This is a genomic window from Arthrobacter sp. IK3 (assembly GCF_051337705.1).
GTDB classification, from domain to species: Bacteria; Actinomycetota; Actinomycetes; order Actinomycetales; family Micrococcaceae; genus Arthrobacter_B; species Arthrobacter_B koreensis.
Map to the genome: position 1 here is coordinate 111,955 of NZ_JBPPSW010000001.1, position 111,180 is coordinate 223,134.

Here is a 111,180-nt window from a genome sequence, read left to right on the forward strand (position 1 = left end):
AGCTGCGCAGCCACTCGGACCTGCTGGTGACGGCCACCGGCCACGCGCTCTCGCTGATCCCGGGCTCCCTGGTGGTGGAGGTGGACCGTTCCACGTCCACCCTGTACCTGCACTGCCTGGGTGTGGACACGCAGGAGGCAGCCGAAAAGGTCCGCAGCGACGTGCGGGCCACGGAATCCTGGCTGATCCGCGTGATGGGTACCAAGGAGGAGCTCGCGCTTGTCCGGGCGGAGCAGAAGGACCTCAGGGAACTGCGCGAAAGGGAGGTCAGCCGATGACTGTTGCCGTCATCATCGTGTCCATCATGCTGGCCGTTTCTGCCGCCGGTGCCATCTTCCGCATTGTCCGCGGACCATCCATCCTTGACCGCGTGCTTGCCGCAGACGTCCTCCTGGCGATTGTGGGCGGCGCCCTGGTGGTGGACATGGTAGTGCACCGGCATCTGGACTACATGGCCCTGCTGATCGCGATCTCGCTGATCGGCTTCATCGGCTCTGTGACGGTTGCCCGCTTCGTGACGGACCGGAGGTAGCCATGAACGAGACTGTGATTGACGTTATTGTGGCGGCCCTCCTGCTGGGCGGTGCCACCATGTCCCTCGCCGCGGCGATTGGCTTGACCCGCTTCCCTGACCTGATGAGCCGGATGCACGCCGCTTCCAAGCCGCAGGTGCTTGGCCTGCTGCTCTTCCTGCTGGCCATGGCCGTCGAGTTCCGCAGCTGGGTCCTGCTGCCGGTCCTGGCGCTGTGCTGGATCTTCATGCTGCTCACCGCGCCGGTGTCCGCCCACATGGTTGGCCGGGCCGGGTACCGCACCAAGCACCTGCGTCCCGAGCTGCTGACCATCGATGAACTGGACGACGTCGTTGAGCGTGCCCAGCAGCTGATGTTCGAGGCTTCCGAGGAACAGGCCGCCGGGAGCACGGACGCGGATCCGAAGGTGGATGACGATCCAGGCCAGGAACCGGACGGCAGCTACTACACCGGTGAACTCAGCGATGAGGAACTGGCCCGGACCCGTGCCGAAGCCGAAACCGGGAAGCTGCCGCCGGGGCGCAGCCGCGAAGGCTGACCCCCCCTCCATCGAGATGACAGAAACTGCCCGTATGAACGCTCATACGGGCAGTTTCTGTGATCTCGATGGAGGGGGAGGCTAAACGACCTCGGGAGTGCGGTTGTAACGGGCGATGGCGCGCTGCGTGCCGCGGTTGGTCAGCACCCGGATAGCCTGGCTTACCGCGCCGGAAACCAGCGCGAAGATGACGGCCGAGCGCAGGCTCGCTTCCAGTGCACCGTCCTTATCCTTGGGCGGCTCGTTGCCCGTGGCCTTGGTCCAGATGAAGTCCAGGATCTTTGCCGAGGCCAGTCCGGCGCCCACGCTGACACCGGTACCCAGCAGTTTCAGGATCAGGTTCATAAGTGCTCCTTGGTCTAGTGCGTTGGTGTTTCCCCCTACGCTACCTGCCGCGCCCGGATTACACGCGTCACTGCGTGTACAGTGGACCACGCATACACACGACAGGGGAGCGCCGCTTCCCGGCTCCGGAGCATTCCGGACGCCGGTTTTCGGGCGCTGAGAGTGCGGACCAAGCCGCAGACCCTCGAACCTGCTCCGGTTAGTACCGGCGAAGGGAGTCGAGATCTCAGGGGTGCACCGCCGCCGGCGGTTTTCCCTCCCCTCCTGATTCCAGGAGGAACATTCAATGCAGCAAACCCAAACAGTCCAGCCCGTACGCTCTTCGTGGCGGGTGGTGGACATCGTCGTAGCATCCGTACTGGGCGTGGCCATCGGGGTAGTTTTCTGGGCCTGGTCACTGGCCTACGGCGGAGTCGCCGCCGCGTTCGTGGCCTTCCCGCCGCTGGGCGGGCTCTACACCGGCGGCTGGCTGATCGCCGGTGTCCTGGGCGCCCTGATCATCCGCAAGCCCGGAGCCGCGCTGTACTGCGAAGTCCTCGCTGCCGCCGTCTCCGGCGTGCTGGGAACCCAGTTTGGCCTTTCCGTCCTGCTCTCCGGAGCCATCCAGGGCCTGGGCGCCGAACTTGTGTTCCTGCTCTTCCTGTACCGGAAATTCACCCTTCCCGTGGCGCTGCTCGCAGGCCTCGGTTCCGGCCTGTTCCTCGGAGTGAGCGAATCAATCCTGTACATGCCGGAATGGGCCTTCCAGTGGCAGGTGCTGTACACCGTCTTCGCGATGGTTTCCGGGCTGCTGCTGGCAGGGCTGCTGTCCTGGCTGGCGGTGCGGGCACTGGCGAAGACCGGGGTGCTCTCGGCCTTCGCGTCCGGACGCACGGCGGACGTGTAGGCGATGTCCGCAGCCAATCCCGTGGCAGTTGCTGCCCGGCACTGGGGATGGCGGCACGCCGGGCGCAAAGCCCAGGCGGTTGCCGGTGTTTCCTTTGACATTAGCCCGGGGGAGCGGGTGCTTCTCCTGGGGGCCTCCGGAGCAGGCAAGTCGACGCTGCTGCATGCCCTGGCCGGAGTCCTGGGGGAGGACACCGGCGGAACAGAAACAGGAACGCTGCGGCTGGACGGGGCGCACCCCCAGGCCGCCAGGGGGCGCGCGGGACTGCTGCTGCAGGATCCCGACTCGCAGATCGTGCTGTCCCGGGTGGGCGACGAGGTGGCTTTCGGTGCCGAGAATCTCGGCGTTCCCCGCGCCGAGATCTGGGAACGGGTGCACGCGGCGCTGGACGACGTCGGACTCCGGGTGCCGCTCGGACATCCAACTGCCGCCCTTTCCGGCGGCCAGAAGCAGCGCCTGGCACTGGCATCCATCCTTGCCATGGCCCCGGGACTGCTGCTGCTGGACGAGCCGACCGCCAACCTGGATCCGGACGGCGTGCTGGAAATCCGGGACTCGGTGGAACGCGTCCTGGACCGGACCGGTGCCACGCTGATTGTGGTGGAACACCGCGTAGCCGCGTGGGCGCAGCTGGTGGACCGGGTGATAGTGCTCGACGCCGGCGGGGGACTGCTGGCGGACGGCCCGCCCCAGGAGGTCCTCACCGCTGAGCGAACGCGTTCCCGGCTGGCGGAAGCCGGTGTCTGGCTGCCCGGCGCAGCGGTGGACGTGCCTCCGCCGCTGCCTGCCCTGCGGTCCGCCGAGGACCTGCTGACCGCCGACGGTCTCGAGGTTGCCCGAACGCCGCGCGGCCCAGCTGTGCTCACCGGCGTCGACCTAACCCTCAAGGCCGGGGACGCACTGGGAATCACCGGGCCCAACGGTGCCGGGAAGTCCACGCTGGCGCTGACACTGGGCGGACTGCTGCGTCCCCGCGGCGGACAGCTCAGTGCTTCACCGGCGCTGGCCAGGGAAGCGGGCAGTACCCCGTCCAAATGGAAGTCGGCCCAGCTGGTAACCCGGATAGGAACCGTGTTCCAGGAACCTGAGCACCAGTTCCTCACCGGCTCGGTCCGGGACGAGCTGGCTTTTGGGCCGCTCCGTGCCGGCCGCAGCGAATCCGAAGTCCGGGACACTGTGGAAGAACTGGCGCACCGGCTGAAGCTGTCCGGGCTGCTCCAGGCAAACCCGTTCACGCTCTCCGGCGGGGAAAAACGCAGGCTCTCCGTGGCCACCATGCTCGCCACCTCGCCGGACATCCTGCTCCTGGACGAGCCCACCTTCGGCCAGGACGCCAACACCTGGCGGGAGCTGGTCTCGCTGCTCGCGCGGCAGCGCCGGGACGCGGGCTGCGCCGTCGTCTCGGTGACGCACGACCGCGAGTTCACTGAGGCGCTGGGAGGGCGCATCCTCCAGGTGCAGGAGGGCTGTGCCCGCCTGCAGCCGGCCGGACCCGCAGCCGGAGCGGCAGCATGAGCGCCCAGGCCGTGCGGCCGGCCGCCGCAGGAACACTTCCCGGCACGCAGCGTTCCCGGATCAGCGCCGCGAATCCGCTCTCCACCCTCGGCGCCGCCGTCGCAGTCACTGTTGTCGTGCTGCTGACGGTGGACTGGGTCAGCGCCACCGTGGTGCTGGCAGGGGAGCTGGCACTGCTCCCGCTGCTCCGGATCAACCCGTGGACGCTGACAAAACGGATCTGGCCGCTGCTCATCGCCGCGGCCGTGGGTGCGTACGGGACAGCCCTGCTGGCGGAGAAAACCGGAGACGTGCTGCTGGATGCCGGGCCCCTGCTGTTCACCACGGACTCGGTGGGCGCCGGCATCGCCATTGGGCTGCGCGGCCTGGCAATAGCGCTGCCCGGCATTTTCCTCCTGGTCACCGTGGACGCGACGGACCTGGCAGACGCGCTGGCTCAGCGGCTCCGGTTGCCGTCCCGGTTTGTTCTCGGGGCGCTGGCCGCGATGCGGCTGGTGGGACTGCTCGTCGAGGAATGGCGCACGCTTGGGCTGGCGAGGCATGCGCGCGGGGCCGACGCCGCCGCGTCGCCGCTGGGACGGTTCCGCAATTTCCTGGGCCAGGGGCTTGCCCTGCTGATCCAGGCAATTCGGCGCGCCACGCGGCTGGCCGTTGCCATGGAGGCCCGCGGCTTCGGCAGCAGCGAACGGACGTGGGCGCGTTCGTCCACGTTCAGCCGGATTGACCTGTGGGTCCTTGCCTACGGCGTCGGGCTGGCGGCGGCAGCGGTGTGGGCCGCCGCGGCGGCCGGGACGTTCAACTTCATCCTGTCCTGAAACGCGGACGGGCGCAGCCGCCATGGCTGCGCCCGTGCGGATTCCGGCTGGTGGCCGGGGCTACAGGACGGTTTCCACCAGGGCTGCCAGCTCATCGGTGAGCTCACGGGAAACCGGTACCGGGCTGCCGTCGATCGACTTCACGGGTGCGAGCAGGCGGATGCTTGAAATCAGCCACACGCCGTCGGCCTGCATCAGGTGGGTGGGCTCCAGCGGACCGTAGCCGAGCTGCCAGCCTTCCTTCTCTGCCGCTGCGAACAGGGCGCTCTGCGTGGTACCGGGCAGGATTCCGCTTTCAAGCTCCGGGGTAAGCAGCGTCTTGACTCCGTCCTCCACCACGGCCAGCACCACGGTGGAAGTGGGGCCTTCCAGGACCTTTCCGTCGGATGACGTGAAGATGACGTCGTCGGCGCCGTGCTGTTTTGCGAACCTGAGCGCAGCCATGTTCACCGCGTAGGACAGCGTCTTGGAACCCAGCAGCAGCCACGGAGCGCGCTCTGCCAGGGAGGAGTCGTAGCCGCGGTCCAGCAGGAGCACGTCCAGGCCTTCCTCCCGCTGGCGGCCGGTGGATTCGGGCACGGGGGATGCCGCCACCCATGCTGTCGGTGAGCCGGCGCCCTCGGGTCCTCGGGTCAGCATCAGCTTCACGACGGCGGGCGCATTCCCGTGTACGCGGGCAAACTCGGCCAGCGCCGTCGCGATGGCCGGTTCCCAGACCTGCGGCGCGGGGAAGTCCAGCTGCAGCGCAGCCGCGGAGGAGGCCATCCGCTCCAGGTGCATGCCCACCTTCCGGGCATGCCCGTCCACGGCCAGCATCGACTCGAAGACTCCATCACCGCGGGTGGCCCCGAGGTCCGTTGCCATCAGCTGCGGCTTGGACGCATCCGCGATGCGGCCGGCGGGATATGCGGGGTCCAGGAAAACCAAAACAGTCATGCAGCAAGCCTAGTGGCCGCGGAGCCCCATTCCGGGCGCTAGGCTGAAGGGAAGGTTGGGTGGTCGGAGGGAAAAGCGCACGTGTGGTGGACGGTTACTGCTCCAAATTGGCTGGCGACGAGCCTGACAATCCTGGACTTCGCAATCCGGATCATTGCCCTGGGCATTGTGCCCGGAAACCGGCGCCCCACCACGGCCATGGCCTGGCTGCTGGCGATCTTCTTCCTTCCGGTGCCCGGAATTATCCTGTTCGCCCTCTTTGGCAACCACCGCCTCTCCGAGCAGCGGGTTGAGCGCCAGACACAGATCAACAAAAGGGTCCGTGAGAACACACGCGAGCTGGAAGCCGAGTCTTCCTCCTACTCCGGACCGGAGTGGGTGCTCTCAGCCGTGGAACTCAACCGGCGGCTGGGCTCACTGCCCAGCCTTGACGGCAACAAGGTGGAGCTCCAGCGCGACTACGAGGAATCCATCCGGCAGATGACCGACGCCGTCCGCGGTGCCACCAAGTACGTGCACGTCGAGTTCTACATCATGAGCTACGACGCCGTCACCCGGGAATTCTTCACCGCGCTGCGCGATGCCGCCGAACGCGGCGTAACCGTGCGCCTGCTGTTCGACCACATTGGCACGCTGCGCGTGAAGGGCTACCGGCAGCTGCTCAGGGAACTCAAGAGCAGCCGGATCCAGTGGCATCCCATGCTGCCCATCCAGCCGCTCCGGGGCCACTGGCGGCGCCCGGACCTGCGCAACCACCGCAAGATCCTCGTTGTGGACGGCGTACTGGGTTTCACCGGTTCGCAGAACCTGGTGGAGCCCGGCTACCGCAAACCCGGCAACCACAAGATGGGCCGCAAGTGGGTGGAGCTCATGAGCCGGCTCGAGGGCCCCGTGGTGGATGAAATCAACGTGGTGTTCGCCACCGACTGGAACATGGAGACGGACGAGAACCTCGAACAGGAACTGAGCCTCTACGAGTGGACCTCCAAGCCGGGTGAAGTCACCTGCCAGGTGGTCCCCTCCGGCCCCGGTTTCACGACCGAGAACAACCTGCGCCTGTTTACCTCGCTGCTGTACTCCGCCTCCGAACGCATCTCGATCACCAGCCCCTACTTCGTCCCCGATGATTCACTGCTCTACGCCATTACGACGGCGGCACAGCGCGGAGTGCAGGTAGAGCTTTTCGTCTCCGAACGCGGTGACCAGTTCCTGGTGGACCATGCCCAGCGTTCGTACTACGAGGCGCTGATGGAAGCCGGAATCCGGATCTGGCAGTACCCGGCCCCGCTGGTGCTGCACGCCAAGCACTTCACCGTGGACAACGACGTCGCTGTCCTGGGTTCCTCCAACATGGACATGCGCTCTTTCTCCCTGAACCTGGAGGTTTCCATGATGATGTTCGGCGGGGACATCGTGGAAAAGATGCGCCAGATCGAGGACACGTACCGGAGCCTGTCGAAGGAGCTCATCCTCGACGAGTGGCGCAACCGCCCCGTGTGGCAGCGCTACGTGGACAACGTGGCACGCCTGACCGCCACGCTGCAGTAGGTCCGCTTACCCGGGCGGAACCACTGAGCCCAGCGCACTGAGCACGCCCCTGGACTTGGTCCGGACTTCCTCCCATTCAGCTTCCGGGTCGGACCCGGACGTTACAGCCCCGCCCACGCCTAGGCGCAGCGAGGTACCCCCTGCACCGTCCGGATGCAGCTCGAGTGTGCGGATCACCACCGAGAGGTCCGCGGCGCCGGTCAGCGAGAAATAGCCAAGCACCCCGGAATAGAACCCCCGGGGAGCGGCCTCCAGGCGGTCCAGGATCTCCATGGTGCTGACCTTGGGTGCGCCCGTCATTGAACCGGCGGGAAACGCGGCGGCCACGGCTTCTGCCCGGCTGGCTCCGGGGGCGAGCTGTGCGTCGATAGTGCTGACCAGCTGGTGGACCGTGGCGTAGCTTTCCACCACGCACAGCCTGGGAACCGCAACGGTGCCCGGGATGGCCAGCCGGGAAAGGTCATTGCGCATCAGGTCGACGATCATGATGTTCTCCGCGCGGTCCTTGACGCTTTCCAGGAGGTCCCGGCGGAGTGCGGCGTCCTCGGCCTCGGTGGCACCGCGCGGCCGGGTGCCTTTGATGGGCTCGGCTCGCAGGTTCCCGCCGGCGCTGATCCGCAGGAAACGTTCCGGGGAGGTGCCCAGCAGGGCGGTGCCGTTGACGTGCAGCAGCGAGGCGAAGGGTGCCGGGCTCCGGCGCCGCATCAGGCCATAGAGTTCCCTCATGTGCCGGGGCGGTACGGGAGCCGGCAGGGTAGCCTCCAGTGCCGTGGTCAGGCAGATCTCGTAGCTGTTGCCTTCCCGGATTTCGTCCTGGGCCCGGCGGACCTTGGCCAGGTAGCCTGCGCGGCTGTCGCGGAAGGTGAAGGCCGGACCTCCGGGTTGGGTGTCCGGCAGGGTGTCGGCGGGTGTGCCGGTACCCTTTCCTGCACTGTTCCGTGCGCGGCCCACGGCGTCCAGGGCCTCCTCGAACCAGCGTGCAGCCGGATCCCGTGCAGCGGAGGCCTCCTGGCCGGACGCCGCCCCGGGCTCTTCCAGGTCGGGATCGTGCAGCCACAGCATATGGACCTGGGACAGTGCATGGTCCAGCACTACGGCGCGGGCCGCGAAGATGAGTGCGGCATCCGCTTCGGGACCCGGCTGGCGGCCTGGTGTAGCACCTGTTTCCCGTTTCAGCCCATAGCCCAGCGCGCCCACCCAGCCAAGGGCAAACGGACAGGGATACGACGCCGGGACCTCCACCGGTGGCCTGCCCCACTCATGATCAAGCCAGCGGAAGAACGGGCCGGGGATGTTCACGGTCACCGGGCCCCAGGCCACCCGGGTGTTCCCGGACGCATGGACGGCATGGCGGCCCAGCGCCCCGCCGTCGTCCGCCATGATGCTGAACCGGCTGCGCTCCGGCGGGCTGCCGCCCGCACCGGCCGAACCGGCGTCGGAACTGTCCAGCCACACAGCGTTGGAGCTGTTGCCGAACAGTGCACCGAAAAGCGCCTGCGGATCCGGTGCACCCGCTAACGTGCGGATGGAGACTGCCGGTCCCGGCTGGGGAAGGCCAAGGCCGGGAGCGGGAAGCGGCAGGGAGTCCAGTGCGCGCAGGACATACCGGTGGAGGGGGAAGCCGGCGGCACCGCTGGCGAGTACAACGTCCGCGTCCTCAACAACCTGGTCGGCGGCAGCCCAGCGGGCTTCCTGCCGGGCCCAGCGGTCCCAGTGCGGCGCGTACGTTTCACCGTCGCGGGCCAGGGCGCGTTCCCTGCGGAGCTCCTCGGGCGCCTCTACCCACACCACGGCATCGAGCAGGGCTCGGGCGGCGCGGTGTCCGGCACCGACACCTTCGAAAATGACGATCTCCGCCGGTTCGGTCCGCCGCGGCTCGTCATAGTGCCCGGCTTCCCAGTCCCAGGCCTGCCAGCTTGCTTCCCGGCCCAGGGCAAGCGGGGCCAGCACTTCGCGCCGGTAGTACTCCATGCCGTCCTGCAGGCCGTCCCAGCCCGGATATACGTCTTCCAAATGGAACACGGCAACCGAACGGTGCGCCCGCAGTGCGGCAGCCAGCTCCAGCGCAAGGCTGGTCTTGCCGGCCCCGGAGAATCCGTCGACGCCGATCAGCAGCGGGCGCCCGGCGGCAGCAGTCATCTGCTGCCGTCCGCCAGCGCAGCGCGGACGTACTCCACCACGCCCGGCACCGCAGCCTCAATCAGGGCATACGAAGAATCGAAGTCGGACATGTCCCCGTACCAGGGGTCCGCTATGCCCTGTGCGCTCGCCGGCAGGTCCGCGGCAGCCGGATCAAAGCTGCGGAGCATGCGGATCTTGTTCTGGTCCTTGGCCGGAGCCTCGGCCCGCAGGTGGCTCAGGTGTCCGTGGTCCAGGGCGAGGATCAGATCCCGGGAACCGTACCAGTCCGCCTCGAAGGCGCGGGCCCGGAAACCGTCCAGGACGGACTCACTGTAACCGTGCTGACGCAGTTCGGCCGCAGTCCGCGGGTCCATAGGGCGTCCCGCCTCCCACCCCGTCACACCAGCGGAGTCGACTTCCGTCCGGGACCCAAGTCCGGCTTCGGCCAGGGCACGTTCAATGCTGAACTGGGCCATGGGCGAGCGGCAGATATTGCCGGTGCACACGGTGATGATTCGGTACATGCTTCCAGCCTACCCAGCACCGGATGCCGCGCTGCGTCAGTGCAGGTCCGTCATGCCCGGGCCAGCAGCTCCCCGTTCGGCATCAGGAACCAGCCGTCCGGCGAATCCGCCCAGCGCTTCCAGCCGGCGGCGATCCTGGCCAGGTCCTCCCCGGTGGCAAGGCCGCGTTCCAGGGCCTGTTCGGCGTAGGCGGAGTGGAGCACCCGGTCAGCCCATGCACCCGCGTGCCAGCGGCGGCGTTCTTCGGTTGCGTACAGCCAGTTCGACGACGACGGCTCAAGTTCGGTGAATCCCGCCTCGAGCGCCCAGGCCACGAGGCGGCGGCCGGCATCCGGCTCGGCGCGGTTGCCGCGGGCGATCTGCTGGTAGGTTTCCATCCACTCCTGCAGCTCGGGGACTTCCGGGTACCAGCTCATGGCCCGGTAGTCGGCGTCGCGCACTGCTACCAGGCCGCCGGGACGCGTGACGCGGCGCATCTCGTGCAGGGCCGCTACCGGGTCCGTGAGGTGCTGGAGAACCTGGTGGGCGTGGACCACATCGAACGTGTCATCCGGGAAATCGAGGTCGTAGACGTTTCCCGGCTGGAATTCAACGTTGTCCGCGCCCCGCTCGGTGGCCAGCGCGCGGGCCTGGACCAGCACGTCCTCCGAACGGTCCAGCCCGGTGACCAGCCCCGGTGCCGTCAGCGCTGCGAGGTCCACGGTGATGCTGCCGGGGCCGCAGCCTACGTCGAGGACCCGTAGGCCGGGCTGCAGGTGCGGGAGGAGGTAGGCAGCGGAATCGGCGGCGCTTCGGGTGGCGTGCGCGCTCACAACGCTGCGGTGGTGTCCATGCGAGTACGTGTCCTGGGCCATAGCAGGACGATACGCGGACCCGGCCCCGAAAACCCGCCGCAGCCGGGGAACAGGTCATGCTGTGTCATATCGTGCGGAGTTCCCCTGTCCGGTGCGCGGATAGCAGCTACCCCTTGTGCGCCCCGTGGACGCGGTGCCTTCATAGAACAGGGGGCCCGGAAAGGAACCCGGATGAAGGCCGTTGTGCTCTACGACTCTGCCTACGGAAATACCCGACGCATCGCCGAAGCGATCGCCGGTTCCCTCCGGGACGTAGACGCTGAAGCGATGCAGGTGCCGGGGTTCCGTCCGGAAACGCTTCAGGAGGGCGACCTGCTGGTGGTGGGCAGCCCGATCAACGGCTGGCGGCCCACGCCGATTGTCATGGCGGCCCTGGAGGCGCTGGGTCCGGACCAGCTCAACGGGGTGCGGGCGGCCGCCTTCGACACCCGGGTTCGGCTGTTCATCCACGGTGACGCCGCCGGGAAGCTTTCCGAGGAACTTCGCCGCCGCGGTGCGGAGATCGTTTCGGCGCCCCAGCCCTTTTACGTGAAGGGAACGGAAGGTCCGCTCCTCTCCGGAGAGGTTGAGAAGGCCCAGTTCTGGGGGCGTTCCCTGCTTCACGCGATCGGGGATTGACGGCGATGGATCCACGGCCGGAGGGTTGAGTGGATGTCGCTCAAGTTTGTTGACAAATGTACACCCCGGAGTAAAGTTGAGTGCAGAACGCTCAATATGCGCTACGGGTGGCGCACTGGACGCACCGGCTGGTTTGCCTGCCGGAGGCGCCCGGCAGCGGCCATCGATTTCCAAGGAAAGAGGAAGCAAATATGTCACGTGCAGTAGGTATCGACCTCGGAACCACCAACTCCGTTGTCTCCGTCCTGGAAGGCGGCGAGCCCACCGTTATCGCCAACGCTGAAGGCGGGCGGACCACCCCGTCGGTTGTTGCTTTCGCCAAGTCCGGTGAAGTCCTGGTCGGCGAGATCGCCAAGCGCCAGGCGGTCAACAACATCGACCGCACCATTTCCTCGGTCAAGCGCCACATGGGCACCGACTGGAGCGTGGACATTGACGGCAAGAAGTACACCGCCCAGGAAATCTCCGCCCGCATCCTGCAGAAGCTGAAGGCCGACGCCGAGGCGTACCTGGGCGAGAAGGTCACCGACGCCGTCGTGACCGTCCCCGCATACTTCAACGACGCCGAGCGCCAGGCCACGAAGGAAGCCGGCGAAATCGCCGGGCTGAACGTCCTGCGCATCGTCAACGAGCCCACCGCAGCAGCACTCGCCTACGGCCTGGACAAGGGCAAGGAAGACGAACTCATCCTGGTCTTCGACCTCGGCGGCGGTACCTTCGACGTCTCCCTGCTGGAAGTTGGCAAGGATGAAGATGACTTCTCCACCATCCAGGTGCGCGCCACCGCCGGTGACAACCGCCTCGGCGGCGACGACTGGGACCAGCGCATTGTTGATTACCTGCTGAGCCAGGCCAAGGCCAAGGGTGCAGACCTGTCCAAGGACAAGATCGCCCTCCAGCGCCTGAAGGAAGCAGCGGAGCAGGCCAAGAAGGAACTCTCCTCGGCGACCTCCACCAACATCTCCCTGCAGTACCTCTCGGTGACCCCCGAAGGTCCCGTCCACCTGGACGAGCACCTCTCCCGCGCCAAGTTCCAGGACCTGACCAAGGACCTGCTGGACCGCACCAAGAAGCCGTTCAACGACGTCATTGCCGAAGCCGGCATCAAGGTCTCGGACATCGACCACATCATCCTGGTCGGCGGCTCCACCCGTATGCCCGCCGTTTCCGAGCTGGTCAAGGAACTGGCCGGCGGCCAGGAGCCGAACAAGGGCGTGAACCCGGATGAGGTTGTGGCCGTTGGCGCAGCCCTGCAGGCCGGTGTCCTGAAGGGTGAGCGCAAGGACGTACTGCTGATCGACGTCACCCCGCTTTCCCTGGGTATTGAGACCAAGGGCGGCGTGATGACCAAGCTGATCGAGCGCAACACGGCCATCCCGACCAAGCGCAGCGAGACGTTCACCACGGCCGATGACAACCAGCCCTCGGTGGCCATCCAGGTCTTCCAGGGCGAGCGCGAGTTCACCCGGGACAACAAGCCGCTGGGCACCTTCGAGCTGACCGGCATCGCGCCGGCCCCGCGCGGCGTGCCGCAGGTCGAAGTCACCTTCGACATCGATGCCAACGGCATTGTCCACGTGTCCGCAAAGGACAAGGGCACGGGCGCTGAGCAGTCCATGACCATCACCGGCGGTTCCTCCCTTTCCAAGGAAGACATCGACCGCATGGTCCGCGAAGCCGAAGAGCACGCTGCCGAGGACAAGAAGCGCCGCGAGGCCGCAGACGTCCGCAACTCTGCCGAGCAGCTGGCCTACTCGGTGGACAAGCTCCTCACCGACAATGACGACAAGCTCCCCGAGGACGTCAAGTCCGAGGTCAAGGGTGATGTCGATGCGCTGAAGAAGGCACTGGAAGGCACGGACAACGACGACGAGGTGAAGACCGCGTTCGAGAAGCTCCAGGCCTCCCAGACCAAGCTCGGCGAGGCGATCTACTCGCAGGCCCAGGCAGCCGGCGAGCCGGGTGCAGGCGCCGGGGCTGAGGGTGGTTCCGCAGCGGGTGAAGGCGCAGGCGGTTCGGCTGCAGGCGATGAAGACATCGTGGATGCCGAAGTAGTCGACGACGAAGAAAAGAAGTAGCCATGGCTGCTGAGGACGCGAACGGAAACCAGACCCCGGGCAACGAACCCGAGGAAAACCTGGACCCCCAGTCACAGCAGGCAGGATCCGCGGGCGAGCAGCCCGCCGCGGAGGGCGGCGCCGAGGGCGATGCCCTGTCCCAGGCGGAGGAAATCCTGAACAGTGCCGGTGCCGAAGCGCCCGCAGCTGCCGGAACCCCGGAAGCCGCGGAACTGCGCAGTGACCTGCTGAGGCTGCAGGCCGAGTACGTGAACTACCGCCGCCGCGTGGAGCGGGACCGCGACGTCGCCCGGGAAATGGCAGTGGTGGGAATGCTCAATTCCCTGCTGCCGGTCCTGGACGACATCGAGGCTGCCCGCAAGCACGGCGACCTGGCGGAGGGGCCTTTCGCTTCGATCTCCGTGAAGCTGGAAAACACGCTCAAGGGCTACGGCCTGAGCCGAATCGATGAGACCGGAGTGGAGTTCGACCCGAACGTCCATGAAGCGCTGATCCAGCAGCAGAGCCCGGACGTCACCTTCGACACCGTTACGCAGATCCTGCGCACCGGCTATAAGGCGAACGAGCGGGTGCTGCGCGCGGCACAGGTGATTGTCTCCGTTCCGGAGCAGTAGCACTTTGCGCCAGGGGCCGCCGAAAGGCGGTCCCTGGCGGCTCCGTACCGGAGCAGGCCTAAGCGTTGTTTATGCAAGACACAGGAAGGGGACACCAATTGGCTAGCCAGGATTGGGTCGACAAGGATTTCTACAAGATTCTGGGTGTTCCCAAGGACGCTTCCGACGCCGACATCAAGAAGTCGTACCGGAAGCTCGCCCGCAAGTACCACCCGGACCAGAACCAGAATGATCCGTCCGCGGAGAAGATGTTCAAGGATGTTTCCGAGGCCTACTCGGTGCTTTCCGACGCCGAGGAACGCCAGCAGTATGACGCCATCCGGGCCATGGGCAGCGGTGCCCGGTTCTCCGCAGGCGGCGGAGGCGGACCCGCCGGCGGCGGCGCCGGATTCGAGGACATCTTCGGCGGACTGTTCAACCAGTCCTCCGGGCGCTCACGCCGCACCACGTACAGCACCGGCGGAAGCAACATCCCGCCGGAGTTCGCCGACTTGTTTGGAGGCGGCGGTTTCGGCGGCGGAGGCTTTGGATCAGCGCCGCCCCAGAAGGGTGCGGACCGCACGGCCAGCACCACCATCTCCTTCGCCGGCTCCATCAACGGAACCGTCATTGGACTGCGTGAACCCAGCGGCGAAGTGGTAGAAGTCCGTGTACCCGCCGGCGTCAAGGACGGCCAGCGCATCCGGGTCCGGGGCAAGGGGATGCCGGGAGCTGCCGGCAACGGGGACCTCATGGTCACCGTGCACGTCACCCCGCACGACTTCTTTGTCCGGGACGGGAACAACATCCGCATCCACGTCCCCATCACGTTCCCGGAAGCGGCCCTCGGCGCCACCATTGAGGTACCCACGCTGACCGCGGACAAGGTCAAGCTTAAGATTCCGGCCGGCACGCCCTCCGGACGCACGCTGCGGGTCAAAGGCCGCGGCGTCCACACATCCAAGGGCAACGGCGACCTGCTGGTGACGGTCGACGTCGCGGTTCCCTCGCACCTGAACAAGGATGCAAAGGCGGCCGTTGAAGCTTTCGCGGACGCGACCAAGGGCGAGGACCCGCGCGCGGGCCTCGCGGCCAAGGCACGCCTCTAGCGCGTCAGGCGTATACGCCGCGCGCGCAGCTAATATAACGGGAACACCAGGAGAACGGAGGAGAGGGCAGTGGGCATCGACGTCAATGCGCCGATCTTCGTGATCTCGGTCGCCGCAGAACTGGCGGACATGCATCCGCAGACGCTCCGCCAGTACGACCGGCTGGGCATCGTCAGCCCCAGCCGGGCGCCCGGCCGGTCCCGCCGGTACTCGCAGCGGGACATCGAGATGCTGCGGGAGGTCCAGCGCCTGTCCCAGGAAGGCGTCTCGCTTGAAGGCATCAAACGGATCATGCAGCTGCAGCAGCAGGTGAACGGACTCCGCCAGCGCGTGGACCAGCTCTCCGCCGAGCTGGACCAGGTGCAGCAGCGCAGCTCCGACATGGGCCGGGTCTTCGCTGCCGGCCTGGCCGGGGACGTCGTCACGCTGTCCCGCGGGCAGCGCCCGCCCGCCGCCAGGGCAGCCTCGCGCAGCGGACTGGCAGCACTGGTTGCCCGCAGCCGCCGGGTCATGGCGCTGCCGGCAGGCAAGGGGGCCGCCGTCGAAACCGAGCTGGGCTACACGGCCGACCGCGGGGATTTCTTCCGCTCCAGCTAGCTGCGCTCAGCGGAAGCGGCGGCCCTGGTCCCGCCGGTTGGCCCACACCGCCCCCGCGCACAGCAGGATGGTCCACGCCAGGAAACAAATGACCGACGACGGCGCCAGCTCGGTTCCGGAAAAGACAGACACGGAGATGTCCCGGGCAGCCCGCGATGGCAGGAAGAGCGAAAAGGTGTTCAGCCCCGGGGAGAAGATTGCCGGCGGCAGCATCATTCCACCCGCGAAGGCCAGCGGGAAGAACACCACCTGGGTGAGTGCGATCGCCACCTTTGACGTGCACAGGTAGCCGATCAGCAGCCCCAGGAACAGGAACGGCAGGCCGCAGAGCAGCCAGACCGCCACGGACGCCGGAATTCGCCACCAGGACAGGGTGCCGTCGGTGTACAGCTGCAGTCCGGCGGTGGTCGCGGCGCCAACCGCCAGGACCGGTATGAGGGCGAAGAAGGCGAACATCATGGCGGTTACTGCCCGGGCCACCGTGGCGGGGAAAGCTCCGGCAGGCAGGGTGCGCACGTAACTGCTCCAGGGATTGGCCCGCTCCTCGGCCACGCCGATTCCGTAGTTGAACAGGAATGCGCTCATCACGCCGAACACGGCCAGCTGCGCGACCGAGATCAGCGAGGCTTCCGGGTTGGACGTCACCGCCGTCTGCGGCAGCACAAAGAAGACCAGCGCCAGGGTGGGGAAAACTGTTGAGGACAGCACCGCCACCGGGATTCGCAGCTGTTCAAGCACCTGCGCCCGGGTGTGGATCCGGATCAGTGTGAAGAGCGGCTTATTGGCGGGGAGTTTCATGTTTCCGGGAATTGCTGGGGTGCTCATCCGGCTGCCTTCCTGTCCATGGTGCGGCCCTGCCCGGCTCCTGCGGGGGAGTGGGTGAGCGAAATGAATGCTTCCTCCAGGCTCGCGGCGTGGACCTCGAGTCCGCGGAAATCCACCTCGTCCCGGACCAGCGTCCGAACTGTTGCATCGGCGTCGTGCGTGAGGATGGTGGTGGCGCCGGACGGCGCCAGGCTGGCTGACACTGTGTCGGGCAGGGAGTCGAAGAACGACGGCGGCAGGGCAGTGTGGAAGGAAACGCGGCTGACGCTGACCCGGCTGCGGATCTCATCCACCTGGCCGTCCGCCACCACGGTTCCGCTGTTGATGACCACCACGCGGCTGGCCAGGTTCTGGATCTCGTCCAGGTAGTGGCTGGTGATCAGGAGTGTTCCGCCTGCTGCGCGGTAGTCGGCCAGCCGTTCCCAGAGGTTCTCCCGTGCTTCCACGTCCAGGCCGGTGGTGGGTTCATCAAGGATCACCAGCCGGGGCCGGCCCACCAGGGCCAGGGCTACCAGCAGGCGGCGCTGCTGACCGCCGGAGAGTCCGCCGCACTGCTTGCCTGCCGCCGGGCCCAGTCCGAATCCGTCCAGCAGTTCGGCTGTGGGTATGGGGTTGGCGTAGTGCGACCCGACGAAGTCCACCGTTTCCCGCACCCGCAGGGTAGCGGGCACCGAGGTGGCCTGCGGTGTGGTGCCCAGCTGCTGGCGCGCCTGCGGGTTCCGCGGATCCCGGCCGAAGAGCTCAACCCGGCCGGAGTCCGGCTGGCGGAGTCCGCTGAGCAGGTTCAGCAGTGTGGACTTGCCGGCGCCGTTGGGTCCCAGCAGGCCAACGGTCTCTCCGGCGGTGACGGTGAAATCAATACCGTCCAGGGCGGACACCGGGCCGTAGCTTTTGCGGACGCCGTAGGCGCCGGAGAGGACTTCGCCGCGAGGGGAAGGAATGGTCATGGTTCAAAGCTCCTGAGAGGGGCCGGCGCGGCGGTTAGGCCAGGCCTGAGAGCAGATCGTGGAGGTTCTTGCGGTAACGGGCGTAGGCGGCTTTTCCCTCGGGGGTGATGCCCACGTAGGTGGCGGGCGTACGTCCTTCGATGGTTTTGGTGACTTCCACGTAGCCGGCGGTTTCGAGCTTCCGCAGGTGGGTGGAGAGATTGCCGGCCGTCATGTCCAGCATCTTCTGCAGCTTGGTGAAGGCAATCTGGTTGTTTTCGCCCACTTCATTGAGCGTAGTGAGGGCACGCAGGCGGGATTCGGCGTGGATTACGGGATCGAGTTCGGGCATCGCTCAGCCGTTCCGCTGCCGGCGCGTGCGCAGGTATTCGACGGCGGATCCGGCCAGCAGGCCGGTCGCGCCCAGGAAGAGGAACACGGCCAGGAAGAAGTCCGGACCGGACACCAGTGCCGCAATGGTGACCAGCAGCAGCCAGATGCCCAGCAGTGACTGGGCCTTGTCATTGAAGATGATTCCGCCGGTGATGTAGAGCAGGCCTACGACCAGGACAGCAATGGAGTTGACCAGCAGGCCGCGCAGCCAGAATTCGTCCACCGCATCGCCGATCACGGCGCTCATGGCTGCCATGACGGTGAAGCCCAGTGCCCAGGCCAGGCCGTACATGCCGCCCTGGAAAGCGGACTGCCCGCGGACGCCGCGGCTGCTGCGGGCAAACAGGACGATGGTGGTCAGGGTTGCTGCCGCGAGGGCCACTCCCAGAACACCGAGGGCCGCCGGGGGGTCCAGTTCAAGGAGTCCCTGCTGCGTTCCCCAGAGCGACCCGTAGCCGATAATCCAGGTGGTGCCCCATAGAAGGTAGACCAGGGCGGTGTTGCCGCCGAGGTTTCGGCGGGCGGAACGCTCTGCCTCCTGCACGGTGCGAAGTGCTGAGTGCAGGTCAAGGGGCAGTTCTTCGGCCGAGGAGTCCGGGTGAGCGGTGGACTGTTTCGGTGCGGCCGGAAGGTGCGGTCCGGTTTCGTTTTTGCTCATGCAAAGTAGTTTGCACTACAAACCTCGCCAACACAAGGCGTTGAAGGTCTGTGGTTCCGTTAGCGGATTCGGCGGCCGGGGAAACGCCGGTCCGGGACGGCTAGGCCAGCCGCGAGCGGACGATGTCGCTGACGGCCTTGCCGTCGAACCGCCCGGCAACCTTCGCGGTAACCGGCTTCATGACCCGGCCCATCGAGCGCATGCCCAGCTCGGTGCCGCTGGCCTTGAGTTCCGCGATGACACTGTCCACGATCGCTGTGACGTCCTCCTCGCTGAGTGCCTCGGGCAGGTACGCCTCGATGACCGCGGCCTCGGCGATTTCAGCGTCAGCGCGGTCCTGCTGGCCGGCCTCCACGTAGATCCGGGCGGTGTCGCGACGCTTGGCAGCTTCCTTCTGCAGCAGCGAGATGACCTCCTGGTCCGTCAGGTCCACGGGGGTCTTGCCGGACTTCTCGCGGGTGCCGATTTCGCCAAGAACGTTGCGGACCGTGGTCAGCTCGAGCTTTCGGCCGGCCTTCATGTGCGCGGTTACGTCGGCCTGCAGCTGTTCTTTCAAGGTCATCGTCTGTTCCTTCGCGATAGTTCCCGGTCCGGAATGACACCGGCTGTCCGGGGATGATGGGGCGGTGCCGTGCGTCCAGATGCTGCCGTGCAGCTAGATGCGGCGGTAGGTCAGATCGAAAATAAGCCGGCCTGCCTGGTGAGCCTTGTTCTCGAAGCTGGTGAGGATCCGGCCCTCGAAACGCGGGGCCCACCCGCCCAGGGTATCGACGTCGTCGGACGCCTCCTTGCCTTCGAGTCCCTGTGCACGGACCTGGGTCAGCGGGCTCCCGGCGCCGGAACGCTCGCCCGGGTGCAGGCTTTCGAACTGCGCGGAGGCATCCAGAACCTCACGCATTTGGACGGCGTAGTCGGACCAGTCGGTGGCCAGCCGCCACAGGCCGCCGGGGGCCAGCGCCCGGGCCGCCAGTTCGGCGAAGCTGTCCTTGACCATGCGCCGCTTGTGGTGCCGGGTCTTGTGCCAGGGATCGGGGAAGAAGACCCACAGTTCGTCAATGGAACCGGCCGGAAGCATGGTGGTGAGGACTTCGGGTGCGTTGGCCTGCACAACGCGCACATTGGTCAGGTTCTTCTGCCCGATGCGCTGCAGCGTCTGGGCGAGACCGGGCAGGTATACCTCGACGGCCAGGAAGTTCTTGTCCGGATTCTGCTCCGCGGCATGGGTGATGGCTTCGCCGAGGCCGGAGCCGATTTCGACGACGAGGGGAGACCTGCGCCCAAAAGCCGCCTCGGCGTCGAACACGTACTCCGGGTCCACCGAAGTGTCCGAGTGCACGCGTGGAACGTCGATGACGAAGACATCCGAGAGTTCATCCCAGGCCTGCTGGCGCCGGCCCTGCAGGCGGGATCCCCTGCGGACGAAGGACACCGGGGCCCGGAAATGCACGAAATCGGGGTTTTCAGGCCCGTCGGCTGCGTCGGAAACGGGCAGGGCTGGGTCAGTAGTCATCGGTGTTAATGCTACCCGGGGGCAACCAGGGGCCGGGTCTGCATGTAAGCACCCCTAATTAGGTAACTGGAGGCGATCCGGTAAACTAGGGGAAGTTGTTGCGACTGCCGCGCCTAAAAGCCGCGTGTGTAAGCAGCGCAACCTGCGTCGATGAACGCTTTCTTTTGTCCCGCCCGTTCGGTACGTGCGGTGGACACTGTCTGACTTTTCTTCGGCGAACCCTCTGCGCCAGATGGCCTAGGGGGCCATTTACCGAAAGTTGCCTGTCTTTTTATGACTACTTTTGCTGCCCTTGGCGTACCCAAGGCGCTTGTTTCTGTTCTCTCTGCCCAAGGAATTGCCGAGCCGTTCCCCATCCAGGTGCAAACCCTGCCGGACACCCTCAAGGGCCGGGACGTCCTGGGACGCGGACGCACCGGTTCCGGCAAGACCCTTGCTTTCTCGCTTCCGCTCGTTGCCCGCCTGGCTGAGGGCGAGGCCGCCTACCGCCGCCGGCCGAACCGCCCGCTGGGCCTGGTGCTGGCACCGACCCGCGAACTCGCCACGCAGATCAACAACGTGATTGAGCCCCTGGCAGCCGAGCTCGGCCTCAATACCACCGTGATTTACGGCGGCGTTTCCCAGCAGCGCCAGGAAAAGGCACTGGCTGCCGGCGTAGACATTGTCATTGCCTGCCCGGGCCGCCTCGAGGACCTGATGAAGCAGAAGATCATCAGCCTTGAATCCGTTGAAATCACCATCCTGGACGAGGCAGACCACATGGCTGACCTCGGCTTCCTTCCGGTCGTCCAGCGCCTGCTGGACCGCACTCCGGAAAAGGGCCAGCGCCTGCTGTTCTCCGCCACCCTGGACAACGGCGTGGACAAGCTGGTGCGCCGCTACCTCTCCAACCCGCTGACCCACTCCGTCGACGAGCCGCAGGCCGCGGTCAGCACCATGGAACACCACGTGATGCTGGTCCAGGACCAGACGGCGAAGAAGCTGCTGGTCAAGGAACTGGCCTCCGGCCAGGGCCGCCGCATCATGTTCATGCGCACCAAGCACCACGCCCGCAAGATGGCCAAGTTCCTCACGGACAGCGGCATCCCCGCCGTGGACCTGCACGGCAACCTTTCGCAGAATGCCCGTGACCGGAACCTGGCCGAGTTCGCCTCCGGTGATGTCCGCGTCCTGGTCGCCACCGACGTCGCCGCCCGCGGCGTCCACGTGAACGACGTCGAGCTGGTTGTCCACATCGATCCCCCCACGGAGCACAAGGCGTACCTGCACCGTTCCGGCCGCACCGCGCGTGCCGGCTCGGACGGAACCGTGGTTACGGTGACCCTGCCCGAGCAGAAGGGCGAGGTGTCCAAGCTGATGAAGGCTGCCGGCGTCGACGTCTCGATGGAGAAGGTCTCCCACAACTCACCGTCCATTGCCAAGCTCGTGGGCGAACGTGCTGCCGTCGTGGAACCGCACGTCCGTGCAGCCCAGCTGGCGGCAAAGTCCCCGCAGCAGGGCGGCGGCCGGTCCACTGGGGCGAACGCCCAGCGCAAGCGCGCGGCCCGTTCAGGCTCCAGAACCCGAGCCGGTGGCCGCGGCGGTGCAGGTGGACGCGGACGCGTCTCCGCTGAGCGCACGGCTTCCTCCGATGCGCCCCGCGCCCAGCGCAGCCCAGAAGGACGCCGCGGCGCGGCCGCGGCAGCAACGTCGCAGGGCCGCAACCGCCGTCCCGCCACCGGGCAGCGCGCCGGTGACGTCGCCGCAACCGGCACCCACCGTTCGGGCACCCGCTCGGCTGCGCCGTCAGGCAGCGGCCGTCCCGCCCGCTCCGCCGGTCCCCGCCGGGCATCGGCGCCGGCGTCGAACGAACGCCGTGGACGCTAACAAGCACGCAAGGAAAGGCCCTGCATCCGTTTTTCGGTTGCAGGGCCTTTCCTGTTTAACGGGGCGGCTTCGGTCAGGGCCTGGGCCTACCCGAGTTCGAGGCTAGGCAGCCGGGGCTCCGCGGCCCAGACGTGCCGGCGTTACCCGCCCGGCGAACGGGCCTTCAGCCGAGGGGATAGAAACTGACGACGGCGGCAAAGCCGCGGCCAAACACCTTGGGCTGGTCTGCGCCGCCGGCGACTGTGTCCAGCAGCTCGAGGTCTTCGGGAGCATCTTCGCCGGGTAAAAAAGCCTTGGCGGAGCCCTGCAGCAGTACCAGGAACTGGTCCGCCCCCAGGGACGGAGAATTCTTCTTGGACAGTTCCACCACCATGACCGCAGCACCGAAGCTGTCCCGGTTAACGAGGGTGTTAAGCACGGTAACTTCGCCGGTAGGCAGGGACGCCTGAACCGGGACGTCGCCCGGGTAGCGCAGGGGCCGGAGACGTTCCATGGCGTGCTCGGTGCCCTCAACGTCCAGGACCAGCAGTTCGCCTTCCACCGGGACCGTGATCCGGTCGACGCCGGGGAACGTGGTGAACGGCCCGGACTTTTCTACGGTCGCAGCGGACAGGCGCCATCGGGGAGCGCCGGTTGAATCCTTCGGTCCGAATGCCAGGTCCTTGGCGCGGCCGGAATTCGACCCCCAGGAGCGGGAAGGAAGGGATGCGAACCGCACCAGGGAATTCGTCATGCCTACTCGATGAGAGCCTGGCGGCGGCGGGCTTCGAGGACGTGCCGCCGTGCCGCGTTGCTGATCAGGAACCGCCGGCCGGTGGTCTCGGCCGGGACAATCCGGATGAAGTTGTTCTTTTCCCCGGCCTGCCAGGGGAAAAGCTCAAGGTCGGCGGAATCCAGGACATCCTCGATGGACTCGAGCCGGGATGCCGTGCCCTTGGCAACGACGCTCCACGCGTAGCCCAGCCGGTCGTCGTAGCCGTCGACCTCGAAGGCAACGGCGGACCCGTTCAGTGCCGCGGCGAGCTTGGTGCCCTCAGCGGTACGGAAAACCAGGGTTCCGTGGTCCACGGCAAAGTTGATGGGGAAAATATCCGGGTGTCCTTCGACCACCACGGCCAGCCGCCCCACGGACGCCTGGCGGATGTAGTCCCAGCAATCGCTGGATCCGAGTTCGACGGGTACACCTGCATCTTTGGTTGGCGGCATGTCCCCAGTCTAGGCACAAGCACGGCGGAGCAGGTAAGCACCCCGCCCGTGACTCCGCAGGCCAAATGGAGAACAATGGATCCATGAAGGCAATCCTGAACGTTATCTGGCTCCTGTTCGGCGGCATCTGGCTGGCGCTGGGGTATGTCCTGGCCGGAATTCTCTGCTGCCTGCTCATCGTGACCATCCCGTTTGGCATAGCCTCATTCCGGATTGCGTCCTATGCCCTGTGGCCCTTCGGCCGTACGGTGGTGGACAGCGGCCGCGGAACGGGAGTGCTGGCCACCGTAGGAAATGTCATCTGGGTGGTTTTTGCCGGCATTTGGATTGCCATCGGCCATGTGCTGACCGCCATTCCCATGTTCGTCAGCATCATCGGCATTCCGCTGGGCATCGCGAACCTGAAGATGATCCCTGTTTCCCTCACGCCCCTGGGCAAGCGGATTGTGCCTACGTCCGGTTCCGGACTGGTGCCCTACAACCGCAACGCTCCCTACGGTACGTACCCGGGACCGTATTACCGCTAGCCCGCCAGGCCCTCCAGGAAAGCAGCCGCCAAAGCTGCCGAATCCGTGCTGCTGCCCTGGACGAACACGGCCAGTGCAACGTCTCCCTGGACCGCCGTCACCCAGCCAAAGCCGGCCTTCTCACCGTCCGTTTCGGCGGTGCCTGCTGCCGCCAGGACCGGCCCGCCGGAAACAGACTGCAGGGCTCCCACCGCGTCCCCGTCAACTGCATCGGCCACATTGGCGCGCAGCGCGCTGCGCAGTGATGTGGCTTCTTCTGCGCTGATGGCGGGCGCTGCGTCGGTGCCCGACGGCGGCGTTCCTGCCCCTTCGCCGCCGGGCTCCTCCGTGTTGAGGACCAGGACCGGTGAAACCAGTTCGCCACGGGCAACGGTTGCCGCGGCAACCGCTGCGGCAAGGGGAGAGGCCAGGACTTCGCCGCCCGCGAGGGCACCCGCCTGCTGTGCTCCGTCGGAGCCGTTCTGCACTGCCCCGTAGAAGGCCTGCGTTCCCAGGCCCGAGGTAATGCCCAGTCCCAGCGACTGGGCGGCAGCGCTGAGCGCAGCGGCGTCGGCCGCCCCGGATCCTCCCGAGCGCAGGCGGGCCAGGGCGTTTACGGGTTCGAACCCGGTCCCGAGGGAATACTCACCCAGCAGGGCGGGTTGGGTTCCGTCCGTCCCTGTTCCGCCGGCGACGGCCAGGACGTTGCCGGTGGACGGCTGGACTGCCACGAGCGATGCACCGGGGGAGTCAGCCAGGACGGCATCCGCACGGGACTGGATTCCCGGGTCAAGGGTGGTTTGAAGGGCTGTGCCGGGTTCTGAGGGGGCTTCGAAGAGCGGAGCCGAAGCGGAGTTGTCCGAGTCCAGGATGCGGACCGTGACGGCGTCCGAACCACGCAGCTGCGAGTCGTATTCACCCTGAAGGCCGGAAAGCCCGGCCAGATCCCCCTTGGCCAGCGGTCCGTCAGCCGCCATTTCCTCGGTTGCCGGTCCCACGCTTCCCAGCAGTGCGGCCGCAAAACCGGGGCTTGGGGCCAGCACCCGCCGTTCGGCAAGGGCGGCGGCGCCCGGAATGGTGGCGATGTCCGTTTCGAATGCCGGAGAAACCTTGTCCTGCCGCACTGTCACAACGTCAACGAACGCATCAGGTCCCGCCGCCTGGACCTTTGCGGCAAGCGCGTCCGCGTCCAGTCCCAGGTAGAGGGATAGATAGAAGACAGAGGAGGCGTACTCATGGGCGCCGAGTACCGATTTGTCCAGGCCCACACGCCACACCGGCCAGTGCCGCATCAGCACTGATCCGCCCGCTCCGAGAATATCCGCACGCGGCGGCGGGCTGGCCTTGCGGACCAGCCGCTGTCCGGGTAGGAGATCCGGGTGCACGGTGGTGGACCGGAAACGCGTCTGCCACCCGGTGTCAGGGCCGCGTTCTAGCGTCACCGTGGTTTCGTAGCTGAAGTCCTCCGGCGACGCGTTGACGTCCCACACATACTTCAGGGTGGCTACGGCCTCATTGGAGGAAACCTCGTCGATCTTGGCGACCGTTACGGAAGGGTTGATGTTCATGCCGGCGACTTCGTACTCGAGCATCCCGTTCACCGCCTCGACGGTGGACCCGGCGAACTCGTTTCCGGTGACGTCCAGGCGGGACAGTCCCTCGGCCAGCAAGGCGACGGACTGTTCCGGACCAGGGCGTTCTTCAGGAGAACATCCGGCCAGCGCGAGGCCGAGTACTGAGAAGGCTGCGGCGGCAGCAGCAAGGCGGTTCTTCCCCATGCCGGAAGGCTAGCCGTGCGCCTGCGGAAATGGCACTGGAAAGGCCGAAAACCGGGTGCCCGAAGAGCTATTGGACGCTTGCGGCCAGCCCGTCCAGGAACGCCTTCATCACCGGTCCGCCGGACGTGGAGCCCAGTTCGCCTTCTTCGATGAACAGCGCGACGGCGAGGTCCCCCTGCAGCGCCACCACCCACGCGTGCGTGCGCGGCGGAACGTCGCTGCCGAACTCGGCAGTACCGGTCTTGGCGAGTACCGGCTCTCCGGGCACGGAGCCCAGCAGCTGCACACCGCCGTCGGTCACCACGGCACGCATCATTTCGCGCAGCGTCGCGGCCTCCTCAGCCGTCAGCGGAGCTGCACCGGGCTGGGTTGCGGACGGTGAAGCGGAGGCCGACGGCGATGCAGTCTCCGGCGTCGGCGATTCCTGGACCAGCACCGGTGAGACCCTGCTGCCGTTGCCGATCGATGCGGCCGCTACGGCCAGCGCGAACGGGGAAACGAGCACCTGACCCTGCCCGATCATTGAGGCAGCGTGTGCCGTGCCCTCCGCACTGTCCGGGACAGAACCGAAGTAGGCACCCGTGCCGATCGGGGAATCGATTCCAATGCCCAGGCTCCCGGCGGCCTCCGCAAGGGAGGCCTGGGAAACATCGCCGCGCGCATTGATGAACGCGGTGTTGCAGGACTGGGCGAAGGCCTGGATCAGGGGGATTTCGCCCAGGAACTGCGCGGGATAGGTGCTGGCGTTATTGAACGTCCGTCCGTCCACGTTCAGCTCGGCCGGGCAGCCAACCGTGGCCTGGGGAGTGGATCCGGAGCGAAGCATTGCCAGGGTGGTGGCCAGTTTGAACGTGGATCCCGGGGCGTACTGTCCAAGCAGGGCGGTCTGCTGGCCCTGGCTGCCGGGTCCGTTGGCAACGGCAAGGACGTTGCCCGTAGAGGGCTGGATGGCAACCAGCGCGGAGGCGGAGGGTTCGTCTTCCAGTACCGTTTCCGCGAGTGTTTGAACCGCCGGGTCCAGCGTGGTGTGAAGCTCACCGCTCGAGCCGGCGTCCTGGAAGAGGGGAGCGGAGCGGACGTCGTCAGGGGTCGCGGTTGCGATGGTCACTGAATCCGTGCCGCGCAGCAGGTCGTCGTATTCGCGCTGGAGGCCTGAAAGGCCGGTGATGTCACCGGCGGAGAGCGCGCCGTCGGAATTCTCGATGAGCTCGGCGGTGGCTTCCCCGGCCGAACCGAGCAGGGCACGGGCGAAGGTGCGGGTGGGGGCGAGGGACAGGGTGGAGTTCAGGGCGGCGGCACCCGGGATTTCAGCGACGTCGGCCTGGAAAACAGGTGGGGGGCTGACGGAGTCCTGGCGGAGTGTAATGGCTTCCACGAAGGCTTCGGGTCCGGCTGCGAGGACCTGCTCCGTGAACGGTGCCGGGTCCAGTTCCAGGAACTCGGCCAGCGCTGCGGCGGAGGATTCGAGTTCCGCCTCCGTGATGCGGGTCTTGTCGATCCCCACCCGCCACACGGGACGTTCGGTGACCAGCACCTCGCCGTCAGCGCCGAGGATGCTCCCGCGCGGAGCCGGCGACACCTCGCGGACCAGGTGGTCTTCCGGCGCCAGGTCCGGGTGGACTGCGGTGGAAGTGAACCGGACCTCCCACTCGTCTTCGGTCCCGCGCTGTAGCGCGACGGTGGTGTCATAGCGGTAGTCATTGTCTGAGGCATTGACGTCCCAGACGTAGGACAGGGTGGCAACCGCCTCGCCGTCGCCGGTTTCCTCCACCGAGGCCACGCTGACTGACGGCTTCAGCGGGTCCATTCCCGAGGTCCAGTCCGCAAGCCGGGTATTGGCCTCCTCGGCCGTGGATTCAACAAAGACGCTGTCAGAGACGTCCAGTTCCGCCAGGCCTTCAGCGAGAGTGTTCGCTGCTTCCTCCGGGGACGGGGCCTCCTCCGAGCAGGCAGTAAGGGTCATCCCCAATACGGCGACGGACAGGACGGACGCAAGCCAGCGGTTTTTCCCCATCCGCATAGAGTACCGGCGGAGCCAAAAAAGCGGACACAGGCGCCGGGCGCCCGTGTCCGCTTCGCTGGCAGGACCGCTAGCGTGCGGCGGTACCGGCACCCGCGGCCGAAATAGATCCAGTGCGGGCTTCGCGGACCAGTTCGGCGCAGCGCTCGCCGATCATCATGGTGGTGATGTTCGGATTGACCGTGGTCAGCTCCGGCATGACCGAAGCGTCCGCTACGCGCAGTCCGGTAACGCCCTTGACCCGCAGCTGCGGATCCAGCGGCGACAACGCGTCGTCGGGTGCTCCCATCCGGACGGTGCCGGCCGGGTGGTAGACGGTGTTGTGGGTCTTCCGAATGTAGTCGGTGATTTCCTCGTCAGTCTGGACCTCGGGCCCGGGGTAGAGTTCCCGGCCGGCCCAGTCTGCCATGGCCGGCGAGGCCACAATCTCGCGGGCCTTCCTGATGCCGTAGACCATCACGCGCATGTCATGCGGGTCGGTGAAGTACCGCGGGTCCACCATGGGCTTGTCGCGGAAGTCCCGGCTGCGCAGCCGCACGGTGCCGCGGGAACGGGCGTGGGTCACGTTCGGAGTCAGGCAGAAGCCGTTCTCCGTGGTGGGGTAGCCCTGGCGCAGGGTGTGCATGTCGAAGGGGACGGAGCCATAGTGGAACATCAGGTCCGGGCGGTCCAGGCCGTCTTCGGTGGGCGTGAAGATGCCGATTTCCCACCACTGCGTGGAGGACTCGGGCATGGGCTGCTTCGCTTCCCACTGGATGACGCCCTCGGGGTGGTCCTGCAGGTTTTCTCCGACGCCGGGGGAGTCGACGCGCACGTCGATCCCATGTTCGGCCAGGTGCGCCGCGGGGCCGATGCCCGAAAGCATCAGCAGCTTGGGGGAATCGATGGCACCGGCGGAGAGGATCACTTCCGTCCGGGCCGTGAGTGTGTGGGTGCGGGCAAACTGCCCGTCCACCACGTCGACGCCGGTGCAGCGGTTGTCCTGGTCGAACTTCAGCTCACGGGCACGGAGGTCCGTCAGAAGGGTGAAGTTGGGCCGGTCCATGACCGGGTGGATGTAGGAGACCGACGACGACGAACGGGTTCCGTCCGCGCGGCGGTTGATCTGGAAGAAGTTCGCGCCGTTGATGACGGTTTCACCGGTGTTGAACTTCACGCGGGGAATGCCGGCCTGCTCGCAGGCATCCAGCAGGGCCACGCCGCAGGGGTCGCTCGGCGGAATGTTCATGAGGTGAACCGGGCCGCTGTCCCCGTGGTGCGGAGCGTCAGGACCGGCGTCCTCGTTCTTTTCCAGCTGCTTGAACAGGCGGAAGGCCATTTCCGAGTTCCAGCCCTCGGCGCCGAACCGTGATTCCCATTCATCAATGTCCTCGCGCGGGGCCCAGAAAGCGATGCAGGAGTTGTGGCTCGAGCAGCCGCCCATGACCTTGGCACGTGCGTGGCGCATGAACGAGTTGCCGTTTTCCTGGGGCTCGATCGGGTAGTCCCAGTCGTAGCCGGATTCGAGCAGCTCCATCCAGCGGTCCAGCTGGAGGATTTCATCCAACCCGCGGTCATCCGGCCCGGCCTCTATCAGGGCGACCTCGACGGACGTGTCCTCGCTGAGCCGGGAGGCGACCGCCGCCCCGGCGGAGCCCCCGCCGATGACGATGTAGTCGAATTCGGTCTTCTGCAGATCAGTCATGGAACTTAGTTGACCTTTCCGTGGTCGGTGAACCAGCCGGTCACCTGGGGATTGATGTTCTGGTAGATGTGCTTGGCTTCCTGGTACTCACCGAGGCCGGTGGGTCCGAGTTCCCGGCCGACCCCGGAGATGCCGAAGCCTCCCCATTCCGCCTGCGGCAGGTAGGGGTGGAAGTCGTTGATCCAGATGGTGCCGTGGCGCAGCCGGCGGGCGACGCGCTGGGTTTTTCCGGCGTCGGAGGACCAGACGGCGCCGGCCAGGCCGTAGGAAGTGTCATTCGCCAGGGCAACGGCTTCGTCTTCGCCGTTGAACGTTTCCACGGTGACTACCGGGCCGAAGGCTTCGTCCAGGAGGGCCGAGCTGCCGCGCTTCACGTTGTCCAGCACGGTGGGCGCGTAGTAGTAGCCCTTCTCGAGTTCGCCGGTGCCCCAGGTTCCGCCGCAGCGGAGCCGGGCGCCTTCTTCCTGTGCCTTCTTCACGTAGGCAGTGACCTTGTCCCGGTGCGCCTCGGAAATCAGCGGCCCGGTCTCGGCGGCTTCATCGAAGGGCCCGCCCATCCGGATCTGCTCTGCCCGGCGGACGAGTTCGGCGGTGAAGCGCTCGGCAATCGGCTCCTCGACGATCAGGCGGGCGCCGGCGGAGCAGACCTGTCCCGAGTGGACGAACGCAGCGTTCAGGGCATTGTCCAGGGCGGCGTCGAAATCCGCGTCGGCGAAGACTACGTTGGGGTTCTTGCCGCCGAGTTCGAGCGCGACCTTCTTGACCGTTCCCGCTGCGGCAGCGGCAATGGTCTTGCCGGTGGCGACGCCGCCGGTGAAGGAAACCAGGTCGACGTCGGGCGATTCCGCCAGCGGCGCTCCCGCCACGGCACCGGCGCCGAGCACCAGGTTGGCCGTGCCGCGGGGCAGGCCCAGGTCCTCAAGGACCTTCATCATCAGGATGGACGTGGACGGGGTTAGCTCCGAGGGCTTGAGCACGAAGGTGCAGCCGGCGGCCAGGGCCGGGGCGATCTTCCAGGCCGCCTGCAGCAGCGGATAGTTCCACGGCGCGATCAGCCCGCACACGCCCACCGGCTCGTACTCAATGCGGGAGACGACCTCGGGGTTCCCCGCGTCAACGATCCGGCCGGCGTTCTGGCCTGCGATCTTTCCGAAGTAGGTGAAGCACGCAGCGATGTCGTCCATGTCGATTTCGCTCTCGACCAGCCGCTTGCCGGTGTCCAGGGTCTCGGCGTGGGCGAAGTCGGCCTTGCGGGCCTTCAGCTCCGCGGCAACACGGAGCAGGAAATCGCCGCGCTCGGGGGCGGGAACCGCGGCCCATTCCCCTCGGTCGAATGCGGAGCGGGCGGCGGCAATGGCCTTGCCGGTGTCCTGCGCCGTGGCCTCGGAGACGACGGCAACCAGCTCGCCGTCGGCGGGGTTGCGGATTTCACGGGTGCCGCCGTCGGACGCGGGTACCCAGGCTCCGTCGATGAAAAGGGTTGCGGGCGTGGTCATCGTTTCTCCTCCCCGCCGACAAAGTCGGCGTCCCAGTTGTCTTTGACAACGGGGTCTTCGGTGATTGCGGTGTTTCCAGGCGCCTCACGGTTGAGGTGCAGGAATTCGAGGTGGCGTTCGTAGTGGTCAAGGACGTCGGTGATGAGCTGGTCCTTGGTGTAGCCCATGACGTCATAGCCATGGCTGCCCTCCAGCGAGAAGACCTCCATGCGGAAGTACTTCGTCTCAGCCGAGGCGCTGCGCAGGGCGTAGGAGGGGGTCTCATACTCCACGGGGTAGACCTGGTACTTGAAGGGGCGCTCGTCGCCCAGGCCCACGGTTAGGTCTGCGGTCAGGATGCCGTTCCCCGCCTCGGTCTGGCTGAGGGAAACTTCCGCACCCTTGGACTCGAGCTCGTCATGGACTTCGGCCAGAGCCGGGCAGGCCACGACCTCCACGAAGCGGGCTGCCTGCCGGCGTCCGGGATAGGACATGGCGCGGGTGAGCCGCTGGCGCCAGGTGCGGCCGCCGCGCGGATCCGGACTGCGGCCCGCGATCATGCTCGGCAGCGACGCACGGAAGCTTGCCGCCAGCGAGTGCTCAACCCTCAGTGCCTTGTACACCCCGAGCATGATGAACAGCAGCAGGATCGAAAGCGGCAGCCCCATGATGATGGTGGCGTTCTGCAGTGTGGTCACACCGCCCACCATCAGCATGGCGAGGGTCAGCAGGCCGGTGATGACGGCCCAGAAGACGCGCATCCACTTCGGGGCATCAGAGTCGGCGTCCTTCAGATGGGACGTGAAGTTGGCCATCACCAGAGCGCCGGAGTCCGCCGAGGTGACGTAGAACAGCAGCCCGGTGAAGGTTGCGATCGCTGCGGTGGCCGGCAGCCAGGGGAACTGCTCAAGCAGTCCGTAGAAGGCCCGTTCCGGCTGGTTCATGGCCACCTCGCCGAAGGCGGCGTTGCCGCCCATGACCAGGTCAAGGGCGCTGTTGCCGAAGATGGAGATCCACAGCAGGATGAAGGCGAACGGCACGATCATGACGCCGAGCACGAACTGGCGGATGGTGCGGCCGCGGGAGATGCGGGCCAGGAACAGGCCCACGAACGGTGCCCAGGCGATCCACCAGGCCCAGAAGAACAGAGTCCAGCCGGAGAGCCATTCATCCGGGCGGTCATAGGCCATGGTGTCCAGGGTCATCGCCGGGAAACGGCTCAGCACGTCGCCGATATTCTGCACGATCCCGTCGAGCAGGAAGCTGGTTTTGCCCGCGATGAGGATAAAGACCATCAGGCCCAGGGCCAGGATGACATTGAGCTCGGAGAGCCGCCGGATACCCTTCTCGACGCCGGACACCACGGAGACGGTTGCCATGAGCACGGACAGGGCAATCAGCGCTATCTGCACGGTGAGGTTCTCGGGCAGGCCGAACATGAAGCTCAGGCCGTAGTTGAGCTGGACGACGCCGATACCCAGCGAAGTGGCGATGCCGAAGATGGTGCCCAGCAGGGCAGCAATGTCCACGCCGTGTCCGAGCGGGCCGTCGATCTTCTTCCCGAAGATCGGATAGAGCGCTGAACGGATACTCAGCGGGAGGTTGTGGCGGTAAGCGAAGTAGCCGAGAGCCAGGCCCATGAGCGCGTAGAGCGCCCAGCCGGTGATGCCGTAGTGGAACAGTGTCCACACCAGCGCCTGGCGTGCGGCCTCTGCGGTGGAGCCGTCACCGGTGGGCGGGGCGAGGTACTGGGTCACCGGCTCCGAGACCGAGAAGAACATCAGGTCGATGCCGATTCCTGCGGCGAAGAGCATTGCACCCCAGGTGAAGATGCCGAATTGGGGCTTGGAGTGGTCTGGTCCGAGTTTGGTCCTGCCGATGTTGGAAAGGGCCAGGACCAGGACAAAAACCACGACCATGGTCACCACGAGGAAGTAGTACCAGCCCATGTTGGTGGAGACCCAGCCAACCATGGCTCCGATGACTTCCTCGGCGGACTCGGTGGAGATCATGGCCCAGAGGGCAATGGCCGTGATTCCCACTGCCGAGCCGGTGAAAACTACCTTGTTTGTGCGGGTTTTCTCCACGGCCGCGGGCGGCGCTTCGGATTCTGCAGTCTTGGTCATGACATCCTTCAAGGCTGTGTGAATAAAAAGTAAGGTCCCTTAGTCGTGGGCTTTAGCCTAGCAAGAGCCCATATGGCAGGCGGATTTCTGTGACCTGGGTCAACTGCGGGCACTGGGGCCGCCTGGGAGAAAGCTCATCGTCCCGTTGGGCCGGCTATCCCTCCGGCCCTGTCCGGGCCGCCGCTGTCCTGCTAACCTCCAAGAGAGTGCGGAACACGTGGCGCACCTCACATTGACCGGTTTCGGGGACGTCCGGCCGGACCGCTGGATCGATCCGGAAGCCTCCTTTGGGACCGTGCTGACGGCAAGCTGAAGGAGCGGGAATGTCCGAGTTGGACGTGTTGCTATCCGAAACCGAGCGGTCTTTTGGTCTCCGCCAGATCCAGGCCGGACACGCCCGGATGCTGGTCATCGGGCGGGATCTGCACCAACCCATCGGGGAGGTCTGGAGCGCCCTGTCTGATCCGGCCCGGATAGCGGCCTATTTTGCCCAGCCGAGCGGAGAACTGAGGCGCGGGGGCGATTATGAAATGGCGGGTTTCTCCACGGGGACCATTCTGCGGTGCGATCCGCCGCGCATGCTGACCGTGACGTGGATTCCGCCGCACGGCAATCCAGGGGAACTTGAGATCCATCTGGCGGATATTGACGGTTCAACCCGCCTGGAGCTGCTCTATGCTTCGGTTCGCAAAAAGTTCGCAGTCATCGACCCAGACGCAGGAGAATGGGCGGCCGGACCGGGATGGGAATTCTTTATAGACCGCCTGGAAGCGCACATCCAGGGCCGGGAGCTCTCATCAAACCTTGTGAGCTGGGCCCAGATGGAGGCGGAGGAGCGGGAGCTTTACCACGCGCGCAATGCCGAGTGGGAGCGCGTCCGGGAGGAGTTTGAGCGGCAGCATGCACCTCTGCCTGGACCTGAATAAACGCAGGTCAGGGCTCAGTCTAGCCTGTGGATAACTTTGCAGACTGGGGTTGAGTGAAGTACACTCAAGTTAGTTGAGTACGGTTGGATGAAGCGAGTGGGCCAGGCGTTCCATAAAGGAAACGGCACCTGGGCCGCGCAGCCCGTTCCAGCGGGATGGTGCTGAATCTGCCGGGAGCTTGAACGGTTTATCCGAGCCTGAGAAGGAGCCCGCCGTGGAAACCAAATTCACCACCAAGAGCCAGGAAGCGCTGCAGGCTGCAGCCATGAACGCCTCCACCGCCGGTAACCCCCAGATTGAGCCCGCGCACCTGCTGAAGGCTCTCATGGACCAGCGGCAGGGGGTGGCTGTTGCGCTTCTTAAGGCAGCAGGAGCCAATCCGGACGCGGTCAGCGTCGCCGCCAGCAGTGCCATCCACGACCTTCCCTCCAGCTCCGGCACGTCCGTGCAGCAGCCGCAGTTCTCGCGGCCGCTGCTGCAGGTAATCAACACCGCGCAGCAGGAGGCAGCCCAGCTTGGAGATGCCTACGTATCCACCGAGCACCTGCTGCTGGCGCTGTCGGTGGACAACAGTCCCGCCGGTAAGGCCCTGCGGGACAATAATGCCGGCCACGATGCCCTGGCCGGAGCCCTTCCCAGTGTGCGAGGAGACCGCAAAGTGACCAATGCAGATCCGGAGAATACCCTGCAGGCGCTGGAGAAGTTCAGCACCGACCTCACCGAAATGGCCCGGGCCGGAAAACTGGATCCCGTGATCGGGCGGGACTCGGAAATCCGCCGTGTCATCCAGGTGCTGAGCCGGCGTACCAAGAACAACCCCGTCCTCATCGGTGAGCCGGGCGTGGGTAAGACGGCCGTAGTGGAAGGACTCGCCCAGCGCATCGTGGCCGGGGACGTCCCGGAGAGCCTCAGCGGCAAGACGCTGCTCTCGCTCGACCTTGGGTCCATGGTTGCCGGCGCCAAGTACCGCGGCGAGTTCGAGGAACGCTTCAAGGCTGTCCTGGAGGAGATCTCCAACTCCGAGGGCCAGATAGTCACCTTCATTGATGAACTCCACACCGTCGTCGGTGCCGGTGCCGCAGAAGGATCCATGGATGCGGGCAACATGCTCAAGCCCATGCTGGCCCGCGGTGAACTGCGCCTGATCGGCGCCACCACCCTCAACGAGTACCGGGAGAATATCGAGAAGGATGCCGCCCTCGAGCGCCGCTTCCAGCAGGTGTTCGTCGGCGAACCCAGCGTGCCGGACACCATCGGTATTCTCCGCGGGCTCAAGGAGCGCTACGAGGCCCACCACAAGGTGGCCATTGCAGACTCCGCCCTCGTGGCCGCAGCCACCCTGTCCAACCGCTACATCACCGGCCGCCAGCTGCCGGACAAGGCCATCGACCTGGTGGACGAGGCAGCATCCCGGCTGCGGATGGAGATCGACTCCGCACCGGAGGAGATCGACGAACTGCGCCGCGCCGTCGACCGCCTGACCATGGAAGAGCTGGCCATCAGCGGTGAAACGGACGAGGCCTCGCTGGAACGCCTGGAAGTCCTGCGCGAAGACATGGCGAACAAGAAGGAGCAGCTGGCTGCCCTGAACGCCCGCTGGGAAGCTGAGAAAGCCGGACTGAACCGCGTGGGTGACATCAAGGCCCGGATCGACGAACTCCGGTCCCTGGCGGAAAAGGCACAGCGCGACGGCGACCTCACGGAAGCCTCCCGCATCCTGTACGGCGAGATCCCGGCGATGCAGAAGGAGCTCGACGCCGCGCAGGAAGCCGAGGAAGACAAGTTCGGGGACGGAGCCCGTGAGCTGATGGTCTCCGAGGAAGTCACCGCGGACGATATCGCCGAAGTGGTCTCGTCGTGGACGGGTATTCCGGCGGGACGGATGCTGCAGGGCGAATCGCAGAAACTGCTGGACATGGAGTCGGTCATCGGATCGCGGCTCATCGGCCAGACCAAAGCAGTTGCCGCCGTCTCGGACGCCGTACGGCGTTCCCGCGCCGGAGTTGCCGACCCGGACCGCCCCACCGGTTCCTTCCTCTTCCTGGGCCCCACCGGCGTCGGCAAGACCGAGCTTGCCAAGGCGCTCGCCGAGTTCATTTTCGACGACGAGCGTGCCATGGTCCGGCTGGATATGAGCGAGTACGCCGAGAAGCACACGGTTTCCCGCCTGGTCGGTGCCCCTCCCGGATACGTCGGCTACGAGGAAGGGGGGCAGCTCACGGAAGCGGTCCGTCGGCGCCCGTACTCGGTGATCCTGCTGGACGAGGTTGAAAAGGCGCACCCGGATGTCTTCGACATCCTGCTGCAGGTCCTCGACGACGGCAGGCTCACGGACGGCCAGGGACGCACCGTGGATTTCCGCAACGTGATCCTGATCCTCACCTCGAACCTGGGTTCACAGTTCCTGGTGGACCCCGGGCTGACGGAGGAACAGAAGCGCGAATCGGTCATGAACATGGTCAACGCCAACTTCAAGCCCGAATTCCTGAACCGCCTGGACGATGTAATTCTCTTCGATCCGCTGAACCTGGAGGAGCTGTCGGAGATCGTGGACCTGCAGGTCCAGGCACTGGCTACCCGGCTGCGGGATCGCCGCCTGACCCTGGAGGTCACGGATGCCGCCCGCGAATGGCTGGCACTGACCGGATACGACCCGGCCTACGGCGCCCGTCCGCTTCGCCGGCTGGTGCAGCGGGAGATTGGGGACAAGCTGGCCAAGGGCATCCTTGCCGGACGTATCTCAGACGGAGATACCGTGCTGGTGGACCGTCCCGAGGTCGCGGGAGACGAGCTGGCAGACCCGGGCCTGACCGTCGAAGCGGCGGCACCCGTCCGCTAATTCCGTTCCCCGCCTGACGAGGAGCAGTAAAAAGGGAGGCTCAGTGCGAGCCTCCCTTTTTACTGCTCTATTGCTTTTTACTGGGCGTTTCCCAGGTCATGGCTGAACAATGAGGGATTCGGTCAGCTCGTCACTTGGCGCCACAACAAAGCAGTCAACCCGCCGGTCACCGGTGTTCCATGAATTCTGTGTGGGAACCGCGCGGTTGAGTTCAAGATCGGTGTATTTCGACGCCGCATCCGTGTAGATGACGGACGAACACACCTCTTCTGCCTTCGCGGCCAGCGCATCGGTGCCGGGGAAGGTGTCGGAATCAGCGTAGGTGGAGGTGGCGACCAGCTGTGCATTGTGGGCGGTCTCGCAGGTCACAACGGTCACCTCGGCATTCACGCTCTGGAAGTCCTGCAGGCAGGCGCCTGCCTCCAGATCGACCGGAGATACCGAATCCTCCAGGACACCCTCACCCCGGTTGCTGTCCGCGATCACCGTGGCGAGCCAGATGCCCAGCAGCACCACAATGAGGATTGACCCCAGCAGCACCAGCGTGCGGGTGGTCTTGCCCGGGCCCTTGCCGCGGGCGGCTGCTTCCTCGGCCTCACGGGTCCGCCGCGCACGGCGAGAGTCCGCCGGGACGGCACTGGCACCGGAAGGGTTCACCGTGTGGACTACGCCCGTGTCGTCGGGATCCTTTTTGCTCAGCGTCAGTGACTCGAAGGAGTCAGTGACGGGAGCCGCGACGTCGGAGCTGCCGCCCTGGATAGTCGATGTATGGATCCGCGGACCGGCCGCCTTGGACGCAGCATCGTCTTCATCCTGGGGGCTGTCCTTGGCACTGCCGGCTTCCGTGGCATCCTCGTTCGAGCCGTTGTCCTCGGCAGGTGCCTCGGCAGGTTTCGGGGATGATTGAGGGCGAGGCTCCACGGGAGCGTCCGCGGCCTCGGCGTCATCATCGGCTGACTCGTCTGATGGCTTATCGCCGGATCCGTCCTTGGACTGGCCGGCGGCCGTGTCAGTGTTCGAATCGCCGTCTACGGCGGATTCGCTCGACGGTTCGCCCTGCGTGTCATCCGCTGCGGCGGGTTCCAGCTCCGTGAGCCCTGCCCCCGGCTCGACGGCGACTTCCGTGCCTTCGGGGGCGGGCTCGGAGATTCCTGCCTGCTTACCGGCTTCGGCAGCCTCCTCGGAGACTGCCCGCACCTCGGCGGCGGTTTCCGGCAGGGAAGCCGCCTCGGCGGCATCGGTGCTGATGGCCGGCGTCCCCAGCGACGGTTCGTCGAGGTGAACGTCATCAGCGGGAATGACTTTGGGCTCCGGCGGGGCCGCGTCCTGCGACTCGGCGTCGAAAGCGCCGTCCCACAGCTCGGCGTCGTGCCCGCCGTCGGTGGACAGCCAGGCCGGGGCGTCGGTGTGGGCGGACAGGTCGGGAACGGCAGCCGCGGTCGTTTCGGCGCCTGCACCTGTTTCCGGGGACTGGGCGGGTGCGGCGGCACTGGTCTGCGCAGTTCGGCCGTCGCCGGTTGCAGCAGCGGCGTTTTTGCCGGTTCCGGGGGCGGCGTTCGTCCCGGCAGCCTCGGGCCCGGTCGGAGTCGATGACGGTTCGTCCGCCGGACTCGAATTCTTCTTGGCTCCGGGGCCGGTGCGGACAGCGGGACGCTTGGCTCCGCCCTTTGAACCCAGCAGGCCCTTCTGGACGCCACCCTGGTTGGCGGCGGCCGGACGCCGTGCTCCGGAACCCTTGCCGCGTCCTGATTTTCCGGGCTTGGCAGGTTTGGCGGGCTTGGCTGAACCGGCGCCCCGCTCCGGGTCGGTGGGGCCGGAGCGCCCGTTGGAGGCGGACAGCTGGGGCTTAATAACTGGAATGCTCCTTGTAGCAGGGTTGTTCCGGACCGGGGGTGCAGTTCGCGGTGTGGGCGGCTTGGCACTGGATCCCTTGGGGCGCGCGGTACTTCCGTTCGGGGTGGAAGGGCGCGGGGACTTCCCCGGCTGGGCTGTTCCCTGCCGCGGTGTCCTCTTTTGATCGCTCATGGTGAACGCCGGTCCTCCCTGTCCATGGCCGCAAAAGTGTCCCGCGGCATCTGTTCCTCCCTGACTTTAGCGAATTTGCAGGTCGCGGCGCAGTACGCACCTGCGGGAGAGAAGGACTAAACTGGGAAGTTGAGTGCGCCTGCGGGTCCTGAGGGGCACAACCCAGCGGAAAACATGTAACCTGTAGTTACGACAAATTGACCAAATATTCCGGGGCCTCGCTCTCCTGCCCGAGCGACCACCTCCGGATCGACGCAAAAAGGGGGTCACGCCATGGGGCGCGGCCGTCAAAAGGCAAAAGCAACCAAGCAGGCACGCGAGATGAAGTACTTCACTCCTGCCACGGACTACTCAGCCCTGCAGCGTGAGCTGTCAGGACCCTCGAGCCGTCCGTCGAGTCGATATCCCGAGGAACCGGCCGAGCCGGACTACTCGGCGTACGAGGATAAGTACGCAGATCAATTTGGCGATGAAGACGATGATGATGAGGGTTCCCGCCGCATCGGATAGATGCCGGCAAACCCATTCTTCGGCAAACTGATTGCCCTCCTTCAGCGGATCACCAGCACGGTGGATCCGCTGAAGGGCGTTAAAGGCGGTAATTCCCCTTCGCCGTTCCCTCCATCGAGATGACAGAAACTGCCCGTATCAAGGCTGATACGGGCAGTTTCTGTCATCTCGATGAGGCGGGGGCAGAGCCTCCGGAATGGCTAGGCGTAACTGCCCACCAGGCGGACGGCACCGCCGTCGACGCCCTTGGCGCCCTGGACGTAGTTGGGATCGCCGGCCTCGGAATCCGAGACGGCTCCGACGGTACCCATGGTCCAGGCCGGAACACCGCGTTCGCCCAGGCGGGCCAGCGCAGCGTCCGCACCGGCGGCGTCGACAATCGCCACCATTCCGACGCCCAGGTTCAGGGTGCGCTCCAGGTCCGGCAGCGGTACATTGCCGAGCTCGCTGACGAGCTTGAAGACCGGCGGCAGTTCCCAGGTTGAACGGTCCACGGTGGCTTCCAGGCCCTTAGGCAGGACCCGGGCCAGGTTGGCGGCAAGCCCGCCGCCGGTCACATGGCTGAAACCGTGCACTCCAGCGGGCGCGTAGCGGGCCAGGTCCAAGCAGTCGGCAGCGTAGACGCGCGTAGGCTCCAGCAGCTCTTCGCCGAGGGTGCGCCCAAGCTCCGGGATCTGGCGTTCAAGCTGCCAGCCGGCGTGGTTGATGACGCGGCGCACCAGGGAGTAGCCGTTGGAATGGATGCCGGAGGACGCCATGCCAATAACGACGTCGCCCTCCCGCACGCGCTCCGGGCCCAGCAGGTCCGCAGCTTCCACGACGCCGGTGGCGGCACCGGCGACGTCGTACTCGTTCACGCCCAGCAGGCCGGGGTGTTCAGCGGTCTCGCCGCCCACCAGGGCGGTGCCGGCAACTTCGCAGGCAGCCGCGATGCCGCGGACAATGTCCGCGATACGCTCCGGCACTACCTTGCCGCAGGCGATGTAGTCGGTCATGAACAGCGGCTCCGCGCCGACGACGACGATGTCATCAACCACCATGCCCACCAAGTCGAACCCGATGGTGGAGTGGATATCCAGTGCCTGGGCAATGGCGACCTTGGTACCAACGCCGTCGGTGGAGCTTGCCAGCAGCGGCTTCTTGTAGGCCAGCAGCCGGGAAACGTCATAGAGCCCGGCGAATCCGCCCACCCCGCCAAGGACCGAGTCGTTGTGGGTTGCCTTGACCGCTGCCTTCATTAGTTCGACGGCCCGGTCACCGGCCTCGACGTCCACCCCTGCGGAGGCATAGGTGATGGCGTTTTCGCTCGCGCTCATACCGATTCTTTCTTGTCTGTTGGGGTCAGGAGGGTCTCGAACTCACTGTCCGGTCCCGGATCACAGCCGTTGGAGCCGTCCGCGTCGGACGGATTTTCCAGCAGGTTCTTGCCCAGCCGGTCTGCCGGGGGCAGCTCGATGGGGTACCGGCCGGTGAAGCAGGCTGTGCAGAGCTTTTCGCGCGGCTGCTGGGTGGCCCCAATCATGCCGTCTTCGGAAATGTAGGCGAGGGAATCAGCGCCGATAGACGTGCAGATTTCCTCCACCTTGGCGCCGTTGGCGATCAACTCGGCGCGGGAAGCGAAGTCGATTCCGTAGAAACAGGGCCACTGGACCGGCGGAGAGGAAATCTTGACGTGGACTTCCTTGGCGCCGACTTCCCGGAGCATGCGCACGATTGCACGCTGGGTGTTGCCGCGGACGATCGAGTCGTCCACCACCACCACGCGCCTGCCGCGGATGACGGACTCGAGGGCGTTGAGCTTGAGCTTGATTCCTAGCTGGCGAAGGGTCTGGCTCGGCTGGATGAAGGTACGCCCCACGTAGGAGTTCTTGACGAACCCGTGCGCGAAGGGGATGCCGGACTGCTCGGCGTAGCCCACGGCCGCGGGTGTGCCGGATTCGGGGACCGGAATGACAATGTCCGCTTCGACGCCGTTTTCGCGGGCCAGCTGGCGGCCCATCTCAACCCGGGATTCGTAGACCGAACGGCCGTTGATCGAAGCGTCCGGGCGCGCAAGGTAGACGTACTCGAAGACGCAGCCCGCCGGCGTCGGCTCCCCGAACATCTGGGAACGGATGCCGTTCTCGTCAATGGCGATGAACTCGCCGGGCTTGATCTCACGGATGAAGCTTGCGCCGACGGTGGCCAGGGCCGAACCTTCGGAGGCCACAACCCAGCCGCGGTTCAGCCGGCCGAGTACCAGCGGGCGCACGCCGTAGGTGTCGCGGGCCGCGTACAGGGTTCCTTCGTCCATGAAGACGAAGGAGAACGCGCCGCGCAGCTTGGGCAGCAGTTCAAGTGCGGTTTCTTCCAGGGAGCGGCCGTCAGTCCCGTTCAGCAGGGCGGTGACGAGGGCGGTGTCCGAGGTGTTGCCCTGGGCAATTTCGCCCGAGCGGGGGCGTCCCTGGCGGGCCAGGATCATTTCGTAGAGTTCGGCGGAGTTGGTCAGGTTGCCATTGTGGGCCAGCGCCACGGTGCCGGCGGCCGTCGCGCCGAGGGTGGGCTGGGCGTTCGCCCAGTGCGAGGCACCGGTGGTGGAGTACCGGCAGTGCCCAATCGCAATGTGGCCCAGAAGAGTGTTCAGGGTGGTTTCGTCGAAGACCTGGGACACCAGTCCCATGTCCTTGTAGACGCTGATCCGGCTGCCGTCGCTTGTAGCGATGCCCGCGGATTCCTGTCCGCGGTGCTGCAGCGCGTACAGACCGTAATAGGTAAGCTTCGCTACCTCTTCGCCGGGGGCCCAGACGCCGAAGACTCCGCAGGCATCCTGCGGTCCTTTTTCGCCGGGCATGAGATCGTGGGAAAGCATTCCGTCACCGCGTGCCATGGAAGACATTCTCTCACGCCCGCCGGGTACGAACGGCTCCGGGGCAGAGCGTTACGCGGTGGGGGAAGTGCCTGTGCTATCGGGCTCGTCGTCTGCCGCCTCAACCACTGCGTGCTCGGAGCGGCGGATGCTGATCCGGTCCAGGATCAATGCGGCGATGGAACCCAAAGCCACACCGGGGAGAGCGAACATCACGGTGAAGAATCCCAGGACGGCTTCCCGGGTGTACTGCGGGTTCTCGTCTCCGGTGTACGCCATGATCAGGGCGGTAATAAAGGCAGCGACCACGCCCAGCGCCATAAAAGGTACAAAGCGGGGAGCTCGGCGGATGGTGATCTCGCGGCGTTCAGGGCTGTGCTGCTCGGAAGTCATGCCCAAATTCTACCGGCAGTAGAGATTAGGCTGTCCCGCCCCCGGCAAGCCGCGGAAACAGTGGCAGGCATTCGGACAGGTCCGCACGCAGCCCGGAGGCGGAAACCTTTCCGGCAGCCACCGCGTCAGCCCATGCCAGGGCGCCTGTCACCAGCCCCAGCCAGGTGGCGGCGTCGGTCTCTACGACATTCGGGGGAGTACCCCGGGTGTGCCGGGGGCCGGGAATGCACTGGGTGACGCCGAAGGGGGGAACCCGCACCTCGACAGAGTTGCCGGGCACCCGTTCAGCGAGTTCCTCGAGGGCGTAGCGGACCGCCATCGCGGTGGTGTTCCGGTCTGACGGTCCGGCCGCTGCCGCGGCGAGGGCGGCCGTGCCGTCTGCCGAAGAAATCCTGCGCCGTGCCATGGCTAGTCCAGCAGCGCGGTGACCGGCGCGGCGAGCCGCAGGCTGCCGACGGGCTCGCCGCCGCCGAGTACCGGCGGAACGGTTTTGGCCAGGACCTTGAAGACGCCCTCCGGGTCAATGGCACCGCTGGCGGCGAGCAGCGTCAGGCCCACGAGGGTGGCGGCGCGGCCGTTGCCGTCGAGCATTTTCAGTGCCACGGAAACCCCGGTGTCCGTACCCAGTACCAGGACGCCTTCGGCGCCGCTCTTGGCGATGATGCCGAGGTCTTCCATGACCACGGAGTTCTCCTTGCCGGCGCCGTGAACGCCCCAGGGGTAGTCCAGCATTGCTGTTGCCACGGTGGCTGCGCGCGCATCGCCCAGCTTGTCTGACGGCGCCTTGGCCAGCTTGCCGATCCCGCGTGCCAGCCCGGTCAGGGATACCGCAGCCAGCGGAGCCCCGCAGCCGTCAATGGCCCAGTGCGCGGGCTTTTCCTCGCAGAAGTCCTCGAAGACCCGGGCGATTCCCTGCTGCAGCGGATGGGACGGATCAAGGTACGTCCGGGTGTCCCAGCCGTTCTCGGTGCAGGCCCACAGGAATGCCGCGTGCTTGCCGGAGCAGTTGAAGGCAATCCGCTGCTTGCCCTTGCCGGCACGGATCAGCTCGGTCCGTGCCTGTTCGTCCTGCGGCCAGTCCGCCGGGCACTGCAGGTCCTCTTCAGTGACGCCCGCAGCCTGGAGCATTCCGCGGACCACATCGGTGTGTTCCTTTGCGCCGATGTGGCTGGCAGCGGCCAGCGCTACCTGCGGACCCCGCAGCGGTACGCCGGCCTGCATCGTGGCAACGGCCTGGAACGGCTTGAGCGACGAACGCGGGAACACCGGGGTGGCGATGTCGCCCAGGGCTGTGACCACCGACCCGTCACCGGAAAGCACGACGGCGGAACCCACGTGGCGGGATTCAATGAAGCCGTTGCGCTCCAGGACAGCGAGTTCAACGGCATCAGAGGCAGCAAAGGTGGCAGACATACTGCCAGTGTACGGAAGTCCGGCACCCGTCCGGGACGCCGGAAAAGCCCGGCGGAAAGGCTCCGCCCCGGCAGCACGGGAGAGGGCGCGGGCAGCGAAGCAGGGGAGCGATGACCGCCCCAGCACCGCCATCGAGGCAGCCTCCCTCGCTGCCCGGCCCGGCGGGGCCAAAGCCCCGCCGTGATTCACTATCCGGCGGCAGGCGCCGCCGGGCAACGGGTCGGCGGGAAATCCACCCCTGCGCGGGCCGCGTCACGGAGCAGCGGCGGCTTTCGGGGCGTGCATCCCAGCCAGTAGTCTGAACTCTTGTGAAGGTTCTCGTTGTTGGCCCCGGCGGCCGCGAACATGCCATTGTCCGGGCCCTGCTGGCCGACCCCTACGTTTCGGAAGTCCACGCGGCTCCCGGCAACGCGGGCATCGCGCAGGTAGTGCCAGTCCATTCCATCAACGCCAGCGATCCGGAAGCCGTGACAGCCCTGGCCCGTGAGCTCGGTTCCGACCTCGTCGTCGTCGGCCCGGAAGCGCCGCTGGCAGCCGGTGTTGCAGACGCCCTCGCGGAGGCCGGCATTCCGGTTTTCGGTCCTTCCAGGGCAGCAGCCCAGCTGGAAGCCTCCAAGGCTTTCGCGAAGCAGGTCATGGCCGAGGCGAACGTGCCCACGGCAATGGCCCGGGTCGCTGCGACACCGGACGAAGCCGCCGACGCGCTGGACACCTTCGGTGCTCCCTACGTGGTCAAGGATGACGGGCTGGCCGCCGGCAAGGGCGTTGTGGTGACATCGGACCGGGACGAAGCGCTGGCCCACGCGCAGGCCTGTTTCGACGCCGGCGGAACGGTGGTCATCGAGGAGTTCCTGGACGGCCCCGAGGTCTCCCTGTTTGTCCTCTCCGACGGGCGGCACGTGGTGCCGCTGGCCCCGGCCCAGGACTTCAAGCGCATCTTCGACAACGACGAAGGCCCCAATACCGGCGGCATGGGCGCCTACTCCCCGCTGGAGTGGGCCCCGGCCAACCTGGTGGACGATGTCATTGCCCGGGTGGCGCAGCCCACCGTGGATGAGATGGCCTCCCGCGGCACACCGTTTGTCGGAGTGCTGTACTGCGGCCTGGCCCTGACCTCCCGCGGACTGCGGGTGATCGAGTTCAACGCGCGCTTTGGCGATCCGGAAACCCAGGCCGTGCTGGCCCGGCTGAAGACCCCGCTCGGCGGACTGCTGCTGGCTGCCGCCAAGGGTGAACTGGATGCCATGGAACAGTTGAAGTGGGATGCCCGCACGGCAGTCGCCGTCGTCGTCGCGTCCGAAAACTACCCTGACACTCCGCGCACCGGCGACCCGATCCTGGGACTCGTGGAAGCCGAGGCGATCGAGGGCGTTCACGTGCTGCATGCCGGCACCGCCATCGAAGCCAACGAGATCGTGAGCGCGGGCGGACGGGTCCTGGCCGTCGTCGCGCTGGGGGAGAACCTGGCGCAGGCCAGGGAACTCGCCTACCAGGGCGTGGACGCCATTGACCTTGAGGGTTCCCAGCACCGCGGTGACATCGCGCTGAAAGCCGAGCGCGGCGACATCGTGGTCCCTGCCGGCAGCGCAGGCGCTGACATCGAAGAGGACCTGGCATGAGCACCGCACCGCAGCTGGACGGCTGGAACCACATCTACTCCGGGAAGGTGCGGGACCTGTACGTGCCCGCCGGACCGGACGCCGCGCAGGACCGGGTGCTGGTTGTGGCCAGCGACCGGATCAGCGCCTACGACCACGTGCTCTCCAGCATCATCCCGGACAAGGGCCGCATCCTGACGCAGCTGAGCCTGTGGTGGTTCGAGCAGCTGGGCAGCGTTCCGAACCATGTTCTTTCCGCTGACGAGGGCGTGCCCGCCGAGGTGGCCGGCCGGGCCATGATCTGCAAGAAGCTTGAAATGTACCCCGTGGAAGCCATTGCCCGCGGCTACCTCACCGGCTCCGGACTGGCGGAGTACCGGCAGTCGCAGACCGTGTGCGACGTTCCGCTGCCCGCCGGGCTCGTTGACGGCTCGCGGATTGAGCCGGCTATTTTCACTCCCTCGGCCAAGGCCGAGGTGGGCGAACATGACGAGAACATCAACTACGACGCCGTCGTGGCCGCGGTGGGTGCCGAGACGGCCGCGCAGATCCGGGACCTGACCCTGGAGATCTACACCACGGCCGAGGCCATTGCGCGGGACCGCGGAATCATCCTGGCGGATACCAAGGTGGAGTTTGGCCTGGACCCGGCCACCGGCCTGGTAACCCTGGGCGACGAGGTACTCACCCCGGATTCCTCGCGCTTCTGGGACGCTTCGCTGTACGAACCGGGCAAGGCCCAGCCTTCCTTCGACAAGCAGTACGTCCGGGACTGGCTGACCTCGCCCGAGTCCGGCTGGGACAAGGCAGCGGACACCCCGCCGCCGCCCCTGCCCGAGGACGTTATCGACCGCACGCGTGCGAGGTACGTTGAGGCGTACGAGCGGCTGACCGGAAAGAGCTTCGTCTAGGATTTCCATGACCGCAGGCCCCGGGGTTTCCCGGGGCCTGCGGTGTTGTGTGGCGCCTGTCGCGCGGACTTAGCGGAAGAACGTCAGGTGGGTGACGCCATCGTCAGCCGCTTCCGAGCGGGCCTCATAACCGTTCTCCAGGCCGCGCAGGCCCTCCCACAGGTTGATGCCGCGGCCCAGCAGGATCGGTGTGATGCCCACGTGAATCCGGTCCACCAATCCCGCTTCAAGAAACGATTTTATGACCGTTGGCCCCCCGCCAATCCGAACGTCCTGGCCGGCCGCGGCGTCGAGGGCCCGGTCCAGGGCTTCCTGCGGCGAGGTGGCAAGGAACTCGAACCGGGTCCCGTCGGGCATGTCGATGGGTTCACGGGCGTCATGGGTGAGGATGAAGACCGGGTACTGGAACGGCGTCTCATCTCCCCACCAGCCCTTCCACTCGGGATCGTCCGGGAAATTGTGCAGGCCGAACATCCCGGCGCCCATGATTTCCGCCCCGATGCCCTCGAAGTAGGCGGCGGCGTATGTGTCATCCACCCCGGTGGTGCCCTTACCGGGCTGCTTCAGCACCCGCTCCTGGAAGGTACGCGTGGCGGTATATGGCCCAACCAGCCGTCCCCAGTCTTCCCCGAACGGCTTCTCCCGAGTCTGGTCCGTGGTGGTGGCGTACCCGTCAAGGGAGATGTTCAGGTCAACGCGGACAGCCATGGGAACTCCTGGTGTCTTGGTGAGGGATGTTCCAGAGCATACTCGCCGGCACAGCAAAAAGGACCCATCGAAAACGATGGGTCCTTTCCTGTTTTGGTCGGGGTGACAGGATTTGAACCTGCGACCTCGTCGTCCCGAACGACGCGCGCTACCAAGCTGCGCCACACCCCGTAACCACTGCTCATCCGGAGGTTTCCCTCCCGGCCAAGCAACTTTACAAGTGTACTCGACAACCTGCGGGAGCGCGAAATCAGCGCCCTGCGACAGGCAACAGCGTTACACGAGCGAGTCCTGCCAGGCGGCATTGAGTGCCGCGAAGCGTCCGGTTCCGCTGGTGAGCTCGGCAGGCGTGCCGTCTTCCACCACAGCGCCGGAATCCATGACCAGCACCCGGTCCGCGATTTCAACCGTTGAAAGCCGGTGGGCGATGATCAGCGCGGTCCGGTTGCCCAGCAGCGTCTTCAAGCCCTGCTGCACCAGCCGCTCGCTGGGCACGTCCAGGGAGGACGTCGCTTCGTCGAGAATCAGCACCGCCGGGTCGGCGAGGAAGGCGCGGGCAAAGCTGATCAGCTGGCGCTGCCCGGCCGAGACCCGGCCGCCGCGCTTGTTTACATCGGTCTCATAACCCTCGGGCAAAGACTCGATGAAATCGTGGGCGCCCACGGCACGGGCAGCGGCTTCGATTTCCTGCGGCGAGGCGCCCGGTTTGCCCAGGGCAATGTTCTCCGCCACCGAGCCGCTGAACAGGAACGCTTCCTGGGTAACCATGACGACGGCGCGGCGCAGGTCGCGCTGCGTGAGGTTCCGCAGGTCCACGCCGTCCAGCAGCACTGCACCGTCCGATGGGTCATAGAACCGGGCGATCAGTTTGGCGAGGGTGGATTTGCCGGCACCGGTCTGGCCCACCAGGGCCACGGTCTGCCCGGCGGGGATGTGCAGGTCCAGTCGGGGCAGGACCAGCGGGCCGTCCCCGTAACGGAATTCGACGCCGTCGAACCTTACGTCCCCCTTGGCGTCCCGAAGTTCCACCGGCTGGCGGGGCGGACGGACGGTGGGGACTTCTTCCAGCAGGCCGGACACCTTTTCGAGGGCCGCGGAGGCGGACTGGAACGAGTTGTAGAACATGGCCATCTGGTCCACCGGCTGGAAGAACCGCTTGGCGTAGAGCAGCAGGGCCAGCAGCGCGCCGACTTCCAGGCCGCCGTCGAGCACCCGGTAACCGCCCACCAGCAGCACCACGGCCACGGTCGCGTTGCCGATGAAGATCAGGCCGGGCTGGAACACACCGTTGAGGTTGATGGAGCGGAGGGTGGCCCGGCGGTAGTCCTCGGCCAGTTCGTCATTCTTCTCGGCGTTGACGGTCTCCCGGCGGAAGGCCTTCACGGCGCGGATGCCGGTCATCGTTTCGATGAAGTGGACGATCAGTTTTGCCGAGGTCACCCGGGAGGCCCGGTACGCGATCTGGGAGCGCTTCTGGTACCAGCGGGTCAGCAGGAACATCGGCACGAACGCCACGCAGAGCAGCACTCCGGTGCGCCAATCCAAGGCGAAGATGCTGACGGCCACGAAGACCATGTACATAGCACCCGAGGCCAGGGAACTGATGCCCGAATCCAGCAGTTCACGCAGCGCCTCGAGGTCCGAGGTCTGGCGCGAGATGATTCTGCCCGAGGTGTAGCGTTCATGGAACTCGAGGCTCAGCCGCTGGGTATGCCGGAACACCCGGAGCCGCAGGTCCAGCAGCATTGCCTGGCTGAGCTGCGCCGTGGAACGGACGTAACCTGCCGTCAGCCCGGCCGCCAGGACCGCCGCGAGCAGGTAGGTGCCGCCGGCCGCCAGCAGCGGAAGGGAACTGCCGTCCTGCAGGGCGGGCAGGGCGTGGTCGATGCCGAAGGCGATGATCGCGGGTCCGGCGACCCGGGCGGCCTGCGAGAACACCACCAGTGCGATGGTGAAGATGAACCGTCCGCGGTTGGGGCGGACCAGGGACGCCAGCAGGGATAGCGAACGACGCCGCACGGCCAGGTTCTGCTCCCGGTCCAGGTCCAGGTTGTCCTCGCCGGACGTGCCAACGGCGTTGTCTGCCCGTGCCGGGCCCGGCAGGGGCGCACCGGGACGGCGGATGCTGAACCGGCTCACCGGAGAACCCCTCTTTCGTCTTCGAGTCCACTGTCCAGGTCCTGCGGCGAGGCCGGGAGGCTGGCGATCACGTGGCGGTAGTGCTCATTCTGGGCCAGGAGCTCAGCGTGGGTGCCGACGGCGGCGATCCTGCCGTCCTGTATCAGGGCCACCCGGTCCGCCAGGGAGACTGTGGAGGGACGGTGGGCCACCACCAGCGTGGTGGTCTCCGCGAGGACCTCGCGGAGCCGGTGCTCCACCAGTTCCTCGGTGCGTACGTCCAGCGCGGAGAGCGGGTCATCCAGAACCAGGACCGTGGGCCGGGCAGCAATCGCACGTGCCAGGGCCACGCGCTGGCGCTGCCCGCCGGAAAGACTGAGTCCCTCTTCCCCGATCAGCGTGTCCACGCCGTCCGGAAGCGAATAGACAAACTGGGCCTGCGCCACGTCCAGGGCTTCACGCAGAAGGTCCTCGGCCTCGGAGCCGCTGGCGGCGTCAGCTCCGAGCAACACATTGTCCCGGACTGAGCTGGAGAACAGGGTGGTCTCCTCGAAGGCCACCGATACGATGCGGCGCAGTTCCGTCAGCGGGTAGTCCCGCACGTCGACGCCGTCGATCCGGATGCTGCCGGCGGTGACGTCGTATAGCCGGGGGACCAGCTGCAGCAGAGTGGACTTGCCGCTGCCGGTGATGCCGACCAGCGCCATGGTCTCACCGGCACGCAGGTCCAGGCTCACGCCGTCGAGCACGTCCGGGCGGTCCGGCGCGGCGTCCGGGTAGGCAAAGTGCACGTCCTCGAAGGAAAGCCGGCCGTGGACTTCCTTCGGCTGCACCGGGTGTTCCGGATCGGTGATGGTGCGCCTGGCATCCATGACCTCGAAGTGCCGGTCGATCGCGGTGGCGGCCGTCAGCGTCATGGACAGCAGCGGTCCCATGGACTCCACCGGTCCGGCAACCACCGCAGCGGTGGCAAAGAAAGCCACCAGCGCACCAATGCTCACCTGTCCGTCGTTGACCAGCAGGATGCCCAGGACCAGGGAGACAGCCAGTGCTGCCTCCGGAAGGAGAGTCACCACCAAGGAGAACTTGGCCAGTGAATTCGCCTTGTACACCTCGGTCTGGCGCAGGCCCTCGGCCTGCTCTTCGAACGCGTCCAGCGCCTCGGAACTGCGGCCGAAAGCCTTCAAAACGCGGATGCCGTGGACCGATTCTTCCACGGTGGTAGCCAGGTCTCCGGCCTGGTCCTGGCTTCGGCGAGATACCCGGCCGTAGAAGCGCCGGAACTTGAAGCCGTAAACGATGATCGGCACGGCGGCGAGCAGGAACACGATGGCCAGCTGCCAGGCAGTGAAGAACATGATGGTGACGCCAATGAGCACTGTCAGTGCCGTGACGATCAGCATCAGGGCGCCGAATGCCATCCAGCGGCGGATCAGGTTCAGGTCGCTCATGGCGCGGGAGAGCAGCTGCCCGGAGCCCCAGCGGTCATGGAACGCGACGGAAAGGTCCTGCAGGTGGCGGTAAAAGGAGGTCCGCAGGCTGGTTTCCACAAGAGTGGACGGCGCGACGGCGAACTGCCGCCGCAGTGCCATGAACACGGCCTCCAGCGTCCCCAGGGCCAGGACGATGCCGGTGGCCCACCACAGTGCGGTGACTGCACCGCCGGGGGCGAGGTAATTGTTCACCAGGACCCGGAGGACCTGCGGGATGGCCAGCGCGACGACGCTGGCGCCGACCGCGCAGAGGAAGCCAAGGAACAGCCGGGGGAGGATCGGTTTGATGTGCGGGTACAGGCGCCCCAGGGATTGCCACAATGATGTCTGCGGGGGCATGAATCCTCTTCGAGATCGAGAGGTCCGCGCCGAGGGGTGCGGGCCGGATACCGCTCAATCCTAGGCCACGCCGGGCATGGTTACGACGCCGCGTGCCGGTTTCGCCCCTTCCGCCGAGAGGCCACTTACGGCTCGTTTCGGCGCTCTAAGAAGCCGTAACTGGCCTCTCGGCGGGGGTGAGGGTGAGCAGCACGGCTTCCGGCCTGCAGGCGAACCGCACCGGGGCGAACCGGGAGGTGCCGATGCCGGCCGAGACGTTCAGCGGCACGGTGCGGCCGTTGTGTTCCCAGTCCGTCAGGCCCTTGGCCCGCCAGGTGGGAAGGTCGCAGTTGCTCACCAGAGCGCCGTAACCCGGAATGCAGACCTGCCCGCCGTGGGTGTGTCCGGCCAGGATCAGCTGGGCACCGCCGTCGGTGAAGTAATCCAGCACCCGCTGGTACGGGGCATGCGCGACGCCAATGCGCACGTGCCGTGCGGAGGACGACGTCGAGCTCCCGGCCGGGAAGCCAGCATACCGGTCGCGCTTCAGGTGCGGATCATCAACGCCGGAGAAGTCCAGGCGCAGACCGTTGAGGACCACGGACTGGTTCCGGTTGGTGAGGTCGATCCAGCCCGCGTTGCCGAAGGCCGTGAACATGTCTGCCCAGGGCAGTTTGGCCGGATTCTTCCGCAGCTTGGACGGCGAGGTGAAGTACGTGAACGGGTTCTTCAGGACGGGCGCGTAGTAGTCATTGGAGCCGGGAACGAACACGCCGGGGAACCGCATCAGCGGCTTCAGCGCTTCCAGCAGCGGAGGCACGGCCTGCTGATGGCTGAGATTGTCCCCGGTATTGACCACCAGATCGGGTTCCAGGTCCGCCAGGGAGTGCAGCCAGCGGGTCTTGCGGTCCTGGCCGGGAACGTAGTGGATGTCCGAGAGATGGAGGACCCGCATCGGCTTGCTGCCCGCAGGGAGCACCGCCACCGTCTCGGTGCGGATGCCGAAGAGGTTCCGCTCGATGAGGGAGCCGTAGGCGAGGGCCGCAGCGCCGGCAGCCGCGAAGCTGCCGGCGGTCCACGCGGCGGATCGAAGGACCGGGGCCACCGGATGTTCAGTTGCCAAGGTCAGTCGTCGTTGTTCCGGTTGTTGCCGTTGTTGCCGTTGTTGCCGTTGTTGCCGCTGTCCCGGTTGTTGTCCCGGTTCGGGGCAGGGGAGCTGGGGGCCGGTCGGGCCGGGGCAGGAGCCTGCCCCACGATGTTGGCCGGCGGGGCGGGGAACGGATCTGCCCGGTACTGGCCCGGGACGCGCTGGATGAAGTTCTTCCACGACGGGCCGGCAATCAGGGAGCCGTCGATCTCGGGGTAGTACCGGCCGCCGATCAGCTTCTCGGACATGGTGGTGTTGTTGGCTTTCCAGTTGCCAATCCAGGATGCCGTGGAGAGTCCGGTGCTGTAGCCCATGAACCAGGTCTGGGACCGGTAGTCATTGGTACCGGTCTTGCCGGCAGTGGGCACGCCCACCTGCAGGTTGATGCCGGAGCCGTTGGTCATCACGCGCTGGGTGGCCACGTTGACGCCCTGGGCCACTTCCTTGCGCATGACCTGCTCGCAGTCCTGTTCCGGAACCGGGTATTCAGTTCCGTCGCTGCTCTTTACCGACTCCAGTGCACGGGGTTCGCACATAAGGCCGTCAGCGGCGAAGGTCGCAAAGCCCGTTGCCATGGACAGCGGCGAGGCGTCGCCGCCGCCGCCGAAGGTCGACGGCGGGTTCACGGCCAGCATCTCGCGTTCACCGGAGGCGCTCTTGCCGTTGTGCACACCCGAGGCGAAGGCCATCTGCTGGAACTTGCACAGGTCCAGCTCATTGGCTTCAGCCAGCGTGATGGTGTTCAAGGACTGGGCCAGGCCATCCAGCACTGTCGTGTTGCGGTAGTTCGTGTCTCCGTAGTTAATCGGAGTCCACGGGTCAAGGATGGCGTACCGGCCGCCGGGCAGGCAGCTGGCGTTCCAGGTGTGTCCGGCAGGGTACGTCCGCTTTTGGCCGTTCAGCTGGGCGTTGAGCGTCTTGCCCGAATCGAGCCACGCAGCCACCGTGAACGGCTTGTACGTGGAACCGGGCTGGAACCCGCCCAAACCGTTGAGGATCTTGTTGGGATCGCCGTCCTGGTACGCGTCCACGTTGAAGTTCTGCACGGAGTTACCGGGTGCCAGTTCAGGGGTGTACCGGGTGTTCTGCGCCATCACCAGGATTTTGCCGGTGCCCGGCTCCACGCTGACCATTGAGTGGCCGATTTCCGCATCGGTGGTGTCCGGATTGGCGGTCTCGTTGATCGCTGCCTGGGCCGCGTTCTGCAGGGTGGGGTTGAGCGTGGTGGTGATGCTCAGTCCGCCGCGGTACAGCAGCTTATTGCGGTCCTCCGGGGTGGCTCCGTAGCGGTCATCGTTGAGCACCAGCTGCTTGACGTAGTCACAGAAGTAGGGCGCCTGCTCCGCGCCGACACAGCCGTTGAGGACCGGGGTGAGGTTCAGCTCGAGGCCGGTGGCAACCGCGGCGTCGTGCTCTTCCTGGGTGATGCGGCCCTTATCCAGCATCGCGTCCAGCACGAGGTTCCGCCGGGCAAGGGAACGCTCCGGGTTCAGTTCCGGGCTGTAGAAGGTGGGGCCGTTGACCACGCCGGCCAGCAGTGCGGCCTGCGCGATGCTCAGGTCCTTGGCATCGACGTTGAAGAAGTACTTGGAGGCTGCCTGCACGCCGAAGGTGGTTCCGCTGAACGGAACAATGTTGAAGTAGCCTTCCAGGATCTCGTCCTTGCTGAGCTCCTTCTCCACGGCAATGGCCAGCTTGATTTCGCGCAGCTTGTCACCGACGGTCTTCTGTCCGCTGAAGACCACCTCCCCGCCTTCCTGGAGGTTGGTATCGATGATCACGTTGTTCACGTACTGCTGCGTGATGGTGGAAGCGCCGCGCGTACGGTCCGAGGTGACGTTGGAGATGATGGCGCTGAAGATGCCCTGCAGGTCAACGCCGCCGTGTTCGTAGTAGCGGTCGTCCTCGATGGCCAGCATGGCGTCGATCATGTGGGGCGAGACCTCGTCCAGCGTGATCGGCTGCCGGTTCTCCTCATACAGGGTGGCGATCAGCGAGCCGTCGTTCGCGTAGATACGGGACGGCTCAGCCAGTGCCCCGCGCTTCAGTTCGGAAGGCAGCTGGTCGAAGAACTGGATGGATCCGGATGCCGCAGTACCCGCGGCAGCGGCGGCCGGTACCAGCAGCCCGGCGGCGAGGACGCCGCATAAAGTGCTCACCCCAAAGAAGGCCACAATCTTGCCCAGAGTGGTAGCCGTGTCAAAAAAAGGAGATTTGCGAGCTGCCATGCGGATCAGTCTACAAGCACGCGCTAGTCTTTGGATCATGAGCAAATGGGAATACTTCATTACACCGCTGCCTTTGCACACCCCCGGCGCCGTGCTGAACATGCACGGTGAAGAAGGATGGGAGCTGGTGCAGATCACCCCGGCCCCGAATGGCACCGGTTCAGTGGCCTACATGAAGCGGGAGAAGGCCTGATGAGCACTGCCCCGGAGGCGGTTTCCGCCGTCGAGCAGCGCCTGGCCGAACTTGGCCTGGAACTGCCCCCGGTCGCCGCGCCGGTGGCAGCCTACGTTCCTGCCGTAGTGAGCGGGAACCACGTGTACACCTCCGGCCAGCTGCCCTTCATCGACGGTGCGCTGCCGGCCGCCGGCAAGGTCGGCGCGGACGTGAGCGCCGAGGACGCAAAGACGTACGCCGCGCGCTGCGCAGTGAACGCACTGGCCGCCATCAAGGCGCAGATCGGTGACCTGGACCGGGTCACCCGGATTGTGAAGGTTGTGGGCTTCGTGGCCTCGGACCCGTCCTTCACCGGCCAGCCCGGCGTCATCAATGGAGCTTCGGAACTCCTGGGACAGGTATTCGGTGAGGCGGGCAGCCACGCCCGTTCCGCCGTCGGCGTGGCAGTGCTGCCGCTGAACGCGCCGGTGGAAGTGGAAGTGACCGCAGAGTTTGCCTAACGTCTCCACCCGGCATTTCCAGCTGCCGCCCTGGCAACAGGGTGCAGCGCAAAGCTGGTTCGAACGGGAGGAAGGCACCGCCCGCAAGCCAAGGGCTGCCTCCTCCGTCCTGCTGCTGCGTGACTCCCGCCAGGGAGCCGAAGTGTTCCTGCGCTACCGCCGGGGCGAATCCCCGCTGGGGAAGATCGCCTTTCCCGGCGGCAGCCTGGAAGAAGCCGACGGCGATCCCGTCGACTGGTACGGTCCAACACCCGCCGAATGGGCGCGGACCCTGGGGATGGACGATGCCCAGGAAGCCCGACGCCACGTCGTAGCCGCTGCCCGGGAGCTGTTTGAGGAGACCGGCGTGCTGCTGGCCGGCCCGGACGGGTCCACACTGCTGGAAAGCAACCGGGGCCCGGAATGGATGGCCGCGCGGGTCGGCATCGCCGCCGGCGACGAGTCCTTTCCTGAGCTGCTGGCCCGCCGTGGACTCGGCCTGCGCAGCGACCTGCTGCGGCCGCTCACCCACTGGCTGACTGCGGACTTTGCGCTGCGCCGCTTCGACACCCGTTATTTCGCAGCAGTCCAGCCCCTCGGGCAGGAAACCTCGCTCCTGGAGAGCAAGGGCATCTGGGGGCAATGGCGTGCGGCAGCAGTCGAAATGGAACGCGCAGCCACCACGGAACTTGGGGACGAAGTCGGTCAGCCGGACACCGTCGGACTGACGCTGGAACAGCTCACCGTGCCCGCCGTGGCGCTGATGATCGAAAAGCTGGCCAAGGCCAGGGGCTGCATTGCCTACCTTGCCCACCGGCGCGCGAACGAGGTCTTCCAGCCGGAGCTGGTGGAAGCTGACGGCGGGTACGCCCTGCGGGTGACCGCCGTCGACGCCGCGGAAGGTTCCGGGCACCGCGGCCGCTGAATCAGCACACAGAAAAGCGGCACCGCTTCCGGGAGGAAGGCGGTGCCGCTTTTCTGTTTGTCTGGAGAGACTCAGCGGGAGCGCTGGCGCAGGCGCTGGACGTCAAGGATGACGACGGCGCGTGCCTCCAGCCGCAGCCAGCCGCGCTGGACGAACTCGGCCAGTGCCTTGTTCACGGTTTCACGGGAAGCGCCAACCAGCTGGGCCAGCTCTTCCTGGGTCAGTTCGTGGGCCACCAGGATGCCGTCCGTCGCCGGCCGGCCAAACCGGTCCGCCAGGTCCAGCAGAGCCTTGGCAACGCGGCCGGGCACGTCGGAGAAGACGAGGTCTGCCAGGGACTCGTTGGTGCGGCGCAGGCGGCGGGCCAGGGCCTGCAGCAGCTGTACCGATACCTCGGGGCGCGTCTCGATCAGTGCGCGCAGGTTCTCGTGGCGCAGACCGGCCAGGCGCGTTTCGGACACGGCAGTAGCCGTGGCGGTGCGGGGGCTCGGGTCGAAAAGGGCCATCTCGCCGAACAGCTCGCCCGGGCCAAGGATGGCCAGCAGGTTCTCGCGGCCGTCAGGAGCCGAACGCCCCAGCTTGATCTTTCCGGACACGATGAAATAGAGCTGGTCGCCCTGGTCACCTTCGCGGAAGACAGATGCTCCGCGGGACAGATCGACCTCGGTGAGTTCGTCGGTCAAAGCGGCGAAGACGTCGTCTCCCAGTGAGGCGAACAAAGGCGCGCGGCGCAATACCTCGATATCCATGAAATCTCCTGTTAATAGTTGTCGCTTCTACTATCTTGCCGCACCGAACGGGCATGTGACAGCCGTAATAGCCTTGTTCGCCCTCGGATGATAAAACGCCTGCCTAATGTGCGCAGGATTACACGCCCGTGGAATCGTCACCAGCGGCCGCTAGACTCGGGAGGCAAAGGGGCTCTGACCGGCAGCCGCCACGCGTACGTACACCATATTGGAGCTCTTTGTGCTCGGATTCACCGTTCTGGACATCATTCTGGGCCTCTCCCTGCTTTTTTACCTGCTGGCAGGCCTGCGGAACGGCTTGGCGGTTACCCTCGGCGGAATCGTCGGGTTCGTGGCCGGTGCCACCGCGGCGTTCTTCGCCATCCCGCTGGTTTCGGGCTGGGTGCCGGATGAGACCTGGCGCCTGGTAGCGGTGATCGCCACCGCCGTCGTGCTGGTCCTGGTGGGCCACGCGGCCGGCGCAGCGCTCGGCGGTGCGGTGCGCCGGTGGTTCAACTTCGCGCCGCTGCGTGCACTGGACCGCATCCTCGGCGGTGCCCTGAACGTTGTGGTGGCCGCGGTGGTGATGTCCATGCTCGCGTTCAGCATCGGCACACTGGGCATGCCCTTCCTGTCACAGCAGATCGCCTCGTCGAAGGTCCTGATGACCATCGATTCGATCACTCCGAACGCGGTGAAGACGGTGGCTGCGCAGGTGCGCTCCTTCACCCTCGACGAAGGGCTGCCGCGGATTTTCGACGGCGCGGCTCCCGAAACGGTCGAGCTTCCTGCCGACGGCATCAGCTCGGAGGCCCTGACCGCTGCGTCGTCCTCGGTCCTGAAGATCACCGGCACCGCGTTCCAATGCGGCCAGAACCAGACCGGATCAGGGTTCGTCGTCGCGGAAGACCGGGTGATCACCAACGCGCACGTGGTTGCCGGAGTGAGCGAACCGGTGGTCCAGGTCCCCGGGGGCGGGGTGCTGCCCGGACGCGTGGTGCACTTCGACCCGGCCAGGGACCTCGCCGTCATCGCTGTGGACAACCTGCACGCGAAACCGCTGCCCCTGGGCGCCGAACTTCCCGCGGGAACAACCGCGGGGTTCGCGGGCTATCCGGCAGGCGGACCCTTCAGGCTCCAGCCCGCCGTCGTGCAGAACCTCGGCGACGTCTCCGTGCGCAGCATCTACGGAACCTCGCCGGAAGTCCTGGAGGTCTACACGCTGGCGGCGAACGTCCAGCAGGGCAACTCGGGCGGTCCGCTGCTGGATATCGACGGCCAGGTTGCCGGAGTGGTCTTCGCCAAGACCACCGGCGATCAGCCGATTGGGTACGCGCTGTCCCTTGCCGAACTTGGCCCGATCGCCGAGGCCGCCCCCGGGTACAGCAGTGCGGTGTCCCCGGGGGAGTGCATCAGCGAGTAGCGGACCCGGCTGCTGCGTCCAGTTTCGCGGCAATGTAGTCCACTGCCATGCGGTAGCCGGCGATTCCTGCACCGCAGATGACCACCTCCGCTACCGCGGAGACGAACGAGTGGTGCCGGAACTCCTCCCGCTTGTGGATGTTGCTCAGATGGACTTCCACCACGGGAAGGCCGACTCCGGAGAGGGCGTCGCGGATAGCCACCGAGGTGTGGCTGTAGGCGGCGGGGTTGATGATGATTGCGTCGGCCAGGCCCGGAGCCCCGTGAATGGCATCGATCAGGTCGCCTTCGTGGTTGGACTGGATGCAGTCCGCCGTCCAGCCATGGGATTCCGCGGCTCCAACTGCCGCGGCTTCCACATCATCCAGCGTGTCCGTCCCGTACACCGCGGGTTCGCGCGTCCCCAGCAGGTTGAGGTTGGGGCCGTTCAGGACCAGGAGGTTGCGGGTGCGTTCTGTAGTCATGGGTTCAACTATGCCGCAACCGTCTCTGCGTCCGCCGTCTGTGACTGCGCCCGAATCCGGCGGGCTGCCGCGAGGGAGCCGGCGATCGTGATCAGGGACATCAGGGCCAGTACCGCGCCGGGGTGCCACCAGGCGGCGCCGGTTGCTTCGGAGAAGAGCTGGGTGACGGCCGGTGTGAAGCCTGCGGCAATGCCGGCGAAGCTGTAGGCCAGGGACATGGCTGTGTACCCCGTCCGGGCCGGGAACAGGTCCGCCATCAGTCCGCCCAGCGCTGCCCAGGCAGCGGTCGGGGCGATGCCGCCGATCAGGATGGTCAGGACGTACAGCGGCTGGTCCGCAATGCTGATCAGGTAGTACAGCGGGAAGGAAATCAGCAATGTGGCTGCCGCGCCGCCGGCGACTACCTTTGCCGAACCAATCTTCGTGGCCAGCCAGCCGAAGGCCGGAATGGTGGCCAGCTGCAGGATCGAGCCCACCAGGGCGGCGTTGAGCACCGTGGATTCGGACAGTCCCAGGACACCCACGCCGTAGGCCTGGGTGTAGGTGGTCATCAGGAAGTAGGAGCCGATGCCCAGCAGGGCGGCGCCCATGGCAATAACGACGGCGGCGGGCTGGGACCGCAGCACCTCCAGGACCGGGACGCGGGCCACCTGGTTGTGCTCGGTGACGTCCTTGAAGACCGGGGTCTCATCGATGGCCAGGCGCAGGTAGAGCGCTACTGCCATGAAGGGGAACGCGAGAAGGAACGGAATGCGCCAGACGCCGGCTTCCATGGCCTCGGGGGAGACCTGGGTGAGGATCAGGAAGGTGGCGGTGACCATGATGGTGCCCACCGGGGAGCCGATCTGCGGGATGGCGGCGTAGAGGGCTCGCTTGCGCGGTTCGGCGTGCTCGCTGGCAATCAGGACGGCGCCGCCCCATTCTCCGCCAACGGCCAGGCCCTGCAGCAGCCGCAGGGCCACCAGCAGGATCGGAGCCCAGACACCGATGGTGGAGTAGTCCGGAAGCAGGCCAATGATGCCGGTGGCCAGGCCCATCAGGACGATGGTGTAGATGAGGGACTTCTTCCGGCCCACGCGGTCCCCAATGTGGCCGAACAGCACGGCGCCCAGCGGCCGGGCGACGAAGCCCATGCCCAGGGAAAGGAAGGCCAGGAGCGTTCCGGTCAGCGGATCGACGTCGGGGAAGAACACCCGGTTCAGGATCAGGGCGGCGGCAGTGCCGAAAACATAGAAGTCATAGGATTCCAGTGCTGTCCCGACGAAGGAGGCGCCGGCGACCCTGCGGGCCATCCGGGAACGCTGGGCGGGATTCACCGTGGTGGAGGAAGTAGACACAAGTGCTGATTGTGCTAGGTGCCGGCGGCTTTGGCCAGTTGCTGAGCCGAACGTCACGATTTGGGTCGCTGGGCGCGTCTTCCGCGCGCTGAGCGGTGGCCCCCGGCGTGCAGTGCGGCGGCTTAGTGCCGCGCCGAGGGGAGGTGCTGCTGCAGGACGGCGGCACCGGCCTGGAGCAGGGCGGCTCCTACCGCCCGGGGATCGGCAACGTAGCCGTGGACCATGGCGCCGTCGCGCAGCATGATCAACTGGTCCGCGGCGAGCTCGGGATCGGCGGCGCCGAGCCGGCCCGCGAGTCCGGCCACCAGTCCGCGGAACCAGTCCCGGTGGCGTGCGACGGCGGCCCGCACCGGGTGGTCGCTCGCCGGGTACTCGGCTGCCGCATTGATGAATGGGCAGCCGCGGAAACCGGGCCGGCAGGCTTCGGACCCCATGACCTGGGCCAGCGTCCGGAGTGCTTCACAGGGGTCCGCGGGCAGATTCCCTGCCGCCGTACGGATCAGCTCCGACTGCCGGTCGAGGTAGGCGGCCACCAGGTCATCCTTGGTAGGGAAATACCGGTAGAAGGTCACCTTGGTGGTGCCGGCGGAGGCAATGATCTTGTCCGCGCTGACGGCGCGGATCCCGTCGCGGTAAAAGGCATCCGTGGCGGCATCGAGGATGCGCTCCCGGACCGGCCTCGCACCGCCGTCGTTCTGGGCTGCCACTGGAACCTCCTTGGGGCCGGTCCGTCGGACTGGCGATTAGTAGACTTACTAGTTAGTCTACTAGCAGAACGGCGGAAAGCCCCGCTTTTCGACAGCCAAGTGTTCCAACCCGAAGGAGAACCCGATGAGCGCCCTTTACACAGCAGTTGCCACGGCCACCGGTGACGGCCGGAACGGAGAGGCCCGCACCAGCGACGGACTCCTCGAAGTCGACCTCGCCGTTCCCGCCGAAATGGGTGGCGCAGGCGGAGCGACCAACCCGGAACAGCTCTTCGCCGTCGGATACGCCGCATGCTTCCATTCCGCACTGAAGATGGTTGCCCGCCAGGCCAAGGCACAGATCAGTGACAGCGCAGTGACCTCAGAAGTCAGCATCCATCCCAAGGAAGAGGGCGGTTTCCAGCTCTCCGTCGCCCTGCACGTTGAAATGTCCGGTGTTGACCAGGCCATGGCAGACAAGCTGGTCCAGGAAGCACACCAGGTCTGCCCGTACTCCAACGCCACCCGCGGCAACATCGAGGTGGAAGTGGACGCCGTCGTCGGCTAATTCCTCCTCCGCCTTCCCCATCGAGATGACAGAAACTGCCCGTATCGAGCTCGATACGGGCAGTTTCTGTCATCTCGTTTGGGGACTACTTGCGCAGGGACTCCGCGATCTGGGACATCACGGTGTTATCCGCAAGGGTGCTCGAATCGCCCGGCTCGCGGCCCTCTGCCACGTCCTTGAGCAGGCGCCGCATGATCTTGCCGGACCGGGTCTTGGGCAGCTCCGGGACCACGAGGATGTGCTTGGGCTTGGCGATCGGGCCGATTTCCTTGCCCACGTGGTTGCGCAGCGTGGTGACGATGTCGTCGTCGTCCTTGGCGCTGCCGCGCAGGATCACGAACGCGACTACAGCTTCGCCGGTCGTGTCGTCGGTGGCACCGACCACCGCGGCCTCGGCCACCGAGGGATGGCTGACCAGCGCGGATTCGATCTCCGTGGTGGAGAGCCGGTGTCCGGATACGTTCATCACGTCATCCACGCGGCCCAGTAGCCAGATGTCCCCGTCCTCGTCCTTTTTGGCACCGTCTCCGGCAAAGTACATGTTGTCGAAACGGGACCAGTAGGTGTCCTTGAACCGCTGCGGATCTCCCCAGATGCCGCGCAGCATGGAGGGCCAGGGCTCCTTGACTACCAGGAAGCCGCCGGAACCGTTGGGCACGGGCTCGCCCATTTCGTCCACCACGTCCACGGAAATACCGGGCACCGGAACCTGGGCGGAACCGGGCTTGGTGGCGGTGACGCCGGGCATCGGCGCGATCATGTGGGCGCCGGTTTCCGTCTGCCACCAGGTGTCCACGATCGGGGCAGGGACTTCCTTCTTGCCGCCGTTGCCGCCGATCACCGTGCGGTACCACATCCAGGCTTCGGGGTTGATGGGTTCGCCCACCGTGCCCAGCACCCGGATGGAGTCCAGGTTGAACTTGCCGGGAATGTCCCGGCCCCACTTCATGCAGGTGCGGATGGCCGTCGGAGCGGTGTACAGGATTGAAACCTTGTACTTCTCCACCAGTTCCCACCAGCGTCCCTGGTGCGGGGTGTCCGGGGTTCCCTCGTACATCAGCTGCGTGGCGCCGTTGACCAGCGGTGCGTAGGTGACGTAGCTGTGGCCGGTAACCCAGCCGACGTCGGCGGTGCACCAGTACACGTCCGTCTCCGGCTTGAGGTCGAACGTTGCCCGGTGGGTGAACGCCGTCTGGGTCAGGTAGCCGCCGGTGGTGTGCAGGATGCCCTTGGGCTTGCCCGTGGTGCCGGACGTGTACAGGATGAACAGCGGGTGCTCGGAGTCGTGCGGTACGGCGGTGTGCTCGGCGCTCGCAGAACCAACGACGTCGTCCCACCAGACATCGCGGCCATCGGTCCACTCGACGGGCTCGCCGTTTCGCTTGACCACGACGACGTTTGAAACCGTGTGCCCCTCCTTCACCAGGGACTCATCGACTGCCGGCTTGAGCAGGCTGGGCTTTCCGCGGCGGTAGGAGCCGTCGGCGGTGACGACCAGCTTGGCCTCGGCGTCGTCAATCCGGCTGCGCAGGGCATCGGCGGAGAAACCTCCGAAGACCACCGAATGCACGGCACCGATGCGCGCGCAGGCAAGCATGGTGATCACGGCTTCCGGGATCATGGGCAGGTAGACGGCCACGCGGTCGCCCTTGGAGACTCCCAGCGACTCGAAGGCGTTGGCGGCCCTCTTCACCTCTTCGGTGAGTTGGGCATAGGTGTAGGTGCGGGTGTCCCCGGGTTCGCCCTCGAAATAGATGGCTACGCGGTCGCCGCGGCCCTCTTCCACATGCCGGTCGAGGGCGTTGTAGGAGGCATTGAGCTTGCCGCCGACGAACCACTTGGCAAAGGGCGCGTCAGTCCAGTCCAGGGTCTGGGTGAAATCCTCATCCCAGGTGAGCAGTTCCCGTGCTTGCTTTGCCCAGAACTCGGGGCCCGACGCCGCAGCCTCTTCGTAGACCCCGGGCTGTGCCACGGCTGCGGCCGCGAATTCCGCGCTCGGCGGAAAGCTGCGGCTCTCGTGGTAAAGGTTCTCCAGTGCGTCACCGTGCTGCTTGACCGGAGGCTGTTCAGTCATCTCGGACCCTTTCCATTGGCTGCACCCGGCGCCGGAGCCGGGCGTCTGCCCGGCCGGCGGGGCTGTTGATGGTCTTTGTCCTTACCCTAACGCGGACGCGGCAATGCTGTGGTGCCGGTCACAGCCACCTCCGTGAAACGGGGTAATTATGCGATAAACGGTTACCTCACTGCCCCCGGGCAGGCGCGAACCGGTAGTCTGACCTGCTGGCGTTGACTAGGCTGTCAGTGAAAGCAAACCGCTTGCGGCGCCGCTGCGGCGGAGCCAGAGCACGGTCGGCGCACCCGCCTTCCGGTTGGATGCTCTCGGAACGGAGACCAGAATGAACCAGCCCCACGTTGAACACGGGGAACACCCCGCTGCGGAAGCCGCCGGCACCCGCCCCGGCGCCGAACCGGCAACCGGCCTCCGTGCTGTAGCCGGGCCGTTCGGGCTGCGGGACATCGTGGTGGGATCCGCGGTGCTGGTGATGCTGGTAGGCAGCGTCCTGCCGTTCACCATCGGCAGCGGACGGAACCTGTGGACCGCCTTCAGCCTCTTCTACGTCGGAATCGGCATCATCATGCCGCTGGTGGTGGCAGGCCTTTTCACTGCCCGCCGACTGGCACCGTCCACCCGCCTGCGCGTGGGCTCCCTCTCGCTGGACCAGTTCGCTTCGGTGATCGCGGTACTGGCCGCCGTCTTCTTCTTCCTGCAGATCGTCTACGTTTTCAGCGTTGGCTCCCTGCTGGGGCTGCTGGGCGCCGCCGCGCTGCTCGCGGCCACCACGTTCGCTCCGTACATCCCGCCGTTCGCCGCTGAGTTCAGCGACCGTCCGGAGATTCCCGCGCACCCCGTTGCGCGGGATGCCAAGCCGCTGGTCCGGGTTCCCAAGCCGGTACCGGCGCCCGGGCCGGCAGGGGCTGAAGGTGACCGCCGGCCTGTTGGAGCGCCCAAGCCCGGGGAAAGCGCTCCCGGCGCACCCCGGACCGGGCAGGTCCACGCCCAGCAGGCCGGTACCGGGCGTCCGGAGACGGTGTCCGGTAACGCCGCCCCGTCCGACGGCGCGGCAGAAGCCCGTTCCGCCGGTGCTGGTGCCCGCAGCGAATCCGGCCAGGCCGGAGCCGGATCGGGCGCTGCGGCGGCCGGGGCCGGCAAGGGCCCTGCGGGTTCGGCCGGGGCTGCAGGGGCAGGTGCTGCGGCATCAGCCACCGGAACAGCCGGAACAGCCGCCGGCGGTAACAGCCCCGCTGGCCGCGAAGTCCCGGCAGGGGAAGATCCGCTGCCTGCCACCACAGTGAACCCTGCGGTCCAGGGCGGCGCTCCGGCGTCGAACACCGAGGCCCATGAATCAATCTCGGCGACCCGTGAAGAGAACGAGAACGTTGTGGAGGCCTTCTGGTTCGCCGTTGGCACGCCGCGCCAGATCGTTGACGAACGTACCGGCCTGCCGCTGTTCATGTTCTACCCGGGTGACTGGGAACTTGGCCTGGAAGACCGCGGCCACGAGTTCCTGGTACAGGACAAGCGCACCGGACGAATCGGCGTGCTGCGGGACCTCACCAACATCGAACGGGTCAGCGACGACAGTTCCGGCCACTAAGAGAACCACCACCGATGCCCCGGCGCCCCGGATACTTCCGGGAACGCCGGGGCATCGTTGACTGCGAAGGAAACCATCCAGATGCCCACCGGCAACGATGCCTCCCCGCTGGCGACCAAGCGCCGCGCCCGCAAGATCAACCGCCTGCTCGGCGAGCTCTACCCCTACGCGGTGGCCGAGCTGGATTTCACCAACGCGTTCGAGCTGCTGATTGCAACCGTGCTCTCCGCGCAGACCACTGATGTACGCGTTAACTCGGTCACCCCGGTCCTCTTCGCGCGTTACCCGGACGCCCGTGCGCTGGCGGAAGCGAACGAGGAAGAGCTGCAGGAACTGATCCGGCCCACGGGTTTCTTCCGGGCCAAGTCGGCCGCGATCAAGAAACTGGCAACCCAGATTGTTGACGACTATGACGGCGAAGTGCCGAACAAGCTGGAAGAACTGGTGAAACTGGCCGGGGTGGGCCGCAAGACCGCCAACGTGGTGCTGGGCAACGCCTTCGGAGTTCCGGGCATCACCGTTGACACGCACTTCCTGCGCCTGTCCCGGCGGTTCGGCTGGACGGACTCGAAGGACCCGGTGAAGGTTGAGCAGGACGTAGCGGAGCTCTTCGAACCCAAGGACTGGACGCCGCTGTCCAACCGGGTGGTCTTCCACGGCCGCCGGGTCTGCCATGCCAAGAAACCCGCGTGCGGTGCGTGCGCCGTGGCGCAGCTCTGCCCCTCCTACGGAGAAGGCGAAACGGATCCGGAGAAAGCCCGGAAACTGCTCAAATACGAGCTCGCTCCCGGACGCGAGGACCTGCTTGCCCGGATGATGGCTTCCGAAACCAGGGCCCAGCTGCGCGCCGCCGGCTACGGGCTTGAAGCATGAGCGCCCAGGCCCAGCTGGAAGCGTTCGGCAGCCTCGTCAGCAGCGGGGGCGGCAACTACGGGCGTGACCTGCGTTTCCTGACCCGCGCGGTGGATCCCGCCGTGGCGCGGGAAGCGGCCGTGCTGATCCTCTTCGGTGTCCTCGATGACCACCCGGCGCAGTTCCACTCCGATGCCGTTCCGGACGACCTCGATGTCCTTTTCGTGGAGCGTGCCTCCACCCTCAACGATCATCCGGGGCAGGTGGCCTTCCCGGGCGGCGGGGTGGATGCTTCCGACGCCGACGCGGTGGCTGCGGCACTGCGCGAGGCTAACGAGGAAACCGGACTGGACCCCAGCGGCGTGCGGATACTGGGCACGCTGCCGAAGGTCGGCCTGCCGGTGAGTAACTTCCTGGTGACGCCGGTCCTGGGTTGGTGGGCCAAACCCACTCCGGTGGATGTTGTGGATGAGGCCGAATCGGCGTCGGTGTTCCGTGTCCCGGTTGCAGACCTGCTGAACCCGGTCAACCGCCGCACCACCGTGCTGGGCCGCCCCGGGCAGGAGCACCGCGGCCCGGCATTCCTCGTGAACGGGGTGGTGGTGTGGGGATTCACGGCTCTGCTCCTGGACGAGGTGTTTGACCAGCTGGGCTGGACGCTGCCCTGGGACGAGGCACAGGAAATGGTTCCGCCGCTCTAGCTACGTGGCCTCGGCGCTCCGCAGCGCCTCAAGGACGGTGACGGCCAGCTGCACCCGGTTGGTCACGTCCAGCTTGGTGAAGGCGTTGGCGATGTGCGTCTTGACGGTGGCGACGCTGACGAACAGCTGGGAGCTGATCTCCGTGTTCGTCAGCCCGCGGGCCACCGCCTCCGCGACCTCCCGCTCGCGTTCGCTGAGGACTTCCAGCCGGGTGTCCGGTACCCGGGCCGACGGCGGCGGGACCGCCGCTGCCGCCGCCACGATGCGCTTCAGCACGGTGGGGGAGAACCTCTGTGAGTCCTGCGCCGCGTCCCGGACAGCGGACACCAGGACGTCCGGTGCCGTGTCCTTGAGCAGGAAGCCGCTGGCTCCCGCGCGCAGGGCGGACAGGATGAAGTCATCGGTATCGAACGAAGTCAGGACGATGATCCGCGGTGGTGCGGCCAGCGCAGTGATGCGTTCCGTGGCGCGGATGCCGCTGAGGACCGGCATTCGGATGTCCATGAGGACCACGTCCGGGCGAAGCTGCGCTGCGAGGCGCACGGCGGCTTCACCGTCCCCGGCCTCACCAACGATCTCGATGTCCGGCGCGCCGTCGAGGATGAGCCGCAGCCCCGCGCGGATGAGCGGCTCGTCGTCGGTCAGCAGGACACGCAGGGGTTTCACCAGGGCACCTTCACAGTCGTCGCGTAGACGTCCCCGCGGACGCCTGTTTCAAAGGATCCCCCGGCCAGCCGGGCACGTTCTGCCAGGCCGACCAGGCCCAGGCCTTCGGCGCCCGGAGACGCTGTGCCAGCGTGAAGGGGATTGCTGACGGCCACCGTGATGCCCTGCCCGGGTGCACCGGTGAGGGAGACCCGGATGGGCTGGCGTGGTGCATGCTTCTGCGCATTCGTGAGCCCCTCCTGCACAATCCGGTACAGGTGCCGGGAGGTTGCATCCGGGAGCGAGGCTGTTGCCTCCCCCTGGAGAGGCGGATCCATCTGCAGCGTAACGTTGCTGCCGGCTGCGCGGGCCGAAGCCACCAGCCCGGGAATCGAGTCCAGTGCCGGCTGCGGCGCGGTCTCAGCCGGATCCTCCCGCAGCACGGAGAGGACGGTACGCAGTTCGCCCGCTGCTGTCCGCGCGGTCTCGCGCAGTATGGCCGCAGTGGCCCGGATGGTGTCCCGGTCCAGGTCGGAGCGGTACTCAAGGGCGCCGGCATGCATTGAAATCAGGCTCAGCCGGTGGGAGAGAGTGTCATGCATTTCCCGGGCAATACGGGTGCGCTCAGCGAGCCGTGCCGCGGACGTGCGTGCCTCCTGCTCACGGTGCGCGCTCTGTGCCTCATGCTGCAGGGAGCGGATGAGCTGCCGCCGGGCGCCGCGGTTCAGGCCCACTAAAACCAGGACGGCGAGCAGCAGGCCTGCGGTCGTCGGCACCGCCCACCAGGGCAGGTCTCCGTCCGGATGCACGGCCAGGTCCACCGCGACAGCGGCAGCGTAGGCGGCCGCTGCAGCGACCAGGGCCCGGGGCCGGCGTAGGGCGGCAATCCCGATCAGTGCCATGCAGGCCGGGATGAAGGCCAGGGAAGAGAGCGAAGAGAGGGCGATGATCGGCAGCCCGGCGCCCAGCGGCGCCCGCCGGAGTGCCAGCGGGAGGAGCCCGACGGCGGCAAGCCCCAGCAGCAGGTCCAGCACCATCAGTGCCAGGAAAGAGGGCGGCGGGTCCGAACCATCGGCGGGGAACATGCTGCCCTGCGCCACCAGGAAGGTGGCGATCCCGGCGGCCGCCGCGCCGAGGGTCAGTCCCGTGGTCCGAAGGACGCTGGGGCGGTAAGGCATCGGCTGCATTCAACCGATCCTAGTGAGGGCCGCTTAGACCCGGCAATTGGCCAAAAGCATGAGCTTCGGGCGCCAGAGGGCGGAGCGGGAAAAGGCCCAGTGGCCGATGCGGGCAAGCACCGGCGGCAGGGAGGCTGGGGACCATGGTTTCCCCTTCCCCACTCCACGCCCAGTCCGCAGCAGCACCCCGCGGGACGGCCTTCCACCGCCTGGCCCGCGCAAGGCCGGACTACCGGTGGTGGCGTCCGGTGCTCACCCTGCTCTGCGCCGCCGGGATCTACGGTGTCTTGGTCCTGGCATCCGTCGTGTTCCTCTTCATCCTTGGGTTCTTCGTCCCCGCGGTGGCCGCCACCGTAGACAGTGCGGTTTCGGTGCACCCCGATCTCCGCGACCCCGGGCAGCTGGCGTTCCTGCTGGGCGCGGTGTGCCTGCTCTGGCCGGCGGCCGTGCTGGGCGTGCGCTGGGGCGGCCGGCGCTGCGGCGGGACGCTCTCCTCGGTTACCGGCAGGCTGCGCTGGCAGCTCTTTCCCCGGCTGCTGGCGGTGGCCGCCGGGCTGGTCCTGGCCGGCAGCGCGGTCACGCTGCTGCTGCCCGGAGAAGTCTCCGGCGAGTTCTCCGGAGCCGGCGCCGCCGGGGGAGGGCTGCTGATGCTCCTGGTCGCCGTGGCCGTGGTCCCGTTCCAGGCCGCCGCGGAGGAATATGCCTTCCGGGGGCTGCTCATGCAGGTGATTGGGTCCTGGCTCCGCCATCCGGCGTTCGCCATCCTTCTTCCGGTGCCGTTGTTCGTGCTGGGTCACGGCTACGGACTGGTGGGCCAGATCGACGTCGCCGTGTTCGCCGTGGCCGCAGGCTGGCTGACGTGGCGCACGGGCGGACTGGAAGCTGCCATTGCCCTGCACATGGTGAACAACCTGGTGGTGCTGGCCCTGGGGGCGGTGGGCCTGGCAGACCCGAACGCCGTCGATCTGCCGCTGGCCCAACTGCCGGTTTCCATCGCCGTCGTGCTGGCCTACACACTGCTGGTTCTCCGCTGGTTCCCGCCCGCCGGTTCCCATCCGAGTCCTGCGTTCTCCGGTACCGCTGCGGCAGGCTGAGCGCTACTTCGCCTCTGCGTAGGAGTCGACGGCGGCGCACACCACCGGGAACTCCAGCGGAATCTTTCCGAAGAGCAGCTCCGTGGCCTCGGCTGCGGCGTCCGTGACAATCGACTCGGCCTCCCGGACCCGCCCGGCAGGCACCTCCAGCATCACCTCGTCATGCAGGAAAAACACGAGCCGCCCCGCCGGTGAGGTGCCCGAGGCCGCCCGCAGCCGGCGTCGTATTCCCGCCAGCCAGCAGGTAGCCCACTCAGCTGCGGTGCCCTGCACTACGAAGTTTCGCGTGAAACGTCCCCGGGACCGGGCCAGGTTGTCCGCGCGGCGCTGTTCCTCCGCCGACGCTGTGCGCTGGGAGGCGAGCCACCGTTCGGAGGCGGGGGGCGTGCTGCGGCCCAGCCGGCTGGATACTGTTCCGCCGGCTTCACCGGTGCGCGCGGCACGTTCCACCACTGCGATTGCCCGGGGATAGTTCCTGGTCAGGACGGGCATCAGCCGGCCGGCTTCGCCGCTGGTTGCCCCGTACATGGCGCCGAGCATGGCAACTTTGGCCAGCGACCGGTCACCGTTGAAGCCCTGGTCTGCAATGCCCTGGTACAGGTCCTTGCCGCGGGCGGCTGCCGCGAGCGCAGAGTCCTGGCCCAGGGCGGCGAGGACCCGTGGTTCAAGCTGGGCGGCGTCGGCCACGAGGAGCTTGTGCCCGGAATCCGCCCGCACGGCGTCGCGGACGGACTTGGGGATCTGCAGGGCGCCTCCGCCGCGGGAGGACCAGCGGCCGGAAACCACGCCGCCCACCACGTACTCGGTGCGGAAGCGTCCATCCTGAACCCAGTCATCGAGCCAGCTCCAGCCGCTGGCTGAGAGGAGGCGTGCCAGTTTCTTGTAGCGCAGGAGCGGTTCGATGGCCGGGTGGTCATGCTGTTCCAGTTCCCAGGTGCGGGTGGTCCTGACTTCGATGCCCGCGCGGTGCAGGGCGCGGAGGAGTTCCTGCGGGGAGTCGGGGTTGAAGGACGGATTGTTCAGTTGTGCCCGCAGCTCAGCGACCGCGGCCTCAAGTTTGGCGGGGCGCCGGCCTTCCGGCGGACGCAGCCCAAGCTGTTCTTCGAGCATCGCCTCGTGCAGGTCCCGGCGCCAGGGCATCCCGGCATGCTCCATCTCCGCGGCGATCAGGCCTCCGGCGGATTCGGCCGCGAGCAGCAGCGTGAGGCGTCGCCGTTCGGTGCTTCCGGCGACGGCGGCCAGCTGGTCCTGGAGCTCTTCGGTGAGTTCCTCGACCGTGCGGGATGCCTGCCGGGCGCGGGGATCAAGGTTTTCGGCGCCGTCGAGCCCCTCGAACAGTGATCCCTGGTCCGGGGACGGTGCTGCCGGGAGCAGCTGGCGGGGTGCCAGGTCCGGCTCATCCTCGGGACGGTGGGCCCGCAGCTCCTGGATGTAGGGCGTTTCAGCGGCGAATTCGGAGTTGCGCAGGATCTCCCGGCACAGGGTGAGGTCGTGGCTGCGTTCAACGCTCATCCCGGCGGACAGGAGCCGGCCGTAGGTCTCCCGGCTCCGGTCCCAGACCCAGCGGACCGGCCGCTGCTCCGCCTGCGCCACGGCGCGCGGCAGCTCAGCTGCGGGCACGACGGCGGCCGGAGCGGTGGGCGTCCCGGCAGCGTCGGCCGGCTGCAGGACCCAGGCACCGGCGCTTGCGGGAGCCAGGACAAGGTGCATGCCTTCATTCTTCCCTGTCCCGGGGACATCCAAAGACGCGGACGGCGACGGTGCCTGCGGTCCTGTCCTCCACAGGGGGTGACCGCTGACCGAGGAGTGTCTTCTCTCCCCAGTTTGGCCTGCAGTCGAGCAGGACCGGGCACCGGCCGGAAGGCTGAAGCCATGACGGAAACTCTCTCCTGGACCCCACCTGCCAGGCGGGTCCAGCTGGAACGGGCGTCCTCGGGCCAAACCGGCGGAGTGGACGCCGTCCTGGTGAGTCCCAGAAACCAGGCGCTCCAGGACGAAGTCGCGCGCATCGCCGTCGCTGCCGGCATCGCCCTTGGCACGGCAGAAACCGTTGCCGGTGCGCTGGCGCTCTCTCCCGGAATCCTGTTGCTGGACACCCACGCCCTGGAACGCGGAGGACGTGCGCTGGGAGGTTGCGGGGGCACGGAAACCATCTGTGTTGGTTTTGACGCTGATGAGCCCTGGCAGCAGTCTGCCCGGCACGGGGTGGATGGAGTAGCGGTGCTGCCGCAGGCCGGCGGCTGGCTGGCAGAACACCTCGCCCGGCGCAACAGCCCCACCGGACGCATCCTTGGCGTTGCAGGGGCCTTTGGTGGGATCGGCGGTTCAACACTGGCGTGCCTGCTGGCCCGGGAGGCAGCTGAGTCCGGGCTGCAGGTACTGCTCGCCGAGACGGGGTCAAGCAGCGGAGGCATCGAATACCGTGTGGGTGCGGCGGAAGCGGGCGGACTGCGCTGGCAGGATCTTGCCGGCGTTGAGGGGACGGTCAACCCCGTCCAGCTGGCGGCTGCACTCCCGGAGACCGGGCACTTCGCAGTGCTTGGGAACGCCGCCGGTGACCCCATTCCGGAAGGGCTGGAACATGAGGTCCAGCCTGCAGTCCTGCATGCGGCCCGTGCAGCCTTTGAACTGACCATCCTGGACCTGGGGGCCTCTCCGCCGCGGCACTCAAGGGCGCTGGAGCAGTGTGACGCACTGTTGGCCGTCGTCGGCGGCGGAACAGCCCGGCTGCTCGCTGCCAAATCCTGGTGGAGCGGTATGGGCTCCGGGGCGCCGCCGGCCTTCGCCGTAGTTCGGGGACCGCTCCCGGAGGGTATGGATGAGGCCCGGACAGCTGCGCTGCTGGGGATGGACCTGGCCGGTTACCTGCCCTGGGTGCGGGGGCTCGCCTCGGCTTCCGACGGCGGGCGCCTGTTGGACGCCAGGCGAAAACGGCTCCGCCGCGCTGTCCGCGGAATCCTGGCCGCGGCTGGCCCTTCAGCGGGATGGATTCAACCATGAACGGCGCGGGGCGGCGGGCACTTCGTCCGGTCCAGCGGACCGCTGACCGGCAATCCTACGCCGGCCTGGTCAACCAGATCCGGGAGGACGTCCTGGCAGGCGACGTCCCGGTCACCGGTGCACGGCTGGCCGCCGCGGTGCATGCCAGCGGCCGCCTGCTGGGATCGGACGGAGGTCTGCGCGCCGTTGACCGGGTCCACGCGGAGCTGCAGGGACTCGGACCGCTGCAGGGGCTGCTTCAACTACCGGGGCTGACAGACATCCTGGTCAACGGGCCACAGGAGGTATGGATAGACACCGGGGCCGGTCTCTCCCGGACCGAAGTCACTTTCTCCTCCGAGGCTGACCTGCAGGGACTGGCCGTCCGGCTCATCGCCGCCGGTGGCCGGCGCCTGGATGACTCAGCTCCATGCGCCGATGTTCAGCTTCGGGGGTGCCGCGTCCATGCAGTCCTGCCGCCTGTCTCCACGGGTTCCACCCTGCTGTCGATCCGGGTTCGGGCTGCGGACAGCTTCAGCCTGGACGAGCTGCAGGACGCAGGCATGATGGATGCGCAGTGTGCAGGCATCTTGCGGACCGTCGTTGCTTCCAGGCTGAACTTCCTGATTAGCGGTGCCACCGGCACGGGGAAAACCACACTGCTCTCCAGCCTCCTGTCCCTTTGCCAGCCGAATGAACGCCTGGTGCTGATCGAGGACGCCGCTGAACTTGCGCCCCTGCATCCTCACGTCGTCGGGATGCAGGCGAGGCACACCAACATTGAAGGCGCTGGATCAGTGGATTTGGCCCACCTGCTTCGCCAGGCCATGCGCATGCGTCCTGACCGGCTGGTTGTGGGGGAGTGCCGCGGGGCGGAAGTACGGGAACTCCTCGCGGCAATGAATACCGGCCACGACGGCGCCGGCGGAACCATCCACGCCAGCGCAGCCACCACTGTCCCGGCCCGGCTTGCTGCCCTTGGCGCGCTCGCCGGACTCAATGCGCGGGCGCTGGCCCTGCAGGCTGCCGGGGCCTTGGATGCTGTGATCCATCTGGAACGGGACGCGGACGGTCGCCGGGTTGCTGAAATTGCCGTGCTTGACTCAGCAGGCGACGGCGCGCTCGTTGCCCTGACAGCCCTGGACTGCCGTCCCGACAGCCCGGAACCCGGACCGGGCTGGGACAAACTGCAGGCACGGCTGGCCGCGAAGACCGAATGGTGACGGTGTGTACCCGGGAGTTCGCAGGTACCCGGTGCCGGTTGCTTCACCGGCACCCTCGTCTCCGGGCACAGTCGTGACTGGCCTGTGGGTCGCCGGCCTGCTGGCGGCTGCCTGGCTGCTGGCGCTCAAGAACCAAAGGGCAGGCGAACCGCTGCAGCGGAACCCGCTCCCAACGGGCGCTCCCTCGGCTGTTCCGAAAACTCATCCTCCTGTGGCTCGGCGGACCAGACAGAACAAGGTCACCGAGGACGAACTGCACCGCTTGCCGCTGCTGGTCCACCAGCTGGCCGGTCTTCTCGAAGCGGGCCGGACACCTGTCCAGCTGTGGGCTGACGCCGCCCGCCTGCAGCGGGATGCGGAGGCCGCGCTCCCGGGAAACCTCCTGTCACCAACCCTGGACCGGGCCGCGCGGGCAGCCCTGCTGGGGATGAGCCCGGTGCCCGTGCTGCGCCGGGCCGCGCGGGAAACCTCCGGCCTGCATGCCATGCTGTGGAGCGATCTGGCAGCGTGTGTGCAGGCAGCAGAGCGCAGCGGAGCGCCGCTGGCAGGAATCCTGGCACGCTACGCGCAGGGCCTGGAGGCAATTCTGGATTCCCGCGCGGCGAGGGCCTCGGCGCTTTCGGGGCCGCGGGCCACCGTCCGGCTTCTGACCTGGCTGCCGCTGGCTGGGCTGGGGCTCGGATTCCTGCTGGGAACCAACCCTCTGGCCGTACTGGCCCAAAGCCCGCTGGGATGGGCCGCAGCCGGAGCCGGTACGGTGCTCGGTCTGGCTGCGCGGTTCTGGTCCAGACGGCTGATAGTGCGCGCGGTACCGCCTGGGGAGGGGACCGGGTGACGTTCCGGATCGGGATATGACCGGCCTGTTCGTGGGACTCCTGCTCTGCCTCGCCGCCGCAGTCCTGTGGCAGGGACCTGTCACGATCGTGGTGCCCACGCCATCCGGCGGCTCGTTGCCGGCCGCATCCGGGCCGGCCGCCGGCGAGGCCGGCGCATCTGGACACGCTGCAGCCTCAGGCGGCGGGATGTCCGCACAGGCCGTGCCTGCTGGAATCCGTGACCCGGCCCTCATGCTGGATCTTTCTGCGGCCATGTTTTCCGCGGGACGGCCGCTGAGCACCGTCTTGCTGGTGCTTGGCGAGACCTCCGATCCACCGCTTCGTGCCATCCTGCGCCGGGTAGTGACGGCACTGGAGTTGGGAGCCGGATGGGAGCAGGCCTGGGAACTGGGGGCTAGGACAGGAGGGGAAAAGACGAAGGAAGCAGGGTCATCGGCCACGGTTCTCAGGGATGCCCTCGCTTTTGCCGCGTCCAGCGGTGCTCCATCGGCCGCCGTGCTTCATGCCCAGGCATCACAGATTCGCCGCCGCCGGACCCGGGAGGCGGAACGGCGTGCGGCAGCACTGGGGATCCAGCTTGTCGTGCCGCTGGGCCTCTGCGCCTTACCTGCATTTCTGTGTTTCACAGTGGTTCCGCTTCTGCTGGCGCTGCTGCCGCAGTTCTAGGGTTTTTGCTCCACCCATTCCGTGGCGGAGATTGTGGAGGAGTGCCTGCAGCAGAGGCGGTGCTCCTCCACAGGGCCGTGTGCGGAAGCTGTTTTCCCTAGCTGCGGACCCCTCGGTCTCCAGAAGACCCCGCGAGGGCAAGACTCGGTTCATGCCAACGGCCGCCGGTCCGCGGCGTTACCCACACAATCGAGGAGTCAAAGAATGTCATCCATGCAGCTCGAACCGATCGCATCCCCCGAGTCCCGCCGTCTGGCTGCAACTACCGGTGCCGGCAACGCCGGCCGCTCTCCCGGCGCTGATGCTCCGGACGATGCTCAGCACATGCCTGCGGCCGGCACCGGGGCAACGGTATCCGGGTCCGCCGCGCTACCGGATACACCGAATCAATCCGTTCCCCTGGCCAAGGTCTACCCGTTCCCGGACAGAAGGGGACACGAAATGACGGCGCAGGATAAGGAGGCGGGAATGGCGACCGCAGAGTACGCCATCGCTACCCTTGCCGCCGTCGCGTTCGCCGCGCTGCTCGTGGCGGTGCTCAGCAGCGGCGATGTCCGGGAGCTGCTCATGTCCCTGATTCGTGCCGCGCTCAGTTTCGGGTGAGCCCCGCACTCCGCCGGGAAACCGACCATGGTGCCGTCACAGCTGAACTGGCAGTGGCTATGCCTGCCGCGGCAATCGTCCTGGCTGCACTGCTGACCGGAGCAGCGGCTGGCCTGACCCAGCTGCGGCTCGAAGAAGCTGCCGGTGCTGCGGCCAGGCTCGCCATGCGCGGAGACATCGATGAGGCTTCCGCGGCCGTCAACCGCCTGGCCGGTGACGGGGCGGCGATGGAGATATCCGAGAGCGGGGACTGGATTCAAGTCCGCGTTGAATCCCCGCTTCGGGCACCGTTACTGGACCTGTTGCCCATCACACTCACTGCAGAAGCCTCGGCCCCGCGGGAGGATAACGAATGAACCCTGTCCGCCATGCTGCCCCGGCGGATGCTGGGGCGGGAACGGTCCTGATGCTCGGTATCGTGCTGGCGGCGATCACACTGGCGGTGGCCGCGGTACTCCTGGCATCCGCAGTGGTATCCGGAGCCAGGGCGGGTGCTGCAGCGAACCTTGCCGCGCTCGCGGGGGCAGATGCCCTGAGGGGGCTTCGCGGCGCCGACCCGTGCACACTCGCCGCTGCGGTAGCGGAACGAAACGAGGCCCGGTTGGAGCAGTGCGTCCCGGATCCGCAGGAGGGAACGGTGACCATCAGCGTGAGTACTGCGGCCGGGCTGCTTCCCTGGCCCGCAACCGCCGCTGCGCGCGCGGGACCGCCGCCGGGAAACCCCGCGGGACCACCATAGGGCAACTCGGGAGCAGGGAACTCTTCGGGGTCCACGGGCAACGGGTTGAACCGCCGGGGAAGCGGGCACGGCCGGGGAACGGGGCTGAACGGCCGGGCCGGGCCAGACCAGGCGGGGCCAGGCCGGGCGGGGCCAGGCCGGGCGGGGCCAGGCCGGGCGGGGCCAGGCCGGGCCGAGCCAGACCAGGCGGGGCCAGGCCGGGCGGGGCCGGACTGGTGCCGGTCGGTCTACGAACGGGTCCCGACCCGGCCCGGAACACGGTCTTCCCCGGGCCGGTTGCCGGACGAGGCTCCGGACCGGTCCGGGGAAACGCCGCTCGCCGGAGCATTCGCCAGCAGCACTTCGATCAGCGTGACGGCCCCCTTTTTGTCCAGCGGGTTGTTCTTGTTCCCGCATTTGGGGGACTGAACACAGGAGGGGCAACCGCCGTCGCACTCGCAGGCACGGATCGCATCCCGCGTCGCGGTCAACCAGATCGCGGCGGCCTCGTAGGCGCGCTCCGCGAATCCGGCACCGCCGGGATGCCCGTCGTACACGAAAATGGTCGGCTTGCCGGTGTCAGCGTGCAGGGCGGTGGAAACCCCGCCGATGTCCCAGCGGTCTGAGGTCGCCACAAGCGGCAGCATCCCGATCGAGGCATGTTCCGCAGCGTGCAGCGAACCGGGGAAGTCAGCTGCGGCCAGGCCGGCGCCCAGCAGCAGCTTCTCGTCAACGATGAACCATACGGCCTTCGTAAAGAGTTCCTTGGCCTCGAGCTCCAGCGGCTCCTCGCCCAGGATCTCGTTGGAAACGAGGGCCTTGCGCTGGAAGGAAACCACCTGCGTAGTCACCTTCACCGTTCCGAAGCACATCTGGACGTCGCCCCACTGCTCGGAACGTTCGGTTTCCATGACCTCGATCTGGGTGACATCCCGGGCCTGCGTATAGAACTCAGGGTTGGCCCGGGTGACCACGGCGCAGTGGTCTGCTTCGTTTAATTCCTCCACCAGGAAGGTCTGCCCCTGATGCACGTACACCGCACCGGTATGGGCCTGGTACTGGCTCTGGGCTCCGTCCATGGTTCCCAGCAGCGTGCCGGTCTCGGCCTCCACGATGTTGATCGGCCCGCCGCCGGCGGCCCGCAGGTTCACCATCGAGGCGGCACTTTCGGCATGCGTCCAGAACCACCCGGCCGGACGGCGGCGCAGGTACCCCTGCACCACCAGCGAATCCAGCAGGCCGGAGGCCGTCGGACCGAACATGTCCCGCTCCTCCGGCTTCAGCGGCAGTTCAGCCGCCGCCGCACACAGGTGCGGACCCAGGACGTACGGGTTGGAAGGGTCGAAGACCGTCGCCTCCACGGAAATGTCAAAGATCGCTTCCGGGTGATGTACCAGGTAGGTGTCCAGCGGATCGTCGCTGGCCACAAAGGCGGCCAGGGCATCCTGCCCGGACCGGCCGGCCCGGCCGATCTGCTGGAACAGGGACGCGCGGGTCCCGGGCCAACCGGCCACCAGCACGGCGTCCAGCCCGGAAATGTCGATGCCCAGTTCCAGCGCCGACGTGCTGGCAATACCCAAAAGCTGCCCGCTGCGCAGCTGGTTCTCCAGCGCCCGCCGCTCCTCCGGCAGGTACCCGGAGCGGTACGCGGCCACCCGGTCAGGAAGGGAAGGATGCACCTCGTCGAGCAGCCGCCGTGTGATGGTGGCAATGGTCTCAGCTCCCCGGCGGGACTTGATGAACGCAATTGTCCGTACTTGCGCGGAGACCAGGTTGGCCAGCAGGTCCGAGGTTTCGGCGATCACCGTCCGGCGCTCGCGGGCACCGTTCTCACCCTTGCCGTCCGTGAGCTGCGGCTCCCACAGCGCAACCGTCGTGGCGCCGTGCGGCGAATAGTCACGGGTGAACGCCTGCACCGCACTGCCAATCAGGCGGCCGAAGGACTGGGCTGGATCAGCGGAGGTGGCGGAGGCACCAATGAACACCGGGTCGGCGCCGTAATAGGCACAGATCCGGCGCAGCCGGCGCATCAGGTTGGCAACGTTGGACCCGAAGACGCCGCGGTAGCTGTGCGCTTCGTCGATGATCACGTACTTCAGGCGGCGGAAGAACCGTGCCCACCAGGCATGGTTCGGAAGCACCCCGAAATGAAGCATGTCAGGGTTCGCCAGCACCATATTGGCGTGGTCCCGGATCCAGCGGCGGGCACCCGGGTCCGTATCGCCGTCGTACGTTTCGGCACGCAGCGTCGGCAGGTGCAGGGCATTGAGGGCGGCCAGCTGGTCAGCAGCCAGCGCCTTGGTGGGGGAGAGATACAAGGCCACGGACCCGGTGGGCTCCAGCGAAATCCGGTCATCGAGAGCGGTCCGGTGGATCTCATCCAGGACCGGCAGCTGGTAGGCCAGCGACTTGCCGGACGCGGTGCCGGTGGAAATGATGGTGTGCCGTCCGGAATGGGCGCAGTCTGCGACCTCGGCCTGGTGCTGCCAGGGCGAATGCACACCCAGCCTCGCGTAGGCCTCAACCAGGTCCGGGTGAACCCAGTCCGGCCAGGGGGAGGTCTTGGCCTCCCGCGCCGGAATCCGGTGGGTGTGGACCAGCTGCTCCGGGTCGGCTCCGCCGCCGAGCAGCGGGATCAGGGAATCGGAAATGGCCACGCCGCCATTGTCCCACCGGTACGTGCACGTTCGGCACACGGGCACCGCGGGGTCCGCGGCGGGCGAAATCTACAGCCGCGGCTCGAACATCATGACGCTGGCCAGGGACTCCCAGCCCAGGTACCGGTACAGCCCAAGGCCGGTTTCGGGAGAAATCAGCAGCCCCGTGTCTGCGTCGTGCTCCAGGGCGAGCGCCGTCAGTGCCCGCATCACGTAACTGCCCAGCCCCTGCCGGCGGAAATGCCGGTCCGTGTAGATCTGGTCATAAACCGCGAACCCGTCCACCACCGCCACATGCCCCCGCGCAGCCGGTGTCTCGCCGGAATCCACTTCCACCCGTCCGCCGGAGGAACCGCGGAGAGTCCTGACACTGAACCCGTCCGGAGGCAGCGGGTCTTCAACGTCCTGGCCCTCCATCGGCAGCATCATGAAGACCTCATCCGTGGACCGGACGGTCAGCCCGTAGACGTTGGCCGCACCGTAGAGTTCGGACACCCTCGACGTCACGATCGTGAACAGCCGCCCCGCACCCTGCCGCGCCGAATTCGCCAGGGCGGCGAACTCGTCATGAGAGGGCTCCAGCGCGAAGTACTCCCAGTCATTGGTCTTGTCATGCAGGAACGCGGCCGGGAAACGGCCCTCGTGGCGCGTCTGATACCCCCTGGCGCTGGCCCACCCGCTCACCCAGGTCTCAAGGAGTTCGTCGGTTAGTCCGTTCATGCGGAAACACTAGCCTGCTGCCCCTGCCCGCGGGAGGGCCGCTGCGCAAATCAGGATTTCGCCTCCCGGTCTACCCTTAATACGTGGCCATGAATCGAATTGCTCTCTACTACGCTTTCACCCCCCTCCCGGATCCCGAAGCGGTCCGGCTCTGGCAGCGCGCCCTGTGCGAAAAGCTCGGACTGCGCGGCCGCATCCTGATTTCCAAGGACGGCATCAACGGGACCGTCGGCGGTGAACTCGGCGCGGTCAAGGCCTACGTAAAGGCCACTCGCGAGTACCCCGCCTTTAAGAAGATGGACATCAAGTACTCCGAAGGCTCTGCCGAGGACTTCCCCCGGCTCAGCGTGAAGGTCCGCCCCGAAATCGTGAGTTTCGGTGCGCCCGGGGAGCTGAAGGTGGATGAGAACGGCGTGTTGGGCGGCGGCACCCATCTGCGGCCCGAGGAAGTGCATGAGCTGGTGGAAGCAAAGAAGGCGGCAGGGGAGGACGTGGTGTTCTTCGACGGACGCAACGCCTTCGAAGCCCAGATCGGCAAGTTCAAGGGCGCTGTGGTTCCGGACGTATCCACCACTCACGACTTCATCAAAGAACTTGAATCAGGCAAGTATGACGACCTGAAGGACAAGCCGGTGGTCACTTACTGCACCGGCGGTGTGCGCTGTGAAGTGCTGTCCGCACTGATGGTGAACCGCGGCTTCTCCGAGGTGTACCAGATGAAGGGCGGAATCGTCCGCTATGGCGAGACGTTCGGGGACAAGGGTCTCTGGGAAGGCTCGCTCTACGTCTTCGACAAGCGGATGCACATGGAATTCACTGACGACGCCGCCACCATCGGTGAGTGTGCCCGGTGCCATGCGCCCACCAGCAAGTTCGAGAACTGCTCCAACCCGTCCTGCCGGAAGCTGACGCTGTACTGTGCCGAATGCGCTGCGGATCCGGCGACGCTGCGCTGCCCGGACGGCTGCGAAGACTAGTACAGCCCCCGGGAAGCGGCATCCGCTTTCCAGCAGCACACGGGGCGCTGCCTCCCGGCGGGGCTACCGGCCGAATGCCTCCGGTGCGGTGATGACGGACAAGCCCTGTACCGCCTGCTCGAACAGGTTGGCCGGATTCGAGGTGCGGCCTGCGCTCTCCTCCCGCGCAAAGCACTGCCACGCCACCCGCCAGGTGCAGGCAATCAGCTCCGCTGCGAGCTGTGCCTGCATCCGGGTCAGCGCCGCGCGTTCCGTCAGTGCGCTGCTCACTGCGTCCACCAGATGCATCTCCTGGCGGGAGACGGCCTGGAGCAACCGGGGCTCACGCAGCAGGAGACGTGAGATCCGCTTGAACTGAACCTGTTCCACCTCGTAGGCGAACTGCTGCCGGCAGGCGTCGATCAGCTCGCACAGGATCTCCGCCGGGGACGCTCCCGGGACGAGCTCCCGGGAGAGCAGCGCGTCCAGGAGCTCGCCCTGACCCGGAACGGCGGCGGATTCCTTCGAGTCGTAGTAGCGGAAGAACGTCCGCTCCGAAACCCCGGCGCGCTCTGCGATGCTGGCTACCGTGGTGGACTCCACGCCCGCCGTTTCCAACAGGTCCAGCGTGGCCTGCTGGATCTGCCGCCTCGTTGCGGCCTTGTGGTCGTCTCGTTTTCCCACGTGTTCCAGCTTTCGTCGGAGGGCCGCCACTGAAATATCTTCTGTCACAGTATGCCAGTTTGTTTAGAATAATCTGTCAGTCTGTGACAGTATTTTCCGGTTCACGTCCCACAGAAACCGAGGAATCCTTGACTTCCGAAAGCCCTGCCGCCGAGCACAAAGCGGCACCCGCAGCACCTCCGCGTCCGGACCTGCCTACCCGTCAGCTGACCGGCATCATCGGCGCACTGGCCCTGGCCGCGTTCCTGATGATCCTGAATGAGACCGTCCTCTCGGTGGCCCTTCCCTCGATCATGGCGGACCTGGACGTCACGGCGTCCGCAGGCCAGTGGCTGACCACCGGCTTCCTGCTCACTGTTTCGGTAGTCATCCCCACCACGGGATTCCTGCTCCAGCGGTTCACCACCCGGAGCCTGTTCATCTTTGCGCTGGCCAGCTTCCTGACCGGAACCGCCCTGGCCGTCTTCGCCCCCACCTTCGCCGTGCTGCTCATCGCCCGGATCATCCAGGCCGTCGGCACCGCCATTGTGCTTCCGCTGCTGATGACTACCACGCTGACCCTGGTTCCGCTGCACAAGCGCGGCACCATCATGGGCCTGAATTCTATTGTCATCTCGGTAGGGCCGGCTGTCGGCCCCACTGTCTCCGGAGCAATCGTGAATGCACTGAGCTGGCACTGGATCTTCGTGCTGATGATTCCCCTTGCCGTGGCAATCCTGCTGCTGGGAATCATCTTCATTAAGCTGCCCTCCCAGACCCGCCGCCTGCCTGTCGACGTTCCCTCCGTCATTCTTTCCGCCCTGGCGTTCGGCTTCCTGGTTTATGCCATCTCAAGCCTTGAACATGCCTCCGACAACCTCCTCCTGGTCTCCGCCAGCGTCGTCGTCGGGGCCGGGGCCCTGGTGCTGTTCATCCGGCGCCAGGTCCGCCTGGCCCGGACCGGACGGGAACTGCTGAACCTGGCACCGTTCCGGAACCGGAACTTCCGCCTCAGCGTGGTCATGATCATGATCGCCATGGGCACGCTGCTGGGCACCGTCATGATTGTGCCGATCCTGCTCCAGACCGGCCGCGGCCTGGACACCCTGACCATTGGCATGATGCTCCTGCCCGGCGGCCTGGTGCAGGCCGCCGTCGGTCCCGTCTTTGGCCGGGTCTTCGACCGCTTTGGTCCGCGTCCCGTCCTCATCCCCGGTGCGGCCATGCTGGCGCTGGGACAGTGGCTGTACGTCAGCGTCACCCCGGAGTCCCCGCTCTGGATGTTCACCGTTTCCCATGTTGTATTCAGCATTGGGCTGGCGATGCTGATGACCGGGCTGCTGTCCTCGGCCCTGGCCACAGTGGAACCCCGGCTCTACGGCCACGGCTCGGCCATCTTCAACACCGGCCAGCAGCTGGGTGGTGCAATTGGCACCACCATCTTTGTGACCGTGCTGTCCATGCTCTCGGCAAGCCGACTCGAGGAGGGGACCGCGCTGGCGGATTCTCTGTTCGCCGGTGCGCACACAGCGTTCATCATCGGAGCGCTGCTGGCCACGGCCAGCCTCGTCCTGGCGCCCTTCATTCGCATCCCCCGCCGCGCCTAGACACACCTGCCCCACAAATCGAGATGGCAGAAACTGCCCGTATGAGCGCTCATACGGGCAGTTTCTGCCATCTCGATGGGGGAGAGGACGTGGTGAGGTGGCAGGAAGCCGGAACCTAGACTGGACTGGTGACGAATTTCTCCCGCGTTCCGGGCACACCCCAGAGTTCAAACCTCGCGCTGCTGGCCGACCTCGCCGCCGACCTCACGGACGCGGGCTACACGGTGGACGGTGTCGCAGCCTTCCTGGGGAAGGAAGCCAGTGCTGCGCTGTCCCGGGACCAGCTGGTTCCTGCCATGCTCGCCTGCCGGGCAGCGGCCGACGGCGGCACTCCGGAACCGGTGGCAGCTGCGGTAGCGCTGTGGCTGGTGGGCTCCTCCGTTCCGGCACAGCAGGTCCGGGACGCCTTCCCCCGGACCGGTGCCGAGGGACTGCTGGAGCTCGGGCTCGCCGAGAAGGACGCCCCGGACATGCTCCGCGCCAGGGTGGATCTGCGGCCCTACGAGTTCGACGCCGCGACCAGCGAAAGCGGCCCCGAAGACACCGGGGAAGCCCCGGAACAGGCCGGCGGCACCCACCTCTGGGTGGCCAGCGACCTCGGCGCCCATCAGCGCCCCGGCGTCCTGCCGCACGGCCACGTGCTGGGCATCGGGCAGGCCTCCCTGTCCCTGGCCCAGCTGAGCATCACTACTCCGGTGGACCGTGCGCTGGACCTGGGGACCGGCTGCGGAATCCAGGTTTTCCACCTGCTGGGCCACGCCCGGCACGTCACCGCCACGGACATTTCCGAGCGTGCCCTGGGCTTCACCCGGTTCAACCTCGTGCTGAACGCGCCCGCGCTTGGACTGGACCCGGAACACCCGGAGCAGCGCGTGGACCTGCGGCTCGGCAGCATGCTTGAACCGGTGGCAGGGGAGCGCTTCGACCAGGTGGTTTCAAATCCGCCGTTCGTGATCACCCCCCGCGTGTCCGGCGAGGACGAGGAGGGCCGCTTTACCTACCGGGACGGCGGACTTCCCGGAGACCAGATTGTTTCCGGGCTCTTCCGGAACCTCGAATCCGTGCTGGCTCCCGGCGGCATCGCACAGATGCTGGGGAATTGGGAGATCCAGGGCGACGCGGACGAGAAGGATGCCTGGAGCGAAAGGCTTCGCTCCTGGCTGCCGGAGGGGATGGACGCCTGGGTTATCCAGCGGGAAGTGCTCAGCCCGGCCGAGTACGCGGAAATGTGGCTCCGGGACGCGGCGGAGAACCGGGACCGGAACGAGTACGCGGCCTCCTATGCCGCGTACCTGGCCGATTTCGCCTCCCGCGGAACCACCGGAATCGGCTTCGGCTCGGTGTGGATGCGCCGGCGGAAAAATCCGCAGGCCGCGCCGCTGCGCCGGTTCGAGGAAATTACCCACCCGCTCGAGTCCCCGCTCGCCCCGCACCTGGCCGCCGCCGTCGGGCGTTTTGACTGGGTCCAGGCGCACCCGGACCTGGGCGCCGAACACCTGGTAGTGGCCGACGACGTCACCGAGGAGCGCCATGCGCGCCCCGGAGCCGAGCACCCCGGCGTGATCCTGCTGCGCCAGGGCGCCGGCCTGCGGAGGACCAACCTGATGAGCACCGAACTGACCGGCTTTGTGTCAGCGTGCGACGGCGATCTCCCCGCCGGGGCGATCATCGCGGCGCTGGGTTCGCTGCTGGGCCGGGATGATCCGGAGTTTGCCGCCGGGCTGGAAGATGAGGTCCGCAACCTGGTCCTGGACGGGTTCCTCCTTCCGGCTGAACCGTAACCGAGCGCACGGCTAAATTGGTCCGGGTCCGCCCGCAGGTGCAGTTATGGTTACCCTTGTGCTTGGGGTTTCCCCATACTGTCTAAGGATGAGCGGGCATGCGGTGCAGCACGCGCCCTCATCCGTATTGATCCACCCCCGTACGTAGGAGAACAGTGCCAGTTAAGGCAACGGACAAGTCGACCGGCAAGAAGAAGCTGGTAATTGTCGAGTCACCGGCCAAGGGCAAGACCATCGCCGGGTATCTTGGCGAGGGCTTCGAGGTCACGGCGTCGATGGGTCATATCCGTGACCTCCCGCAGCCCTCGGACCTTCCCGCCGAGCTCAAGAAGAGTTCGCTGGGGAAGTTCGCCGTTGACCTGGATAAGGACTTCGAGCCCTACTACGTGGTCTCCACGGACAAGAAAAAGAAGGTTGCGGAACTCAAGGCCGCCCTCAAGGACGCCGACGAACTCTACCTCGCAACTGACGGTGACCGCGAAGGCGAAGCCATCGCGTGGCACCTGCTCCAGGTGCTTAAGCCCAAGGTTCCCGTCCACCGCCTGACCTTCCCCGAAATCACCAAGGAAGCGATCCAGCGCGCGCTGCAGGAAATGCGCGACATCGACATCTCCATGGTTGATGCACAGGAAACCCGCCGCATCCTGGACCGCCTTTACGGCTACGAGATCTCCCCCGTGCTCTGGCGCAAGGTAGCCCGCGGACTCTCCGCCGGACGCGTCCAGTCCGTGGCAACCCGACTTGTCGTCGAGCGCGAACGCGAGCGCATGGCGTTCCGTTCCGCGTCCTACTGGGACCTGCTCGGCACGTTCTCCACCGCCTCCTCTGAGTCCTTCAAGGCCCGCCTGACCTCGGTCGACGGCGCCCGGATCGCTACCGGCAAGGACTTCACGGACCGCGGCGAACTCAAGTCCAAGAACGTCACGCACCTGGATGAAGCGGCAGCCCTGTCCCTCGCCGAAGGCCTGCAGTCGGCGTCGTTCACTGTCCGTTCCCTGGAAACCAAGCCGTACACCCGCCGCCCGGCAGCCCCGTTCACCACCTCCACGCTGCAGCAGGAAGCCAGCCGCAAGCTGCGCTTCTCTTCCCGCGTGACCATGCAGGTTGCACAGCGCCTGTATGAAAACGGCTACATCACCTATATGCGTACGGACTCCTCCGCGCTGTCGGACCAGGCCATCAACGCGGCCCGCCGCCAGGCCTCGGAACTGTACGGACCCGAGTACGTGCCCGAAGCGCGCCGCGTCTACAAGGGCAAGTCCAAGAACGCGCAGGAAGCCCACGAGGCAATCCGCCCCGCCGGCGACTCCTTCCGCACTCCGGCGCAGGTTGCCTCCTCGCTGCGCGGGGACGAGTTCAAGCTCTACGAACTGATCTGGAAGCGCACAGTCGCCTCGCAGATGGCGGACGCCAAGGGCTCGACGGCGTCAGTCAAGCTCGGTGCCGTGTCGGCAGACGGGCGCGACGCCGAATTCTCGGCTTCCGGCACCGTCATCACGTTCCGCGGCTTCATGGCCGCCTATGAAGAAGGCCACGACGCCACCCGCGACGAGGACGAGGGATCCGAAGGCGGACGCCTGCCCATCCTGAAGAAGGACGATCCACTCAGCGCAGCGGACCTGGCAGCCAGCGGCCACGAGACCTCCCCGCCGCCGCGCTTCACCGAAGCTTCGCTGGTGAAGACGCTCGAAGAGCTGGGAATTGGACGCCCGTCCACGTACGCCGCCACGATCTCCACGATCATGGACCGCGGCTACGTCACGCAGCGCGGCCAGGCCCTGGTGCCCAGCTGGATCGCGTTCTCCGTGGTCCGGCTGCTGGAGGAGCACTTCACCGACTACGTGGACTATGACTTCACCGCCGAGATGGAAGAGGACCTGGACCGCATTGCCCGCGGCGAAGCCGGCCGGGTGGAATGGCTGAACCAGTTCTATTACGGAGACCGGAAAGACACCGGCCTGCACACCATCGTCAACGACCTCGGTGAAATCGACGCACGCGCGGTGAACTCCATTGAAATCGCGGACGGAATCGTGCTGCGCGTGGGCAAGTTCGGCCCGTACCTGGAGCGCCCGCTGCCCGCGGACGCCCCGGAAGGCACCGAACCGGACCGCGCCAATGTACCCGAAGACCTTGCCCCGGATGAGCTGACCGCCGAGAAGGCAGTTGAGCTGATGAACAGCGCCGGCCCCGAGGAGCGGGTGCTGGGCGAGGATCCCGAGACCGGGCGCACCATCGTGGCGCGCAACGGACGCTACGGCCCGTACGTCATCGAAATCATCCCGGAGCCCACGGCAGAGGAACTGGCGAACCAGCCGGTGGAGTACTACAAGAACGGCAAGCCCAAGCCGCCGAAGAAGCCTGCCAAGATCAAGCCGCGCACGGGTTCGCTGTTCAAGTCCATGAGCGTTGACACCGTCACCCTGGAAGAGGCCCTGAAGCTGATGCGGCTGCCGCGCGTGCTGGGTACCGACGCCGAGGGGAACGAAATCACGGTACAAAACGGCCGGTTCGGCCCGTACCTGAAGAAGGGCACTGACTCCCGGTCGATCGGCTCCGAAGAGGAGATCTTCACGATCACCCTGGAGCAGGCACTGGAGATCTACTCCCAGCCCAAGCAGCGCGGCGGCCGGCAGGCTGCGGCTCCGCTGGCCGAGTTCGGTACCGATCCCGTCTCCGAGAAGCCGGTAGTGGTGAAGGACGGCCGGTTTGGTCCCTACATCACCGACGGCATTACGAACATCACCGTTCCGCGGTCCATGGCCATTGAGGAACTCACCCGGGAACGGGCGCTCGAACTGCTCGCCGAGAAGCGCGAAAAGGGCCCGGCCAAGAAGCCGGTCCGCAAGCGCGCCGCGGCCAAGAAGTAAGACGGTGCCGGCCGCCGCGCACATTCTTCGGACCCCTGCACGGGGGGCCGGAAAGGTGCGCGGCCGGTACAGCCGCATAATGGGATCATGCGACTAGGAGTCCTGGACGTCGGGTCCAACACGGTGCATCTGCTGCTGGTGGATGCACACCCGGGCGCGCGCCCGGTTCCGTTCGCATCCCATAAACGGCCCCTGCAGCTGGTAGCCCACCTGGATGCCGAAGGGGCAATTACGGCCGAGGGCCAGCGCCTCCTGGCAGATTTCGTGGCCGAGGCCCGCGACTTCGCCCTCCGCCACCACGCGCAGGACATGCTCGCCTTCACCACCTCCGCCATCCGCGAATCCGCAAACGGCCAGCATGTACTGGACTTCGTGGAACGTGAAACTGCCGTGGTGCTCAGGGAGCTCAGCGGCCGGCAGGAAGCTTCCATGACGTACCTCGCGGTCCGCCGCTGGTTCGGCTGGGGCGCCGGCACCCTGCTGGACCTGGACATCGGCGGCGGTTCCTTTGAAATGGCGCAGGGGCACGACGAACTGCCCGACGTCGCTGTCTCAGTGCCGCTTGGCGCCGGACGGCTCACCCGAGACTGGCTGCACGGCGACCCGCCCGGACCGGCCGCGGTGCAGGCCCTGCGCAGCTACATTCGGGACGTGGTGCAGGACGCCGCGGAGGAATTCAGGGAGTACGGCGCCCCGCACGTAGCTGCGGGTACCTCCAAGACGTTCCGGTCCCTGGCCCGCCTCACCGGTGCTGCGCCGTCGGCCGCAGGCCCGTACGTTCGGCGCAGGCTCCGCCGAGCGGACCTCACCGCCATGATCCCCCGGCTGGCCGGAATGACCGCCGCCCAGCGCGCGGAACTCGACGGCGTCTCCGCCCTGCGTGCGCCGCAGGTCCTCGCGGGCGCACTGGTAGCGGAAGCAGCGATGGAAGCCTTCAGCATCAAGTCCCTGCGGATCTGCCCCTGGGCGCTTCGCGAGGGACTCATCCTGCAGCGTTTCGACACGCTGCACTTCGAAACAGCGGGCCGGCTCCCGGCTGGCTCCCACATCCTCCCGCCGGAACCGGCCGGGGCCCTGGTCCTGGCTGCGGCCGGCGAACCGAACGGAAGTGCACCACTATGACTCTGACCTCCCCCCAGAACTTGCAGCCCGCGGCCAACCTGCCGCAGATTCCCGTGGCGCTGTCCAGTTCGTCCGTCTACCCGCTGTCTGTGCATGACACGTTCGCCGTGGCACATGACCTGGGTTACGACGGCGTGGAAGTGATGGTCACCGGCAGCCAGATCAGCCGCAACCCGGAGACCATCCGCAGCCTGATTGAGCGGTACCAGATGCCGGTGCTCGCCATCCACGCGCCAACCCTGCTGCTGACGCAGCAGGTCTGGGGAAAGGCCTGGACCAAGATCGAACTGTCCGCCGCTATGGCCGCCGAAGTCGGCGCCACCACCGTGGTGGCCCACCCGCCGTTCCGCTGGCAGTCCGGTTACGCGGAGAACTTCGCTGAAGGTGTCCGGCGCATCTCGGAGGAGTACGGCGTGACCATCGCCGTGGAGAACATGTATCCGTGGCGGGTCCGGGGCCGGGAAGCGAAGGCCTACCTTCCGCACTGGAACCCGCTGCCGGAGCCCTATGAGCACGTGACCTGGGACTTCTCCCACGCCGCCATCGCCGGCATGGACTCCTATGAGGAGATTCGCAAGCTCGGCACCCGGCTGAGCCACGTGCACCTTACCGACGGAACGCCCAACGGCAAGGACGAACACCTGCTGCCGGGGGAGGGCACCCAGCGCTGCGCCGAAACGCTGCAGTACCTCTCCGAAATCGGGTACACCGGCACCGTGGCGATTGAAGTCAGCACCCGCAAGGCCAAGGAAGCGGGGGAACGGGAAGAGATGCTCCGGCAGACCCTTGAGTTCGCCCGCGTGAACCTGAACCAGGTGCTGGACGAATAACCGCTTAAACGAGTGAGTGCCGGCGGTCAGACGCGGACGGTTGGGGGAAAACGTCCGCGGATCGCCGGCACCACCGGGCCGGGAAACCGGCCCTTCATCACTCGCACCTCCAAGAGGCACTTACTACGCTAGGCATCGAAGTTGTGCGCAGGCACAGAACAGCCTGAATTTATGCTTTAAATTCCCGTATTCGATGCCCTGCAGCGCGCCGTGACAGAATCAGGTGCATGCAGAATCTACCCCGACTTTCCTTCCTGGGCTGCGGCTCCATGAACGAGGCAATCCTCGGCGGCATCCTGGCCGGAGGCTTCCCGGCAGAACTCATTACCGCCACCGTTCGGCGGGCCGAACGCGCGGCTGAGCTGCGGGAACGCCACGGCATCACTGTGCTTGCCGAGTCCGAGGACACCGCCGCCAACCGCACCGCCGCCGAATCCGCGGACGTCCTCATTGTCGGGGTGAAGCCCGTTGGCGTTAGGGCCATGCTCGAGGGGATAGCCGCCGTGCTCCGTCCGGAAGCCGTCGTCGTCAGTGTTGCGGCGGCGGTCCCGCTGGAGCTGATGGAGGCTGCCCTGCCTGCCGGCGCCCAGGTGATCCGCACCATGCCCAACACCCCCGCGAAACTGGGCCGCGGGGTCACCGCCCTGGCGGCGGGTTCGGCTGCCACACCTGAATCCGTGGACCTGGTGACGAACCTGCTCTCAGGCACCGGGCGGATAGTGGAGGTCCGTGAGGACCAGATCAACGCGGTCGGTTCCGTCAGCGGTTCCGGCCCGGCGTACGCCTTTTACCTGGCCGAGGCAATGGCGAGGGCCGGCGCGGACCTGGGCCTGGACCCGGAACTGTCCGCCCTGCTGGCCGCCGAAACCATCGCCGGAGCAGGTGCCATGCTGGCCGAACCGGGAGCGGACGCCACAGCCCTGCGGAAGGCCGTCACCAGCCCCAACGGGACCACGCAGGCGGCGATCGGCGTCTTCGACGCCCAAGGACTGCCGGGGATTATTGCTGCCGGCATGCAGGCCGCGGCGGACCGCTCGGCAGAGATCACTGCCGAGCTCAGCGCCTCCCGGTAACCGGCACTAGGGCCTGGACGCGAAGCGTTCCAGCAGGTCTACGTGACCGGAGACGATCAGCACGTCCCGGCTGGAGACCTTGGTGTCAGCCTGCGCGTACGTGAAATCCTCGCCGGGGGACTTCACCCCCACCACGGTGACCCCGTACTTCGAGCGGACGTTGGATTCCCGCAGGGTGAAACCCTGGGTCTCCTTGGGCGGGTACATCTTCACAATCGCGAAGTCGTCGTCGAACTCGATGAAGTCCAGCATCCGCCCGCCCACCAGGTGGGCGGCGCGCTGCCCGGCGTCCGCTTCGGGGTAGATCACGTGGTTCGCGCCGATCCGGGTGAGGATCTTTCCATGCGCCGGAGTAATAGCCTTGACCCACAGGTGTTCAATGCCCAGGTCCACCAGGTTCACGGTGATGAGCACGCTGGACTCGATGGACGTGCCCACGCCCACGACGGCGGCAGAAAAGTCCTGCGCGCCAAGCTGCTTGAGGGCGTCGATGTTGGTGGCGTCCGCCTGCACCACGTGCGTGAGCTTGCCGGAGGCCTTCTGCACCAGGTCCGGGTCCCGTTCGATGGCCAGGACTTCGCGGCCCTGCTTCACCAGCTGTTCGGCGGTGGCGGAGCCAAAGCGGCCCAGCCCAATCACCAGGACGGGGGCGTTATGCGGGGGTCTCTCAGCCAATGATGGGCCTTTCTTCGGGGTAGTGGTACAGCGGTTTGCGCTGGCGCAGGGCCAGCGCCGCGGCCAGCGTGATGGTTCCGACGCGGCCGGCGAACATCAGCCCGGCCAGGATGTATTTGCCCGACGGCGGCAGCTCGGGACTGAGCCCGATGCTCAGGCCCACGGTGGCGAACGCGGAGATCACTTCGAACAGTACCGGCTGGAGGGTTTCCTCCGTGACGACCAGCAGTCCGATCGTGGCCACTGCCACCATGGTGGCGCCCAGGATCACCACAGAGATAGCTACCCGCAGCGCTCCGGCTGGAATGTTCCGCCCGAAGGCCCGTACATCGGTATCGCCGCGCGCCTCCGCGATGATGGCCAGGAAGATCACGGCGATGGTGGTGACCTTGATGCCGCCGGCGGTGGACGCTGAGCCGCCGCCGGCGAACATCAGCATGTCCGTGATGAGCAGGGTTGAAGCGTCCTGGTCTGCCATGTCGACGAGGTTGAAACCGCCGGAGCGCATCATCACGGAAGCGAACACGGCATGCAGGATCTTCTCGCCGACGCCCATGCCGGCGATCGTGCGCTCGTTGAACCACTCAAACAGGGCCCACAGCACTGAACCGGCAGCCAGCAGGATCAGCGAGACCAGCACGGTGAGCTTGGTGTGCAGGTTCCACCTCCGGGTCCGCAACCGGCTTTGCAGCAGCACCATGATCACCGGGAAGCCCAGGCTGCCGGTGAAGACGCCGGCCATGATGGGGATCAGCACCCACAGATCGTTTTCGTACGGCACCAGGCCGTCCGAGTGCGGCGTAAACCCGGCATTGTTGAAGGAAGAGATGGAGTAGAAGAGGGCGTGCCAAATGGCCTGGCCCGGAGACTCGCCCAGGATCATGAACCGTGGCGCGAGCACGGCAGCCAGAGCGAGTTCGATGAGGACGGTGGTGCTCACCACGATCCGCAGCAGGTTGCCTACCTCGCCCAGGCGGCCGGTGTTCATTCCTTCCTGCGCGATCAGCTTGCCGCGGACGCCCAGGCGGCGGTTCACGGCAAGCGCCAGCAGCGACGCCATGGTCAGGATGCCCAGGCCGCCTACCTGGATGGCAATCAGGATGAGGACCTGGCCAAAACCGGACCAGTACGTGGCCGTGGACACCACGGTCAGCCCGGTGACGCACACGGCGGAGACCGCGGTGAACAGCGCGTCGTGCAGGGCCGTGGCCTCGCCGGAGGAGGACGCAATGGGCAGCGCCAGCAGGGCGGTGAACACCAGGATCACCAGCGAGAAGACAATCAGTGCGAGCCGGGCCGGGGACGAACTGGCTACTGCGTCAATGAAGTCCCGGCCTGCGACGATGAAGCCGAGGGGACGGCGCTGCCGCGTCTGCAGCGTGGGCTGCGGTTGGGATGCCATGGGTCGAAAAGTCCAGTTCTGTGCGCGGGGTCCTGCCAAGTAGTAAACCACTTAACCGGGCGTCCGGCGGTGCAGGCCGCCCGGGGCGGATCGCGTAGCCTGTGAGCATGACGAGTACCGGGCTGGGCCTTCCCGCTGTGCCGACGCACATCGTGTGGGACGAATCGCTGCTGGCGTACAACTTCGGCTCCACACATCCCATGAGCCCGCTGCGGCTGGACCTGACCGCCCGCCTGGCGAAGGAGCTGGGAATTTTCGACCTTCCGCAGGTGACGCTGGGAGCCCCGTACGTCGCCGAGGACCGTCAGCTGGAGCGGATCCATGACCCCGCCTACGTCGCAGCGGTGCGGGAAATCAGCCGGAATCCCCAGACCTCCAATGCTCCCCTTGGCCTCGGTACGGAAGACGATCCGGCGTTCGAGGGGATGCACGAGGCCAGTGCCCGGCTCGTGGGAGGCTCCCTGGCAGCGGCCGAGGCGGTGCTCTCCGGGAGGGCACGCCACGCAGTGAACTTCGCCGGGGGAATGCACCATGCGTTTGCCGGAAAGGCTGCCGGTTTCTGCATCTACAACGACGCCGCTGCCGCCGTCGCGCGTTTCCTGGACGCCGGCTACACCCGGGTCCTCTACATCGACGTGGATGCGCACCACGGGGACGGCACCCAGTCCATCTTCTGGAACGATCCCCGGGTCATGACCATCTCAATCCACGAAACCGGAATCTCGCTCTTTCCCGGAACCGGGTTCGCCAACGAATCCGGCGGGCCGGACGCGCCGGGCACCGCCGTGAACGTTGCCCTGCCTCCCGGCACCCGGGACGCCGGGTGGCTGCGTGCCTTCCACGCCGTCGTACCCCAGCTGGCAGCCGCCTTTGCGCCGGAAATCATCATCAGCCAGCACGGCTGCGACGGTCACCGCGATGACCCGCTCTCCAACCTGCGCGTATCCGTGGACACGCAGCGGCAGGCAGCGCTGAGCATTTCCGGACTGGCGGACCAGTTCTGCGAGGGGCGCTGGATCGCCACCGGCGGCGGCGGATACAACGTTGCCAGCGTGGTGCCTCGGTCCTGGTCCCTGCTGCTGGCTGTGGCCGCGAATACCCGGATGCCGCTGACCACCCCCGTGCCCCAGCCCTGGCGCGAATACGTCCGCGAACGGCACGGAATCGACACCCCTACCGAGATGGGGGACGGGGTGGATATGTGGTGGCGTTCCTGGGAGGTCGGCTATGACCCGAATGACGACATTGACCGGACAGTCATGGCCACCCGCCGGGAAGTCTTCCCGCTGCACGGACTGGATCCCTGGTTCGACTGACCGGCCCGACGGCTGCCGAAACAGGGGCAGCACAGATATGCCGCTAAGGTAATGCCTATGGTCATTGACGATGTTTTCGCTGTCATAGCAGAGGGAACCCGGCGGGAGATCCTGGGCGCGCTGCGCTGCGGCGACAAGTCCGTAGGGGAACTGGTCCAGGAACTGGAGGTCAGCCAGCCCACGGTATCCAAGCACCTGAAGGTCCTCCGCGAAGCCGGACTGGTGGATATGCGCGCCGAAGGCCAGCGCCGCTACTACTCGCTGAAGACCGGCCCACTCGACGAAGTAGTACTATGGCTAAGCGCATTTGATCTGCCATCACTCACAGCCGCCCAGGCCACCACACCTCGTCTGGCAGGCGTCGCCGCCGGACACAGCAGCGAAGCCCGCGGCCGTTCCCTGTTTGCCGGGCTTCCCGGCACAACACGGCAAACCACTGCTGCAGCAGCCGCGGCCAAGATGCCCTCCGGTGCCGCCGAAACCCCGGCAGCAGCAGTCGATGCCAGTGTCCAGCAGCAGCTGGGCCGAACTGTAGGCCGCGCCGCGGAACGCGCAGCCGATCTGTTGGGAGCTCTGCCCAAGTTCCGCCGGCGCCGCCCGTAGGCGGCTCCCCAACCCGGTCCTGGATCGCTTCCCGGCGCTGACCGGTCTAGCGTAGTAAGCGGGTGGGGGCATCGATAAGGAGCAACACATGGACGCAACACTCACACGCGTGCGCGACGAAGTTTTCCGCCGCAATCCCGGCGAAACTGAATTCCACCAGGCAGTCGTCGAAGTCTTCGATTCCCTGGAGCCGGTGCTGCGCAAGCACCCCGAGTTCGGTGAAGCCGCCATCCTGCAGCGGATCTGCGAGCCGGAGCGCCAAATCATCTTCCGCGTCCCGTGGGTGGACGACCAGGGCCATGTTCGCATCAACCGCGGCTTCCGCGTTGAGTTCAACTCCGCACTCGGCCCGTACAAGGGCGGCCTGCGCTTCCACCCCAGCGTCTATCTGGGCATCGTCAAGTTCCTCGGTTTCGAGCAGATTTTCAAGAATGCCCTGACCGGCATGCCCATCGGCGGCGGCAAGGGTGGCTCCGACTTCGACCCGCGCGGAAAGTCCGATGCCGAAGTCATGCGTTTCTGCCAGTCCTTCATGACCGAGCTGTACCGGCACATCGGTGAATACACGGACGTGCCCGCCGGTGACATCGGCGTGGGCGGCCGGGAAATCGGTTACCTCTTCGGCCAGTACAAGCGGATCACCAACCGCTACGAGTCCGGTGTCCTCACCGGCAAGGGCGTCAGCTGGGGCGGCTCGCTGGTGCGCCCCGAGGCGACCGGCTACGGCGTCGTGATGTTCGTCGAGGAGATGCTCAAGACCCGCGGACTGAGCCTGGACGGGCAGCGCGTCATTGTCTCCGGCTCCGGAAACGTGGCCATCAACGCGATCGCCAAGGCCCAGGCCCTGGGCGGCAAGGTTGTGGCGTGTTCCGATTCCTCCGGCTATGTGGTGGACGAGGCAGGAATCGACGTCGAACTGCTGCGCCAGATCAAGGAATACGAGCGCGGACGCATCTCCGAGTATGCCCAGCGCCGCGGCGGCAACACCTCCTTCGTAGCCGGCGGTTCCGTGTGGGACGCCGGAGCCAACGTGGCCCTGCCCTGCGCGACGCAGAACGAACTGAACGACGACGACGCAGCCTCGCTGCTGAAGTCCGGCGTCGTGGCCGTGGCAGAGGGCGCAAACATGCCCTGCACCCCCAAGGCCATTGAAGTCTTCCAGGAAGCCGGCGTGCTCTTCGGTCCGGGCAAGGCAGCGAACGCCGGCGGCGTTGCTACCTCAGCCCTGGAAATGCAGCAGAACGCCAGCCGCGACTCCTGGTCCTTCGAGCACACCGAGCAGCGGCTGAGCCAGATCATGGTCAATATCCACGACCGCTGCGCCGCCACTGCGGACGAGTACGGAGCTCCGGGGAACTACGTGGTGGGCGCCAACATCGGCGGCTTTGTCAAGGTTGCCGACGCGATGCTGGCCCTCGGCGTCATCTAGCGCGCAGTACCCAGCCGGACGTGGTCCGGTGTCAGTTCGCCGACGCCGGCCACGCCCATCAGTGCCATGGTCCGGGCTGCCTGGGAAGCCAGGATGCCGATGCTGCGGTCCACGCCCGCCCACCCTCCGGCCATCAGCCCGTAGAGGTAGGCCCGGCCAATGAGGGTGAAGTCCGCGCCCAGTGCCAGCGCGGCAACAATGTCCCCGCCGCTCATGATCCCGGTGTCCAGGATGATGCTGGTCTTCCCCTTCAGCACGGCGGCGACCTCCGGAAGCAGCTGCAGCGGAATGGGCGCACGGTCCAGCTGGCGGCCGCCGTGGTTGGAGAGCACGATTCCGTCCGCTCCGTGGTCCACCGCGCGCCGTGCATCCTCAAGGGTCTGGACGCCCTTGACCACGAGGTTCCCTTTCCAGACGCTGCGGAGCCAGTCCAGGTCCTCATAGGTCAGGGTCGGGTCGAACATTGAGTTGATGAGCTCCGCCACGGTTCCGGAGTACCGGTTCAATGAAGCGAAGGACAGCGGTTCGTGGGTTAGGAAATTGAACCACCAGGCTGGCCGGTAGGAGGCATCCAGCACGGTCTTCAGCGTCAGCGCCGGAGGAATCGTCATGCCGTTGCGCACATCCCGCAGCCGTTCACCGGCCACCGCAGTGTCCACGGTCACCATCAGGGTGTCGAATCCGGCAGCCGCAGCCCTGGTGATGAGTTCCAGGGACCTGTCCCGGTCCGTCCAGAGGTAGAGCTGGAACCAGTTCCTGCCGCCGGGCGCCGCGGCGGCAACGTCCTCGATGGAAGCCGTTCCCATAGTGGAGAGCGTGTACGGGATGCCAGCCGCCGCTGCAGCCTGTGAACCGGCGTACTCGCCTTCCGACTGCATCATGCGGGTGAAGCCCGTGGGCGCGATGCCGAAGGGCAGGGCAGACGGCCGGCCAAGCACTGAGGTGGACAGGTCCACCGTCTCGACGTTCCGCAGCACTCCGGGACGGAACTGCAGGTCTGCGAAGGCCTCCCGTGCCCGCCGCAGGGTGATCTCCGCCTCGGCTGCGCCGTCCGTGTAGTCGAAGGGAGCCTTGGGGGTGCGCCTCTTGGCCATGTCCCGCAGATCCCAGATGGTGCTGGCGCGCTGCAGCCTGGCAGCGGTTCCAAGCTGCGGCTTCTTGAACTGCATGAGGGGAGCCAGATCCTGTACACGGGGAATCCGGCGGGTCAGGGCCCGGGGTTTGGAGGTCACCAAAAACTCGCTTTCACTGCTGGCTGTTCTTGGCACCCGAGCCTACGCCGTCAGCGGCGGGACACACGTCACAAATAAAGATTGTGAACACGGGAACTTGCGGTGCTTCCGGAACCGGCCTACGGTCTTACCCATGACTAACCGTTGGTATGCGTATTTTTCGTTGGCTCTGGAGGAGCCCGCGCGATAATACGCTGACGCCAACCTTCAGAGCCAACAGGACAGGGATCATTCCCTGTCCTTCGCCATATCCGGCGGGTTCTGGAGAACGAGTCCCGCCGGTCCACCCTCAAACGGATACGGGACCATGAACCTCACCGCCACACAGCACACCACAACCACCTCAGATCAGCGGGTGCGCGAATTCCGTCCGCTGCCGGCGCCGGAGCAGCTGCTGGCTGAACTGCCCCTTACGCCGGAGCTGGCGGCTACCGTGCGCCAGGGACGCGAAGCTGTCCGCGCAGTGCTCGACGGCGTTGACGACCGCCTGCTCGTCGTCGTCGGACCCTGCTCCATCCACGATCCGGACGCCGGCCTGGACTACGCCCGGCGTCTGGCCGCCGTGGCGGAGGAGCACAGTGAGGACCTGCTCATTGTGCTGCGGGCCTACTTCGAGAAGCCGCGCACAACGGTGGGCTGGAAGGGCCTGATCAATGACCCGCACCTGGACGGCAGCCATGACATCGAGGCCGGCCTGTACGCCGCCCGGAGGTTCCTGATTGCTGCCGGCGAGCTGGGGCTGCCCGTTGCCACCGAGTTCCTTGAGCCCATCAGCCCGCAGTACGTCGCGGACCTGGTCAGTTGGGGTGCCATCGGCGCACGGACCACGGAAAGCCAGATTCACCGCCAGCTCGCTTCCGGGCTCTCAATGCCGGTGGGCTTCAAGAACGGCACGGACGGGTCGCTTCAGATCGCCCTGGACGCGTGTGCGGCGGCAGCTGCCCCGCAGTCCTTCCTGGGAATCGACGGCGCCGGCCGCGCCTCCATGGTTCGAACCGCCGGCAACGCGGACACCCACCTGATCCTGCGCGGCGGAAGTGCCGGTCCCAACTACTCACCGGCCGACGTCGCTGTCGCCTCGCAGGCGCTGGCGGAGCGGGAGCTGAATCCGCGGCTGATCGTGGATGCCAGCCACGCGAACTCCGGCAAGAACCACCACCGCCAGGCGGAGGTCGCGCTGGAACTGGCTGCCCAGCTTGAGTCGGGGACGGAGGGTGCCGGCATCCTGGCCGGAATCATGCTGGAGAGCTTCCTGGTGGGAGGCGCCCAGGCGCATGACTCCGCCAATCCGGGCCCGCTGGTCTACGGCCAGAGCATCACGGACAAGTGCATGGACTGGGAAACTTCCGCGGGAGTCCTGACCGTGCTGGCGCAGGCAGCACGAAGCCGCCGGAATGCGTCTTAAGAGCCGAAGAATGAGCGGAAAAACTTCCACTATGGTTACTCCAGCCACTAGAGTAGAGTGCTAGACGGTCACGAGATGGTCATCAAGGCGACACGCCGCCTCTAGTTGTATGGCGCAGGTTGCTTCCGAGCGAAGGAACAAGAGATAAATGGCAGACGAGAGCAATTTCTCGGACGTGCGGTTTCTGACGGTGTCAGAGGTCGCGGATGTCATGCGCGTGTCCAAGATGACCGTTTACAGGCTGGTGCATTCCGGGGAACTCCCGGCAGTCCGTTTCGGACGGTCCTACCGCGTTCCGGAGTCTGCGGTGCAGCAGGTTCTGCGCAACGCCGTCATCGACCGGCAGTCCGGAACGGCCTAGGCATTCCCAGTCCGTAACCTGTTTCGGGGTTGCCCCGGCGCTGTCCATGAAGGCTGCGCGGAGGCGGTACCCTGTTAAGGAACGTTTCATTCTGGCTAGTAATTGCCGGAACCGATGCTGGCGGGCCATGTGGCCTGGCGGAAGCGGGGACCGGCATGGCTCCTAATTCAAGTTTGTGAGGACTCTGTGGGTTCAGTAATCAAGAAGCGCCGCAAGCGTATGGCCAAGAAGAAGCACCGCAAGCTGCTTCGTAAGACCCGCCACCAGCGCCGCAATAAGAAGTAGATTCGTCTTAGCTGCCGCGAAGCCCGCCGTCCGCACAGGACCTGGCGGGCTTCCGCTTTTTAAGCTCTGCTCCGGCAGCTGTCCTAGCGGGAACGCACCCAGGAGAAACCGCGCCACAGCCCGTAGGCGGCACCCGCGAGTGAAGCCGTCTTCAGGCCCAGTGTTGCCGCCCGGCGCCCGGAACGGAAGTCATAGACCGGCCAGTTCCGGTCCCGGGCATGGCGGCGCAGCCGGGCATCCGGATTGATCGCCACAGGGTGGCCCACAAGACTGAGCAGCGGCACATCGTTGTAGGAGTCGCTGTAGGCCCAGCAGCGGTCCAGGTCCAGCCCTTCCTGCTCGGCCAGCGCCTTCACACCGGCTGCCTTCGCCGGCCCGTGCAGGAACTCACCGACCAGGCGTCCGGTGTACAGGCCGTCCGTGACTTCGCTGACCGTTCCCAGTGCGCCGGTGAGGGAGAGCCTGCTCGCGATAACCGAAGCGACTTCCACCGGAGTCCCGGTCACCAGCCAGACACGACGTCCGGCCTTCAGGTGCTGTTCGGTCAATGCACGGGTTCCCGGCCAGATCTTGGAGACGATCATCTCGTCATAGACTTCCTCGCCCAGGATACGGACGTCCTCCGCGGCCAGCCCGGTGGCGAACGCCAGGGCTGCGTCCCGCACGCTGTGGACGTCCTTCATATTCTCGCCCCGAAGCATGAACCGGATCTGCTTGACCGCGAACCCTGCCGCTTCACGGAGCGTGAAGACTTTCTTCTGGTACATTTTCCGGCCTACGTGGAACAGGCTGGCCCCTCGCATCAGGGTGTTGTCCACGTCGAAGAATGCTGCTTCCCCCGGGTTGCCTTCCGCGGCCGGAGAATCGGCGGCACGGACGAGCGCGGGACGGGGCATGCAAGAAGTCTACTGAAAAACCTCACCGGAACGCGGAAACGCTGCCAGGAGACTAAGTTGGAAGTCATGAAAGATGCGTCTTCCGGAGCCGGTGTACCCGAGCTCCTCCTGCTGACCCGCCCCGGCTGCCACCTGTGCCAGGGCGCCCGTGAAGTATTGGATCGGGTATCCGCGGACCTTGGTGTTCCGTGGCAGGAACGGTCGATCACGGACGATCCCGAGCTGCAGGAACGCTTCGCCGAGGAGATTCCGGTGCTGATGATCGACGGCGTGCAGCGCGACTTCTGGCAGATCGACGAGGCCCGCCTGCGCCGCCTGCTGGCAAAGTAACCCTGCGCTAAACACACTTGGTCGCCGGGAGAAGCGGTTCTAGAGTGGAGAACCTGCCGGGGCATCCCGGCTGCCAGGAGCCGCACCGCAGCCCGTAGCTATCGAAAGTTGCCGAAGTGAGTATGCCGGAAGAGTCAGCCTCCGCAGGCCCGGCCGTGCCTGCGCACGGCCGGCACATACCCCCGGCTTCCCTCGCGCGGCTAACCGTCTACCTCAGGGTCCTGGGCACCATGCTGACTGAGGGTGTTGAACGGGTGTCCTCCGAGGAACTCGCCGAAGCCGCGGGGGTAAATTCCCCCAAGCTCCGCAAGGACCTTTCCTACCTGGGTTCCTACGGAACCCGCGGCGTTGGATATGACGTGCCCTATCTCAGCGGACAGATTTCCGCAGCCCTGGGCCTGACCCTGGACTGGCGCGTGGCGATTATTGGTGCCGGTCACCTGGGACGGGCCCTGGCCGGCTACCCGGGATTCGGGTCCCGGGGCTTTGAAGTGGTGGCGCTTTTCGACGCCGATCCGCTGGCCGTGGGCCAGGAAGTCGGCTGGCTCCGGATCAGTGAAGTGCAGTCGCTGGAAGCCGTGCTCGAAAAAACACGGGCCAACATGGCTGTCCTGGCGGTGCCTGCTGAAGCCGCCCAGGAAATGTGCACGCGCCTGGTGAACGCCGGAATAACGAGCATCCTCAGCTTCGCCCCAGTGGTCCTGCAGGCTCCCCCGGAAGTCCAGATCCGCAAGGTGGACATGGCAACCGAACTGCAGATCCTCGCGTACCACGCGCAGCGCGCCCAGGTCTCCGCCATCGCGACGGATGCCCAGGCGCGCCTGATGCGCTGAGGCCTAGGCGATCCTGCCTCCCTTGGTCGCGAAGTACCGGCTGCTGGCCGGCAGGAACAGGAGGCCGGTTCCCACCAGGGCCAGCAGTGCCCCGGCCACCTGGACGGAGGAACCATCCCGGAAGGCAAAGTACAGCGCAGCGGCAACCACCACGCACCCGCCGGTCCGCGCCCAGCTCCTGCCGTCCCGAACCAGGGACGCCAGGAGCAGGAAGATTCCAAAGGCGACGGCGGATACGGCCACATCCGCGACCCTGGCGAAGGACAGCACCATCTCAACCGGAACGCGCAGTTCCGCCAGTTGGGCCGCTGCCTGAGGTGCAGGCCGTTCCGGATCCAGGGCCGCGCGGAGGCCGGCAACCAGGCTGAGCACGCCGCCTGCGATGACGAGCAGTGCCGCGGTATTGATGGCGAGGGGTGCCGGGCGCCGAGTCTTGCGAGCTGAGATCTGCGGCGGCCGCGGTGCTGCTGCGGGAGCCGACGGCGAGTGGTCCGGCCGGTGCGGTGTCTTGGCTGCGGGCCGCGGCTGGACGGGTGCCTTGGCAGGCTGCCCGGTAGTGGTTGCTTCCTGGCTGGCCTTCGTCTCCGCGGTGCTGTCTACGGGCAGCGTCCTGGATCCATCAAGTGCAGCAGGGGAGGAGTGCGCCTTGGTCCGGCGGGAAGCCGGGGACGAGAGCGCCAGCTGGATGACTGCGTCGGGGAAGCGGGCCCAGCCGAACAGGCGGTCGCCGATTCCCGTGTGTCCTGCCGTTGAATCCGGCGGATGCAGGCCGGCCGTATTCCTGGCCTGCAGGTCATGGTCCGGGGACAAAGTATTGCCGCCGGGTGGCCGGCGAGGACCGGGATGCAGGATGCGGTTGGCGAGGGAATGGGTGCCTGCTCGGGATGAGCGGGGCGCTGCGGGAGGAGTCGTCATAATCGTCGCCGCCTTCACAAGACCGGAAGAATCGAAACTCCGCCGTGATCCCGAAGGTGCCCGGCGGAGACTCAACGCTACGCGTCAGTGCTCCGGCTGTGGACTGTGCTGCCCCGAACCCGTCTCCCCGCGGCCCAGATTCTTTTCCCGTGGGCCGGTTGGCAGGGCGGAAGCCCTAGTAAGCGCGGTAGGGGTTGAACTCCCGGCGCCGGAAGTAGGGGTTGCTCGGGCGGAGGTAGAGCATCACAATTCCGGCGATTCCGGCCAGTGATGACAGCAGCGAGAGCCAGCCCAGCGGGGACATCACATAGACGGGCAGGGAAACCAGCAGCCCTACGGCAGAAAAGGCGGCGAAAACCGTGCCGAGGATCCGCGCCCAGTTGTGCCCCTTCAGGATGAACCAGGCGATCAGGACGTACAGGCCAAGTCCAATAATGCTCAGGACCACGGAGAACCAGACGACGAAGCCTCCGGCGTCCTGGACGTCGACGTTGGCATCCCGCAGGGCATCCATCTGGGAGGCGGTGAGGACGTCCGGCAGCCGGAAGGAAGTCACAAGGTTGTTGATCAGGGACAAGACCCCGGCGGCGATGATCAGCCAGAAACCGAGAACAACCTCGCGGGGTGCCGGACCCTTCGGCTGGCCCTGCTGCTGGGGTGCCCCCGGGGAGCTGTAGCCGGAAGGCTGGGCCGGCTGGTAACCGTAGGACTGGCCGTACTGGCCCTGTCCGGGCTGCGGGGGAGTGTGCTGCTGACCCTGTTGCCCGGAGGCCTGGCCATACTGTCCGTAGCGGGGTTCGGGCCGGGGATCCGGTCCCGGGCCATCGCCGTGGGCGGCGTTGCCGCCGTCCTGCGGATCGGGAACGTTGGGAGTGCTCATGGGGCCCGCCTGCCGTGTGGATTGGCCTGCCGGAAGGTCTCCGGCAGGGCAGATAACCCATCTGCGAAGTCGCAAGCCAGTCTATGCCCCCTGCCAGCCCGGACACACCGGGAGCAGCCCTTTTCCAGCGGGCCGGAACACGTTAAAAAACGGATCCGGAGCGCGTTCGGCGCTCCGGATCCGTGTGGATGGGCGGATTAGGCCTTGACGAAGGCTACGTCCACGTTGATGGTGACCTTGTCGCCCACGAGGACGCCGCCGGTCTCCAGTGCTGCGTTCCAGGTCAGGCCGAATTCCTTGCGGCTAATGACCGTGCTGCCGGCGAAACCTGCGCGGGTGGCACCGAACGGATCAACGGCGACGCCGTTGAACTCAACGTCGAGCGTCACCGGGCGGGTGGTGTCCTTGATGGTCAGGTCGCCGGTGAGCTTGTACTCTTCGCCGGAACCTTCAATGCCGGTGGCGGTGAAGCGCAGTTCGGGGAACTGCTCGACGTCGAAGAAGTCCGCGCCCTTGACGTGCGCGTCGCGGTTGGCGTCGTTCGAGTTGAAGGATGCGGCGTCGATCACGGCAGTGATCTTGGAGTCACCCAGGTCCTGGCCAACTTCCAGAACCGAGGTCACCTTGTCGAAGTTGCCGCGGACCTTGCTGATGCCGGCGTGGCGGACGGTGAAGCCAACTTCGCTGTGGGAAGAATCGAGGTTCCAGGTGCCTGCGGTCAGACCGGTGGGGATCATGTGTTTCTCCTTGGTTGTTGCAGTGGCGAAGCGCTTTGCCCCACCACCAGTAGATGCATTTGCATCCACTATTGCATACGTTGCTCAAAGGTTCAACCGTTTGTGAAGATTTAATCTTCCCCGGCGTGTCTGCGAGACTGGGAGGCATGTCCCGCGCCTCAATCCACCTCGTCCGCCACGGTGAAGTCTTCAATCCGGACGGCATTCTCTACGGCAGGCTGCCCGAATTCCATCTCTCGGACCTCGGGCGGGAAATGGCGGACCGTGTTGCGAACTACTTCGCCGAACGCCGGAGCGACGGCGCGAAGCTGGTGTACCTGGTTGCCTCACCCCTGACCCGCGCGCAGGAGACGGCGGCTCCGATCGCCCGCGCGCTCGGAGTCGAAACCATCACTGACGAGAGGATCCTCGAAGCGGAGAACCGTTTCGAGGGACTGCCCGGGGTCAAGCGGCAACTGCGCAATCCGAGGTACTGGCCGCTGCTACGCAACCCCATGAAGCCTTCCTGGGGCGAGCCCTACGCTCAGCAGGTGGACCGGGTCATGGCCGCAGTGCATGAGGCGAGGATCCATGCCCTTGAGCTGGGCGGCAGTGGAGCCGAAGCAGTGCTGGTCAGCCACCAGCTGCCCATCTGGGTCACCCGGCTGGCAGCCGAGGGGCGCAGGCTCTGGCACGACCCCCGCAGCCGCGAGTGCACGCTCACCTCGGTGACCACCCTGGACTTCAATGACATGGAACTTACCGGGGTCCGCTACGCCGAGCCGTCGGCCGACCTCCTGCCCGGGGCGGCGAATCTCCCCGGCGCATAATACAATTACTACGCGTTGTAGAAGTGGCCGCCCCCTGCCGCGATGAAAGCTGGAGCTCCGTGAAGAAACCCACAAGCGAAACATCACCTGCTGCCATGCACCGCAGGTCCTTCCTGCGCCTTGGCGCGGGGCTGGCAGTTGGCGTGCCGCTGGCGGCTGCCCTGGCCGGTTGTTCGGCCGATGATCCGCTTGCCGAACAGGCCAAAGCCGGAGACAACAAGAACTACATTGCCGGTGACGGCTCCGTCACCGAGTACGCCGCCTCCGAGCGCGGAGAGCCGGTCCGCCTGACCGGAACCCTCTTTGACGGCACGGAAGTCAGCGCTGCGGACTGGGCCGGCGACGTCGTCGTCCTGAACTTCTGGTACGCCGCCTGCGCGCCGTGCCGGAAGGAAGCCCCGGACCTCGTGGAACTCCATGAGACCTACGCCCCGGAAGGTGCACGCTTCTACGGCGTGAACATCCGCGACGAAGCCGAGACCGCCCAGGCTTTCGAGCGGAACTTCGCCATTCCCTACCCCAGCTTCGAGGACCGCAACGGGGGAGTGCTGCTGGCCATGACCAGCTTCGTGCCGCCGCAGGCCGTTCCCACCACGCTGGTCCTTGACCGCGAAGGCAGGGTAGCCGCACGCATCCTGGGCCTGGCGGACAAGGGAACGCTGAAGACCCTCATCGCCGACGCGCTGGCCGCGTAGCCGACGTGCCGCCCGTGCTTCCAGCTGCCGCCGTGCCGGCAGCCAACGTCTTCGCCGAAACGATCCTGAACGGATCGATGCTTCTGGCGATCCCCGTTGCCGTGCTGGCCGGGCTCGTTTCCTTCCTCTCCCCGTGTGTGCTGCCGCTGGTGCCCGGCTACCTGGGATACGTCACCGGCCTGACCGGAATCGACCTGCAGAAGCAGCGCCGCGGCCGGATGTTCACCGGCATCGCCCTGTTCGTACTGGGCTTCTCCGTGGTGTTCGTGGCCATCGGGGCGGGAATCGGCCAGCTGGGTGCCTGGCTGCGCGGTGCGGAGCAGGTGTGGATCCAGCAGGTGCTGGGTGCGCTAATCATCCTGCTCGGTGTCATCTTCATGGGCGGCCTCTCCTGGTTCCAGCGCGACCGCAAGATCGAGGCCCGCCCGCCCGCCGGCCTCTGGGGCGCTCCGCTGCTGGGCATCACTTTCGGCCTGGGCTGGGCCCCCTGCCTGGGCCCAACCCTCTCCGCCGTGCAGCTGCTCTCCTTCTCCGGCGACGACGCTTCCGCGGCCAAGGGTGCGCTGCTCACCTTTGTCTACTGCCTGGGGCTGGGACTGCCGTTCCTGCTGATCGCCCTCGGCTTCCGGCGCGGCATGGGGGCCCTCGGATTCTTCCGCCGCTACCGCGTAGGGCTGCAGCGTTTTGGCGGCGGCATGCTGATTGCCCTTGGCCTGCTGATGGTCACCGGCATCTGGAACCTTTGGATCAACCAGCTGCAGGGCTGGCTGGACAGCGTGACCCTGCCGATCTGATGACTAAACCCTCGTATCCCTCCCCAGAGAACAATGAGAACCAGTTGAAACCGAAACCGGAGAGCGAAATGACGCCACAGCCTCCCGTGGAGAACACGGAAGCGGAGACCGCTGCCGCGGACCGTGCGGGCAAAAAGGCTGACAACGACGTCGCCCTTCCCGCCCTGGGACTGCGCGGCACCCTGCGCTGGGCGTGGACGCAGCTCACCAGCATGCGCACGGCACTGTTCCTGCTGCTGCTGCTCGCAGTGGCGGCGGTGCCCGGATCGCTGTTCCCGCAGCGTCCAGCCAACCCCGGAGCAGTAACCCAGTACATCCAGGACAATCCGGACACCGGGCCCTGGCTGGACCGGTTCCAGCTGTTCGACGTCTACTCCTCGGTATGGTTCTCCGCCATCTACCTGCTGCTGTTCATCTCCCTGATCGGCTGCGTTATTCCCCGTGCCAAGGTGCACTGGAAGGCCCTGCGCTCCAAGCCGCCCCGCACGCCCACCCGGCTTTCCCGCCTGCCGGAATACGGAACCCTGGCCGTGCCGGCTGGTACGGGACTCACAGCCGCCGACGCCGCCCGCGACGCAGCGGCCGTCCTGCGCAAGCGCGGGTACCGCGTTGAGACCCGGGACCTGGACGGTAACCGTCCGTCCGTCGGCGCCGAGCGCGGTTTCGCCAAGGAGACCGGCAACCTGGTGTTCCACGTTTCGCTGATCGGTGTCCTGGCCTCCGTTGCCGTCGGCGGACTGATGGGCTACAACGGACAGCGCATCGTGGTTGAGGGGGATACCTTCGTGAACACCCTCGTGGGATACGACACCTTCAGCCCGGGCACGAACTTCTCCGAGTCCCAGCTCAGTCCCTATTCCCTGACGCTCGACGACTTCGACGTCACCTTCGACCGGCAGCCCAACGGCAATGTCCAGCCCCTGGACTTCACTGCCAGCGTGACCGTGCAGGAAGACGCCGAGGAAGAACCCCGCCAGGAGACCCTGAAAGTCAACGAGCCGCTGAACATCGGCGGCACCAAGGTCTACCTGGTCGGTAACGGCTACGCTCCGGTGGTCACGGTGCGTGACGGGGAAGGCGACATCGCCTTCCAGGGCCCGGTAGTCGGCGTGCCGACGGACGGCGTCTACACGTCCCTGATGGTCATCAAGGCACCCGACGCCAAGCCGGACCAGCTCGGATTCGTGGGGTTCTTCCTCCCCACCGCCATGCTGGACCCCGCCGGCGTCTCCTTCTCCGGAGACCCTGATCCGGTCAACCCGCAGCTGAACCTGAACTCCTACTACGGAGACCTTGGCCTGGATGACGGCGTGCCCACCAACGTGTTCGTCCTGGACACCGATGACCTCACCGAACTTAACAACCGGGACCTCGATTCCGGCGGCATCGTCCTGGGCATGAACCAGAGCTACGACCTCCCCGAGGGCAAGGGCTCCATCAGCTTTGACGGGCTGCTGCGCTACGCGGCCCTGGACGTGCACTATGACCCGGCGAAGACTGCGGTGGGCGTTTTCGCCGCGCTCAGCCTCCTCGGCCTCTCGGCGTCGCTCTTCATCGCACGCCGGCGCGTCTGGGTCCGTACCGGAACGGCCGACGATGGACGCATAATGGTCGAGTACGGATTGCTGGCCCGGGGCGAAGACCCGCGGCTGGAAACTGAGGGCGAAGCACTGCGGACCCTGCTTGAAAAGAAGTGGCTGGCGGACGCCCCCGCCGAAACCCCAGCGGAAGGCCAGGGAACCCCGGCCGATGCATCAGTGACCGGCAGCACCGGACGCACGGAAGAAGAAGGTAAGGACTCCTAATGCCCTCCATTGACTACCAGCTCGCGGAATACAGCGATCTCTTCATGCTGCTGGCGGCGTTCACGTACACCGTCGCGCTGCTTGCGTTCGCCTGGGACCTGGCAAAGAGCAGCAAAACCCTGAAGGCGATCGACCAGAAGGCTGCCGTCCAGTCCGCCCCGAAGGTCATGGTGACTGCCGGAGCGCCGTCGTCCGGCCCGGCGGATTCCAACCGTGAGTGGTCCGGCGAAGCCGTCACCGCTGACGACGCCATGGGCTACACCGGTAAGCGCCGCAACGCGGCCCGCGTCGCCGTCGCGCTGACCGCACTGGCTACGCTCATCCATGCAGCCGCCGTGGTTTCCCGCGGCCTTGCCGCGCACCGCGTGCCGTGGGGCAACATGTACGAGTTCTGCACCACCGGCGCGCTGGTGGTCTCCGTGGTCTTCCTGCTGGTGCTGCTGCGCCGCGACCTCCGGTTCCTGGGCACCTTCGTGGTTGGCCTGGTGCTGATCATGATGATGGCCGCGACCATCGGCTTCCCCACCCCGGTGGGGCACCTGATCCCGGCACTGCAGAGCTACTGGCTGATCATCCACGTTTCCGTCGCGGTCATCGCGTCCGCCCTCTTCACCCTGACCTTTGCCATGTCCGTGCTTCAGCTGCTGCAGGCTGACCGTGAATCCAAGGCCCGCGCCGGCGGCAAGGAACGTTTCGGCTTCCTGAAGATTGTTCCCTCGGCGCAGTCCCTGGAGAACTTCTCCTACCGCATCAACGCCGTCGCGTTCGTGCTGTGGACCTTCACCCTCATGGCCGGTGCCGTGTGGGCCGAGCAGGCCTGGGGCCGTTACTGGGGCTGGGACACCAAGGAAGTCTGGACCTTCGTGATCTGGGTTGTCTACGCCGGTTACCTGCACGCCCGCGCTACCCGCGGCTGGACCGGCACCCGCGCCGCCTGGCTCTCGATCGTCGGCTACCTGTGCGTGGTCTTCAACTTCACGATCGTGAACGTCTACTTCGCCGGCCTGCACAGCTACTCCGGCGTCTAGCAGCTCGCGTCCAAGGACCCCGCTCCGGCTTCTGCCGGGGCGGGGTTTCTTGCTGTGTGGGGTGAGTGCGGTCCGCTCCGGTGGGGCTTCCCTCCAACCACGGGAGTAGTCCGCGACGGCGCTGCACGGGGGCCCGGCGAGAGGGGCACGGCGGGCGGGGCGCATGGACCGGGGGTCACACAGGTAGCCGGGGCACACGAAAAGCCCCGTCCCGGAAAGGATTCCGGAACGGGGCTTCGAGGCTTACGGTGCCAGGCTAGCTGTTGCTGCTGGGCTTCTCGTCGTCGTTCTGCTTGGAGCGCTTCTCACGGTCAGCGATTTCCTGCTCGCGGCGCTTGAGCTCTGCCTCCTTGGCCTGCTGGCGGCGGCGGATTTCCAGGTTGCGGAGGAACTCAGGATCGTCATCCGGTGCGGTGGGGCGGCGGGGAGCGCGGGGCTTGGGCTCGGGTCCGTGGCCGGGGCGGCCAAAGAGGAACCAGAGAATAGCGCCGAGGACCGGCAGCAGGAGGATCACTGCGATCCAGAAAGGTTTAGAGATGCTCCGCACTTCATGGGCCCGGGACATCAGGCAGTCGATGACGGCGTAGATAATTACGGCTGCTACGACGATGACGCCGAGGAGTACGAAGCGGGGCATGCCCCCAGTGTAGTGGAGCCGGCTGGAGGCAGCCTGAATGGTTTCCAAAGGCACCTAATTCGTTTTCGAGGCTGTGAATCAACTGGGAGACCGGATGGGTCCGTGCCCGTAGAATGGGCACGTGGCTTTCTGGAAATTTACTGCTCTCCGCCTTGGTCTGGTGGCAATCTTCTTCATCGCCGGTGTGTACCTGCAGTTGGGGCTGGTGCTCTCTGCGATCGTCTCTGCCATCCTGGCCTGGTGCGTGACGTACCTCTTCTTCCGGGACATGCGCGACGCAGCGGCCGTCGGCCTGCAGAGCCGTTTCAGCGAGAAGACGCCTCCGTCCCGCAACCGGGCCGAGCTGGATGACTCGGCTGCCGAGGACTCGCTGCATGACGCCAACCCGGACGTCACCATCGACGCGGACCGCAAGCCCCGCGAGAGCTGACACCGGTCCCTCCGGCCGTCCCTGCTAGGGTCGACGGACAGTCCTGCCCGCACAACGGCGGGTGGCCGTGGGGGAGCGCATGTCGAATTCAGAACTCAGAAGCCGGTCAGAGCAGGCGGAAAGTTCCCGCAACCGGCGCTGGCTGATCGCAGTGACCATCGGCCCGCTGGCCCTGGGGTTGGCTGTGGCAGTGTGGATGGCCACGGTTTCCGGCGATCTTCCCGACCGCCTCGCCAGCCACTGGGGACCTGACGGCGTAGACGGGTACTCGTCCCTGTGGACCATGGCAGCCATTGCTGTCTTCGCCGGCGCCGGAAGCGGTGCCCTCATTGCGGGTCTGTCCGTCCTGACCCGCGGCTATTCGGCAGTCCTTGCCCGCATCGGGGTTGGATTCGGTATCGCCTTCGGTGTGCTGATGACGGGACTGGCCGTCGCCGTCGTCGCCGGTCAGATCGGGCTTGCTGACGCTTCGCAGGCGGAGATCGACGAACCGGTGATCTGGATGTCTGCCGTCGTCGGCTGTGCCGCGGGTATCGTCTGCGGCTGGCTCTATCGCCCCGCAGAAGCTGACCGGACGCCCAGCGCGGATACATTGTCCGCCGATGCAGCCGCAGCCAACCAGGACTCGATGGTGGCGGCAGATGCACGCCGGACCGCCGCCAACCGGGAAAGCATGACGGTCAGGATCTCCATGGGGCCGGGCAAGTGGCCGCTCAGCCTTGGCACCGGCGCCGCAGTCGCGCTGAGCCTCGTCTTCATCCATCCTGCCTTGGCCCTGTTGGGGCTTCCCACGGCCGCGCTGCTGTGGATCTTCTCCTCGGGCAAGGCAATCATTGACGACGCCGGTGTGCGGGTATTGGCGGGCGGGTTCTGGAAACTAATGCCGCTGGCACACCGGGAGATCGCCGCTGCGTCGGTGCAGGATATTCAGGCCCTGGAGTTCGGCGGTTGGGGGTACCGGATCAGCGCTGCGGGCACTGGCTTCATCCTTCACAGCGGTCCGGCGCTGATCCTGACCGCAGGCTTCAACCAGAAGTACGTCGTTTCGATGCCGGACGCTGAGACCGCAGGACGCGCCTGTGCCCTGGTGAACGCCTACCGCGCTGGCCTGGGGGATGAACCGGGTACGCCTCGGGGCTGAAATACCCCGAAAGCTAGGCCAGCAGCCGGGTCAGCACCAGGGCCAGGCCGTAGATAACGCTGAAGCCAAGGTTGATCAGGCCGGTCTGCTTCAGCACCGGAATCAGGCTGCGGCGCTTCTTTCCCTTGAGCATCAGCCAGCTCGGCATCAGGCACGCCGGCAGCAGCAGCAGGACCAGCAGTACCCACGGGTAGTCGCCCACCAGGAGCAGCGGCAGGAGCAGGGCCAGCGCCAGCATCATGACGTAGCTGATGCGTGCGGCGTCGTCGCCCA

General features: G+C 66.5%; 105 protein-coding genes, 1 tRNA gene, 1 pseudogene and 1 riboswitch (2 of these 108 cut by a window edge). Of the genes and pseudogenes, 57 read left to right on the plus strand and 50 right to left on the minus strand.

The features are described 5' to 3' along the window. The 3 genes in view from ACSLGO_RS00535 to mnhG are tightly spaced (at most 2 nt apart) and all read left to right on the plus strand, a layout consistent with a single transcriptional unit that may run on beyond the window. A protein-coding gene (locus ACSLGO_RS00535; protein WP_091602221.1) for a Na+/H+ antiporter subunit E crosses the window boundary here: on the plus strand, positions 1-278 show its end. 304 nt of this gene lie to the left of the window's left edge; only the last 278 of its 582 coding nucleotides appear in the window; its start codon lies off the left edge, out of view; it ends in the stop codon at positions 276-278. After that, a complete protein-coding gene (locus ACSLGO_RS00540) occupies positions 275-532 on the plus strand; it encodes a monovalent cation/H+ antiporter complex subunit F (protein ID WP_091601775.1) in 258 nt (85 codons plus the stop codon). The genes ACSLGO_RS00535 and ACSLGO_RS00540 overlap by 4 nt, the downstream gene beginning before the upstream one ends. Before the next feature lie 2 nt (positions 533-534). Continuing rightward, positions 535-1,071, plus strand: coding sequence for a monovalent cation/H(+) antiporter subunit G (mnhG, locus tag ACSLGO_RS00545; RefSeq protein WP_377955231.1), 537 nt, complete (start codon positions 535-537; stop codon positions 1,069-1,071). Between the two features lie 81 nt (positions 1,072-1,152). Here the strand turns inward: mnhG and ACSLGO_RS00550 are convergent, their stop codons facing one another. After that, positions 1,153-1,416 (minus strand): DUF4235 domain-containing protein, encoded by a 264-nt coding sequence (locus ACSLGO_RS00550; RefSeq protein ID WP_091601781.1) that lies wholly within the window; start codon positions 1,414-1,416, stop codon positions 1,153-1,155. 93 nt (positions 1,417-1,509) lie between these two features. Next, positions 1,510-1,650, plus strand: a riboswitch (TPP riboswitch). Between the two features lie 52 nt (positions 1,651-1,702). Here ACSLGO_RS00550 and ACSLGO_RS00555 point away from each other — a divergent pair. The 3 genes from ACSLGO_RS00555 to ACSLGO_RS00565 are packed head-to-tail and all read left to right on the plus strand — an operon-like array spanning position 1,703 to position 4,632. Beyond that, a complete protein-coding gene (locus ACSLGO_RS00555) occupies positions 1,703-2,302 on the plus strand; it encodes an ECF transporter S component (protein ID WP_152273853.1) in 600 nt (199 codons plus the stop codon). Between the two features lie 3 nt (positions 2,303-2,305). Further along, positions 2,306-3,817 carry an ABC transporter ATP-binding protein gene (locus ACSLGO_RS00560; protein ID WP_436399693.1) on the plus strand — a complete coding sequence of 504 codons (1,512 nt, stop codon included), beginning with the start codon at positions 2,306-2,308 and terminating at the stop codon, positions 3,815-3,817. Further along, positions 3,814-4,632 (plus strand): energy-coupling factor transporter transmembrane component T family protein, encoded by an 819-nt coding sequence (locus tag ACSLGO_RS00565; RefSeq protein ID WP_436399694.1) that lies wholly within the window; start codon positions 3,814-3,816, stop codon positions 4,630-4,632. Before ACSLGO_RS00560 ends, ACSLGO_RS00565 begins: the two co-directional genes overlap by 4 nt. 60 nt (positions 4,633-4,692) lie before the next feature. On the opposite strand, the gene ACSLGO_RS00570 is transcribed toward ACSLGO_RS00565, so the two are convergent. Beyond that, positions 4,693-5,568, minus strand: coding sequence for an aminodeoxychorismate lyase (locus tag ACSLGO_RS00570; protein ID WP_436399695.1), 876 nt, complete (start codon positions 5,566-5,568; stop codon positions 4,693-4,695). Between the two features lie 81 nt (positions 5,569-5,649). Here ACSLGO_RS00570 and cls point away from each other — a divergent pair, with 81 nt between their 5' ends. Beyond that, positions 5,650-7,116, plus strand: a complete 1,467-nt coding sequence (cls, locus tag ACSLGO_RS00575; RefSeq protein WP_377955234.1) for a cardiolipin synthase — start codon at positions 5,650-5,652, stop codon at positions 7,114-7,116. A gap of 6 nt (positions 7,117-7,122) precedes the next feature. On the opposite strand, the gene ACSLGO_RS00580 is transcribed toward cls, so the two are convergent. The 3 genes from ACSLGO_RS00580 to ACSLGO_RS00590 are packed head-to-tail and all read right to left on the minus strand — an operon-like array spanning position 7,123 to position 10,615. Further along, entirely contained in the window at positions 7,123-9,255 is a 2,133-nt protein-coding gene (locus ACSLGO_RS00580; protein ID WP_436399696.1) for a chorismate-binding protein, read from the minus strand. After that, complete coding sequence (locus ACSLGO_RS00585; protein ID WP_386885482.1) at positions 9,252-9,761, minus strand: low molecular weight protein-tyrosine-phosphatase; 510 nt, start codon at positions 9,759-9,761, stop codon at positions 9,252-9,254. Before ACSLGO_RS00585 ends, ACSLGO_RS00580 begins: the two co-directional genes overlap by 4 nt. Positions 9,762-9,811: 50 nt before the next feature. Continuing rightward, a complete protein-coding gene (locus ACSLGO_RS00590; protein WP_091601803.1) occupies positions 9,812-10,615 on the minus strand; it encodes a methyltransferase domain-containing protein in 804 nt (267 codons plus the stop codon). Between the two features lie 171 nt (positions 10,616-10,786). Here ACSLGO_RS00590 and ACSLGO_RS00595 point away from each other — a divergent pair, with 171 nt between their 5' ends. The 5 genes and pseudogenes from ACSLGO_RS00595 to ACSLGO_RS00615 all read left to right on the plus strand — a co-directional run. After that, on the plus strand, positions 10,787-11,233 hold the full coding sequence (locus tag ACSLGO_RS00595; protein WP_433122405.1) for a flavodoxin family protein: 447 nt from the start codon (positions 10,787-10,789) through the stop codon (positions 11,231-11,233). 191 nt (positions 11,234-11,424) lie between these two features. Next, on the plus strand, positions 11,425-13,311 hold the full coding sequence (gene dnaK, locus ACSLGO_RS00600; RefSeq protein WP_091601809.1) for a molecular chaperone DnaK: 1,887 nt from the start codon (positions 11,425-11,427) through the stop codon (positions 13,309-13,311). 2 nt (positions 13,312-13,313) lie between these two features. After that, complete coding sequence (locus tag ACSLGO_RS00605; RefSeq protein WP_436399697.1) at positions 13,314-13,925, plus strand: nucleotide exchange factor GrpE; 612 nt, start codon at positions 13,314-13,316, stop codon at positions 13,923-13,925. A 98-nt stretch (positions 13,926-14,023) separates the two neighbouring features. Beyond that, positions 14,024-15,013 (plus strand): DnaJ C-terminal domain-containing protein, encoded by a 990-nt coding sequence (locus tag ACSLGO_RS00610; RefSeq protein WP_193313186.1) that lies wholly within the window; start codon positions 14,024-14,026, stop codon positions 15,011-15,013. Between the two features lie 69 nt (positions 15,014-15,082). Beyond that, a pseudogene (locus ACSLGO_RS00615) lies at positions 15,083-15,460 on the plus strand (heat shock protein transcriptional repressor HspR); the annotation flags it as partial. A gap of 156 nt (positions 15,461-15,616) precedes the next feature. Here the strand turns inward: ACSLGO_RS00615 and ACSLGO_RS00620 are convergent. The 6 genes from ACSLGO_RS00620 to trmB all read right to left on the minus strand — a co-directional run bounded on the left by ACSLGO_RS00620 (position 15,617) and on the right by trmB (position 19,922). Next, positions 15,617-16,435 carry an ABC transporter permease gene (locus ACSLGO_RS00620; protein ID WP_436399698.1) on the minus strand — a complete coding sequence of 273 codons (819 nt, stop codon included), beginning with the start codon at positions 16,433-16,435 and terminating at the stop codon, positions 15,617-15,619. Further along, on the minus strand, positions 16,432-17,382 hold the full coding sequence (locus tag ACSLGO_RS00625; RefSeq protein ID WP_091601818.1) for an ABC transporter ATP-binding protein: 951 nt from the start codon (positions 17,380-17,382) through the stop codon (positions 16,432-16,434). The genes ACSLGO_RS00620 and ACSLGO_RS00625 overlap by 4 nt, the downstream gene beginning before the upstream one ends. A gap of 34 nt (positions 17,383-17,416) precedes the next feature. Next, positions 17,417-17,713 carry a transcriptional regulator gene (locus ACSLGO_RS00630; protein ID WP_152273846.1) on the minus strand — a complete coding sequence of 99 codons (297 nt, stop codon included), beginning with the start codon at positions 17,711-17,713 and terminating at the stop codon, positions 17,417-17,419. A 3-nt stretch (positions 17,714-17,716) separates the two neighbouring features. Then, positions 17,717-18,412, minus strand: coding sequence for a hypothetical protein (locus ACSLGO_RS00635; RefSeq protein WP_325785939.1), 696 nt, complete (start codon positions 18,410-18,412; stop codon positions 17,717-17,719). Between the two features lie 100 nt (positions 18,413-18,512). Next, the gene (locus ACSLGO_RS00640; RefSeq protein WP_386917133.1) at positions 18,513-18,974 is read right to left on the minus strand and encodes a GatB/YqeY domain-containing protein; all 462 of its coding nucleotides are present in this window, start codon (positions 18,972-18,974) and stop codon (positions 18,513-18,515) included. A gap of 93 nt (positions 18,975-19,067) precedes the next feature. Next, entirely contained in the window at positions 19,068-19,922 is an 855-nt protein-coding gene (gene trmB / locus ACSLGO_RS00645; protein WP_436399699.1) for a tRNA (guanosine(46)-N7)-methyltransferase TrmB, read from the minus strand. Between the two features lie 273 nt (positions 19,923-20,195). On the opposite strand from trmB, the gene ACSLGO_RS00650 reads away from it, so the two are divergent. Further along, a complete protein-coding gene (locus tag ACSLGO_RS00650; RefSeq protein ID WP_436399700.1) occupies positions 20,196-21,788 on the plus strand; it encodes a DEAD/DEAH box helicase in 1,593 nt (530 codons plus the stop codon). Between the two features lie 163 nt (positions 21,789-21,951). Here ACSLGO_RS00650 and ACSLGO_RS00655 read toward each other — a convergent pair whose 3' ends face one another. Together ACSLGO_RS00655 and ACSLGO_RS00660 are read right to left on the minus strand one after the other, a co-directional pair. After that, entirely contained in the window at positions 21,952-22,521 is a 570-nt protein-coding gene (locus ACSLGO_RS00655; protein ID WP_091601836.1) for a HutD/Ves family protein, read from the minus strand. Positions 22,522-22,523: 2 nt separating this feature from the next. Further along, positions 22,524-22,994: a pyridoxamine 5'-phosphate oxidase family protein gene (locus tag ACSLGO_RS00660; protein ID WP_091601839.1), complete on the minus strand. Its 471-nt coding sequence runs from the start codon at positions 22,992-22,994 to the stop codon at positions 22,524-22,526. Between the two features lie 83 nt (positions 22,995-23,077). Here ACSLGO_RS00660 and ACSLGO_RS00665 point away from each other — a divergent pair, with 83 nt between their 5' ends. Then, positions 23,078-23,521 carry a YccF domain-containing protein gene (locus ACSLGO_RS00665; RefSeq protein WP_263127658.1) on the plus strand — a complete coding sequence of 148 codons (444 nt, stop codon included), beginning with the start codon at positions 23,078-23,080 and terminating at the stop codon, positions 23,519-23,521. On the opposite strand, the gene ACSLGO_RS00670 is transcribed toward ACSLGO_RS00665, so the two are convergent. The 5 genes from ACSLGO_RS00670 to betT all read right to left on the minus strand — a co-directional run bounded on the left by ACSLGO_RS00670 (position 23,518) and on the right by betT (position 32,583). Next, positions 23,518-25,278: a penicillin-binding transpeptidase domain-containing protein gene (locus ACSLGO_RS00670; RefSeq protein ID WP_436399701.1), complete on the minus strand. Its 1,761-nt coding sequence runs from the start codon at positions 25,276-25,278 to the stop codon at positions 23,518-23,520. The genes ACSLGO_RS00665 and ACSLGO_RS00670 overlap by 4 nt on opposite strands. Before the next feature lie 67 nt (positions 25,279-25,345). Beyond that, positions 25,346-27,292: a penicillin-binding transpeptidase domain-containing protein gene (locus ACSLGO_RS00675; RefSeq protein WP_436399702.1), complete on the minus strand. Its 1,947-nt coding sequence runs from the start codon at positions 27,290-27,292 to the stop codon at positions 25,346-25,348. 76 nt (positions 27,293-27,368) lie between these two features. After that, positions 27,369-28,982, minus strand: a complete 1,614-nt coding sequence (locus tag ACSLGO_RS00680) for a GMC family oxidoreductase (RefSeq protein ID WP_436399703.1) — start codon at positions 28,980-28,982, stop codon at positions 27,369-27,371. A gap of 5 nt (positions 28,983-28,987) precedes the next feature. After that, complete coding sequence (locus ACSLGO_RS00685; protein WP_436399704.1) at positions 28,988-30,478, minus strand: aldehyde dehydrogenase family protein; 1,491 nt, start codon at positions 30,476-30,478, stop codon at positions 28,988-28,990. Further along, on the minus strand, positions 30,475-32,583 hold the full coding sequence (gene betT, locus ACSLGO_RS00690; protein WP_091601852.1) for a choline BCCT transporter BetT: 2,109 nt from the start codon (positions 32,581-32,583) through the stop codon (positions 30,475-30,477). Before betT ends, ACSLGO_RS00685 begins: the two co-directional genes overlap by 4 nt. A 323-nt stretch (positions 32,584-32,906) precedes the next feature. On the opposite strand from betT, the gene ACSLGO_RS00695 reads away from it, so the two are divergent. Then, positions 32,907-33,509: an SRPBCC domain-containing protein gene (locus ACSLGO_RS00695; protein ID WP_325785930.1), complete on the plus strand. Its 603-nt coding sequence runs from the start codon at positions 32,907-32,909 to the stop codon at positions 33,507-33,509. Between the two features lie 214 nt (positions 33,510-33,723). Continuing rightward, positions 33,724-36,348, plus strand: coding sequence for an ATP-dependent chaperone ClpB (gene clpB, locus ACSLGO_RS00700; RefSeq protein WP_325785929.1), 2,625 nt, complete (start codon positions 33,724-33,726; stop codon positions 36,346-36,348). Positions 36,349-36,444: 96 nt separating this feature from the next. Here clpB and ACSLGO_RS00705 read toward each other — a convergent pair whose 3' ends face one another. Next, a complete protein-coding gene (locus ACSLGO_RS00705; protein WP_436399705.1) occupies positions 36,445-38,373 on the minus strand; it encodes a septum formation family protein in 1,929 nt (642 codons plus the stop codon). Positions 38,374-38,646: 273 nt separating this feature from the next. Between ACSLGO_RS00705 and ACSLGO_RS00710 the strand changes: the two genes are divergently transcribed. Continuing rightward, entirely contained in the window at positions 38,647-38,883 is a 237-nt protein-coding gene (locus ACSLGO_RS00710; protein ID WP_091601863.1) for a DUF3073 domain-containing protein, read from the plus strand. A gap of 200 nt (positions 38,884-39,083) precedes the next feature. On the opposite strand, the gene purM is transcribed toward ACSLGO_RS00710, so the two are convergent. Genes purM through ACSLGO_RS00735 form a run of 5 tightly spaced genes read right to left on the minus strand, consistent with a single transcriptional unit; the run spans position 39,084 to position 43,534 of the window. Further along, positions 39,084-40,199, minus strand: a complete 1,116-nt coding sequence (gene purM, locus ACSLGO_RS00715; protein ID WP_386885454.1) for a phosphoribosylformylglycinamidine cyclo-ligase — start codon at positions 40,197-40,199, stop codon at positions 39,084-39,086. Then, the gene (gene purF, locus ACSLGO_RS00720; protein WP_436399706.1) at positions 40,196-41,749 is read right to left on the minus strand and encodes an amidophosphoribosyltransferase; all 1,554 of its coding nucleotides are present in this window, start codon (positions 41,747-41,749) and stop codon (positions 40,196-40,198) included. The genes purM and purF overlap by 4 nt, the downstream gene beginning before the upstream one ends. A gap of 51 nt (positions 41,750-41,800) precedes the next feature. Then, complete coding sequence (locus ACSLGO_RS00725) at positions 41,801-42,121, minus strand: polysulfide reductase NrfD (RefSeq protein ID WP_091601872.1); 321 nt, start codon at positions 42,119-42,121, stop codon at positions 41,801-41,803. A gap of 25 nt (positions 42,122-42,146) precedes the next feature. Next, on the minus strand, positions 42,147-42,527 hold the full coding sequence (locus tag ACSLGO_RS00730) for a sterol carrier family protein (protein ID WP_091601875.1): 381 nt from the start codon (positions 42,525-42,527) through the stop codon (positions 42,147-42,149). Positions 42,528-42,529: 2 nt separating this feature from the next. Continuing rightward, positions 42,530-43,534 carry an asparaginase gene (locus tag ACSLGO_RS00735; RefSeq protein ID WP_325785926.1) on the minus strand — a complete coding sequence of 335 codons (1,005 nt, stop codon included), beginning with the start codon at positions 43,532-43,534 and terminating at the stop codon, positions 42,530-42,532. 308 nt (positions 43,535-43,842) lie between these two features. Here ACSLGO_RS00735 and purD point away from each other — a divergent pair, with 308 nt between their 5' ends. Then, the gene (gene purD / locus ACSLGO_RS00740) at positions 43,843-45,153 is read left to right on the plus strand and encodes a phosphoribosylamine--glycine ligase (RefSeq protein ID WP_091601878.1); all 1,311 of its coding nucleotides are present in this window, start codon (positions 43,843-43,845) and stop codon (positions 45,151-45,153) included. Continuing rightward, on the plus strand, positions 45,150-46,043 hold the full coding sequence (locus ACSLGO_RS00745; protein WP_436399707.1) for a phosphoribosylaminoimidazolesuccinocarboxamide synthase: 894 nt from the start codon (positions 45,150-45,152) through the stop codon (positions 46,041-46,043). The genes purD and ACSLGO_RS00745 overlap by 4 nt, the downstream gene beginning before the upstream one ends. A 69-nt stretch (positions 46,044-46,112) precedes the next feature. Here ACSLGO_RS00745 and ACSLGO_RS00750 read toward each other — a convergent pair whose 3' ends face one another. The 6 genes from ACSLGO_RS00750 to ACSLGO_RS00775 form a co-directional block, all read right to left on the minus strand. Beyond that, on the minus strand, positions 46,113-46,751 hold the full coding sequence (locus ACSLGO_RS00750; RefSeq protein WP_436399708.1) for a dihydrofolate reductase family protein: 639 nt from the start codon (positions 46,749-46,751) through the stop codon (positions 46,113-46,115). 94 nt (positions 46,752-46,845) lie between these two features. Next, positions 46,846-46,922 (minus strand) — tRNA-Pro (locus tag ACSLGO_RS00755). A gap of 105 nt (positions 46,923-47,027) precedes the next feature. Next, positions 47,028-48,854: an ABC transporter ATP-binding protein gene (locus ACSLGO_RS00760; RefSeq protein ID WP_152274219.1), complete on the minus strand. Its 1,827-nt coding sequence runs from the start codon at positions 48,852-48,854 to the stop codon at positions 47,028-47,030. Between the two features lie 32 nt (positions 48,855-48,886). After that, complete coding sequence (locus tag ACSLGO_RS00765) at positions 48,887-50,701, minus strand: ABC transporter ATP-binding protein (RefSeq protein WP_436399709.1); 1,815 nt, start codon at positions 50,699-50,701, stop codon at positions 48,887-48,889. A 145-nt stretch (positions 50,702-50,846) separates the two neighbouring features. Further along, positions 50,847-51,809 carry a metallophosphoesterase gene (locus ACSLGO_RS00770; RefSeq protein ID WP_377955371.1) on the minus strand — a complete coding sequence of 321 codons (963 nt, stop codon included), beginning with the start codon at positions 51,807-51,809 and terminating at the stop codon, positions 50,847-50,849. After that, positions 51,806-54,055, minus strand: a complete 2,250-nt coding sequence (locus tag ACSLGO_RS00775; protein ID WP_436399710.1) for a transglycosylase domain-containing protein — start codon at positions 54,053-54,055, stop codon at positions 51,806-51,808. The genes ACSLGO_RS00770 and ACSLGO_RS00775 overlap by 4 nt, the downstream gene beginning before the upstream one ends. Before the next feature lie 37 nt (positions 54,056-54,092). Here ACSLGO_RS00775 and ACSLGO_RS00780 point away from each other — a divergent pair, with 37 nt between their 5' ends. From ACSLGO_RS00780 to ACSLGO_RS00790, 3 genes are read left to right on the plus strand one after another with little or no spacing between them, the layout of a single operon-like run. Continuing rightward, the gene (locus ACSLGO_RS00780) at positions 54,093-54,248 is read left to right on the plus strand and encodes a DUF4177 domain-containing protein (RefSeq protein WP_141653630.1); all 156 of its coding nucleotides are present in this window, start codon (positions 54,093-54,095) and stop codon (positions 54,246-54,248) included. Continuing rightward, positions 54,248-54,730, plus strand: a complete 483-nt coding sequence (locus ACSLGO_RS00785) for a RidA family protein (RefSeq protein ID WP_433122374.1) — start codon at positions 54,248-54,250, stop codon at positions 54,728-54,730. Before ACSLGO_RS00780 ends, ACSLGO_RS00785 begins: the two co-directional genes overlap by 1 nt. Continuing rightward, positions 54,723-55,634 carry an NUDIX hydrolase gene (locus tag ACSLGO_RS00790; RefSeq protein ID WP_152273829.1) on the plus strand — a complete coding sequence of 304 codons (912 nt, stop codon included), beginning with the start codon at positions 54,723-54,725 and terminating at the stop codon, positions 55,632-55,634. The genes ACSLGO_RS00785 and ACSLGO_RS00790 overlap by 8 nt, the downstream gene beginning before the upstream one ends. A 71-nt stretch (positions 55,635-55,705) precedes the next feature. Here the strand turns inward: ACSLGO_RS00790 and ACSLGO_RS00795 are convergent, their stop codons facing one another. Continuing rightward, complete coding sequence (locus ACSLGO_RS00795; protein WP_055239104.1) at positions 55,706-56,383, minus strand: Crp/Fnr family transcriptional regulator; 678 nt, start codon at positions 56,381-56,383, stop codon at positions 55,706-55,708. A 220-nt stretch (positions 56,384-56,603) separates the two neighbouring features. Between ACSLGO_RS00795 and ACSLGO_RS00800 the strand changes: the two genes are divergently transcribed. Beyond that, the gene (locus tag ACSLGO_RS00800; protein WP_436399711.1) at positions 56,604-57,785 is read left to right on the plus strand and encodes a MarP family serine protease; all 1,182 of its coding nucleotides are present in this window, start codon (positions 56,604-56,606) and stop codon (positions 57,783-57,785) included. Here the strand turns inward: ACSLGO_RS00800 and aroQ are convergent. From aroQ to ACSLGO_RS00815, 3 genes are all read right to left on the minus strand, one after another. Then, positions 57,775-58,248, minus strand: a complete 474-nt coding sequence (gene aroQ, locus ACSLGO_RS00805) for a type II 3-dehydroquinate dehydratase (protein ID WP_152273827.1) — start codon at positions 58,246-58,248, stop codon at positions 57,775-57,777. The genes ACSLGO_RS00800 and aroQ overlap by 11 nt on opposite strands. 8 nt (positions 58,249-58,256) lie before the next feature. Beyond that, positions 58,257-59,585, minus strand: coding sequence for an MFS transporter (locus ACSLGO_RS00810; protein ID WP_436399712.1), 1,329 nt, complete (start codon positions 59,583-59,585; stop codon positions 58,257-58,259). Between the two features lie 122 nt (positions 59,586-59,707). Continuing rightward, positions 59,708-60,292: a TetR/AcrR family transcriptional regulator gene (locus tag ACSLGO_RS00815; protein ID WP_436399713.1), complete on the minus strand. Its 585-nt coding sequence runs from the start codon at positions 60,290-60,292 to the stop codon at positions 59,708-59,710. A gap of 124 nt (positions 60,293-60,416) precedes the next feature. Between ACSLGO_RS00815 and ACSLGO_RS00820 the strand changes: the two genes are divergently transcribed. Further along, positions 60,417-60,839, plus strand: a complete 423-nt coding sequence (locus tag ACSLGO_RS00820; protein ID WP_091601931.1) for an organic hydroperoxide resistance protein — start codon at positions 60,417-60,419, stop codon at positions 60,837-60,839. Positions 60,840-60,924: 85 nt separating this feature from the next. On the opposite strand, the gene acs is transcribed toward ACSLGO_RS00820, so the two are convergent. After that, on the minus strand, positions 60,925-62,913 hold the full coding sequence (gene acs, locus ACSLGO_RS00825) for an acetate--CoA ligase (RefSeq protein ID WP_091601937.1): 1,989 nt from the start codon (positions 62,911-62,913) through the stop codon (positions 60,925-60,927). Between the two features lie 322 nt (positions 62,914-63,235). Here acs and ACSLGO_RS00830 point away from each other — a divergent pair, with 322 nt between their 5' ends. The 3 genes from ACSLGO_RS00830 to ACSLGO_RS00840 all read left to right on the plus strand — a co-directional run bounded on the left by ACSLGO_RS00830 (position 63,236) and on the right by ACSLGO_RS00840 (position 66,048). Next, positions 63,236-64,495, plus strand: a complete 1,260-nt coding sequence (locus ACSLGO_RS00830; RefSeq protein ID WP_436399714.1) for a hypothetical protein — start codon at positions 63,236-63,238, stop codon at positions 64,493-64,495. Between the two features lie 81 nt (positions 64,496-64,576). Next, complete coding sequence (nth, locus tag ACSLGO_RS00835; protein ID WP_091601947.1) at positions 64,577-65,368, plus strand: endonuclease III; 792 nt, start codon at positions 64,577-64,579, stop codon at positions 65,366-65,368. Next, positions 65,365-66,048, plus strand: coding sequence for an NUDIX hydrolase (locus ACSLGO_RS00840; protein WP_436399715.1), 684 nt, complete (start codon positions 65,365-65,367; stop codon positions 66,046-66,048). The genes nth and ACSLGO_RS00840 overlap by 4 nt, the downstream gene beginning before the upstream one ends. Here ACSLGO_RS00840 and ACSLGO_RS00845 read toward each other — a convergent pair whose 3' ends face one another. Next, positions 66,049-66,714 (minus strand): response regulator transcription factor, encoded by a 666-nt coding sequence (locus ACSLGO_RS00845; protein WP_091601955.1) that lies wholly within the window; start codon positions 66,712-66,714, stop codon positions 66,049-66,051. After that, entirely contained in the window at positions 66,711-67,880 is a 1,170-nt protein-coding gene (locus tag ACSLGO_RS00850; protein ID WP_436399716.1) for a sensor histidine kinase, read from the minus strand. The genes ACSLGO_RS00845 and ACSLGO_RS00850 overlap by 4 nt, the downstream gene beginning before the upstream one ends. Positions 67,881-68,014: 134 nt before the next feature. Between ACSLGO_RS00850 and ACSLGO_RS00855 the strand changes: the two genes are divergently transcribed. Then, entirely contained in the window at positions 68,015-68,965 is a 951-nt protein-coding gene (locus ACSLGO_RS00855) for a CPBP family intramembrane glutamic endopeptidase (RefSeq protein ID WP_436399717.1), read from the plus strand. Between the two features lie 3 nt (positions 68,966-68,968). On the opposite strand, the gene ACSLGO_RS00860 is transcribed toward ACSLGO_RS00855, so the two are convergent. After that, positions 68,969-70,675 (minus strand): bifunctional 3'-5' exonuclease/DNA polymerase, encoded by a 1,707-nt coding sequence (locus tag ACSLGO_RS00860; protein WP_436399718.1) that lies wholly within the window; start codon positions 70,673-70,675, stop codon positions 68,969-68,971. A 162-nt stretch (positions 70,676-70,837) separates the two neighbouring features. Between ACSLGO_RS00860 and ssd the strand changes: the two genes are divergently transcribed. From ssd to ACSLGO_RS00895, 7 genes are all read left to right on the plus strand, one after another. Beyond that, positions 70,838-71,965, plus strand: a complete 1,128-nt coding sequence (gene ssd, locus ACSLGO_RS00865) for a septum site-determining protein Ssd (RefSeq protein ID WP_436399719.1) — start codon at positions 70,838-70,840, stop codon at positions 71,963-71,965. After that, entirely contained in the window at positions 71,962-73,167 is a 1,206-nt protein-coding gene (locus ACSLGO_RS00870; protein ID WP_377955255.1) for a TadA family conjugal transfer-associated ATPase, read from the plus strand. Before ssd ends, ACSLGO_RS00870 begins: the two co-directional genes overlap by 4 nt. A 73-nt stretch (positions 73,168-73,240) precedes the next feature. Continuing rightward, positions 73,241-74,002 (plus strand): type II secretion system F family protein, encoded by a 762-nt coding sequence (locus ACSLGO_RS00875; protein ID WP_436399720.1) that lies wholly within the window; start codon positions 73,241-73,243, stop codon positions 74,000-74,002. 16 nt (positions 74,003-74,018) lie between these two features. Further along, a complete protein-coding gene (locus tag ACSLGO_RS00880; protein ID WP_436399721.1) occupies positions 74,019-74,669 on the plus strand; it encodes a type II secretion system F family protein in 651 nt (216 codons plus the stop codon). Positions 74,670-74,873: 204 nt separating this feature from the next. Further along, positions 74,874-75,272 carry a DUF4244 domain-containing protein gene (locus ACSLGO_RS00885; protein ID WP_436399722.1) on the plus strand — a complete coding sequence of 133 codons (399 nt, stop codon included), beginning with the start codon at positions 74,874-74,876 and terminating at the stop codon, positions 75,270-75,272. Further along, a complete protein-coding gene (locus ACSLGO_RS00890; protein ID WP_152273819.1) occupies positions 75,269-75,628 on the plus strand; it encodes a TadE family type IV pilus minor pilin in 360 nt (119 codons plus the stop codon). The genes ACSLGO_RS00885 and ACSLGO_RS00890 overlap by 4 nt, the downstream gene beginning before the upstream one ends. Further along, positions 75,625-76,011, plus strand: coding sequence for an Rv3654c family TadE-like protein (locus ACSLGO_RS00895; protein WP_436399723.1), 387 nt, complete (start codon positions 75,625-75,627; stop codon positions 76,009-76,011). The genes ACSLGO_RS00890 and ACSLGO_RS00895 overlap by 4 nt, the downstream gene beginning before the upstream one ends. Before the next feature lie 227 nt (positions 76,012-76,238). Here the strand turns inward: ACSLGO_RS00895 and ACSLGO_RS00900 are convergent, their stop codons facing one another. Both ACSLGO_RS00900 and ACSLGO_RS00905 read right to left on the minus strand, forming a co-directional pair. After that, positions 76,239-78,647: a DEAD/DEAH box helicase gene (locus ACSLGO_RS00900; protein WP_436399724.1), complete on the minus strand. Its 2,409-nt coding sequence runs from the start codon at positions 78,645-78,647 to the stop codon at positions 76,239-76,241. A gap of 69 nt (positions 78,648-78,716) precedes the next feature. After that, positions 78,717-79,367, minus strand: coding sequence for a GNAT family N-acetyltransferase (locus ACSLGO_RS00905; RefSeq protein WP_091601986.1), 651 nt, complete (start codon positions 79,365-79,367; stop codon positions 78,717-78,719). An 83-nt stretch (positions 79,368-79,450) separates the two neighbouring features. On the opposite strand from ACSLGO_RS00905, the gene trhO reads away from it, so the two are divergent. Further along, positions 79,451-80,344, plus strand: a complete 894-nt coding sequence (gene trhO, locus ACSLGO_RS00910) for an oxygen-dependent tRNA uridine(34) hydroxylase TrhO (RefSeq protein WP_263127635.1) — start codon at positions 79,451-79,453, stop codon at positions 80,342-80,344. Between the two features lie 63 nt (positions 80,345-80,407). Here the strand turns inward: trhO and ACSLGO_RS00915 are convergent, their stop codons facing one another. Next, positions 80,408-81,007, minus strand: a complete 600-nt coding sequence (locus ACSLGO_RS00915; protein ID WP_436399725.1) for a TetR/AcrR family transcriptional regulator — start codon at positions 81,005-81,007, stop codon at positions 80,408-80,410. Between the two features lie 128 nt (positions 81,008-81,135). On the opposite strand from ACSLGO_RS00915, the gene ACSLGO_RS00920 reads away from it, so the two are divergent. From ACSLGO_RS00920 to proC, 6 genes are all read left to right on the plus strand, one after another. Then, positions 81,136-82,593, plus strand: a complete 1,458-nt coding sequence (locus tag ACSLGO_RS00920) for an MDR family MFS transporter (RefSeq protein ID WP_325785908.1) — start codon at positions 81,136-81,138, stop codon at positions 82,591-82,593. 128 nt (positions 82,594-82,721) lie between these two features. Further along, positions 82,722-84,374 carry a DUF7059 domain-containing protein gene (locus ACSLGO_RS00925; protein ID WP_436399726.1) on the plus strand — a complete coding sequence of 551 codons (1,653 nt, stop codon included), beginning with the start codon at positions 82,722-82,724 and terminating at the stop codon, positions 84,372-84,374. 155 nt (positions 84,375-84,529) lie between these two features. Next, complete coding sequence (gene topA, locus ACSLGO_RS00930) at positions 84,530-87,244, plus strand: type I DNA topoisomerase (RefSeq protein WP_263127631.1); 2,715 nt, start codon at positions 84,530-84,532, stop codon at positions 87,242-87,244. Positions 87,245-87,331: 87 nt separating this feature from the next. After that, positions 87,332-88,366, plus strand: coding sequence for a Ppx/GppA phosphatase family protein (locus tag ACSLGO_RS00935; protein ID WP_436399727.1), 1,035 nt, complete (start codon positions 87,332-87,334; stop codon positions 88,364-88,366). Continuing rightward, complete coding sequence (locus tag ACSLGO_RS00940) at positions 88,363-89,196, plus strand: sugar phosphate isomerase/epimerase family protein (RefSeq protein WP_436399728.1); 834 nt, start codon at positions 88,363-88,365, stop codon at positions 89,194-89,196. The genes ACSLGO_RS00935 and ACSLGO_RS00940 overlap by 4 nt, the downstream gene beginning before the upstream one ends. A 227-nt stretch (positions 89,197-89,423) precedes the next feature. Further along, positions 89,424-90,269 (plus strand): pyrroline-5-carboxylate reductase, encoded by an 846-nt coding sequence (gene proC / locus ACSLGO_RS00945; RefSeq protein WP_263127630.1) that lies wholly within the window; start codon positions 89,424-89,426, stop codon positions 90,267-90,269. 6 nt (positions 90,270-90,275) lie between these two features. Here proC and ACSLGO_RS00950 read toward each other — a convergent pair whose 3' ends face one another. Continuing rightward, positions 90,276-90,944 (minus strand): potassium channel family protein, encoded by a 669-nt coding sequence (locus ACSLGO_RS00950; protein WP_091602010.1) that lies wholly within the window; start codon positions 90,942-90,944, stop codon positions 90,276-90,278. Next, positions 90,937-92,346 (minus strand): TrkH family potassium uptake protein, encoded by a 1,410-nt coding sequence (locus ACSLGO_RS00955; protein ID WP_152273812.1) that lies wholly within the window; start codon positions 92,344-92,346, stop codon positions 90,937-90,939. The genes ACSLGO_RS00950 and ACSLGO_RS00955 overlap by 8 nt, the downstream gene beginning before the upstream one ends. Positions 92,347-92,453: 107 nt before the next feature. Between ACSLGO_RS00955 and ACSLGO_RS00960 the strand changes: the two genes are divergently transcribed. From ACSLGO_RS00960 to gdhA, 3 genes are all read left to right on the plus strand, one after another. Next, positions 92,454-93,662, plus strand: a complete 1,209-nt coding sequence (locus tag ACSLGO_RS00960) for an acetoin utilization protein AcuC (RefSeq protein WP_091602261.1) — start codon at positions 92,454-92,456, stop codon at positions 93,660-93,662. A gap of 57 nt (positions 93,663-93,719) precedes the next feature. Next, positions 93,720-94,265, plus strand: coding sequence for an ArsR/SmtB family transcription factor (locus ACSLGO_RS00965; protein ID WP_091602016.1), 546 nt, complete (start codon positions 93,720-93,722; stop codon positions 94,263-94,265). A gap of 88 nt (positions 94,266-94,353) precedes the next feature. Continuing rightward, complete coding sequence (gene gdhA, locus ACSLGO_RS00970; RefSeq protein WP_091602019.1) at positions 94,354-95,694, plus strand: NADP-specific glutamate dehydrogenase; 1,341 nt, start codon at positions 94,354-94,356, stop codon at positions 95,692-95,694. On the opposite strand, the gene ACSLGO_RS00975 is transcribed toward gdhA, so the two are convergent. After that, positions 95,691-96,926 carry an alpha-hydroxy acid oxidase gene (locus ACSLGO_RS00975; protein ID WP_436399729.1) on the minus strand — a complete coding sequence of 412 codons (1,236 nt, stop codon included), beginning with the start codon at positions 96,924-96,926 and terminating at the stop codon, positions 95,691-95,693. The two genes, gdhA and ACSLGO_RS00975, sit on opposite strands and share 4 nt — an antisense overlap. Before the next feature lie 307 nt (positions 96,927-97,233). On the opposite strand from ACSLGO_RS00975, the gene ACSLGO_RS00980 reads away from it, so the two are divergent. The 3 genes from ACSLGO_RS00980 to ACSLGO_RS00990 all read left to right on the plus strand — a co-directional run bounded on the left by ACSLGO_RS00980 (position 97,234) and on the right by ACSLGO_RS00990 (position 98,977). Further along, on the plus strand, positions 97,234-98,331 hold the full coding sequence (locus ACSLGO_RS00980; RefSeq protein ID WP_325785903.1) for a 3-deoxy-7-phosphoheptulonate synthase: 1,098 nt from the start codon (positions 97,234-97,236) through the stop codon (positions 98,329-98,331). Positions 98,332-98,479: 148 nt separating this feature from the next. Continuing rightward, the gene (locus ACSLGO_RS00985) at positions 98,480-98,692 is read left to right on the plus strand and encodes a helix-turn-helix domain-containing protein (protein WP_055239164.1); all 213 of its coding nucleotides are present in this window, start codon (positions 98,480-98,482) and stop codon (positions 98,690-98,692) included. Between the two features lie 186 nt (positions 98,693-98,878). Beyond that, the gene (locus ACSLGO_RS00990; RefSeq protein WP_003792170.1) at positions 98,879-98,977 is read left to right on the plus strand and encodes a 30S ribosomal protein bS22; all 99 of its coding nucleotides are present in this window, start codon (positions 98,879-98,881) and stop codon (positions 98,975-98,977) included. Positions 98,978-99,060: 83 nt separating this feature from the next. On the opposite strand, the gene ACSLGO_RS00995 is transcribed toward ACSLGO_RS00990, so the two are convergent. Beyond that, on the minus strand, positions 99,061-99,873 hold the full coding sequence (locus tag ACSLGO_RS00995; RefSeq protein ID WP_436399730.1) for an HAD family hydrolase: 813 nt from the start codon (positions 99,871-99,873) through the stop codon (positions 99,061-99,063). A 66-nt stretch (positions 99,874-99,939) separates the two neighbouring features. On the opposite strand from ACSLGO_RS00995, the gene ACSLGO_RS01000 reads away from it, so the two are divergent. Together ACSLGO_RS01000 and ACSLGO_RS01005 are read left to right on the plus strand one after the other, a co-directional pair. Next, positions 99,940-100,203 carry a glutaredoxin family protein gene (locus ACSLGO_RS01000; protein WP_091602264.1) on the plus strand — a complete coding sequence of 88 codons (264 nt, stop codon included), beginning with the start codon at positions 99,940-99,942 and terminating at the stop codon, positions 100,201-100,203. Positions 100,204-100,325: 122 nt separating this feature from the next. Continuing rightward, entirely contained in the window at positions 100,326-101,036 is a 711-nt protein-coding gene (locus ACSLGO_RS01005) for a redox-sensing transcriptional repressor Rex (protein WP_091602031.1), read from the plus strand. 3 nt (positions 101,037-101,039) lie between these two features. Here the strand turns inward: ACSLGO_RS01005 and ACSLGO_RS01010 are convergent, their stop codons facing one another. The 3 genes from ACSLGO_RS01010 to ACSLGO_RS01020 all read right to left on the minus strand — a co-directional run bounded on the left by ACSLGO_RS01010 (position 101,040) and on the right by ACSLGO_RS01020 (position 103,568). Beyond that, the gene (locus ACSLGO_RS01010; RefSeq protein WP_263127626.1) at positions 101,040-101,951 is read right to left on the minus strand and encodes a hypothetical protein; all 912 of its coding nucleotides are present in this window, start codon (positions 101,949-101,951) and stop codon (positions 101,040-101,042) included. A 175-nt stretch (positions 101,952-102,126) separates the two neighbouring features. Next, entirely contained in the window at positions 102,127-102,831 is a 705-nt protein-coding gene (locus ACSLGO_RS01015; RefSeq protein WP_436399731.1) for a hypothetical protein, read from the minus strand. A 197-nt stretch (positions 102,832-103,028) separates the two neighbouring features. After that, complete coding sequence (locus ACSLGO_RS01020) at positions 103,029-103,568, minus strand: YceI family protein (protein ID WP_091602040.1); 540 nt, start codon at positions 103,566-103,568, stop codon at positions 103,029-103,031. A 146-nt stretch (positions 103,569-103,714) separates the two neighbouring features. Between ACSLGO_RS01020 and ACSLGO_RS01025 the strand changes: the two genes are divergently transcribed. The 5 genes from ACSLGO_RS01025 to ccsB all read left to right on the plus strand — a co-directional run bounded on the left by ACSLGO_RS01025 (position 103,715) and on the right by ccsB (position 108,699). After that, on the plus strand, positions 103,715-104,377 hold the full coding sequence (locus ACSLGO_RS01025) for a histidine phosphatase family protein (protein WP_377955267.1): 663 nt from the start codon (positions 103,715-103,717) through the stop codon (positions 104,375-104,377). A 95-nt stretch (positions 104,378-104,472) separates the two neighbouring features. Then, positions 104,473-105,072 carry a TlpA family protein disulfide reductase gene (locus ACSLGO_RS01030; RefSeq protein ID WP_091602046.1) on the plus strand — a complete coding sequence of 200 codons (600 nt, stop codon included), beginning with the start codon at positions 104,473-104,475 and terminating at the stop codon, positions 105,070-105,072. Between the two features lie 77 nt (positions 105,073-105,149). Next, positions 105,150-105,866 (plus strand): cytochrome c biogenesis CcdA family protein, encoded by a 717-nt coding sequence (locus ACSLGO_RS01035; protein ID WP_091602267.1) that lies wholly within the window; start codon positions 105,150-105,152, stop codon positions 105,864-105,866. Between the two features lie 68 nt (positions 105,867-105,934). Next, positions 105,935-107,671, plus strand: a complete 1,737-nt coding sequence (gene resB, locus ACSLGO_RS01040; RefSeq protein WP_325785899.1) for a cytochrome c biogenesis protein ResB — start codon at positions 105,935-105,937, stop codon at positions 107,669-107,671. After that, complete coding sequence (gene ccsB / locus ACSLGO_RS01045; protein WP_091602052.1) at positions 107,671-108,699, plus strand: c-type cytochrome biogenesis protein CcsB; 1,029 nt, start codon at positions 107,671-107,673, stop codon at positions 108,697-108,699. Before resB ends, ccsB begins: the two co-directional genes overlap by 1 nt. A 256-nt stretch (positions 108,700-108,955) precedes the next feature. Here the strand turns inward: ccsB and ACSLGO_RS01050 are convergent, their stop codons facing one another. Beyond that, positions 108,956-109,336 (minus strand): PLD nuclease N-terminal domain-containing protein, encoded by a 381-nt coding sequence (locus tag ACSLGO_RS01050; protein WP_152273806.1) that lies wholly within the window; start codon positions 109,334-109,336, stop codon positions 108,956-108,958. A gap of 121 nt (positions 109,337-109,457) precedes the next feature. On the opposite strand from ACSLGO_RS01050, the gene ACSLGO_RS01055 reads away from it, so the two are divergent. Next, positions 109,458-109,766 (plus strand): DUF4229 domain-containing protein, encoded by a 309-nt coding sequence (locus ACSLGO_RS01055; RefSeq protein ID WP_091602055.1) that lies wholly within the window; start codon positions 109,458-109,460, stop codon positions 109,764-109,766. Positions 109,767-109,845: 79 nt separating this feature from the next. Then, the gene (locus ACSLGO_RS01060) at positions 109,846-110,907 is read left to right on the plus strand and encodes a hypothetical protein (protein ID WP_436399732.1); all 1,062 of its coding nucleotides are present in this window, start codon (positions 109,846-109,848) and stop codon (positions 110,905-110,907) included. A gap of 13 nt (positions 110,908-110,920) precedes the next feature. On the opposite strand, the gene ACSLGO_RS01065 is transcribed toward ACSLGO_RS01060, so the two are convergent. After that, positions 110,921-111,180, minus strand: the end of a protein-coding gene (locus tag ACSLGO_RS01065; protein WP_091602061.1) for a 1,4-dihydroxy-2-naphthoate polyprenyltransferase. Its footprint extends 625 nt past the window's final position; only the last 260 of its 885 coding nucleotides appear in the window; its start codon lies off the right edge, out of view; the stop codon is at positions 110,921-110,923.

Excerpts from the sequence above, each read along its gene's own strand:
- ACSLGO_RS00640 (WP_386917133.1), bottom strand. The coding sequence starts at position 18,974 with ATGACCTTGAAAGAACAGCTGCAGGCCGACGTAACCGCGCACATGAAG.
- ACSLGO_RS01020 (WP_091602040.1), bottom strand. The coding sequence starts at position 103,568 with ATGATCCCCACCGGTCTGACCGCAGGCACCTGGAACCTCGATTCTTCC.
- ACSLGO_RS00710 (WP_091601863.1), top strand. The coding sequence starts at position 38,647 with ATGGGGCGCGGCCGTCAAAAGGCAAAAGCAACCAAGCAGGCACGCGAG.
- ACSLGO_RS01035 (WP_091602267.1), top strand. The coding sequence starts at position 105,150 with ATGCTTCTGGCGATCCCCGTTGCCGTGCTGGCCGGGCTCGTTTCCTTC.
- resB (WP_325785899.1), top strand. The coding sequence starts at position 105,935 with ATGACGCCACAGCCTCCCGTGGAGAACACGGAAGCGGAGACCGCTGCC.
- ACSLGO_RS00620 (WP_436399698.1), bottom strand. The coding sequence starts at position 16,435 with ATGAGCACCCCAGCAATTCCCGGAAACATGAAACTCCCCGCCAATAAG.
- ACSLGO_RS00885 (WP_436399722.1), top strand. The coding sequence starts at position 74,874 with ATGTCATCCATGCAGCTCGAACCGATCGCATCCCCCGAGTCCCGCCGT.
- acs (WP_091601937.1), bottom strand. The coding sequence starts at position 62,913 with ATGACTGAACAGCCTCCGGTCAAGCAGCACGGTGACGCACTGGAGAAC.
- ACSLGO_RS00960 (WP_091602261.1), top strand. The coding sequence starts at position 92,454 with ATGACGAGTACCGGGCTGGGCCTTCCCGCTGTGCCGACGCACATCGTG.
- ACSLGO_RS00860 (WP_436399718.1), bottom strand. The coding sequence starts at position 70,675 with ATGCACCTTGTCCTGGCTCCCGCAAGCGCCGGTGCCTGGGTCCTGCAG.
- purM (WP_386885454.1), bottom strand. The coding sequence starts at position 40,199 with ATGAGCGCGAGCGAAAACGCCATCACCTATGCCTCCGCAGGGGTGGAC.
- ACSLGO_RS00905 (WP_091601986.1), bottom strand. The coding sequence starts at position 79,367 with ATGAACGGACTAACCGACGAACTCCTTGAGACCTGGGTGAGCGGGTGG.
- ACSLGO_RS00650 (WP_436399700.1), top strand. The coding sequence starts at position 20,196 with ATGACTACTTTTGCTGCCCTTGGCGTACCCAAGGCGCTTGTTTCTGTT.
- ACSLGO_RS00560 (WP_436399693.1), top strand. The coding sequence starts at position 2,306 with ATGTCCGCAGCCAATCCCGTGGCAGTTGCTGCCCGGCACTGGGGATGG.
- ACSLGO_RS00940 (WP_436399728.1), top strand. The coding sequence starts at position 88,363 with ATGACTCTGACCTCCCCCCAGAACTTGCAGCCCGCGGCCAACCTGCCG.
- nth (WP_091601947.1), top strand. The coding sequence starts at position 64,577 with ATGCCCACCGGCAACGATGCCTCCCCGCTGGCGACCAAGCGCCGCGCC.
- ACSLGO_RS01000 (WP_091602264.1), top strand. The coding sequence starts at position 99,940 with ATGAAAGATGCGTCTTCCGGAGCCGGTGTACCCGAGCTCCTCCTGCTG.
- ACSLGO_RS00670 (WP_436399701.1), bottom strand. The coding sequence starts at position 25,278 with ATGGGGAAGAACCGCCTTGCTGCTGCCGCCGCAGCCTTCTCAGTACTC.
- ACSLGO_RS01005 (WP_091602031.1), top strand. The coding sequence starts at position 100,326 with ATGCCGGAAGAGTCAGCCTCCGCAGGCCCGGCCGTGCCTGCGCACGGC.
- ACSLGO_RS00840 (WP_436399715.1), top strand. The coding sequence starts at position 65,365 with ATGAGCGCCCAGGCCCAGCTGGAAGCGTTCGGCAGCCTCGTCAGCAGC.
- ACSLGO_RS00750 (WP_436399708.1), bottom strand. The coding sequence starts at position 46,751 with ATGGCTGTCCGCGTTGACCTGAACATCTCCCTTGACGGGTACGCCACC.
- ACSLGO_RS00555 (WP_152273853.1), top strand. The coding sequence starts at position 1,703 with ATGCAGCAAACCCAAACAGTCCAGCCCGTACGCTCTTCGTGGCGGGTG.
- ACSLGO_RS00935 (WP_436399727.1), top strand. The coding sequence starts at position 87,332 with ATGCGACTAGGAGTCCTGGACGTCGGGTCCAACACGGTGCATCTGCTG.
- ACSLGO_RS01025 (WP_377955267.1), top strand. The coding sequence starts at position 103,715 with ATGTCCCGCGCCTCAATCCACCTCGTCCGCCACGGTGAAGTCTTCAAT.
- ACSLGO_RS00830 (WP_436399714.1), top strand. The coding sequence starts at position 63,236 with ATGAACCAGCCCCACGTTGAACACGGGGAACACCCCGCTGCGGAAGCC.
- ACSLGO_RS00550 (WP_091601781.1), bottom strand. The coding sequence starts at position 1,416 with ATGAACCTGATCCTGAAACTGCTGGGTACCGGTGTCAGCGTGGGCGCC.
- ACSLGO_RS01060 (WP_436399732.1), top strand. The coding sequence starts at position 109,846 with ATGTCGAATTCAGAACTCAGAAGCCGGTCAGAGCAGGCGGAAAGTTCC.
- ACSLGO_RS01010 (WP_263127626.1), bottom strand. The coding sequence starts at position 101,951 with ATGACGACTCCTCCCGCAGCGCCCCGCTCATCCCGAGCAGGCACCCAT.
- ACSLGO_RS00585 (WP_386885482.1), bottom strand. The coding sequence starts at position 9,761 with ATGTACCGAATCATCACCGTGTGCACCGGCAATATCTGCCGCTCGCCC.
- trmB (WP_436399699.1), bottom strand. The coding sequence starts at position 19,922 with ATGACTACTGACCCAGCCCTGCCCGTTTCCGACGCAGCCGACGGGCCT.
- proC (WP_263127630.1), top strand. The coding sequence starts at position 89,424 with ATGCAGAATCTACCCCGACTTTCCTTCCTGGGCTGCGGCTCCATGAAC.
- ACSLGO_RS00685 (WP_436399704.1), bottom strand. The coding sequence starts at position 30,478 with ATGACCACGCCCGCAACCCTTTTCATCGACGGAGCCTGGGTACCCGCG.
- ACSLGO_RS00870 (WP_377955255.1), top strand. The coding sequence starts at position 71,962 with ATGAACGGCGCGGGGCGGCGGGCACTTCGTCCGGTCCAGCGGACCGCT.
- ACSLGO_RS00880 (WP_436399721.1), top strand. The coding sequence starts at position 74,019 with ATGACCGGCCTGTTCGTGGGACTCCTGCTCTGCCTCGCCGCCGCAGTC.
- ACSLGO_RS00655 (WP_091601836.1), bottom strand. The coding sequence starts at position 22,521 with ATGACGAATTCCCTGGTGCGGTTCGCATCCCTTCCTTCCCGCTCCTGG.
- betT (WP_091601852.1), bottom strand. The coding sequence starts at position 32,583 with ATGACCAAGACTGCAGAATCCGAAGCGCCGCCCGCGGCCGTGGAGAAA.
- ACSLGO_RS00995 (WP_436399730.1), bottom strand. The coding sequence starts at position 99,873 with ATGCCCCGTCCCGCGCTCGTCCGTGCCGCCGATTCTCCGGCCGCGGAA.
- ACSLGO_RS00735 (WP_325785926.1), bottom strand. The coding sequence starts at position 43,534 with ATGTCTGCCACCTTTGCTGCCTCTGATGCCGTTGAACTCGCTGTCCTG.
- ACSLGO_RS00565 (WP_436399694.1), top strand. The coding sequence starts at position 3,814 with ATGAGCGCCCAGGCCGTGCGGCCGGCCGCCGCAGGAACACTTCCCGGC.
- ACSLGO_RS00820 (WP_091601931.1), top strand. The coding sequence starts at position 60,417 with ATGAGCGCCCTTTACACAGCAGTTGCCACGGCCACCGGTGACGGCCGG.
- ACSLGO_RS00795 (WP_055239104.1), bottom strand. The coding sequence starts at position 56,383 with ATGGATATCGAGGTATTGCGCCGCGCGCCTTTGTTCGCCTCACTGGGA.
- ACSLGO_RS00725 (WP_091601872.1), bottom strand. The coding sequence starts at position 42,121 with ATGACTTCCGAGCAGCACAGCCCTGAACGCCGCGAGATCACCATCCGC.
- ACSLGO_RS01050 (WP_152273806.1), bottom strand. The coding sequence starts at position 109,336 with ATGCCCCGCTTCGTACTCCTCGGCGTCATCGTCGTAGCAGCCGTAATT.
- ACSLGO_RS00665 (WP_263127658.1), top strand. The coding sequence starts at position 23,078 with ATGAAGGCAATCCTGAACGTTATCTGGCTCCTGTTCGGCGGCATCTGG.
- ACSLGO_RS00605 (WP_436399697.1), top strand. The coding sequence starts at position 13,314 with ATGGCTGCTGAGGACGCGAACGGAAACCAGACCCCGGGCAACGAACCC.
- ACSLGO_RS00850 (WP_436399716.1), bottom strand. The coding sequence starts at position 67,880 with ATGCAGCCGATGCCTTACCGCCCCAGCGTCCTTCGGACCACGGGACTG.
- mnhG (WP_377955231.1), top strand. The coding sequence starts at position 535 with ATGAACGAGACTGTGATTGACGTTATTGTGGCGGCCCTCCTGCTGGGC.
- ACSLGO_RS00660 (WP_091601839.1), bottom strand. The coding sequence starts at position 22,994 with ATGCCGCCAACCAAAGATGCAGGTGTACCCGTCGAACTCGGATCCAGC.
- ACSLGO_RS00980 (WP_325785903.1), top strand. The coding sequence starts at position 97,234 with ATGAACCTCACCGCCACACAGCACACCACAACCACCTCAGATCAGCGG.
- ACSLGO_RS00775 (WP_436399710.1), bottom strand. The coding sequence starts at position 54,055 with ATGGCAGCTCGCAAATCTCCTTTTTTTGACACGGCTACCACTCTGGGC.
- ACSLGO_RS00705 (WP_436399705.1), bottom strand. The coding sequence starts at position 38,373 with ATGAGCGATCAAAAGAGGACACCGCGGCAGGGAACAGCCCAGCCGGGG.
- ccsB (WP_091602052.1), top strand. The coding sequence starts at position 107,671 with ATGCCCTCCATTGACTACCAGCTCGCGGAATACAGCGATCTCTTCATG.
- ACSLGO_RS00785 (WP_433122374.1), top strand. The coding sequence starts at position 54,248 with ATGAGCACTGCCCCGGAGGCGGTTTCCGCCGTCGAGCAGCGCCTGGCC.
- ACSLGO_RS00765 (WP_436399709.1), bottom strand. The coding sequence starts at position 50,701 with ATGCCCCCGCAGACATCATTGTGGCAATCCCTGGGGCGCCTGTACCCG.
- ACSLGO_RS00580 (WP_436399696.1), bottom strand. The coding sequence starts at position 9,255 with ATGACTGCTGCCGCCGGGCGCCCGCTGCTGATCGGCGTCGACGGATTC.
- ACSLGO_RS00780 (WP_141653630.1), top strand. The coding sequence starts at position 54,093 with ATGAGCAAATGGGAATACTTCATTACACCGCTGCCTTTGCACACCCCC.
- ACSLGO_RS00985 (WP_055239164.1), top strand. The coding sequence starts at position 98,480 with ATGGCAGACGAGAGCAATTTCTCGGACGTGCGGTTTCTGACGGTGTCA.
- aroQ (WP_152273827.1), bottom strand. The coding sequence starts at position 58,248 with ATGACTACAGAACGCACCCGCAACCTCCTGGTCCTGAACGGCCCCAAC.
- ACSLGO_RS00855 (WP_436399717.1), top strand. The coding sequence starts at position 68,015 with ATGGTTTCCCCTTCCCCACTCCACGCCCAGTCCGCAGCAGCACCCCGC.
- ACSLGO_RS00680 (WP_436399703.1), bottom strand. The coding sequence starts at position 28,982 with ATGACTGATCTGCAGAAGACCGAATTCGACTACATCGTCATCGGCGGG.
- ACSLGO_RS00955 (WP_152273812.1), bottom strand. The coding sequence starts at position 92,346 with ATGGCATCCCAACCGCAGCCCACGCTGCAGACGCGGCAGCGCCGTCCC.
- ACSLGO_RS01030 (WP_091602046.1), top strand. The coding sequence starts at position 104,473 with ATGCACCGCAGGTCCTTCCTGCGCCTTGGCGCGGGGCTGGCAGTTGGC.
- ACSLGO_RS00630 (WP_152273846.1), bottom strand. The coding sequence starts at position 17,713 with ATGCCCGAACTCGATCCCGTAATCCACGCCGAATCCCGCCTGCGTGCC.
- ssd (WP_436399719.1), top strand. The coding sequence starts at position 70,838 with ATGACGGAAACTCTCTCCTGGACCCCACCTGCCAGGCGGGTCCAGCTG.
- gdhA (WP_091602019.1), top strand. The coding sequence starts at position 94,354 with ATGGACGCAACACTCACACGCGTGCGCGACGAAGTTTTCCGCCGCAAT.
- ACSLGO_RS00595 (WP_433122405.1), top strand. The coding sequence starts at position 10,787 with ATGAAGGCCGTTGTGCTCTACGACTCTGCCTACGGAAATACCCGACGC.
- ACSLGO_RS00895 (WP_436399723.1), top strand. The coding sequence starts at position 75,625 with ATGAACCCTGTCCGCCATGCTGCCCCGGCGGATGCTGGGGCGGGAACG.
- purF (WP_436399706.1), bottom strand. The coding sequence starts at position 41,749 with ATGGCACGCGGTGACGGAATGCTTTCCCACGATCTCATGCCCGGCGAA.
- ACSLGO_RS00625 (WP_091601818.1), bottom strand. The coding sequence starts at position 17,382 with ATGACCATTCCTTCCCCTCGCGGCGAAGTCCTCTCCGGCGCCTACGGC.
- ACSLGO_RS00635 (WP_325785939.1), bottom strand. The coding sequence starts at position 18,412 with ATGAGCAAAAACGAAACCGGACCGCACCTTCCGGCCGCACCGAAACAG.
- ACSLGO_RS00965 (WP_091602016.1), top strand. The coding sequence starts at position 93,720 with ATGGTCATTGACGATGTTTTCGCTGTCATAGCAGAGGGAACCCGGCGG.
- ACSLGO_RS00730 (WP_091601875.1), bottom strand. The coding sequence starts at position 42,527 with ATGGCACGGCGCAGGATTTCTTCGGCAGACGGCACGGCCGCCCTCGCC.
- ACSLGO_RS00570 (WP_436399695.1), bottom strand. The coding sequence starts at position 5,568 with ATGACTGTTTTGGTTTTCCTGGACCCCGCATATCCCGCCGGCCGCATC.
- ACSLGO_RS00745 (WP_436399707.1), top strand. The coding sequence starts at position 45,150 with ATGAGCACCGCACCGCAGCTGGACGGCTGGAACCACATCTACTCCGGG.
- ACSLGO_RS00695 (WP_325785930.1), top strand. The coding sequence starts at position 32,907 with ATGTCCGAGTTGGACGTGTTGCTATCCGAAACCGAGCGGTCTTTTGGT.
- ACSLGO_RS00540 (WP_091601775.1), top strand. The coding sequence starts at position 275 with ATGACTGTTGCCGTCATCATCGTGTCCATCATGCTGGCCGTTTCTGCC.
- ACSLGO_RS01015 (WP_436399731.1), bottom strand. The coding sequence starts at position 102,831 with ATGAGCACTCCCAACGTTCCCGATCCGCAGGACGGCGGCAACGCCGCC.
- ACSLGO_RS00675 (WP_436399702.1), bottom strand. The coding sequence starts at position 27,292 with ATGGGGAAAAACCGCTGGCTTGCGTCCGTCCTGTCCGTCGCCGTATTG.
- ACSLGO_RS00590 (WP_091601803.1), bottom strand. The coding sequence starts at position 10,615 with ATGGCCCAGGACACGTACTCGCATGGACACCACCGCAGCGTTGTGAGC.
- dnaK (WP_091601809.1), top strand. The coding sequence starts at position 11,425 with ATGTCACGTGCAGTAGGTATCGACCTCGGAACCACCAACTCCGTTGTC.